Origin of the sequence: Streptomyces poriticola (assembly GCF_036689765.1) — a bacterium.
Lineage (GTDB): Bacteria > Actinomycetota > Actinomycetes > Streptomycetales > Streptomycetaceae > Streptomyces > Streptomyces poriticola.
Window position 1 is genome coordinate 1 of sequence record NZ_JBAGKH010000025.1, and the last position, 99,642, is coordinate 99,642.

Sequence of the window (99,642 nt, forward strand, 5' to 3'; positions counted from 1 at the left end):
GTCCCCCCCCCCCCCCCCGGGGGGCCCCGCCCCCCCCGCCGCGTCGCCGCACCCCGGGGCGGCGCACCGACCACGAGGAGGGGCGGCTGGTGGGAACCACCCCGGCCGGGCGGCGGCAGCCGCCTCCGGTGCCGGCCGCGGGCGCTCGGCACAGGTCGCCGGGCCGCGTGCCCGGACTGCTGGTGCTGCTGTTCTCGGTGGCGGGGGCAGCGGTCGCCGTCGCCCTGCCCCTGGTCCTGGGGCGCACCCTGGACCTGCTCCTGCACGGCGGCGCCGCCGGCCACTGGCTCGCGGCGAGCGTCGCGCTGCTCGTCGGCGAGGTGCTCCTGGACGGGCTGGCCGCGCTGTGCACCGGCCGCTGCACCGCCGGCTGGACCGCATGGATCCGCTCGCGCGCCCTTCACGGCATGCTGTACGCCGTACCGGATCTGGCCCGCCCGCTCTCCCGCGGTGACGTCGCCGCACGGCTGACGCTCAACGCGGCCGACGCGGGGAGCGCCCCATCGGCCAGGGCCTCGCTGGCGGCCTCGCTCATCACTCCGGCCGGTGCGCTGCTCGCGCTGGCCTTCGTCGACGTGTGGGCCGCGCTGTGCGTGCTGGCGGGGCTGCCGGCGCTGGCGCTGGTGCTGCGGACGTTCGCACGCGACACGGGCACGTCGGTGCGGGCCTACCAGGGGGTGCAGTCGGAGATCGCCGCCCGGCTGCTGGAGGCCCTGGAGGGTGCGGAGACCATCGCCGCGGCGGGGACCGCGGCTGCCGAACGTGAGCGCGTACTGCGTCCGCTGGCCGACCTGTCCCGGCTGGGCGAGCGCATGTGGCTGCTGCACGGGCGGGCGCTGGCCCTCGGCGGGGTCCTCGTCCCGCTGCTCACGGTGGCCGCGACGGCCGTCGGCGGGCTGCGGCTGGCCGCGGGCGCGCTGAGCGTCGGCGGACTGCTGGCGGTGTCCCGGTACGCGCAGCTCGCCGCGGGTTTCGGCGGCGCGGCGACCCTGCTCGGCGCGGTCGTGCGCGGCAGGTCGGCGCGGGAGCGCACGGCGGTCCTGGAGCAGCTGCCCGCCCTGGTGCACGGGCCCCGGACCCTGCCGCCGGGCGGTCCGGGCACCCTCGAGCTGCGGGACGTCCGGGTCGTGCGCGGGGGGACCGAGGTGCTGCGGGTGGACGAGGTGGTGGTGCCGGGCGGTCTGACCACCGCCGTCGTGGGCCGGAGCGGCGCCGGGAAGTCCGTCCTGGCCGCCGTGGCCGGCCGGCTCACGGACCCCGACCGGGGGGAGGTCCTGCTGGACGGAACCCCCCTGGACCTGCTGACCCCCCACAGCCTGCGCACGGAGGTCGGCTTCGCCTTCGCACGCCCCGAACTGGGCGAGGGCACGGTGGCGGAGGCGGTCGCCGCCGGCAGACGCACGGCGCCGTCGCACCGGGTGCGGGCGGCCCTGCGGACGGCGGGCGCGGACGCCTTCGTACGGCGGCTGCCGCACGCGTACGACACCCCGCTCCGCGAGGCTCCGCTGTCCGGGGGCGAGTACCAGCGGCTGGGCCTGGCCCGGGCGTTCGCGCACGCGGGCCGGCTGCTCGTCATGGACGACGCGACCTCCAGCCTCGACACCGCCACGGAGCACGCCGTGAACCGGGCCCTCAACCACTCGCTGGGGGATGTCACGCGACTGGTCGTGGCGCACCGCCCCTCCGTCGCGGCGCGGGCGGACCGGGTGATCTGGCTGGAGAGCGGGCGGGTCCGGGCGGTCGGCACCCACCGGCGCCTGTGGGAGGAGGCCGCCTACCGGGAGGTGTTCCGGAGCGGTTCCTCCACCGGCGAGGGCGGTGCCGGCCCGTTCGGCCCGGAGGCGCAGGCCCGCGGGCCGCTGGGCGGTGAAGCCGCCGAGGGCGGGCCGGGGCCGGACCGGTCCGCCGCGCCGCACAGGGAGGTGCCGCGGTGACTGCACCGGACGGTGGTCGTGCGGCGGAGCATGTCGCCGGGTCCGGGCCGCTGCGTCGTCTCGTGCCGCCCGCCCGTCGCTTCCTCGCCGGGCGCAAGGGCGTCCTCGCCCGGCTCGCGGCGTGGTCGGTGGCCGAGTCGGCGCAGACCTTTCTGGTCGGCTACGGCGTCGCCCAGGCCGTCGACCGGGGGTTCCTCGCCGGGGACACGGGGACGGGACTGGGCTGGCTCGCGGTCGCCGCCGTCGCCGTGGTGCTCGGCGCGCCCGTGGTCAGGGGCGTCTTCGCCCAGCTCGCCGGGCTCACGGAACCGCTGCGCGACCGTCTCGTGCGGCGGGCGGTCGCGCAGTCGCTGGCCGCGGCCCTGGCCCGTCCCGGCGGCGGGGACCGCGCGGCGGTCTCGCGTCTGACCAACCAGGTCGAGATCGTGCGGGACAGTTTCGCCGGTCTGGTGCTGACGCTGCGCTCGTTCGTCTTCACCGCCGCCGGGGCGCTGGTGGGGCTGTTCTCGCTCGATCCGGTGCTGCTGGTGGTCGTCGTGCCGCCGCTCGCCGGGGGTCTGACGCTGTTCCTGGTCACGCTGCGACCGATGGCGGCGGCGCAGCGGAGGGCCCTCACCGCCGACGAGGCACTGGGCGACCATGCGGCGCGGCTCCGCGGGGCGCTGCGCGACGTCACCGCCTGCGGGACACAGGCGGAGGCGGAACGGCGCGGGGCGCTGCTCGTCGCGGACGCCGCCGCCGCCTCACGGGTCCTGGCCCGCTGGGCCGCGGTGCGCACGCTGGCCCTCGGTACGGCCGGCCAGCTCCCGGTCCTGGTCCTGCTGGTCTCCGTACCCCGGCTGCACGGCAGCGGGGTGACCACCGGTGCCCTGCTGGGTGCGTTCACCTACCTGGCGCAGGCCCTGCTGCCCGCCCTGCACACCCTGATGACCGCCGTCGGCGCCGCGGGAACCCGACTGCTCGTGGTCCTGGAGCGCTTCACCACGACGGAACCCCCCGCACCCCGCACCGTCCCGGCACCGGTACCGGAACCGGCAGGGCCTGCCACCGCGGCCACCGGCCCGGCACCACCCGCTCCGGTCGGCGCCACCGACGCGCCCCAGCGGCTCGGTCCCGAGCCGCCCGCGGTGCCCCGGGCCACCCCCGCCCTCGAACTGCGTGCGGTGACGCTGGCCTACGGGGCCCGGGCGGAGCCGGTTCTCGACGCCCTCGACCTGCGAGTCGAGGACGGCGAGCACCTGGCCGTCGTCGGCCCCAGCGGCATCGGCAAGTCGACCCTCACCCGCCTCGTCGCCGGGACGCTCGCGCCGAGCAGCGGGGTGGTGCGGGTGGCCGGGCATCCGGTGACGGGCGGGGACGGCCCCGATCCGGCCGCGCTGCGCGTCCTGACCCCCCATCAGGCCTACGTCTTCACCGGAACGGTGCGGGACAACCTCGCCTACCTGCGTCCGCGGGCCGGGCGGGCCGCGATCGAGACCGCCGTGCGCCGGCTCGGCGCCGAGCGTCTCGTGGAGCGTCTGGGCGGCCTCGACGCTCCGGTCCGGCCCGGAGACCTGTCCCTGGGCGAGCGTCAGCTGATGGCCCTGGTGCGCGCGCATCTGTCCGCGGCTCGCCTGCTCCTGCTCGACGAGGCGACCTGCCATCTCGACGCGGCCGCCGAGGCGCGGGCCGAGGAGGCGCTCGCACGGCGTCCGGGCACGCTGGTCGTCGTGGCCCACCGCATCTCGTCCGCGGTGCGGGCCGACCGGGTCCTGGTACTGGACGGTGCCGGGGCGGCCTGCGGCACACACCGCGAGCTGCTGGCCCGGTCGGCTCTCTACCGGGACCTGGTGGGCCACTGGAGCAGATCCCCGGGGTGACCCGTCCCTCCCCCGGTGCCCGGCCCGCCCGTCACACCCAGCCGGCGCTCTGCACGATGCGGATGGCGTCGACGCGGTTGCGCCCGCCGACCTTCCGCACCGCGCTGGCCATGTAGTTGCGGACGGTCCCCCGGGACAGGTGCAGGGAGACGGCTATCTCGGCGTTGGAGGCACCCTGCGCGGCCCGGGCCACGACCGTGAGCTCACGTGCCGTCAGCGGCATCTCCGATGCCCTGAGCAGGGCGACCGCCAGCCTCTGGTCGAGGAACCGCTCGCCCTTGGCCACCGAGTGCACCGCGGCGACCAGCACCCCCGACGGGGCGTCCAGGTCGACGAACCCCAGGGCCCCGGAGTCGTACGCCCTGCGCAGCACCCCGGGCCGCTCCGGGGCACCGAGAACGACCAGCCGGACACCGCACCGGCTCCGGAACGGCGCGCCGCCGATGTCCTCCACCCCGTCCAGGCAGTCCCCGTCGACGACGCACACGTCCACGGGTAAGTCGTTCTCGTCCAGGTCGTCACCCCGGGAGGGCATCGCCGTCACCTCGAGCCCGTCGACGGAACGCAGCAGCTGCACGAGTGCCGACCGCAGCAGCGCAGCGTCGTGCACCACGAGAACACGCACCATGTCCGACCCCCTGGCTCCCCGGTGTCCGCTGCGGACCACCGGCCTCGTCCCCCACACACCCCTGCCGTCTGCCCCCCGGGTCGCCCGGGGAAGCCCGGGCCGGGCCGCGCCCGGGCGGGAGCGACGTCAACGCGCCGTCCGCGGGAGCGTCTGCGGACGCCCGGGCGGCGGCCCGTCGGGCCGGAAGTCCTCCCCCGGCGCCCCCGCCGGCCTCGAGGACGCTCCGCGGCGCCCGCCTCCCGTGCGCTGCTCGCGGCACCCGGTCGACGGACCGCGGGCGCGAGGGGCACCGCGACACGGGTCCCGCCCGGCCGGGTCTCCGCGGGCCGAAAACCGACGAAGGGAATGTGACGCGATCGTCCCGGCCGCTCCTGGCCCCCGGTGCACGAGTTCACCGCACGGCACAACCACGGCGGGTACCGCGTGTCACACCGGACGGGAGCAACCACCACCAGGACTCACCAGGGGTGACATCTGCGTTCCACCCGAACCGTGCTGGCCTCGACCGCGTCAGCGGTCCTGTCGGTGGGGGCCACGACCGCCCTGGCGGCCCCCGCGGCCGTCGCACCCGGCACCACCCCGCAGGCGGTCTGCGGCAGCGGCCACCGGACCGTGAACTCGGCGCCCGTGGGCTCGCTGGGCACGGTGTACCCGACGTACAACTCCGCGAACGGCGAGAACTGCGTCGCGACCATCCGCGACAACCCCGGCCCCGCGGTGGACATGTCCGCACGGGTCTACGTCCCCGGCACCGAGGAAGGGGCCGACGACTACGGGCGCTACACCTCGTACGCGGGACCGGTGTACGTCAGCGGCAGGGCCCGCTGCGTCGACCGGGGCGGCCACATCGGGAATGTGCACGTGCAGGTCCACGGCTCCGACTGCGGAGCCCTCGAGGAGCACCGGGTGACCTTCACCCGCTGACCCCTCGGCGGGAACGACCGCCGGCTGGTCACCATCGCCGGGCCGGCCCCCGCGCCGGCACCGGACAGCGATCGGAGCCCTGCGTATCGGGCCGGACCTGGGGGTACGGCGGGTCGGTTCCGGGGCGCCCGGCTGACCGGGCCCGGAACCCGCGGCCATGCGGCAGGGGACGGTACGGGAGCGCGCGGCACACCGAACGGCTCTGATCCACGGCCCGGTCCGCCGAGGCGTCACGTCGCGGCTCATCGGGAACGCCATGGCCCCGCCCTGGTCTCACATCCTGCGGAACGCGGCAGCGCTGCCCGTGTGTCGGCCACCATTCGCAGCTTATTTGTCATATTTTCTGATTGTTTGTCGCCTCCTCCCCCAGGAATGCCGAGGCCTGCCCCGCGATGCCCGACAAACAGCCCGACCGGACACAGCCGACGCAACATCAGCGCAAGCGCACACTGAGGGTCTGCGCGGCCACCGCCGTCGCGGCCTCGCTGGCCGCCTGCTCCGCCACCGGCGCGGCCCACCAGACGTCGGCACCCACGGAGCGGACCAGCGCACCGGCCCCCGGGCAGGCGGCGCCGCGCGAGAACCCCGGCGCGGCGCTCGCCCGGGCGCTCAGGCCGGTTCTGCCGGGCGGCGACACGCGGCTGGCGGTCGCGGTGCTCGGTCTGGACGGCGCCGACCAGGAGATCGCCGCATTCGGGCACGGGACGACGTTCGACTCGGCGAGCATCATCAAGGTGAACATCCTCGCGGCACTGCTGCTCATGGCGCAGGACCAGAACCGGGGCCTGACAGCCGCGGAGCACGACATGGCCGAGGCCATGATCAGGACCAGCGACAACGACGCGGCGAACGTCCTGTGGCGGGCCATCGGCCGCGCCGAGGGCCTCGACGCGGCCAACGCCCGGCTGGGCCTCGCCGCCACACACGGCGGCCCCGGCGTCCGCTGGGGCCTCACCCGGACAACGGCTGCAGATCAGGTCAGACTGCTGCGCGCCGTCTTCGCCCCGGAACCGGCAGCCTCCGCCCGTCCGCCCGAAGGCCTCGACCGGGCCTCCCGCGCCTACATCCGCCGCCTGATGGGCTCCGTCACCCCCGACCAGGACTGGGGCGTGTCCGCGGCCGGCACCCCGAAGTCCCGGTACGCCCTCAAGAACGGCTGGCTGCAACGCGACACCACCGGCCTGTGGATCATCAACAGCATCGGCCACATCACCGTGCACGGACGCCGCTACCTCATCTCCGTCCTCAGCAGCGGCAACACCACCATGTCCCACGGCATCTCACTGGTCGAACAGGCAGCACGAGCAGCGATCGACGCAGTCGGCACGGACACCCGCGCACGACCGACCTGACGGTGGCCTCACACGGCGTCAGACGGTGCTCGTACGGGCGATCAGTTCGTACGAGCGCAGGCGGTCCTTCAGGGCGTGGACGGGCGTGACGAGCATCAGTTCCTGTGCGCCCGTGGTGTCGACGAGTTCCGTGAGGCGGCGCACGACCGTCTCGGGGGTGCCGTACGCCTGGTGGGCCCGGAAGCCGGCCAGGCCGCGCAGCTCCTCCTCCGTGAAGGGGTGCTCGGCCGCCTGCGCGGGCGGAGGGAACGGTATGTCCCCCCGTCCCTTGAGCAGCCCGGCCTTGACGACGTTCATCGGGCCGGCGAGCCAGGCCGCCTCCTGCTCGGTCGGGGCACAGACGGTCTCCACACAGAGCAGGACACGCGGGCCCGGGCACCACGGGGACGGCGTGAAACGGGCTCGGTAGTGGTCGATCGCGGCAGCGGTGTTGTCGGGCCGGATGTGATGGGCGACGGCGACCGGCAGGCCGAGCCGCGCGGCCAGGCCGGCGCCGGACGTACTGGAGGCCAGCAGCCACGGTTCCGGCGGCGGGCCGTGCGCGGCCACGTCGTCGTCGAGGAGGAAGCCCAGGGTGGCCGCGACGTCGTCGCGGTACTGGTCGTCAGTGGCCGGCCCCGCACCACGCCGCAGGGCCCGGGCCGTCGGCTCGTCCAGCGTGCCGGGGCCGCGGCCGATGCCGAGGTCGATCCGGTCGGGATGCAGCGCGGCGAGCGTACCGAACTGCTCGGCCAGGACGATCGGCGCGTGGTTGGGTGCCAGGACGCCACCGGAGCCCAGCCGGATCGACGAGGTCGACGCGGCGGCGTGGGCGATCAGCACGACGGGAGGGAACGCACCGATGGCGGGCGAGTGATGGTGCTCGGCGTACCAGAGTCTGCGGTAACCCAGTTCCTCGGCTCTCCGGGCGAACTCGGTCGTGTCGCGCAGGGTGTCGGCGGCGGAAGTACCGGCCTGAACCATCGCGACTTCCAGTACGGAAAGCGGCACAGCCATCATGTGATCAGTATGACCTCAGCCGGTCGAGGCCGTCGGCACACGGCCGTCAGTACGGCGGCCGCGGGAGTTCGCCCTCGGCGTAGTAGGCCCGGACCAGGGAGACCTCAGCGACGCCCCGGCCGTCGGCCAGGGCCTGCTCCGCCGCTTCCCAGGAGCCGAACTCCCGGTGTTCCCGGCGGTGTTTCTGGGGCTGCTCGAGGTACAGCTCGTTGTCGAGGAGCGGAAGAGAACCGCTGTCGCGGACCATGGTGACGATGAGGTAGTACCGGGCCGCGTCGTCGATGTACCGGTAACGCTCGGCGCTGTACGCGGAGCCGGGCGGCAGGGGTGCACGGGAACCGGCCCACTGCCCGCCCTCGAGGGCGGAGTGCCAGCTCTGCGCCGCCTCGCCGGGATCACCCTCGAACGAGACATACCGGGCCTTCTGCCACTGGCAGTGCATCGGCCCGGGGGGAGCGCCCTCGAACTCCCCGATGCGGAGGCAGCGGTCCAGTGCCGCGTCGCCGAGGAGCTGCGGGCGGCCGGGCAGGGCACCGAGCACCTCGTCCAGACGGCGGTCCACGTCGACCGCCGCCAGGGCGCTCGCGGCGGACACCTCGTCCGAGTGCGCCTTCGCCGGCCACGACGACACGTGGTAGTACCACGCCCCGACCGCGACGGCCCCCGCGATTCCCGCGGCCACGAGCAGCCGTCGCCGCCTGGACGATCTCACCTTTGCCATGCGGAGATGCTGTCAGCCGTAGATCACGGCACTGTCACGGCACCGTCCCGCCGTGCCACGGGAGTGCGCAGCGCGGGGTCGGCCGACGGGCCGACGGGCCGGAGCGGCCGGGGACGGATGAGGTAAGGTCCGGGGCCGCTCATTCTCGTACATTCGTTCGCTGCGCCGCTCCGGGGAGGGCGCGCCGCGGTTCCGTTCTCTCCGGGGGTTTCCCTCATGACGCATGCGCCGATGTCCGCGCCCGTCCCGCCCGGGCCGGCGCCCGTCCGGGTGCTGCGCTCACCGGTCGGGCTCTCGCACGCCGTCACCGTGCTGCTCGGCCTCGTCATCGTCGCCGATCTGCTGATCATCGCCGCGTCCTTCAACATGCGGGCGCTGACGGGCCGGGTCGCCTCCGGCGGCGCGGGCGTTCTCGGCGAGGCGGAGGTGAACCGGGCCGACTACGCGATGTTCGGGTCCGGCGTCCTGTACAGCATCGCCCTGGTGGCCACCGGCACGCTCTTCATCATCTGGTTCCACCGGGTGCGCGGGAACGCGGGAGTCTTCGCACCCGACACCCAGCGCAGGACCCCGGGCTGGGCGATCGGCTCCTGGTTCGTCCCGATCGCCAACCTCTGGATCCCGCGGGGTGTCGCCGCCGATGTACTGCGCGCCTCCCAGGCCGACCCGTACGCGGGCGAGCTGCAGCACCGCGGCCTGCTCAACGCCTGGTGGGGTGCCTGGGTCTGGGCCGTCGTCTTCGACCGGTACGCCTCCAGGACGTACGCGAGGGCGGAGGACGTCGAGGCCGTCCACGAGGCCGCGGCGCTGGTGATGACCTCCGCCGGCTTCGACATCGTCGCGGCGGTGCTCGCCCTCCTCCTCGTGCGCAGGCTGACGGCCGCGCAGCACACCAAGGCCCTCGCACCCCGGTGAACCCGTCCGGGCGGGCCGGTGCGGGCGTCGCGGTCAGACCAGCGTCTGCGTCAGCTCGCTCCGGCCGGGCGCGTGGACGACCCTTCCGTACGCTCCGTTGACGACGGGCAGATACGGCGGGACGTGACCGCACTCCACGTCCGCGAGGATCGGCACGTCCAGGGAGCCCAGCGCGTCGAGGACGGCCTCGTGCTGGGTGAGCGTCCCGCTGTCCGGCGCGCCGGTCCGGCCGACGACAACCGCGTTGGCGTGGTCGAAGAACCCGGCGAGCCGCATGCCGTGCAGGTTGCGGCAGATGGTGAAGGCGTCGTCGCCGCCCGCCTCCACGTACACGAGGAGCCCGTCCGGGGACTCGTCCCGGGCGAACCCGGAGAGGTCCAGGTACGGCGTCCCCGCGAGGTTGCACAGGGTCTCGATGCACCCGCCGACCAGCCGCCCCTCGGCCTCGAAGCCGGCTGTGCCGTCGAGCCGGGTCCAGGTGCCCGGGGAGTCCAGCGTGTACGCGCGTACGCCGGGGAAGGCGGCGAAGTCGTCGAATCCTGCGCTCCGGTGGCGGCCGGGCGGCGTCTGGGTGAACCGGTGCCCCGCAGGCGCGGTGACGACGTCGAGCCACGACAGCAGCCCCTCGGGCACCTGGTAGGGCGTGTCCATGAGGTTGTTGCCGTGGACGGTCGCCGTCCCGGTGAGCAGGGTCAGCGGCGTCATCAGGGTGGAGAGGTCGGAGAAGCCGACGAGCCAGGTCGGCTCCGCCTCCCGCAGCCGGTCCCAGTCGAGCAGGGGGATCAGGTCGATCGCCGTCTCCCCGCCCCACGGCGGCACCACGGCGGCGATGGCAGGATCGGTCAGCATGGACATCAGTTCGTGCGCGCGGTCCGCGGCCGGGGCACTGACATGCCCGGAACCGTCCATGCAGGCGCCGACGACGACCTCGTACCCGTGGGCCTCCACCTCGCGGACGGCGACCTGGAGCCGCTCGTGCATCTCGTTCGCCACTCCGCTGGACGGGGAGGTGACGCCGACACGGTCACCTCGGCGCAGGGGGCGCGGGTATCGAACTGGCATGCGCGGCATTCTGGCACGACGCCGGTCCGGCACGACACCGAGTTCTGCAGCGCTTCCCGCCGACGGGCCGCTCCGCGTCGACGGGCCGCACCGGCTTCGGCAACGCACGCCCACGTCGACCGAGTTCACCACGGAGACCTGCCCATGACGGCAGCGAGTACGTCCCCGGACCTGGCCGCGCTCTACCGCGACCTGCACGCGCACCCCGAACTCGCCTTCCAGGAGACCCGCACCGCCTCGATCGTCGCCGGCCGGCTGCGAGCGCTGGGATACGAGACCACCACCGGTGTCGGCGGCACCGGGGTGGTCGGTCTGCTGCGCAACGGCGACGGTCCCACCGCCCTGCTCCGCGCCGACATGGACGCCCTTCCGGTGCGCGAGGACACCGGCCTGCCGTACGCCGGCACCGCGCACGGCGCCGGCGCGGACGGCTCGCCCGTTCCGGTGATGCACGCCTGCGGACACGACGTCCATGTCACCTGTCTGCTGGGCGCCGCCGCGGAGCTGGCCGGGGACAGGTCCGGCTGGCGGGGTACCGTGATGCTGGTCTTCCAGCCCGCCGAGGAGACCGGGCGCGGTGCCCGGGCGATGGTCGACGACGGTCTGTACGAGCGGTTCGGCCGACCGGACGTCGTCCTGGGCCAGCACGTGGCCCCGGTCCCGGCCGGGATGCCGGGGCTGCACCCCGGCCCGGCCTTCGCCGCCTCGGACACCCTGCACATCGTCCTGCACGGGCGCGGGGGTCACGGCTCGCGCCCCGAGACCACCGTGGACCCCGTGGTGATGGCCGCCGCGGCCGTGCTGCGGCTGCAGGGCGTGGTCGCCCGAGAGGTACCCGGCACCTCCACGGCGGTCCTCACGGTCGGAGCGCTGCATGCGGGCAGCGCGGCCAACGTCATCGCCGACCGTGCCGAGCTGGACGTGAACGTCCGCACCTACGAGGCGGCCGTCCGCGAGACGGTCCTTGCCGCCGTGGAGCGCATCGTCCTCGATCCCGGGCCCGTCACGGGCAGCGAGGACGTGGGCGTCCTCGCCGACGCCGCCGGCGCGCCCTGCGTCTACTGGCTCCTCGGGGGAGCCGATCCCCAGGTGTTCGACGGTGCCGGGGACTTCGCGGCCGTCGAGCACATCGCCCGGGGCCTGCCCTCCAACCACTCCCCGCGCTTCGCCCCCGTCGTCGAACCGACTCTCACCACCGGGGTCACCGCGCTGGTCCGTGCCGCCCACACCTGGCTGCCCGCCGCGCCGTGACCGCCGACGGCGGCGCCCGGCGCGCGCGGTACCGGCCGGGGACGACCGCCCCCTCTGACGAGCCGTCAGGCCTACGGCCCGCCGCGGCCCTCGGCATGGCGCAGGCAGGAGATGACGACCATGAGGGGCCACAGGGACTGCAGGGCCGTCACGACACGCTCGGCGGCGCCGGCGGCACCCTGCCGGTGCATCTCGAAGACGAACCATGCGGCGCTCACGACCATCACGGCGGTCGCCACCAGGGACGGTGCGGGCCGCAGAGCCCAGGGCACGGTGGTACCCGCCCTGGCGGCAAGGACCGGCCACACCGCCATGAGGGTGAACCCGACCGCGGCAACGGCGCCGTGGCGCAGGGAACCTCCGTCGCTGGGCGTGGGCACCATGGCCACCACCACCGCCGAGGCGCCGCCCCCGGCCAGCGCCATCCGCCCGGCGACGGCGGCTGCCCGCAGGGCCCAGGCGGTGAGCAGGTGGCAGGTGCCCAGCGCCACGAACGCCCCGGTCATCACCCAGTATCCCGAGGCCCCGTATGCCGCGAGCACGCTGATCGTCTCCGTGGCGGGGTCGTAGGCGGGGCCTTCCAGCAGCGCCGCGACCACCCAGCCCGCGATCAGCAGGACAGGCGCGCACCCCGACGAGAGCAAGGCCCATCTCGGAACAAGCAGCATCGAGCAATGATAAGAGTCGAAAACTGACATAAGGGATTTATCGGCGAGCTGATCGCGGCACAGTGATCTGTATGGGCACAGACGACAGGGATCCTCTGACCGGGGCACGGATCGCCGCCAGGCTTCCGGCTCTGGACCTCGACCGGGCGCGGCGCTTCTACTCCGGGAAACTCGGTCTCGAGCCCGTGGACGAACGGCCCGGTGGGCTGCTGTACCGGTGCGGAGCAGCGGAGTTCGCCGTGTTCCGGTCGACGGGCGGCTCGCCCGGCACCTTCACCCAGATGGCGTTCGAGGTCGACGACATCGAGGCGGTCGTGTCGGAGCTCCGGCGGCGCGGTGTGGTCCTCGAGGACGTGGACGTGCCGGGGCTCCGTACGCGGGACGGGATCGCCGAGATCGAGGGGAACTACCCCGGCAAGGGCGCTGAGGGCGAGCGCGGCGCCTGGTTCCGGGACAGCGAGGGGAACCTGCTGGGCATCGGTCAGCCACGGATGACGGAGCACCGGAAGGATCCGGACCCGACGGGCGCCTACGTGGAACTCCCCGGCGTCAGGACGTGGTACGAGACCGACGGTGCCGGTGACCCGCTCGTCCTTCTGCACGGCGGTCTCTGCACCAACGAGACCTGGGGTGCGCAGCGGGCGGACCTCGCGGACCGGTTCCGCCTGTTCCTGCCGGAGCGCCGCGGGCACGGGCACACGGCCGACGTCGACGGGCCGCTCACGTACGAGGACATGGCCCGGGACACGATCGACCTCCTCGAGACGCTCGTCGACGGGCCCGCACACCTCGTCGGATGGAGCGACGGCGGGATCGTGGCACTGCTCGTCGCCATCGCCCGGCCCGACCTGGTCCACAAGGTCGTGGCCATGAGTGCGAACTTCCTCCCGGCCCCGCAGAGCAGCGCGGCACCCCAGATGCTCGACGCGGTCGCCCCCGACGCCCCTGACCTGGCGGTGTTCCGTGAACCCTACGAGTCCGTGTCGCCCGACGGGCCCGCTCACTGGCCGGTCGTCGTGGGCAAGCTGGTCGACATGTTCCGCACCGAGCCGACCCTCTCCCCCGAGGACCTGGCTCGCATCAGCGCGCCCACGCTGGTTCTCGCCGGGGACGACGACCTGGTCACCCTCGAGCACACGATCGCCCTGTATCGCGCGATCCCCCGGTCCGAGCTGGCCGTCGTCCCCGGAACCTCGCACACGCTGCCGTTCGAGAAACCGGGTGAGGTCAACCGGCTCATCCTCGACTTCCTCACCCGTGACCCCGTCCCGACGATGCTCCCCGTGCGGCGCGCGCCGGGAGGTGCCGTCGCGGGGGGCGGACCGGCCTGACGTCCGGGCGGATCCGGAACCCGGGCCGGGGCCGGCGTGCGGGCGGTGCGGGCGGGCAGCTGCGCGCTGCGGTCGGCTTCCCGCGCCGCGTCCTCCAGCCGGCGGCGGTGAGCCTCCCACCCCGCCCGGTCGACCGGCGGCACGCCGGTTTCACCCTCGCCCATCCCCACAGCACCGTCGATGAGCTCCCGGAGGGTGCCGGCGTGGCCTGCGTGCCGCCGGGTGCCGGCGATCACGCGCACCACCGCGTGATGCAGCGTCACCTCGTCCTTCCCGGCGGCCACCACGGCGCTCCGCCGGTCGTCTCCGGCGCCGGCGCGTCGATCGTGGCGTCCGCGTGCTTCCAGGCCGGGCGGTGGAGCCCCACGACGGAGGCGCATGACGCGTCGGCGGTGGCCCACATGTCCGCTTCGGCCTCGGCGCCGTCCGCGCCCCAGGGCAGCGGCTCGCCGGACGGCCGGCCGAAGTGTCGCGGAGGTGGCCGGACTCCACCGTGGCCGCGTGTTTCACCAGGCCGAGGAGGTTCGTCCCGGTCGGTGTCACCGGGCGGCGGACGGAGTACCCCGGGAGGCCCTCGAGCCTCCACAGCAGGGCGTCGCGGGCCGACTGCAGGTAGCAGCGCAGGTCGGTCCTGGGATCTCCGGAAGCGGTGATCACGGCGCCGGGTCTGCCTCACGGACGGCCCCTCGCCATCGCCCTTCCCGGTCACCGCGGCGGCCGACGAAAAGTCGCCCGGCCGGGTGATCCGCCGACAATGGAGACGAGTGGCGGCGAGGACCGTGCCACGGGCCTGGGGCGGGCGCCGGGGAGAGGAGCGCGTGTGCCCGAGCGGCCGTCGTTGCCGGCGTTCCTGGAGGCTGCACGGCGCGCCGTGCGCGTGACCCTGGCCGCTGCCGCCGGGTTCTACCCGGCGGTCTACGTGCTGGACCTGCCCTCGGCCGCGCTGTACGCGTTGTTCACCCCGATCGCCCTGGGCGTGCTGTCGCCGCTGTCCGGATCGGCGGCCGAACGTGCGCAAGCCGTCCTGTGCGCCCTGCCGGCCGCGGCGGCGCTGACCGCGCTCGGCACCGCGCTCGCGGTCGGCACGGCACCGGCCGTCGCCGGGATGCTCCTGATCGGCTTCGTCCTCACCTTCGGCTCGGCGTGCGGACCGAGGATCGCGGGAGTCACCCCGGGCCTGCAGCTGTTCTACATCCTGGCCTGCTTCCCGCCCTATGCGCCCGGCACCCTCCCGCAGCGCCTGGCCGGAGTGGCCATCGGGTGCGTGCTGCTGGCCCTGTGCGAACGGCTGGTCCTGCCGGAGCCTCGCGCGCCGACGTACCGCGACCGGATCGCCGACGCCCTGGGGCTCGCCGCCCGGACGGCCTCCGCCCTGGCGCGCCCGGGAGACCGCACGCTCCCACCGCTCCGGGACCTCCGCGCCGCCGGGCGGAGCCTTCGCCTCTCCAGGATGCCGGCGGGCGGCAGACCCACCGGGGCGGGACGGAGCGACCGGGCCCTCGCACAGGCCGGCGCGGCGACCCGGCGTCTGCTGCTCCAGCTGGGCACCCTCGCCGGGCAGCCGGTGCCGCCGGGTTGCGACGGGCCGTCGCGGACGCTCCTGCAAGGGATCGGCTCGTGCTGCACGGCCACCGCGGACGCCCTGCGCGGCCCGCGCGGCGCGTCCGGCACCGGCCTCCTGCTGGAGATGACCGACGAGTTCCTCCGGACTCCCGGGCCGGCCGGGCGGCAGGACGCCACGGCGCTGCACCAGGTGCTGCGGGGCCGCACAGCCGTCCTGATCGCCGCCATCGCCGCCCTGACCGCGTCCGCGGCGGCCGCCCTCGCCCGGGGCGACGCCCGTCGGATGCCGGGCCTGCCCCGCGGCCAGTTCTGGTACGCCGAGCCGTCGCAGGCTCGGCTGTGGGCCGTCCGGCTGACCGGGAACCTGACGCCGCGCTCCGTCGTGCTGCAGAACGCCGTGCGGACCGCGCTCGGGCTCGCCGTGGCCCGGCTGGTGGCCGGATCGTTCGAGCTGACGCACGGCTTCTGGGTCCTGCTGGCCGTGCTGACGCTGGCCCGCACCACGGCGGTGGCCACCTGGTCGGTGGTCCGGTCCGCGGCCGTGGGCACGATGGCCGGCGCCACACTGGCCGGACTGCTCCTGATCGAGGCCGGTGGCGCCACGGAGATCTACGCCGCCCTGCTGGTGCCGGTGATGGTGGTGGCGTTCACGCTCGGCCCGCTGGGCGGACCGGCCTGGGCACAGGCCACGTTCACACTGGTCGTGTCCACGGCGTTCGCCCAGCTCGCCCCGGTGACCTGGCAGCTCGCCGAGGTCCGGGTGATCGACGTGCTGGCCGGCAGCGCCGTCGGGCTGCTGTGCGGCCTGCTGGCATGGCCGGCGGGCGCGCGGGCGGAGATCCGCGCCGGGATGGCCGAACTGCTGCGCTCGGCCGCACCGCTGGTTCCGCTCACCGCCGCGGCCGGCTGCGCACCGCGGGATCCCGGGGTGCGGCAACGGACCGTGGAGGAGACCGCGCGGGCGGTTCGGCACCGGCTGCACACCGCCGAGGCCGTGTACGCCCAGTACCGCACCGAGCCCGCACCGAGGCGGGCCGAGGACGGCCCGGACTGGCCGGCGATCCTCAACTACGGCAGCCGGGTGCTGCTCGGCGCCCAATGGCTGCCCGTCGAGCACGCACCACCCGGTGAGATGCCGGCGGAGGCCCGGGAGTGGGCGCGGCACGCGGCCCGCCGGATCGCCGCGGCGACGGCTCGCGCGGCGGACTTTCCGCCCGGCGGGGTACGGGCCCGCCCCGAGCCCCTTCCCGCCGGCCTCGCGGAGGCGGTGCCCGTCGCGATGCTGCCCTGCCTGGTCCGGGTGGAGGTCTGGCTGGAGCACCTGGCCGCGGACCTGACGGCCGTCGGCGGCGCAGACGCGGGCCGCCCGGCCCTCCCGGACCGGCGGCCCGGTGCCTCTGATGCTTCTGGTGCCTCTGATGCCTCGGACGGCGCGGATCACCAAGGCCGCCCGGACGACCTGGACCACCAGGACCACCCGCACCACCGGAGCCGCCGGGGACGCCCGAGCCGCCCGCCGTGACCGTGTCGGCGGGCGCCGGCAGGCAAGGAGTGCCGACCGCTTCTCCTCGGCGTACCGTCCTAAGGGGGACCGATGATGCGTCTGCGGTGTGCTCATGCCGCGTCCCTCGCCAGGGACGGTCGCCCGATGCCCCGGGACGCTCCGCAGCGATGCGGGGAGGTGCCGTGTGACCGGGATGGGTGGTCCAGCCGCCGGCGCCGGCGAGCTGGACGCCACGTTCACCGAGACCGTGCGCCGGACCGGTGCCTCCATCGGCGGTCTGTACCTGCTCGCTCCGGACGAGCAGCTGCTGTACCTGGACGCGCTGTGCGGGGCACCGGCCGGACTCGCCGCACCGTGGTCGCGGGTTCCGGTCGCGTCTCCGGCTCCGGTGGCCGATGCCGTCCGCGAGGACCGCATGGTGTGGGTGGGCGACCAGGAGGAGCTGGCCCGTTCCTATCCGCACACCGCACTGGCGCTCCCCTATCCGCTGGCGCTGGTCGCCGCTCCGGTCACCGGCGTGCGACGGTGGGGCGCCCTGCTGCTGATGTGGCCGGCCGGCCGGCCCCCGTACATGACCGGGCGGGAGCGGCGCAACATCGCCTCCAGCTGCCGGCGGCTGGCCCGGGCCCTGGAGGAGTCCGCCGGGCAGGGCGGACCACCGGCCGGGCCGGGACCGCCCCGGGTCCTGTCCACCGGTGCGGGCCACCCGTCGGCAGACCCGCGGCTGGCCGCCGCCGACTTCGTCGAGCGGCTGCCCGGCGGCAGCTGCGCACTGGATCTGGAGGGACGCTTCACCTATCTGAGCTCGGGCGCCTGCGACCTGCTGGGCAGCGACGCTGACCGGCTGCTCGGCACCCTGCCCTGGCACTCGCTGCGCTGGCTCGACGACCCCGCCTACGAGGACCGCTACCGGGCCGCGGTGCTCAGCCGCGAACCGGTGTCCTTCACCGCGTGCCGCCCGCCCGGACAGTGGCTGATCTTCCACCTCTACCCTGACGCCAGCGGGATCAGCGTCCGCATCGTGCCCTCCGGCACGCCGCACCCCGCCCAGCCGGCCCGGCCGTGGTCCCCGCACACCGCCGTGCCGGCCCGCGCGGGTCAGCTGTACCAGCTCACGCATCTGGCCGTCGGGCTGAGCGAGGTCGTGGGCGTCCAGGACGTCATCGACCTGGTCGCCGACCAGATCATGCCCGCGTTCGGCGCGCAGGGCCTGGTGCTGTCCACCGCAGACGCCGGGCGGCTCCGGATCACCGGGCACCGCGGCTATGCGCCGCAGACCATCGAGCGGCTCGACGGACTTCCCCTGGACACCGGTCTCACTCCGGCCGGGCGGGCCCTCACCAGCGGCACCCCTGCGTTCTACGCCGACCCCGAGGAGATGCGGCGGTCCTATCCCGAGGCGCCCGCCCTCAGCGGCAAGCAGGCCTGGGCTTTCCTGCCGCTGATCACCTCCGGCCGGCCGGTCGGCATCTGGGTGCTGTCCTACGACCGCCCCCACCGGTTCCCGGCCGAGGAGCGCGCCGTCATGACGTCCCTGGCCGGGCTGATCGCGCAGGCCCTCGACCGGGCCCGGCTGTACGACGCCAAGCACGAGCTGGCCCATGGTCTCCAGCAGGCGCTCCTGCCGGGCGCCCTGCCGCAGGTCGCCGGTCTGCAGGTGGCCGCCCGCTACCGTCCCGCCACCTGGGGCATGGACATCGGCGGGGACTTCTACGATCTGATCCGGCTCGGCGACACCGCCGTCGCCGCCGTCATCGGCGACGTGCAGGGACACAACGTGGCCGCCGCCGCCCTGATGGGCCAGGTGCGCACCGGGGTCCACGCCCATGCGACGGTGGGCACCACTCCCGACCAGGTCCTCTCCCGGACCAACCGGCTCCTCGCGGACATCGGCGCCGACCGGTTCACCAGCTGCCTCTACGTCCAGGTCGACCTCGCCCGCCGGCGCGCCACGCTGGCCAGCGCCGGACACCCGCCGCCGCTGCTGCGCACCCCGGACCGTGGGGCGCGGCCCGTGGACCTGCCGCCGGGGCCGCTCCTCGGCATCGATCCCGGCGCCGATTTCCCGGTGACCGAGGTGTCGCTGGCCCCGGGGTTCCTGCTCGCCCTCTACACCGACGGTCTGATCGAACGGCCCGGGGTCGATCTCGACGACGCCGTAGCGGGCCTGGCCCGCCATCTCGGCGAGGCGGATGCCTCGGATCTGGACCGGCTCATCGACACCCTGCTGAAGCGCACCGGTACGACCGGGCAGCGCACCGACGACATCGCCCTGCTGGTCCTGCACCACGCGGACGGCGGCGAGACCCGGTGAGTGGGCGATGCTCCCGGTGGCCGCGGGCCGTGGTGGCCCGGTCCGCGGTGGCGGTCAGCCGTCGTCGACGGGGCGGCTGGGCGGGAGCGAGCCGCCGCCCGGGGTCCGGTCGGCCTCGGCGGCGTCGGCCAGCGCCTCCGCGGCGGCCTCCGCGGCCTGCGCGGAATCGCTGGCGGCCTGCGCGGCCATGTCGTCCGACACCGGCTTCTCCCGCGTGGCCGGGGACTGGGGCAGCATCTCGGTGAAGGCCCGGGAGACGCCCTGCATCGCGGAGGTGATCTCGCTGGGGATCACCCAGAAGTTGTTGCCCGAGCCCTGGGCGAGCTGCGGCAGCGCCTGAAGGTACTGGTAGGCGAGGAGCTTGGGGTCGGGGTCGTTGCGGTGCACGGCCTGGAACACCTCGTCGATGGCCCGCGACTGGCCCTCGGCCTCCAGGATCGCGGCGGTGCGGTTGCCCTCCGCGCGCAGGACGGCGGCCTGCTTGTCGCCCTCGGCGGTGAGGATCTGGGACTGGCGCTGTCCCTCCGCCCCGAGGATCGCCGCCCGCTTGTCCCGCTCGGCGCGCATCTGCTTCTGCATCGCGTCCTTGATGGTCTGCGGCGGATCGATGGCCTTGATCTCCACCCGGTTGACGCGCAGCCCCCACTTCCCGGTCGCCTCGTCGAGCACCCCCCGCAGCTGGCTGTTGATGGTGTCCCGGGAGGTCAGCGTCTTCTCCAGGTCCATCGAGCCCACGACGTTGCGCAGCGTGGTGACCGTCAGCTGCTCGACGGCCTGGAGGAAGCTGGCGATCTCGTAGAAGGCCGCTCGGGCGTCGGTGACCTGGAAGTACAGGACGGTGTCGATCTCGACGACCAGGTTGTCTTCGGTGATGACCGGCTGCGGCCTGAAGGACACGACCTGTTCCCGCAGGTCGATCAGCGGATGCACTCGGTCGATGTAGGGGATGACGAGGTTGAGGCCGGGGGTCAGGGTCCGGTGGTAACGGCCCAGGCGCTCGACGTTGCGGGCGCGGGCCTGGGGCACGATACGGACCGCCCGCACGACGGTGAAGATCGCGATGAGCGCGACGATCAGGCCGGCAAGGAAGAACGCCGAGAATTCCATGGCTTCAGTCCCGTGGGTAGACGAACGCGGTGGCGCCGCTGATCTCTATGACATCGACTGTTGCTCCGGCTGGGATCACCAGCGTCTCGTCATAGGCGCGGGCCGTCCACTCCTCGCCGTCGATCCGCACCCTGCCGTCCCGGCCCGACACCTCCGACACGACGTAGGCGGCCTTGCCGACCAGGGCGTCGATGCCGAACCGCGCCCTCTGGGGCTGGAGCACATGCCGCAGCGCGAGGGGGCGTACGAACATCACGGTGACGGTGGCGACGACGGCGTACACCACGAACTGCAGGGGCAGCGGCAGCCCGAGCGCCGCGACACCGGCCGTGACCAGCGCGGATGCGCTCAGCATGCCGAGCGCGGCCGTGAGCGTGAAGATCTCCGCCACGGCCAGGACGGCCGCGACGATCAACCAGATCAGCCACAGATCCATGACGTGCCTCTTCTCACCGGTGGGGATGAGTCGATCTGGCCCGTCCTCCCATGATGCGGCCCCGGGAGCGGAGGGTCCAGAGTCGCGTACGCGGCGTCCCCGGAGTGGGGCTATATGTGTCGTTTCAAGGGAATTCTCCCCTCTCGGCCTAAGGTCGACGTGAGCCCGCCGGCGGCGGGCCCCACCCGCGGGCCGGGGGCGAGGGAGAGTGGGACGCAGTGGAGCTGGCAGTCGCCCAGGAGACCGTCGCCCGATGGCAGTTCGGTGTGACCACCGTCTACCACTTCCTGTTCGTGCCGCTCAGCATCAGCCTTGCGGGCATCGTCGCGGCACTGGAGACGGCCTGGGTGCGGACGGGGAAGGTGAAGTACTTCCACGCCACCAAGTTCTGGGGAAAGCTCTTTCTGATCAATCTGGCGATGGGGGTCGTCACCGGCATCCTGCAGGAGTTCCAGTTCGGCATGAACTGGTCGGCCTACTCCCGCTTCGTCGGTGATGTCTTCGGTGCCCCGCTGGCGATGGAGGCGCTGATCGCCTTCTTCTTCGAGTCCACGTTCATCGGACTGTGGATCTTCGGCTGGGACCGGCTGCCGAAGAGGCTGCACTGCGCCTGTATCTGGATCGTCGCCCTCGGCACGGTGCTGTCCGCGTGGTTCATCCTGGCGGCCAACTCCTTCATGCAGCACCCGGTCGGATACCGGATCGACCCCGTCTCCGGGCGGGCCCAGCTCACCGACATCTGGCAGGTGCTGTTCCAGGACACCACTCTCGTGGTGGTCTTCCACACCCTGACCGCGGCCTTCCTCACCGGTGCCGCGCTCGTGGTGGGCATCAGCGCCTATCACCTGGCGCGGGCCGGGCGGGGTGCGGAGACCGACGGGCGGAAGACCGCCGCGATGCGGGTCTCGCTGCGGCTGTCCCTGGTCGTCGCCGTGGTCGCCGGGCTCGGCACCGCACTCAGCGGTGACCGGCTGGCCAAGGTGATGTTCGAGCAGCAGCCGATGAAGATGGCCGCCGCGGAGGCGCTCTGGGACACCGAGGCCCCCGCCCCCTTCTCGATCCTGTCCGTCGGCGACGTCGGCGAGGGCCGCAATCTGGTGGCGCTGGAGATCCCGGCGGCGCTGTCCTTCCTCGCCGAGGGCGACTTCTCCTCCCCCGTCGCCGGCATCAACGACACGGCCGAGGAGCAGGCGCGCGAGTTCGGCGGGTCCCGTGAGGACTACATCCCGGACATCTTCATGACGTACTGGGGCTTCCGCTTGATGATCTTCTTCGGTATGGCCGGTCTCGCCGTGGCCGCGGCCGGCCTGTGGCTCACCCGGAAGAGGTTCTGGCTGCACCCCGCCCACCGCACCGGCGAGGACGAGCCCCCGCATCTGATGCTGACCAGGAACGTCAGGATGAACGCCTTCCTCAGCCGGTGGAGCTGGCGCGTCGCCGTGCTCACCCTGGCCTTCCCGCTCGCCGGCAACAGCTTCGGCTGGATCTTCACCGAGATGGGCCGTCAGCCCTGGGTGGTCCTCGATCTGCAGCGGACCGCGGACGCCGTGTCGCCCGATGTCGGGGTGGGCAGGCAGATCGTCTCGCTCGCCGCGCTCAGCGCCCTCTATGCGGTGCTCGCCGTGGTCGAGGCCGGGCTCATGGTCAAGTACGCCAGGCCGGGCCCGGACGTCGGTGAGCGGCCGCCGGCCAAGGACCCGACCCTGCGCCCCTCGGACGAGGACGGCGACCAGCCCCTCGCCTTCGCCTACTGAGGACGGACCGGCATGCATCTCGCGGACCTCTGGTTCATCCTGATCGCCCTGCTGTGGACCGGCTACTTCTTCCTGGAGGGGTTCGACTTCGGCATCGGCGTCCTCACCACCCGGCTGCTGGCCCGGAGCGGCACCGAGCGCCGGGTGCTGATCAACACGATCGGGCCGGTGTGGGACGGCAACGAGGTCTGGGTGATCACTGCCGCGGGTGCCACGTTCGCCGCCTTCCCGGACTGGTACGCCACCATGTTCAGCGCCTTCTACCTGCCGCTGCTCGCCGTCGTGATGTGCCTGATCGTCCGCGGGGTGGCCTTCGAGTACCGGGCCAAGCGGCCGGGCGCGCGCTGGCAGCGCTCCTGGGAGCGGGCCGTGGTGTGGACGTCCGCGATCACCCCGTTCCTGTGGGGGGTGATCTTCGCGAACATGGTCCGCGGCATCGCGATCGACGCCGGAAAGTCGTACGCGGGCGGCCAGGGCGAGCTGTTCAACGGCTATGCGGTCCTCGGCGGGTTCACCACGCTGGCGCTGTGCGTCTGCCACGGCACCGCCTTCGCGGCGCTGAAGACGGACGGTGAGATCCGGGAACGGGCCCGGCGGCTGGCACCGGTGCTGGGCGCGGGGACGCTGCTGATGCTCCTGGCGTTCCTGCTGTGGACGCAGGCCGGTTCGGGCAACGGCCGGAGCCTGGGCACCCTGGTCGTCGCGTGCGCGGCGCTGCCTGCGGCCCTGTTCCTCAGCCGGCTGGGCCGGGAGGGGTGGGCGTTCGTCCTCTCCGGTCTGACCGTGGTGGCGACGTTCGCGACCCTGTTCCTGGCGCTGTACCCGGAGGTCATGCCGTCCACACTGGACAGCGACTGGTCGCTGACGGTGGCCGACGCCGCGTCCGGGTCCTACACGCTGACGGTGATGACCGTCATCGCCGCGGTGTTCACGCCGTTCGTGCTGCTGTACCAGAGCTGGACGTACTGGGTGTTCCGCAGGCGGATCTCCGTGGACCGCATTCCCGCGGCGCACTGACCCCGCGCTCCGTCCCTGCTGCTCAGACCGCGGCGGTGATCCGGACCCTGACGTGCTTCATGATCGGCTGGTCGCTCTGGGTGCTGTGGTCGCAGAGCGCGATCAGCACGTTCATCTCCGGCATGTATCCGGCGGCGCAGCCGCGCGGCATCTCGTACGGGACGGCGAGGAAGCCGTCGAGGCTGCGCTGCGAGCCGTCCGCGGCCGTGGCGACGACACGGACCGGGTCGAACGCGTCGACCTCCCGTTCGCGCATGTCGTCCTCGTTCATGAAGACCAGTTCGCGCAGGTTCTTGATGCCGCGGTAGCGGTCGTTGTCCGAGTAGATCGTGGTGTTCCACTGGTCGTGCGAGCGCATGGTGCCCAGTGCCAGCGTGCCCGGCTCGGGCACGACGTCGGGCAGCGGGGCGGAGGAGAACTCGGCGCGTCCGGAGGGGGTGAGGAAGACCAGTTCGCGGGCGGGCTGCTTGATGCGGAAGCCCAGCGGCAGCCGGACCCGGCGGTTGAAGTCCTCGAACCCGTCGAGCACCTGCGACATGGTGTCGCGGATGCGGTCGTAGTCCTCGACGTACCACTCCCAGGGGGTGGGGCTGTCGGGCAGGGCCGCCCGGGCCATTCCGGCGACGATCGCGGGCTCGGACAGCAGTCGCCGGGAGGCCGGCCGTTTCATGCCGACGGAGAGATGGACCATGCTCATGGAGTCCTCGACCGAGGTGGACTGCAGGCCGCCGCGCTGGTGGTCCTTCTCGGTACGGCCCAGGCAGGGCAGGATGAGTGCCTGCCGGCCGTGCACGAGGTGGCTGCGGTTGAGTTTGGTGCTCACCTGCACGGTGAGGTCGCAGTTGCGCAGCGCGTCGTAGGTGAACGCGGAGTCCGGTGCCGCGAGGGCGAAGTTGCCGCCCATGCCGACGAACACCTTCACCTCGCCGCGGTGCATCGCCCGGATGGTGCCGACGGTGTCCAGGCCGTGCTCGCGGGGCGGCTCGATGCCGCAGGCCCCGGCCAGCCGGTCCAGGAACTCCGCGGTGGGGCGGTGGTCGATGCCGCAGGTGCGGTTGCCCTGGACGTTGCTGTGGCCGCGCACCGGTGACGGACCGGCGCCCTCGCGGCCGAGGTTGCCGCGCAGCAGCAGCAGATTGACGATCTCGCGGACGGTGTCCACGCCGTGCTCGTGCTGGGTGACGCCCAGGCACCAGGTGACGATGGAGCGGTCTGCGTCGGTGTAGATGCGCGCCGCCTTGAGGATGTCGGCGCGGCCGAGGCCCGACTGGCGCTCGAGCTCCTCCCACGAGGTGGCCTCGCACAGCTCCCGGTACTCCTCGAAGGCCGCGGTGTGCCGGTCGACGAACTCCCGGTCCAGGGCGTGGGGATCGGTTCTCGCCTGTTCGAGGACGGCCTTCGCCATACCGCGGAGCAGGGCCATGTCGCCGCCGATGCGCACCTGGAGGTTGAGACTGCTGGTGCGGGTCGCGTCGAGGAGGGCCATGTCCTTGAAGTCGTGCGGAATGATCGCCTTTCCGGCCGCCGCCTCGACGAACGGGTTGATGTGCACGATCCGGGCACCGCGCTGGCGGGCCTCGACCAGGGAGGTGAGCATCCGGGGTGCGTTGGAGGCGACGTTCACGCCCAGGATGAACAGCGCGTCGGTGGCCTCCCAGTCCCTGAGGTCGACCGTGCCCTTCCCGGTGCCCAGGGAGGCCTGCAGCGCGCGTCCGCTGGCCTCGTGGCACATGTTGGAGCAGTCGGGCAGGTTGTTGGTGCCCAGCTCACGTGCCATCAGCTGGTACAGGAAGGCGGCCTCGTTGCCGAGCCGCCCGGAGGTGTAGAACGACGCCCGGTCCGGATGGTCCAGCCCGCGCAGGGTGCGGCCGACCAGCTCGAACGCATCGTGCCAGGAGATCGGTACGTAGTGATCGGTGTCCGGGTCGTAGACCATCGGCTCGGTCAGCCGGCCCTGGTCCTCCAGCTCGAAGTCGCTCCACTCGAACAACTCGCTCACCGAGTGGCGGGCGAACAGTTCGCGGCCGGCGCGCTTGGCGGTCATCTCCCAGGTGACGTGCTTGATGCCGTTCTCGCAGATGTCGAGCTTCAGGCCCTTGGTGTCGTCCGGCCACGCGCATCCGGGGCAGTCGAAGCCACCGTTCTCGTGGTTCATCCTCATGACGGCCCGGGGGCCGTCAACCAAGGTGCGCTCGCGCACCAGGAAGTGGGTCACGCTCTTCGCGGCACCCCAGCCCGCGGCGGGGTGCCGGTACGGGCGGTACCCGGGCTCCCCCGTGTGGGCTGGGCCCACACGGGGCTCGAGCCCACTCGGGCCCTGCTCGTCCTCGGTGGTGGTCAATTCACTCACCCTTCCGGCGACCGACGGGTGCACGGAGCCGATCTGCGGCACTGCGCCTCAGGCTAAGCGGGTCGGGGCACCCTCGCGATCCGGCCGGTGTCCCCTGGCCGGCGTCCGGCGCTATAGCGTGGGGCCATGCGTCATGAGGTAACCGAAGCCGACACCGCGGCCACGGTGGGCAGTGGTGAGGTGCCCGTCCTGTCCACCCCGCGGCTGATCGCATGGCTGGAGGCCGCGACCCTGCGGGCCGCCCGGCCGCTCATCGGGTCCGGGCAGACGACCGTGGGGACCGCGGTCCGTATCCAGCACCTGCGGGCCACGGCCGTGGGGGAACTGGTGGACGTGCATGCCGAGGCGCCACCCGACGCGACCGTCCGACGGCTCACCTTCCAGGTGCGTGCGGTCGACGAGTCGGGGGCGCTGGTCGCGACCGGTGAGATCGACCGGGCCGTCGTCGACCGGGACCGGTTCATCGCCGCGGTGACCGGGGCGCCGCCGGAGATCTGACGGTGCGGCGCCCGCACTGATCGTTGCGGGTCCGCCCGTTCGGCGCGGGTCCGCCCGTGCCGTGCGGGGTCACCGACATGTCCCGCGGCCGGTGTCGGCAGCACCGTCGCCGGGCCGCTCCGCCACCGGTGCCGAGCACGGGGCAGGTGGCGCGCAGCCGCGTGTCAGGGCGTCCTGTCGGCGGCGGTGGCCGTGCCGGCGCCTGCCGGTTCCTCCCCCGGTTCCGGCTTGCGCACCGTGCAGTGGAGGGAGTCCTTCACGACGTCGGCGACGACGGTGTCGCCGGGCCCGGTCTCGCCACCGAGCAGCAGGTCGGCGATGCGGTTGTCCAGCTCCGCCTGGATGGTGCGGCGCAGCGGGCGGGCGCCGAACTCCGGCCGGCGGCCGTGGGCGATGAGCAGCTTCTTCGCGGCCTCGGTGACCTCCAGCCGCATGCCCTGCGCGTGCACCCGGTGCTCGCTGCGGGCCAGCAGGTGGTCGACGATCTGCGTCAGGTCGTCCTCGGTGAGGGCGTGGAAGACGATGATGTCGTCGATACGGTTGAGGAACTCGGGCAGGAACCGCGCCCGCAGCTGCTCCATCAGGTCGTCCTTGATCTCGGACGTGTCGCCCTTGTGGTCCAGGATGAGACGGGCGCCGATGTTGGACGTCATGATGACGACGCAGTGCCGGAAGTCGACGGTCCGGCCCTGCGCGTCGGTGAGCCGGCCGTCGTCGAGGATCTGCAGCAGCGTGTTGAAGACGTCCGGGTGGGCCTTCTCCACCTCGTCGAACAGGACCACGCCGTAGGGCTGGCGGCGGACCTTCTCGGTGAGCTGGCCCGCCTCCTCGTAGCCGACGTAGCCGGGCGGGGCGCCGACCAGCCGGGCGACGGTGTGCTTCTCCTGGAACTCGCTCATGTCGAAGCGGATCATGCGGTCCTCCTCCCCGAACAGCAGCTCGGCGAGGGTCTTGGCGAGTTCGGTCTTGCCGACACCGGTCGGGCCGAGGAAGAGGAAGGAGCCCACGGGCCGACCGGGGTCACCCATCCCGGCGCGGTTGCGGCGCACCGCCTGCGAGACCGCCACCACCGCCTCGTCCTGGCCGACGATCCGGGAGTGCATCTCCTCCTCCAGTTTCAGCAGCCGGTCCTTCTCGCTCTCCGTGAGCTGGGACACCGGGATGCCGGTGCGCCGGGAGACCACGTCGGCGATGTCGGTGGCGGTCACCGCCACGACGCCCTCGCGCCGCTCCTCGATGCCCGCGAGCTCGCCCTCGACCTCGGCGATCTCCCGCTTGAGCCGGGCGGCCCTCTCGAAGTCCTCGGCGCTGACGGCGTGTTCCTGCTCGCGCCGCAGCCTGGCGATGCGGTCCTGGCGGCCGGCGACCTCGGTGGACCGGCCGGCGCTGCGCAGCCGCACCCGGGCGCCCGCCTGGTCCATCACGTCGATGGCCTTGTCCGGCAGGAAGCGGTCGCTGACGTAGCGGTCGGAGAGCTCCGCGGCGGCGGCGAGGGCCTCGTCGGTGAACCGGACCTGGTGGTGGGCCTCGTAGGAGTCCCGCAGTCCCTCCAGGATCAGCACGGTCTCCTCGACCGTCGGCTCGGGCACCAGCACGGGCTGGAAGCGGCGCTCCAGCGCGGCGTCCTTCTCCACGTGCTTGCGGTACTCGTCGATGGTGGTCGCGCCGACCACATGGAGCTCGCCGCGTGCGAGCGCCGGTTTGAGCATGTTGCCCGCGTCCATCGAGCTCTCGCCCGTGGCGCCGGCCCCGACGACGGTGTGCAGTTCGTCGATGAACAGGATGATCTCGCCCTGGGCCTTCTGGACGTCCTCGATGACCTTCTTCAGGCGTTCCTCGAACTGTCCGCGGTACTGGGCGCCCGCCACCATGCCGGACAGGTCGAGGGAGATCACCCGCTTGTCCTTGAGGGTGCCGGGGACCTCGTCGGCGACGATGCGCTGGGCCAGGCCCTCCACGATGGCGGTCTTGCCGACGCCGGGCTCGCCGATCAGGACGGGGTTGTTCTTGGAGCGCCGGGAGAGGATCTCCACGGTCTGCTCGATCTCCTCGGCCCGTCCCACGACCGGGTCGAGCCGGCCGGCCCTGGCCTCCTCGGTCAGGTCGCGCCCGAACTCCTCCAGGGTGGTGGCGGGTTCCTTGCGGCCTGCGGGTGTGCCCTCGCCGCCGCGGCCGGACTGGTTCGCCGTGGCGGCGAGCTTCCGCAGGTCCTGGCCCTCGGCACGCAGCAACCGGGCCGCGCCGGAGTCACCGCCGTCCAGCAGCGCGGCGAGGATGTGTTCCGGGCCGATGTAGGACGCCCCGGACGCCTGGGACCGGGCGTACGCGGCGCCGAGGGTGCGCTTGGCGGCCGGGGTCAGGCCCGGCTCGGCGGAGGGTTCGCCGGCCTCCCGGGGCAGCACCTCGGCGATCCGGGCCGCGAGGGCATCGGGGTACACGCCGGCCTCGGCGAGGAGGGTCCGTGCCGGGTCGACCTTGGTGGCCGCCCACAGCAGGTGCTCGGTGTCGAGGTCGGAGGTGCCGTCCTCCACCGCCTTCCGCGCGGCGAGGCTCAACAGCTCCTGTGACGAGTCGGTCAGCAGCCGGCCGATGGGAACGCGCTGGACGGCCGGCGGGGACGATGCGGGCGACATTCCGAAGAAACGGTTCAGCATCTCGCTGAAGGGATCCGACGAGCCGAATCCGAAGGGCGTCATCGACATGGGTGCTCCTGGTCCACGGGGGTCGTATCCACGAAAGCCCGACGCCGATCGCCCCGCAAACGGAGCGGACGGTCACCTCGCGGGGCGTCTGCCTTCTCTGCCGTCGTCCGCTGCCGTCGCCGGTCAGTGCTCCGCATGGTGGAACGGGGTCTCGGCCTCCCGGTCCACGACCAGGGGGTGCGGCTGCTCGCGCAGTTCCGGCAGCAGCCGGGTGAGATCGGCCAGCAGCAGCTCCGCGAGATCGGAGGAGAATCCGTTGCGGCACACGATCCGGCACACCGCGAGGTCCTCCCGCTTCGGCGGAAAGGTGTACGCCGGGACCAGCCAGCCGTTCTCGCGCAGCCGCCGGGACACATCGAACACGTCGTAGGCGCGGACGTCCGGCCCGGTCGTGAACGTGAGCACCGGCAACTGGTCGCCGCGGGTCAGCACCCGGAAGTCGCCGAGGGCCGCGATGCCGTCGGAGAGCCCCCCGGCCACGTCCCGCGAGGCCTGCTGGACGTCCCGGTAGCCCTGGCGGCCGAGCCGCAGGAACGTGTAGTACTGCGCGGCGACCTGGGCGCCGGGCCGGGAGAAGTTGAGCGCGAAGGTCGGCATGTCGCCGCCGAGGTAGTTGACGCGGAAGACCAGCTCCTCGGGAAGGGCGTGGTGGTCGCGCCAGAGGGCCCAGCCGACCCCGGGGTAGACGAGGCCGAACTTGTGGCCCGAGGTGTTGACGGAGGCGACCCGCGGCAGACGGAAGTCCCACACCAGGTCCGGGTCGAGGAACGGCGCCACCATGGCACCGGAGGCACCGTCGACGTGCACGGGGATGTCGAGGCCGGTGCGCTCCTGGAGGGCGTCGAGCGCCGCGCAGAGGTCGGCGATCGGTTCGTAGGAACCGTCGTACGTCGAGCCGAGGATGCCGACGACCCCGATGGTGTTCTCGTCGCACAGCTCGGCCGCCGCCTGCGGGTCGAGGTGGAAGCGGTCCCCCTCCATGGGGACCTTGCGGGGCTCCACCTCCCAGTACGTGCAGAACTTCTCCCAGCAGACCTGCACGTTCACCCCCATCACCAGGTTGGGCCGGGCCTCACGGGAGGGGTAGCGGTCGGCGCTGCGCCGGCTCCAGCGCCGCTTGAGCGCCATGCCGGCCAGCATGCACGCCTCGCTGGAACCGGTCGTCGAGCAGCCGACGGCCTCGCTCGGCACCGGTGCGTTCCACAGGTCGGCGAGCATCGCGACGCACCGCCGTTCCAGCTCGGCGGTGCGCGGGTACTCGTCCTTGTCGATCATGTTCTTGTCGCGGCACTCGGCCATGAGCACATCGGCCTGCGGCTCCATCCACGTCGTGACGAACGTCGCCAGGTTCAGGCGCGCGTTGCCGTCCAGCATCAGTTCGTCGTGGACCAGCCGGTACGCCGTCTCCGGTGCCAGCGGCCCGTCCGGCAGACGGTGCGCGGGCGGCGCCTCCGTCATGTCCGCGGCGGGGTTGGCCACCGCGTGGAAGGGGTTGACGGCGAGTCCGGGTGTGCCGCGTTCCTTCGAACTTCCGTGAAACAGAGGTGGCATGGTGCGACGTCCCCGCTCATCTCTCGACACCGGTCATGACCGGCCGTCCTTCCGGCCGGCCCCTCCCATCCTGGGGCATGTCCGGGCAGTCCGCTCGGGCACCCTGCACACCGTCGCTCCCGCGCGGGCGTGGTCAGCGCAGGGGCCCGGCCCGGAGGCGCTCGGCCCCGGTGTAGACGTTCATCGAGCTGCCGCGCAGGAAGCCGACGAGAGTCAGCCCGCTCTCGGCGGCCAGGTCCACGGCGAGGGAGGACGGCGCGGAGACCGCGGCGAGCAGCGGGATCCCGGCCATCACCGCCTTCTGCACCAGCTCGAAGGAGGCCCGCCCGCTGACCATCAGCACCGTGCCGCGCAGCGGGAGCAGGCCCTCGCGCACGGCGTGCCCGACGGCCTTGTCGACGGCGTTGTGCCGGCCCACGTCCTCCCGCAGGCACAGCAGGTCGCCGCCGGCCGAGAAGAGTCCGGCGGCGTGCAGCCCGCCGGTGGTGTCGAAGACCCGCTGCGCCGCCCGCAGCCGCCGGGGCAGCTCGGCCAGCAGGTCGGGCCCGACGCGCAGCCCGTCCTCGGCGACGGACCAGGGCGCGGTGGTGCGCACGGCGTCCAGGCTCGCCTTGCCGCACAGGCCGCAGGCGGACGTGGTGTAGAAGTTGCGTTCGAGGGAGGCGTCCGGGGGTGTGACGCCCGGGGCGAGGGCGACGTCCACCACGTTGTAGGTGTTGCCCCCCTCCGCGGTGGCGCCCGCGCAGTAGCGGATGCCCGCGATCTGGCCGGCACGGTGCAGCACACCCTCGCCGGCCAGGAACCCGGCGGCGAGGTCGAAGTCGTCGCCGGGGGTGCGCATGGTCACGGTGAGGGGGCGTCCACCGGCCCTGATCTCCATCGGTTCCTCGGCGGCCAGGGTGTCGGGGCGGTACGAGGACGCCCCGTCCCTGATGCGCAGAACCCGTCGCCGGGCGGTCACTCGCCCCATGGTCCTGGTCCCTTCTTCGCGTGTGTCCCGCTCCGCCGGTGCCGTGGGTCGGCCGGTGTCCCGGGCGGTGATCACCAGGAACAGTAGGCCGACCGGCGCCGGGGCCGCCAGCAGCGCAGGGCGCGGGCTGCCGGAAGGACCTCGCCCGGAGGGACGCCGGACACCGGCCCTCCTGCTCCGGCTGCTCGCCGGGAGCCGTTGCCGCCGCCTTCGTTCAGACGGGGCGGCCGTCGACGTAGGTGGCGACGATCTCGATCTCGCCGATGCGGGAGGTGTCGACGTGCCGTGGGTCGTCGGCGAGGACGACCAGGTCGGCTCGCTTGCCGGGGGTGAGGGAGCCCACGGTGTGCTCCCAGTGGCAGGCGTGGGCGGCGGCGACGGTGTAGGCGTGCAGGGCCTCGTCGACGGTGATGCCCTCGTCGGGGCCGATGAGCCGGCCGGACGCGGAGGCGCGTTCGACCATGAACTGGACGGCCCGCAGCGGGGATCCGTCCGCGACGGGACGGTCGGAACTGCCGACGAGCGGGATGCCGTGGTCGAGGAAGCTCCTGCCGCGGTAGAGCCAGGGCGCGCGGTCCTCGCCCATCAGCGCGGCGTAGTCGTCGCCGAAGCTGTGCAGGAAGGTGGGCTGGACGACGGCGGTGACGCCGAGCCGTGCGAAGCGCGGGAGCTGGTCCGGGCGGATGAGTCCGGCGTGCTCGACGCGGTGCCGGGCGCCGGGGCGGGGGCGCAGGCGCTGGGCGCGCTCCAGGGCGTCCAGGGCGACGTCGGCGGCGCGGTCACCGATGGCGTGGATGGCGAGCTGCCATCCGGCGAGGTGGCCGTCGACGATGGTGTCGGAGAGCGCCAGGGGGTCGTCCTGGAGCCGGCCCGCGTGCGCCAGGCCTTCGTACGGGCTGCTCAGGGCGGCGGTGCGGGCCATCATGCCGCCGTCGGTGAAGATCTTCAGCGCGCCCACGGAGAGCCGGTCGTCGCCGAAGCCGGTGCGCAGCCCGAGGTCGAGGGCCCGGGGGATGCCGTCGGCGTCGTGCGCGGCGACCGGGTGCAGCCGGTCCGCGGCGACCATGAGCTGGACGCGCAGCGGCAGCAGGCCCTGCTCGCGGGCGAGCTGGTAGGCGCCGAGCTCGACAGGGCTGTGGCCGAGGAGGGCGCCGCCGATGCCCGCTTCGGCACAGGCGGTGACGCCCTCGGCGAGGCAGGTGCGGGCGGCGCGGCCGATCGCCTCGGCCAGCTCCTGCTGGGAGTGGGGCAGGCGCAGCGCCCGGGCGGCACCCATGGCGCCCTCGGCGAGAAAACCGCTGTCGTGCGGGACTCCGGGGAGCAGGTCGAGGACGGCGGTGTTGACGACGCAGCCGTGGCCGGAGTCGTGCATCAGGAACACTCTGCGGCCGTGGCTGACCTTGTCCAGTTCGGCCGCGGTGAGATGGCGGCCCAGCGCCCGCTGGTCGTAGCCGGCGACGCTCACCCAGTCACCGGGACCGCCGGTGCGGACGGCGGCCTCCTCCACGGCGGCGAGCACGTCGTCGACGCGGGTGCGGCCGGCGATGCTGGGGGTGTGCTGTTTCAGGCCGGTCCAGGACAGGTGCACGTGGGCGTCGATGAAGCCGGGCAGCACGGTGGCGCCCTGCAGGTCGACGACCTCGTCCGCGGGCAGCGCGGTCGCGGCCTCGTCCAGGCCGGTGATCCGGCCGTGCCGGATGCCCACGTCGCGCGCGACCGGATGGCCCGGGTCCATGGTGAGGAAACGGGCGTTGGTCAGACGGGTGACGGGCATCGGCGGATGGTCCGTCAGGCGTCCGTGGCGGCGGCCAGGGACCGGGGGCGCAGATCGGTCCAGTGGGTCTCGATGTGGTCCAGGCAGGCCTGCCGGGAGTTCTCGGCGAGCACGACCGTCCATCCCCCGGGAACCTCGGCGAAGGACGGCCACAGCGAGTACTGGTCCTCGTCGTTCTTCAGGACCAGGAAGCGGCCTTCGGGGTCGTCGAAGGGGTTGGTGCTCATGTGCCGTGCCTCCTCGGGGCGGGTCGGTCCGCGGGCCGGTGACAGTGCGTCATGATTAGGTTAGCCTGACCTAATTGATGGTGAGCCTAACCCTTCCTCTTCCTGCCCACAAGGAGACGTTCATGGCGGGCGAGCTGCCCGGTGACGGCGAGAAGGCCTTCGGCCGGTTCGGGCTGCCGGATGCTCCCGGGAGCGACGCGTTCTGGTCCGCGGCGGGCGCGGGAGCACCCCGGTCGGTCCCCGACCGCGGTGGCTGGGCGACCCTGTTCCTGTGGCGCGGGCAGGCGGCCGACGTCGTCTTCGAGAGCTGGTCGGAGCCGGTTCCGCTGCGCCGGTGGGGCGACACCGACTGCTGGTACGCCGAGGTGCGCATGCCGGCGCGGCTGCGGGTGACCTACCGGTTCGTGGTGGGTGGCACCGCGTACGCCGATCCGTTCAACCCGGTGGGCGCGGGCGGTGACCTGTCCGTGGCGGCCACACCGGACGCGCCGGCCCAGCCGCACTGGCCGGCCCTCGGTCCCGCGGACGTGCTGCCCGTGCCGCGCACCCGGATCCGCTGGAGCAGCGGGCGGCTCGACGGGCGGCGCACCGTGCGGATCCACCCCGCCGGCGGAGGCGGACCGGTGGTGCTGTTGCTCGACGGGGACGACTGGCTGTATCTGCACCCGGCCGCCGCCGCGTTCGACTCCGCGGTCGCGAGCGGCGAGATGCCCGCCGTCACCCTGGTGTTCCTGCCGGCCGCGGACCGGGAATCCGAGTTCGCGTGCCGGCCCACGCTGTGGGAGGCGGTCCGGGACGAGCTGCTGCCGCTGGTCGCGGAATGCGGGGTACCCGCCGATCCGGGGCGGCTGGTGGTCGCCGGGCAGAGTCTCGGCGGGCTGAGCGCCCTGTACGCGGCGGTGGAGTTCCCTGACCTGGTGTCGCGGGTCGCCTGCCAGTCGGGGGCGTTCTGGTGGGCGCCCGGGGCCCCGGACCTGGCGGACCCGCTGGGCGGCCCGGTCGGCGGTGCCCTGGCCGGTCGGCTGCGTGAGCGCCCCGACCTGTCCGGGCTGCGGGCGGCGTTCGACGTGGGCGAGCACGAGGCGCGGATGCTGCCCCACTGTGAGCTGGTCGAGTCGCTGACCGGCCGGGCCGGTGCGGCCGTCCGGGTCTCGCGGTCGGCGGCCGGCCACGACCGGGCGGGCTGGCGGCAGGCCCTGCTCAGGGACGTCGCCTGGGCGCTCGCCTGAGCGGCGCGCCGGCCGCGGTGGCCCGCTGTGCCGCACGGTCGGGGGGCCACCGCCGGCCGGCCACCGTCAACGGGCCACCGCCAGCCGGTACGCCTCGTCGGTGGCGAGGAGGTTGCGGTGGGTGTCCTCGGCGGTGATGACGCCGTCGTCCAGCACCAGGACCCGGTCGGCGGCGTCCAGCAGGGCCGGGCTGCTGGTGAGCACCAGGGTGGTGCGGCCCCGGCGCAGCTCGGCGACGCGGCGCGCGATGAGCTGTTCGGTGACCGCGTCCACAGCGGTCGTCGGGTCGTGCAGGACCAGCACGTCGGCGTCGGCGGCGAGGGCGCGGGCCAGGGAGAGGCGCTGGCGCTGGCCGCCGGAGAGGTTGGCGCCGCGGTCGCGGACGGCGTGGTCGAGGCCCTCGCGGTGCAGGGCGACGACATCGGTCAGCGCGGACGCCTCGACCGCCTCGGGGATCATCGCGCTCGTGCCCGAGGGGTCGATGTTGCTGCGCAGGGTGCCCGCGAAGATCTCCCCGTCGTACGGGTTGACCAGCAGACGCTCCCGGACCGCCTCGACCGGCAGCCCGGCGAGGTCCTGCCCGCCGAGCCGCACCGTTCCCTCGTAGGCGTGCCGCGGGACCCTCAGGGCCAGGACGGCCGCGAGGTCGGCCGCGGCGCGCGGCCGGTGGGCGGCGACGGCCACGAACTCGCCCTCGGCGACCTGCAGCCGCAGCTTGCGCAGCTCCCCGTGGCGGACGCAGTCGACCTCGAGGTCCCCGCCCGTGGACGGCCGGCCGGTGCCCGGGGTGGTCACCGGCGGCGCGGCGAGGACCAGTGCCATCCGCTCGGCGGAGGCGCGCGCCATCATCACGTACTTCGGCATCTCGGAGAAGAGCTTCAGCGGCTCGATGATGAACTGGGCCAGGCCCACGGCCATGACGAGTTCCCCGATGGTGATCCGGCCCTCGAAGGCCAGCCAGCCCGCCGTCAGGGTGACGGCGGCGGCGAGGGCCGCGTTGAGGGCCAGGGCTGCGCCCGCGTACGCGCCGTTCACCCGGGCCACGGTGACCGCCTGGTCCCGCGCCCGGGTGCTGACGGTGCGGTAGGAGCCGAACGCCGCGTGGTTGCCGCCGAAGCCGTGCAGCGGGCGCAGTCCGGTGATCAGGTCGGCGACCTTGGCACCGGCCCGCGCCACCCGGGCCTGCTGTTCCCGGGTGCCGGCACCGATCCGCCGGGACAGCACGCTGAGGATGGACAGGATGGCCACGGTTCCGACGATCACCAGCAGACCGAGCCGTGGGTCGGCCAGGCCCAGCGCGGCGGCCGCGATCACCACCGCGACCAGGGAGCTGATCAGCAGCGGCACCACCTCGATGATGTCGGAGGTCTGGTCGGCGTCCTCGGTGGCGATGGTCAGGACCTCGCCGGACTTGAGGCCGGTGTCCCGGGCCACCGGCTGCAGTCCGCAGGCCGCGACCCGGACCCGCCAGCGGTGCGCCTCGGTGGTGTTGGCCTTCTGCAGGATGCGCATCCCGAACCGCCACGACAGGGACACGGTCGTGATGATCACTGCCAGAGCGGCGACGGACAGGACGAGGGCGCCCGGGCTGCGGTCCTGCATCGTGTGCTCGACGATCAGACCGAGCGCGATGGGGAAGGCGGTCTCGGCGGCCTGGTACAGGCCCATGAGAAGGGTGCCCGCGGCCATGGCGCCGGCGTTGCGGCGCAGGGCCACCCGCAGGATGCCGGATCCGGCGCTGCCGTCGGCCGGCGGGGCGTCTGTGGTCGCGGACATGGCGTCGGTGGTGGTCGGCAGGGCGTCAGTGGTCATCGATGTGCTGGGCCATCGCTTCCGGGGTCCGCAGGGTGAACAGGTCACGGATCGTGAGCACGGGTCCGTACTCGCGGCGGAGCAGCCCGACGAGCCGCACCGCCAGCATGGAGTGGCCGCCGAGGGACACGAAGTCGCTCACCGCGCTCACCTCGTCGTCGTCCAGGTCCAGTGCCTCGGCGAAGAGTTCGCAGACGACCCGCTCGGTCCCGGTCCGCGGGCCGCGCTCCCCCGCCCTGGTGAGCGCACCCAGCGGCTTGGCCTCCGGGAGCGCCTTGGTGTCGGCCTTCCCGTTCACGGTCAGTGGGATGCGGTCGACCCGGGCGTAGTGCGTCGGGCGCAGGAAGTCCGGCAGCCCGGCACCGGCCTCGGCGGCGACCTGGGCCAGGTCGGCGCCGTCCAGTACGAGGTAGGCGGCCAGCCGGTGGGCGCCGTCGACCTGCGGGTCGGGCTCGGCGACCGCGGCGGCGAACCGCACCGCCGGGTGGGCGGCGAACGCGGCCTCGACCTCGCCGAGCTCGACGCGGTGGCCGCGGATCTTGACCTGCTGGTCGGTGCGGCCGAGGTAGGTCAGGTTGCCGTCGGGCCGGCGCGCGACCAGGTCCCCGGTGCGGTACATGCGCTCGCCGGGCCGGCCGAACGGACAGGCGACGAACCGGTGCGCGGTCTGCGCGGGCTGCCCGAGATAGCCGCGGGCGATGCCGACACCGGCCACGTACAGCTCGCCGGGGACACCGTCCGGCAGCGGCCGGAGCCACGGGTCCAGGACGTACACGTCGGTGTTGTCGATGGCCACCCCCACCACCGGGTCCTGGCACTCGAAGGTGCCGATGCCGAGGGTGTTGATGGTGTACTCGGTGGGCCCGTACAGGTTGTAGCCGACCGTTCCGTCGGTGCCGGCGAGCCGCTGCCACAGTGCCGGGGTGACGGCCTCACCGCCGAGCAGCACCAGCGCCGGCCTGCGTGCCGGGTCGTCGAGCAGGCCCTCGGCCACCAGCTGCTGTGCGTAGGACGGCGTGACGTTGACGACGTCGATGCCGTGCTCGAGGCAGTAGGCGACCAGCCGGGGCGCGTCGCGGCGCAGTTCCTCGTCGCAGATGTGCACCTCGTGTCCGTCGGCGAGCCAGAGCAGCTCCTCCCACGACATGTCGAAGGCGAACGACACCGTGTGCGCGACACGGAAGATCCGGTGGCCGTGCCGGGCCAGCACCGGTGCGAAGATCCGCCGCTGATGGTTGATCAGCATGTTGGTGAGTCCGGCGTACTCGGTGACCACGCCCTTGGGCTTCCCGGTCGAGCCGGAGGTGTAGATCGTGTACGCGGGGTGCCGCAGCCGGTCCGGGTCGTCCGGGGCGAACGTCACGAACGGTTCGGCGGCGGGCAGCGGGCGGTCCAGTTCGATCAGGTCGCCGGTCAGCCGGGACGCGACCGGGCTCACGGTGAGGATCAGCTCCGGGCGGGCGTCGTCGAGGATCGCGGCGATCCGCTCGTCCGGGTGGTCCAGTTCCAGCGGTACGTAGGCGGCACCGGTGCGCAGGACGGCGAACAGGGCCACGATCGAGTCCGGGGAGCGGGGGACGGCCAGGCCCACGGTGGTCTCCGGGCCGATGCCTCGCCGGGCGAGCACTCCGGCCACGGCGCGGCTGCGGTCGCGGAGTTCGGCGAAGGTCAGGGTGCGGTCGTGGGCGACGAGTGCGGTGCGCTCCGGGTCGCGGTCGGCGGCCCGGTCGAAGCGGTCGACGACGGTGTCCGTGCCGACGCCGGTGCGTGCGGCGGGCTCGGGCTCGGCTCCGAGGCCGGGCAGGGCGCCGACCGGTCCGGTGCTGCGGGCCAGGTCGTCGAGGACACGCAGATAGTCGTCGAGGAGGCGCCGGGCACGGCCGGTGTCGCCGTCGCGGTGCTCCAGTTTGACGGTGAGCCGGTCGCCGGGCGTGACCACCCAGGTGAACGGATAGTGCGTCGAGTCGTCGGCGCGCACCGAGGTGATGCCGTGCCGGGCGTTCATCTCGGCGAAGGCGTCCAGGTCCAGGAAGTTCTGCAGGACGAACAGGCTGTCGAAGAGGGTGTCGTGGCCGCCGGCCCGCTGGATCTCGCCGAGCCCGAGGTGTTCGTGGTCCATCGCGGCGACCCTGGCGGTCTGCACCGCGGACAGATAGGCGCCGACGGTCTGGTCCGGCCGGGGCCGGGTCCACATCGGCACGGTGTTGAGCAGGACGCCGACGACGTCCGGCAGGTCCTCGCCCTCGCGGCCGGAGACGGTCACGCCGAACACGGCGTCGCTGCGTCCGGTGCGGGCGCCGAGCAGCAGGCCGAACGCGCCGGTCAGTACGGTGTTGAGGGTGACGCCGTGGGCGCGGGCCGCGTCCCGGAGCCGCTGTGACCGTGCGGCGGAGAGCGTGCGGGCGAGGGTGTGCGGCAGGGCGTCGGACAGGGCCGGTGCGGGTCCGGCGAGCAGGGTCGGGCCGGGCAGCCCGGCCAGGTGCTCGGCCCAGAAGCGTTCCGCGGGGGCCGGGTCCCGCGCGTCGAGGGCCCGGGCGTGGTCCTCGAAGCTCGGCGTGGCCGGGGCGTGGGCGAGGGGCCGGCCCGCGACGGCGGCCTCGTAGGCGGCGAACAGGTCCCGCAGGACGATCTCGCGGGACCAGCCGTCCCACAGCAGCAGGTGGTAGCTGAGCAGCAGTCCGTCGCCGCCGTCGGGGCGGCGCAGCACGGTCAGCCGGACCAGCGGCGGCTCCCCCGGGTCGAAACCGCGCTCGCGGTCCTCGGTGCGCAGGGCGTCGGCGTCCGCGTCCGTGGCCACGTCGACGGTGCGGACGGGTACCCGCCGGTCCGGGCGGAGGACCTGGACGGGGTTGCCGTCCGGGTCGGTGGTGAAGCCGGCGCCGACGACCGGGTGGCGGGCGACGACGTACGCCATGGCCTCGGCGAGCGCGTCGGGGTCCAGGCGGCGGTCGAAGGTGAAGTGGCTCTGCGCGACGTAGTGTCCCGCCGGGCCGGTCAGCTGGGCCTGGAAGTACAGCCCGCGCTGGAGCGGGGTGACCGGCGCGGTGCGCTCGGCGGTACCGGCGGTGTCGGCGAGGAGTTCCAGGGCGGCGAGCCAGTGTCCGGTGATCGCGTCGGGGATGCCGTCGGCAAGGGTGAAGGCGGCGTGCAGACTGCCGGTGGCCGCGTCCGTCCAGGCGTTGACCTCGACGGCATACGGGCTGACCTGGTCGCCGCCGGTCAGCCGCGGGGCCTGGGACTCGTCACCGCGGCCGAGGTAGTTGAACAGCACCTGCGGGCGGGCGGTCAGCAGCGGCGCGGTCTGCGGGTTGAGATACCTGAGCCGGCCGTAGGCGAGGTGCCCCTGTTCGTCCGGCTGGCGTTCGGCGAGCTCGCGGGCCGCGGCGACCGGGTCGCTGTGCGCGGTGAGCCGCACGGGTGCGATGGAGGTGAACCAGCCGACGGTGCGGGTGTAGTCGTGGTGGGCGCTGACCGGGACCCGGCCGTGGCGTTCCAGGTCGACGGCGAGATCGGTGGGTTCAGGCTGGATGCGGGTGAGTGCCGTGCGCAGCGCGCCGCACAGCAGCTCGGTGAGGCCGGCGCCGAATGCGGCGGGCGCGGTCCGGGTCAGGCGGTCGCTGGTCCCCGGCGGAAGGACGACGGTGGTCTCGCGGTGCTCGCCGATCGCGGGCAGCAGCGCGGGGGCCGCGAGGGTGTCGATCCAGTGCCCGAGGTCGTCGCTCCCTTCTGCGGCCCGGACGGCGACCGCCTCGGCGTACTCGGCGTAGGGGGTGGTCGGCGGCGGCAGGGGGGCGCCGCGCAGGGCGGTGGCCAGGTCGTCGAGGAGGATCAGCCAGGACACCGCGTCGACGGCCAGGTGATGGACGGTGACCACCAGGGTGCGGGTCGCCGCCAGCCAGGAGAAGGCGACGAGTGCTCCGGTCCCGGGGTCGAGCCGGGCGGCGGCCTCGTCGGCCGCGGCCGTCGGGTCGGTCGTGTCGCGTGCGACGACGGTGACCGGGCGGGCGGGCTCGGTGCGCAGGGTCCACACCCCGTGCTCGATGCGCAGCCGCATCCGCAGGGCCGGGTGTGCGGCGACGACTGCGTTCGCGGCGCGCTCGGCGTCTGCGGGGCCGGTGCTCTCGGGGGCGACCAGGGTGCGGGCCTGGGCGAAGCGGGCGAGTGAGCCGCCCAGTTCGCGCTGGCGCAGGATGACCGGGGTCGGCGGCAGCGGGCCGTCCTCCCGGGCGGCGGTGCCGGGCGGCGCCTGACGCTGCGGGACGGTGCCGGGCAGGTGTGCGGCGAGTGCGCGGGGCGTCCGGTACAGAAAGACGTCCCTGGGTGCGATCGGCAGGCCCAGCGCGCGGGCGCGGTTGATCACGGTGATGGCGACGATGCTGTCGCCGCCGGCCCGGAAGAAGTCGGTGTCGCCGTCCACGCCGGCGCCGGGCAGCGCTTCGGCGAACACGTCCACCAGTGCCGCGAGCGCGTCCTCGCCCGCCTCGTTGCGTACCGCGGAGCCGCCTCCGGGCACCGGGGTGTCCAGCTGTGCGGCGCGCGCGGTCAGGGCGCTGCGGTCCAGCTTGCCGTTGACGGTCAGCGGCAGGGCGTCGACCGGGAGCACCCGGGCCGGGACCATGTGCGCCGGCAGTTTCTCCGACAGCAGGGCGGTGAAGTCGCCGGGTACCCGGCCCACGACGTGTGCGATCAGGTGGTCGCCGCCGTCCGCGACGGTGACCGCGGTGTCGACCACCCCGTCGAGCTCCCGGACCGCGGACTCCACCTCGCCCGGTTCGATGCGGAAGCCCTTGAGCTGTACCTGGTCGTCGGCGCGCCCGGCGAACTCCAGCTCGCCGTCGAGGGTGCGGCGGGCCAGGTCGCCCGTGTGGTACATACGGGAGCCGTCGGCGGCGAACGGGTCCGCCACGAAGCGGCCCGCGGTCAGTCCGGGCCTGCCGAGGTAGCCGAGCGCCACCTGGTCGCCGGCGACGTAGACGGCGCCGACCCGGCCCGGGGGCACCGGCCGGAGCCGGTCGTCGAGCAGGTGGGTGACCAGCCCGGGTATCGGGCCGCCGATCGGGCTGGCGCTGCCGCCGGGGGCGAAGTCCTGGTCGGTCAGCACCCGGTGGGTGACGTGGACGGTGGTCTCGGTGATGCCGTACATGTTGACCAGCTCGGGCCTGCGGGTGCCGTACCGCTCGACCCAGCCGCGCAGCCGCGCGGGGTCCAGGGCCTCCCCGCCGAAGATGATCCGGCGCAGCGTGGTGACCGGCTCGTCGGCGTGCCGGTCGGCCTCGACGAACTGGTGGAAGGCGGACGGCGTCTGGTTGAGGACCGTCACCCCGCGCTCCCGGACCAGCCGGTGGAAGTCGACCGGGGAGCGGGTCAGCGCGTACTCCGGGACCAGCAGTTCCCCGCCGTGCACCAGTGCGCCCCACAGCTCCCAGACGGCGAAGTCGAAGGAGTACGAGTGGAACTGGACCCATACGTCCCGTGGTCCGAACTCCATGTCCGGGCGGGTGTTGCGGAGCAGGGTCACCACGCCGGCGTGCGGGACGACGACGCCCTTGGGCCTGCCGGTCGATCCGGAGGTGTAGATCACGTACGCGGGGTCGTGGGGGCCGGGCCCGGGTCCGGTGGGGGCGGCGGCCGTGGGTTCGTCGCCCTGCACGAGCACCCGGGCCCGCACGCCCGCCCTCGCCAGCAGCCGGGTGAAGCGGTCGCGCTGGTCCCGGTCCACGAGGACGACCTGCGGTGCGGCGTCGGCGAGGATGTACTCCAGCCTCTCGTCCGGGTGGGCCGGGTCCAGGGGTACGTAGGCGCCGCCCGCGGTGACGACCGCGATCAGGGCGACGACCTGTTCCGGTGAGCGGGGCACGGCGACGGCGACGCGCCGGCCCGGCCCGGCTCCGGCGGCGCGCAGGACGGCGGCCAGCGCGTCCTTGGCGTGGGCGAGCTCGCCGTAGGTCAGAGAACGGGTGCCGCCGTCGAGGGCGCACTGGGTGACGGCGGTGGCGGCCGGGTCGCGGCCGGCGGCGGCGTCGAACAGGGCGCCCAGGGTGGTCGGGGCGCCGGTCGCGGCGGGCCGGGTGCGGTCGGCGGCGAGGGCGTGGACGGGGGTGTCGGGGCGGGTGAGCAGGGTGGTGAGGGTCCGGGTGAAGATGTGCAGCATGTCCCGTGCGCTCGGCTCGCGCAGCAGGGCCCCGTCGTGGATCAGGTTGAAGCAGGGGCGGCCTTCGGCCGTCCGCTCCACCACCAGGGTCAGCGGGTAGTGCGGGGCGCCCTCGTTGGCGATGCTGGTGATGACGACGGTGTCGTCGGGCCCGCGCAGCGCGTCGAGGTCGGTGCTGACGTCGAACACGACCAGGGTGTCGAACAGCGGCCCGGTGCCGGTCCGGCGGCCGATGCGGGCCAGGGAGACGTGCTGGTGCGGCAGGACGGTGCTCTGGTGTTCCCGGACCGCGGCGAGCAGGTCGCCTGCGGTGTCCGAGGCGGCCCACCGGGCGCGTACCGGGATGGTGTTGATGAACAGTCCGACCATGTTCTCGATGCCGGGCACGTCCGCGTCGCGCCCGGAGACCGTGGAGCCGAACACCACGTCCCTGCTGTGCAGGATGCCGCCCAGGGTGACCGCCCAGGCGCTGTGCACGGCCACGCTCAGCGGTACGCCTGCCGTCCGGGCCGCGGCGTCGAGGTCGTCCGCCGGCTCCACGGCCGTCTCCGCGAACCGGTCGGAGGGGGTGTGGCCCTCGGCGACCAGCGACGGGCCGGGCAGTGCTGCGAGCTCCTCCCGCCAGATCCGGTCGCTCTCGTCGTCGTCGCGTGCGGCGAGCCGGCGTGCGTGGTCCGGGAAGCCGCCGATCGGGTGCACGGTTCCCGGCACGTGGTACTCGGCCATGAGGGTGCGCAGCATCGGCGGCACCGACCAGCCGTCGGCGACGATGTGGTGCACGGTCTGCACCAGGACGTGCCGTTCGGGACCGGTGCGGATCAGCGTGTACCGCATCAGCGGGCCGGCGGCCAGGTCGAAGCCGGCGCGGCGGTCGCGTTCGGCGAGGTCGTGGAGCTCCTCGTCGGTGATGCCGGGCCGGTCCAGGGTGGTGAAGGGTGGTTCCAGGTCCGCGTCGAGGACGGAGACCACACGGCCGTCGGCGAGGGACACGAACCGCGCGGCCAGGTTGGGGTGGAGGGTGAGCAGCCGGGTCGCCGCGCGGGCGAGCCGTTCGGGCTCCAGGTCGCCCTCGAGGGTGAGCAGTTGCTGTTCCACGTAGGCGCCCGCCGACGTGTCGTCGTACACGGAGTGGAAGTACAGGCCTTCCTGCAGCGGGGTGAGCGGCAGGACGTCCCGCAGCGCGGGGCCGTCCAGGGCGTCGACGTCGGCCTGGGTGAGCGGCACCGGGCGGAAGTCGCTGGGGGTGTGGCCGCCGGTGTCCAGTGCGGCCAGCCCGGTGAGCGCCTCGCGGAAGTGGTCCCCGAGGGCGGTGATGTCGTCGTCGGTGAACAGGCCGTCGGGCCAGGAGACGCTGGTGGCGAGTTCGTACTCGCCGGACGTGGCGGGTTCGGCGATGGCGTTGAACTCCAGGGCGCGGGGCAGCCGCATCCGAGGGTCGCGGCGCTCGCCCAGCTGTCCGGTGGCGCCGGCGAGCCGCCATTCCCCGGCGGCGCCCGCGTCGTAGCGGCCGAGGTAGTTGAAGAGCACCTGCGGTGCGGGCGTGTCGAACCGCTCGCCGTGCAGATGGCGCAGGGCCCCGTACGACAGGCCGTTGGCCGGTACCCGGGCGAGGTCCTCCTTGACCGCCTTGAGTGCGGCGGTCAGATACGCCGGGTCGGTGAGGTCCGCCGCCCGGCCGGGGTCGACGGTGACCGGGAACAGGGTGGTGAACCAGCCCACGGTGCGCGACAGCTCGGGCTCGAAGCCGGCGGAGTCGGCGACGAACCCGGCCTCGCGGCCGTGGCCCTCGAGTTCGATGTGCGCGAACGTCTGGTCCTGGCCGCGGTCGCGGCGCCATCGGGCGAGGGCGACCGCGAGCGCGGTCAGCAGGACGTCGTTGACGCGTGCGTGGAAGCGGGCGGGTGTCTCGCCCAGCAGCGCGGCCGTGACGGCGGGGCCGACCCGGAGGGTGCGGACCCGCTCCCGGGCGACGGTGTCGGCGGCGGACAGCGCGCGCCTGCCGAGCGGCAGGTCGGTACCGGGCAGCGGGCGCCGGTAGAAGTCGCGGTCGGCGTCGAAGGGTGTGCTGCCGAGCAGTTCGGTCCAGCGCCGGAACGAGGTGCCCGTCCCGGGGAGTTCGACGAGCGTCCCGGAGGAGTACTGCCGCCAGGCCGTGGCGAGGTCGTCCATCACGATCCGCCAGGACACCCCGTCGACGACCACATGGTGGACGACGAGGACCAGTTGGCGTGCGGCGCGGCGCCAGACGGCCCGCAGCATCGCTCCGCGGTCCGGGTCCACGGCGTCGGTGGCGAGGGCGACGCACTCGTCCAGCGGCCGGTCGCTGTGCTGCCACAGGCCGGCGTCCGGACGGCCGGGCTCCGGGATGTCGAAGCTCCAGCGCTCGCCGCGCACCAGCCGGGCGCGCAGCATGGGGTGCCGGGCGAGCAGTGCCGCGAGAAGCGTGTCGAGGGCGTCGGGGGTCAGCTCGGCCGGGGTGTTGAGCACCACGGACTGTACGAACCCGTCGACGGCGTCGGTGGTCTCGCCGAGCCACTGCACGACGGGGGATCCGGCGACGGGGCCGGTGGGGATGTCGCCGGTGTCCACGGCGGTGACGTCGTCACGGCCGGCCACCGCCGCCAGTGCTCCCACCGTGCTGTGGGAGAAGATCTGCCGCGGTGTGACGTGCAGTCCGGCGTCGCGCAGCGCGGTCAGCAGCGAGATCGCCAGGATGCTGTCGCCGCCGAGCTGGAAGAAGTCCTGGTCGACGCCGACCTCGTCCAGGCGGAGCACCTGGGCTACCGCGGCGCACACGGCGCGCTCGGCGTCGGTGGCGGGCGCGGCGAGCGGGCCCGTGGCGGTGGCCGGCTCGGGCAGGGCGCGCCGGTCGAGCTTGCCGTTGGCGGTGAGCGGGAACGCGTCCATCACCACGATGTGCGCGGGCACCATGTACTCGACCATGTGGTCGGCGGCCCAGGCCCTGACCCGGTCGGCCCGCAGATCCTGGTGGCCGGCTGCCGGGATCACATACCCCACCAGGTAGGTGCCGCCCGCGGTGTTCTGCCTGGCGACGACGCAGGTGTGCCGTACGGCGGGATGCTCGGCGAGGGAGGCCTCGACGTCCTCGATCTCCAGCCGCATGCCGCGGATCTTGATCTGGTTGTCGGCGCGCCCGAGGAAGTCCAGGGACCCGTCCGGAGCGAACCGGGCGAGGTCGCCGGTGCGGTACAGCCGGGATCCGTCGTCGGCGAAGGGGTTGGCGACGAACCGCGACGCCGTCAGGCCGGGTGCGCCCGCGTAGCCGCGTCCCAGCAGGAGCCCGCCGACGTACAGTTCGCCGCCGACACCGACCGGGACCGGGCGCAGCTCGTCGTCGAGCACATAGAGCTGGGTGTTGGGGTTGGCCCTGCCGATGGAGGTCGACAGGCGTTCGGCCGCGCCCCGGTAGACGACGTGCGAGACGCCGATGGTGGTCTCGGCCGGGCCGTAGCCGTGGTAGAGGGGGATGTCGAGGCGGGTGCGGAACCGCTCGTACAGCTCCGGGGTGAGCACCTCGCCGCCGCACCACACATGCCGCAGGCTGTCCAGCCGCCCGGAGTCGCCGGCCATCTCCAGCAGCACGTCCAGCATGGAGGAGACCAGGTAGGCGAAGGTGACCCGCTGCTCGGCGATGACCCCCAGGAGGTGCTGCGGGTCGCGTTCGCCGCCGGGCCGCAGCACCACCAGCCGGGCGCCGCAGACCAGCGGCAGGAAGATCTCGTTGAGGGAGATGTCGAAGGACAGCGGAGCCTTGAAGAGTGACGCGTCGTCGGGGCCGAATCCGAGGATCTCGTGGACCTGCCAGAGCAGGCGCTCGCTGATCGCCTCGTGCCGGATCATGGCGCCCTTGGGCCGGCCCGTCGAGCCCGAGGTGAAGATGACGTAGGCGAGGGCGTCGCCTGGGACGGTGATGCCGGTCCCGTCGGTGGGGTGGGAGGCGAACCGCCAGTCGTCGAGGTCCACGGCTATGGCGTCCGGTTCGCCGGGCCGGTGCGTGCCGGAGGCGTCCAGCTGGACGGCGACGCGGGCGTCCTCGATGACCGCGGCCCGGCGTTCGGCGGGCCACCGGGGGTCCAGCGGTACGAACGCGCAGCCCGCCTGGACCACGCCGAGCAGCCCGATGACCATCTCGGCGGAGCGGTCCAGCGAGATGCCGACGACCTGTTCGGCGGTGAGGCCGCGGTCGAGCAGATGGTGGGCCAGTTGGCTGGAGAGCTCGGCGGCCTGACGGTAGGTCAGGCTTCGGTGCCCGTCGACGACGGCGACGGCGTCGGGCCTGGTGCGCGCCTGCTCGCGGAAGAGTTCCGCGATGCCGGGGCGGTCGCGGTCGGCCCGGGTGTCGTTCCAGGCGGCCAGTGCCTCGAGCCGCGCCGCGGTGTCGGAGGGGCCGACGGTGCCGAGGGGGCGGTCGGGGAAGTCGGCCAGGTCCTCCAGGGCCAGTCCGGCGTCGGAGAGGGCGACGTCCTCCGGGACGGTGATACTACGGCCGTCGGCGCCGATCCGCCAGTCGCCGGGGCCCGCACCGCCGTTGTCGGCCCAGCCGAGGACGTCGGCGAAGAGCGTGCCGGGGGTCAGTTCGATGCCGTCGGGGCTGCGGCCGGTCGCCCAGTACGACAGGGCGACGGCGCATGCGGCGGTGACGGTGCGGTCGGAGTACTCGCCGATGCGGCGGCGTACGCCGGCCAGGCGTGCGGGATCAAGCTGCACGACACGAGCGCTCGGTTCCAACATCGGCGACTCGACGCCCCTTCCAGGTGCGAACGTTCATCCGTCTTCCGGGTGCGGAGGTGGTTCCGGTCTCAACGCGGGTGGTGATCGCCTTGGCTGCCTTCTCGCCAGGCCTGCCACAGGCGTGCGTAGCGGCCGCCCAGGGCCGTCAGTTCCTCGTGCGTCCCCTGCTCCACGACGCGGCCGGCGTCCAGTACGGCGATCCGGTCCGCGGCCATGGCCTGGGTCAGCCGGTGCGCCACGAACAGGGTGGTGCGGCCCGCGCATGCGGCCAGCACGGCGCGCTCCAGTTCGGCGGCGCCCTCGCTGCCCGCCTCCGCGGTGGACTCGTCGAGCACGACCACCGGCGACGGGCTCAGCACCAGCCGGGCCAGGGCGATCTGGGCGACCTTGGTGACGTCCAGGCGCTCGCCACCCTCGCCGACCGGGGTGTACAGCCCGTCCGGCAGCTCCTGGACCCACCGGTCGGCGCCGACGGTGCGCAGTGCGCCGGTCAGTTCGGCTTCGGTCGCGCCGGGCGCGGCGAGCCGCAGGTCGTCGGCGAGCGGCCCGGAGAACACATGGGTCTCCTGGGTGAGGATGCTGACCAGCGCCCGCGCCCCGGCCTCGTCCAGCCCGGCGAGGTCGGTCGCCCCGATGCGCACCGACCCGGCCTGCGGCCTGCCGATGCCGGCGATCAGCGCGGCCAGCGTCGACTTGCCCGCGCCGGTCGCCCCGACCAGGGCGAGGGAGCCGCCGGCCGGGATGGTCAGGTCGACCTCCCGCAGCACCGGCTCGCCGGAGCCGGGATAGGTGAAGGTGAGCCCCTCGACGGTCACCGGGTACCGCGCGGGGCCGTCCGGTGCCGCGGGCGCGTCGCCGACGAGGCGTTCCTCGGCGGACTCCCCCAGCACTCCGACCAGCCGGGTCAGGCTCGCCCCCGACTTCTGCGCCTCGTCGAAGGTGAACATGATGGAGCCGAGCGGGGTGAACAGCTTGTGGAACAGCAGCGGGGCCGCGGACACCTCGCCCAGGCTCGCGGCGTCGGCCTCCAGCAGGGCGTAGCCCACGACGACGATCAGGGTGAGGCCGATGAACTCGGCGCGGTTCTCCCTGCCGACGAAGCGGCCGAAGATCCGGAAGACGTCGATGCCGAGGTTGCGCACCCGCCAGGACTCGTGGGTGACCTGTGCGCGGAAGTCCGCTTCGAGCCGGTAGGCGCGGACCGTGTCGATGCCGTCGAGGCCGCTGATCAGGGCCTGGGCGCGGTCTGCCTGGGCGGCCCGCTGCTGGCGGTAGAGCGGGGCGGACCTGGGCAGGTACCAGCGCAGTGCGAAGGCGTAGGCGGGCAGTGCACCGGCGCCGGCCAGGCCGAGCCGCCAGTCCAGTCCGAACATGCCGACCGTGGCGATGGCGACCAGGACGCCCGCGGAGAACACCGTGGGGACGGCGGTGCGGATGCCCTTGGAGATGACGGCGACGTCGTCGCCGACCCGGGAGAGCACATCGCCGCGGCCGACCTGTTCGATCCGGGCGCTGGGCATACCCAGGACCGCCCGGACGGCGCCTTCCCGCAGCCGGGCGAGCAGATCGGCGCCCAGTCGTCCGACGAGGTAGGTGGAGGCGGCGGTGGCCACCGCGCCGAGCAGGGCGGCGGCCACCAGGAGGACACCGGTGGTGACCAGGACGGAGCGGGACTCGCCGGCCACCACCCCGTCGACCACGCGGCCGAGCAGGAGTACGGGGAGCACCTGGAGCGCCGCCCCGGCCACCGTGGTGAGCGCGGTGGCCAGGGTCAGCCAGGGCGCTTCGCGGCAGTGCGCCGCGACCCATCGGGCGGCCTCGCGGCCGGTCGTGGTGCGCAGCGTCGCGGGTGCGACGCGCGTGACGGTGGCGCTCACCCTGTGACCAGGGCGGGCCGGGGACGGGTTCGGGTGTCCGGCATGGTTCAGCCGACCGACTCGACGATCTTGTCGATGGCGTAGGGCAGGGACAGCAGGGTGCTCTGGGACATGGCGGCGCCGACCGCCGGGCCCTCGCTGTCCAGCAGGTACGACACCTTGCCGTCCTTGACCGCGGTCAGGTTGGCGAACAGCTCGAACCTCTTCAGCTCCGCCTGGTCGGCCCGGTCGTTGATGACGAAGATGCGGTCGACGTCGACGAGGTCGATGCGCTCCGGGGAGAGCACGGTGTAGAAGCTGCCGTCCGCGATCTCGTCGATCTCGGTCCGGCCCTTGAAGCCGATGCCGGTGACGATCCGTCCGCGGACGTCGGTGGTGGTGAACGGCGCGACCGAGTCCTTGTACCAGGACAGGGCGACGGCGGTCTGGTCGGCCCACTCGGGGTGTGCGTCGCGGGCGGCGTCCAGCTTGTCCTGGATGCCCTGGACGAGTTTCTCGCCCTCCGCCTCCTTGCCGAGGGCCTTGGCGATGTGCACGGCGTTGTCCTGCCAGGGGGCGCTGAACGGCTCCTTCTCGGCCTTCGTGCGGCCCACGGTCGGGGCGATCTTGGAGAGTTTGCCGTAGGCCGCCTGGTCGATCTCGGAGTAGACCGCGATGATCAGGTCCGGCCGGAGCGCGGCGATCTTCTCGTAGTTGGGGCCCGAGTCGCCGTTCTTCATGACGACCTCGGGGCGGGTGTCGCCCCACTCGTCCTTCACCCACGGCCACTGGGTGTTGATGTCGGGGCTCTGGCCGGGCGGGTTCGGGTACTGGTCGACCATGCCGACCGGCTTGGTGCCCAGCGCCAGTATGGCCTGGTCGTCGGTGTAGCCGACGGAGACGACCCGCTCGGGGGCCTTGGTGATCTCCGTGGAGCCGAAGGCGTGCTCGACGGTGACCGGGAATGCGCCGGCGGCGGCAGCCGGGGTGCTGTCGTCGCCGTTGTCGTCGGACGAGTCGTCGGAGGAGCCGGAACCGCATCCGGCGAGGAGGCCGATACCGAGGGTGGCGGCGGAGAACACCGACGCCACCCGCCGCCAGGAGGACTTCACACGTGCCGTTCGATGGAGAAGCATCCGCAATTTCCCTTGCTGTCGCGCTGTCACCACTGCGGCCTTGCCCGAGGGCAGGCAAACCTTACCTCGCCCAACTGAGGTAAGCCTAGCCTTAATTACTGGTCACATGTGCCGGCTCCGGGGCGGGCTGCACATGGGCGCGCCCGATCGGCACGACGAGCGGCCGGTCCCCCACCGGATCGTCGATCACCTTGGCCTGCAGGCCGAACGCGTCGTGCAGCAGTTCGGCGGTGATGACGTCGCGGGGGTGCCCCTGGGCCAGGATCGACCCGTCCTTCATGACGACGAGGTTGTCGCTGTAGCGGGTGGCCAGGTTGAGGTCGTGGAGCACCATCACGACGGTGCAGCCGGACTCGTGCAGATCGTCCACCAGGTCGAGGACGTCGATCGCATGGGCCAGATCCAGGTAGGTGGTCGGCTCGTCGAGCAGCAGCAGGTCGGTCCCCTGAGCCAGCGTCATGGAGATCCAGACGCGCTGGCGCTGGCCTCCGGAGAGCGAGTCGACGGGGCGGTCGGCCAGGTCGGGCACCCCGGTCATGGCCAGGGCCCGCTGGACGACGGCGGCGTCGTCCGAGGACCACTGGCGCAGCCAGCTCTGGTGCGGGTGGCGCCCCCTGGCGACCAGGTCCGCCACGGTCAGACCCTCCGGCGCGACGGGCGCCTGCGGCAGCAGACCGAGCTTCCTGGCCACGTCCCTGGTCCTGAGCCGCGCCATGTCCTGCCCGTCCAGCACCACCGTGCCCCTGGCCGGTCTCAGCAGCCGGGACAGAGTCCGCAACAGGGTCGACTTCCCGCAGCCGTTGGGCCCGATGATGGTGGTGATCACCCGGGGCGGGATCGTCACGTCGAGACCGTCGATCACCGTCCGGCCGCCGTACCCGACGCGGACGTCCCGCGTCGCCAGCCGTGCGGCGTCCTCGCCCCCGGACGCCATCGCGGCGATGTGCTGAACGACCACGACCCCCCCTTTGTTGAGGTTTGCCTAACCTTTGTACCACCGGCTATCTGAGGTTGGCCCGCACCAGCAGACAGACGAGGAAGGGCCCGCCGATCGCGGCGGTGACCACCCCGACCGGGAGAGAGACCGGCAGAGCGGTGCGCGCGGTCAGGTCCGCTCCGATCAGCAGCAGCGCGCCCGTCAGACCGGCGGCCGCCATCGGCGGTGTCGGGCACCGGACCAGACGCATCGCCACCTGCGGCGCCACCAGGGCGACGAAGGGGACCGGTCCGGCCGCGCTCACCGCGACGGCGGCGAGCAGCACGGCGCACAGCAGCAGCACGGCCCGCACCAGGGAGTAGCGGACGCCGAGGCCTGCGGCGATCTCGTCGCCGAAGTGCATCGGTTTGAACTGGAAGGCGACGCTCGCCACGACGGCCAGCAGGGCGAGGGTGCACCACAGGGCCACCCGGATCTCGTCCCACGACCGGTTGTCCAGCGAGCCGACCAGCCACGTCTGCGCCCGGGCGACGTCCTTGATGTCGGCGCGGACCAGCAGCCAGGTCGTGATCGCCTCCATCACGGCGCTCACCGAGATGCCGATGAGGATGAGCCGGAACCCGTCGATCCCCCGCCGCCACGCCAGGAAGTACACCAGCAGCCCCGTGCCGAGGCCGCCCGCGAGCGCAGCCGCGGACAGCCCCACGGCGCCGGCGATCGCCGTGGCCGCCCCGCCCGACGCCGTCACCAGGAACACCGCGACCGTGCCCGCACCGGCGGTGATCCCCAGCACGTCCGGGCTGGCCAGCGGATTGCGCGCGATGGACTGGGTGATCGCCCCGGACACCCCCAGCGCGAACCCCACGACCAGCCCGGCCAGCGCCCGCGGCATCCGCAGGTCCATGATCACGAACTGGTCGACCGGCTCGCCCCCGCCCAGGATCACGGCGATCACCCGGGGCAGGCCGATGGGGAAGTCCCCCACGCCGATGGAGAGACAGAACGCCAGGAAGGCGGCCGCCGCCAGCAGCAGCGTGACCAGGACCATCCAGGGCCGCCACACGAACGACACCCGGCCGAACCGCACCCCCGGTGCCACCTCCGGCGCCGCACCGTCAGCCCCGGCCGGCGTCACCGCCCGCTTCATCTCCGCGCCGCTCATGTGTTCTTGAACTTTCCGCGCCAGACGAGACCTGCGAAGAACGGCGCCCCGAGGAGTGCGACGACGATGCCCGCGTCCAGCTCGCCGGGCCGGACCACCACGCGCCCCACGATGTCGCAGACCAGCAGGACGACGGCGCCGAGCAGACCCGCGTACGGAACCAGCCAGCGGTAGTCGGGGCCGGTCAGATACCGGGCCACGTGGGCCACCATCAGGCCGAGGAAGGCGATCGGGCCGCACGCGGCGGTCGCCGCGCCGGCCAGCAGGGTGACGGCGGCGATGCCGACGGTCCGGCTCAGGGCGGTGTTCACCCCCAGCGCCCGTGCCACGTCGTCCCCCAGGTTGAGCAGGTTGACGGCGGGCAGTGTGGTCAGCGCCAGCACCAGGCCGACCGCGATGAACGCGGTGACCGGCCGGATGACGTCGAACCCCGCCCCGGCCACCGACCCCGCGTTCCAGAACCGCAGCGCGTTCAGCGACGCCTGGTCGGACAGCGCGACCGCCGTGGTCACCGCCGCCAGGAACACGGTGACCCCCTGCCCGGCGAGGGCGAGCGTCAGCGGATTGCCGGCGCCGCGGCCGATGCTGGCCAGCCCGAACACCACCGCACCGGCGAGCCCGGCCCCGAGGAAGGCGGACCAGACGTACTGGAAGGGGTCGGTGAGCCCGAACACGGCGATGGCCGTCACCACCGCGAACGAGGCGCCGGAGTTCACCCCGAGCAGGCCGGTGTCGGCGATCGGGTTGCGGGTGTAGCCCTGGATCAGCGCCCCGCCGATGCCCAGGGCGATGCCGGCGACGATCGCCAGCACCGTCCGCGGCACCCGTACGGTCTGCACGATCAGCCTGATCTCGGTGAGCCGCTGGTCGGGGTCGGGTGCCGCGAACAGCCCGTGCCACACCTCGGCCGGGCCGAGCGCGCGGGTGCCGACGGCCAGCGAGACCGCCGCGGCGGCCACGAGGATCCCCGCCAGAATCCCGAGGCCCACGACACGGCGTCGTCGGGCCGCCGTTGCCGTCCCGGGTGCGGGCGCGGGGCGTTCCACTGCAGTCGTGCGCATGTCGCGGTACGTCATCCCTTCGATCGCCGTGCCCACCGCCCGCCGGCCGCGCTCCGCGTGCTAGCGGGCGGTGCTGCCGGTCCCGTCGGCGACCGTGCGGGCCTCGTCGGAGGCGGACTTCAGGCCGCGGTCCAGAAGCGAGTCGAGGATCTCGCCGACCCTGACGGCGGTGTTCGACAGCAGCGACGAGGTGATGCCGTGGGTGTGTTCCGTGCCGCCCTGCAGATAGATGCCGCAGCGCAGTGCGGGGTCGGTCGCGACGCGGTAGTCGCGGTCGACGCGGACCCGGCCCTCGGCGTCGCGCAGGCAGCGGTCGGCGACCTCGCCGAGGAGGGCGAGCGGGTCGGCGGGGCTGTAGCCGGTGGCGAAGACCACGACGTCCGCGTCGAGCGGGGTCTGCTCCCCGGTGACGAGGGACTTCACGGTGGCGCGCACCCGGTCGGGCGTCTCGACGACACCGGTCAGCCGGGAGACGTTGAGGAAGCGCAGCCGCTCGGTGCCGAGGACCTTCTCCTGGTACATCTGCCGGTAGAGGTCGTCGATGAGGTCGATGTCCACCACGGAGTAGTTGGTGTTGCCGTGGTAGTCCATCAGACGGCGTTTGACGCTCTCGGGTGCGGTGAAGAACTCGTCGACCGCGCCGGGGTCGAAGATCCGGTTGGCGAAGCCGCTGTCGTCGGCGGGGCTGTAGCCGTAGCGGGAGAAGACGGCACAGATCTCGGCACCGGGGAAGCGGCGGTGCAGGTGCGCGACGTTCTCGGCGGCGCTCTGGCCGGCGCCCACGACGATGAACCGGGACGGCGGGGCTCCGGTCAACCGCTCCAGCCTGGAGAGCAGTTCGGAGTTGTGCCAGATGCGGGCGCCGCGGTCCACGCCCTCGGGCATGAGGGGGCGCAGCCCGGTGCCGATGACGAGGTTGCGGGCCCGGTGGAGGGCGAGCCCCTCCCCCGTGCGGACGGTCACGTCCAGGTGCTCCACGACTCCGTCACGGACTACGGGCGCGACCCCGACGACCTCGTGGCCGTAGGAGACCATGTCGTCGACCTGCGCGGCGGCCCACTCGAAGTAGTCGTGGAACTCCACCCGAAGCGGGAACAGGTTCTTGTGGTTGATGAAGTCGACCAGCCGTCCCCTGCTCTTCAGGTAGCACAGGAAGCTGAACTCGCTGGCCGGGTTCCGCAGCGTCACCAGGTCCTTGAGGAAGGACACCTGCATGGTCGCGTCGTCGAGGAGCATCCCGCGGTGCCAGCCGAAGCGCGGCTGCTGCTCGAAGAACCGGGCGGTGATCGCTTCGGGCCTGCCGACGCGTGCGTTGTGCTCGCTGAGTGCGATCGCCATGGCCACGTTGGACGGCCCGAAGCCGATGCCGATGAGGTCGTGGATGAAGGGGGCGTCGCCGGGACGAGCCTGTGCCATGTCACTCCCAATCATGCGAGGGCGGCTGCCGCCGGGACGGGCGGGAGCCGTTGGTCGAGCATCGGGAAGTACGCAAGCCGGGCATGCCGAAGAGCCACGGCTCAAACTTAGGTAAGGCTAAGCTGATGCCCGAATCCTGTCGATAGACAAAGCGGACACCGGGAAGCGCCGACACCCTCAACGCGCCCCGGAACAAGGCCCATTGCACACTTAGGTAAGCCTTGCTTTACTGATCTCGTCCAGTCCCGGTCTCGAGGAGGAACCGCATGCGGGTCGTCATGTTCGGCTACCAGACGTGGGGGCACCGCACCCTGCAGGCCCTCCTGGACTCCGAGCACGACGTGGTCCTGGTCGTCACGCATCCCAGGAGCGAGCACGCCTACGAGAAGATCTGGAGCGACTCGGTCGCCGACCTCGCCGAGGAGCACCGTGTCCCGGTGCTGATCCGCAACCGCCCGGACGACGACGAGCTGTTCGAGCGGCTCCGCCAGGCCGACCCGGACGTCATCGTGGCCAACAACTGGCGGACCTGGATCCCGCCGCGCATCTTCGGCCTGCCCCGGCACGGCACGCTGAACGTGCACGACTCGCTGCTGCCGAAGTACGCCGGCTTCTCCCCGCTGATCTGGGCGCTGATCAACGGCGAGCCGGAAGTGGGCGTCACCGCGCACATGATGAACGACGAGCTGGACGCCGGGGACATCGTGCGGCAGGAGGCGGTGCCGGTCGGACCGGCGGACACCGCCACCGACCTCTTCCACAAGACGGTCGACCTCATCGCCCCCGTCACCATCGGCGCGCTGGGCCTCATCGCCTCGGGGCAGACCGAGTTCACCCGGCAGGACCGGTCCCGGGCGAGCTTCTTCCACAAGCGCTCCATCGAGGACAGCCGCATCGACTGGTCCTGGCCGGCGGAGGATCTGGAGCGCCTGGTCCGCGCCCAGTCCGAGCCGTACCCCAGCGCCTTCACCTTCCACCAGGGCAAGCGGCTCGAGGTCCTCGCCGCGGTGGTTTCCCAGGGCCGCTACGGCGGCACGCCCGGGCGCATCTTCTACCGGGAGGGCGACGGCGTGGTGATCGTCGCCGGTGCTGGTGCCCGGACCGGTACCCATCGCGGGCTGGCCCTCACCCGGGTGCGGACCGAGGACGGCCGGGAGCTGCCCGCGACGGAGTACTTCACCTCCATGGGCGGCTATCTGACGCACCGCCCCTGACCCGCCCCGCGGCCGGCGGGGCGGGTCAGCCGATCCTGGCGCCGTAGACGTGGTCGACGGTCATCGTCATGAGCACCCGGCGGTCGGAGACCATCACCGACCGGTACTCCTCCCAGTCCGGGTGCTCGCCGGCGGCCAGCCGGTAGTAGCCCACCAGTGCCTCCACCTCGGGGCCGTGCGGGTCGGAGCCCGGTCCGGTGAGCGTCGCGACGCCCTCGGCGGTGGCCCAGGAACGGCCGTCGGGGGCGGTGACCTCCAGGGTGGCGCGCGGGTCCCGCCGCAGGTTGGCCGTCTTGGCCCGGCCCTCCGTCATCGATACATGGACGACTCCCGCGTCCGTGTCGTAGAACGGCATCACGGGGGACATCTGCGGTCTGCCGTCCGACTTGATCGTCGCCAGTACGCCGAGCCTGCTCTCCGCGAGCAGGGCGCGGGCGTCGAACGGGGAGGTGGTCATGGGCGCACTCACTCCTGACGGGTCGACGGACCGGCGGTCGACGGACCGGCGGGTTGCGCAACGCGGCGACCATCGCAGCGTAGCCGCCGGCGGGTCATTCCGCGGTGAGGGCGAGCGCGCCGTCGGGCTCCAGTGTCACGTGCACACCCTGGCTGATCCCGGCGAGCGTGGCACGGAGCCAGACCCGGTCCGCGTACTGCGCGTGCCGCAGCCGCATCCGGCGGACCCGCAGCGGCACCATGCGCAGGGCGGTCAGCCGTCCGGTGCCGGTCTCCAGGGAGACGAGGTGGGCGAGGCGGAGATCGTCGCGGTACTCCTCGTACCCGGAGATGCCCTCGTAGTCGTCGATGAAGTCGCCGCAGCCGTACAGGACGAGCCGGTCGCGGTACACCTCGACGGGGCGGGGGTGGTGCGAGGAGTGACCGTGGACCAGGTCGACGCCGCCGTCCACCAGAGCGTGGGCGAAGCCGGTCTGGTCCCGGGGCACCTGGTAGCCCCAGTTGGAGCCCCAGTGCACGGAGACGACCACGATGTCGCCCGGTCTCCTCACCTGCTGCACCCGCCGGACCAGGGGCTCGGCCGCCGCGGCGGTCGGCTCGGCGAGATAGGCGAGACCGGACCGGTCCGGGGCGGCCGCCCAGCCGGGCGGAATGCCGCTGGAGAGCATGCCGACGGCGAACACCAGGACGCGGGCGGCCCCGGCGACCGGGACCACGGCCGGTTGCTGCGCAGCCGCCGCGTCCCGCCCGGCTCCGGCCACCCGCAGGCCGGCCGCGGCGAGGGCGCCGAGGGTGTCCGCCAGGCCGCGGCGGCCGAAGTCCAGGACGTGGTTGTTGGCCAGCACGCAGACGTCGGGCCGGGCCACCGTCAGGGTGGGCAGGTTCGCCGGGTGCATCCGGTAGTGCACCGCCTTGCCGGGGGCGAAGTCGCCGTCGGCGGTGACCGCGGTCTCCAGGTTGAGGATCCGGGCGTCGGGGGCGGCCCGCTCCAGCACCTCCAGAGCCTCGCCCCACGGCCACGCCGGGCCGACCGGCGCGGGAATCGGGCCGGCGGCCTGCTCGGCGAGGTCCACATAGGTCCGGGCGTCGCGCACATGCTCCTCGCGCAGCTCCGGATCGCCGGGGTGCGCGAGGATCTGGTCGACTCCGCGTCCGAGCATCACGTCGCCGCACAGAAACAGCGTCACGACGCGGCGGCGGTGGTCGTGGTGCCCGCCGGACCGGGGATCTCCCATCGTCCCGCCTCTCTCCCCACCCGACTACCCCACGGCTCGGCGGGCTACCTCACCGCCGTGGCGCCCGTGTCGCGCCGGACCGGTGACCGGCCGGGACCGGCGGGCGGCCGTCGCCGTGGACGACCGTGATGTGGCGTTCGGGGCCGGGGGTCTCGAGCTCGTCGACCACGGCGACGGCCAGGTCCTCGGCGCTGATCCACGAGCGGCCGTCGGCGGCGACGAGCAGGCGGTCGGTGCCGCGCCGGTAGCGGCCGGTGCGTTCGCCCGGCTCCAGCAGGGCGGGCGGGCTCAGATAGACCCAGTCGGCACCGGCATGGCTCCGGCAGGTCCGCAGCTGGGCGACGCCGGCGGCGGCGACGCTCCGCCACGGAGCGGGCACGTGGACGGGGTCGTCGGCGACCAGCAGCTCCTGGTCGCCGGTGCTGCGCAGGGCACCGGCGCCACCGACCACGAGGACCCGGATCCCGAGCCGGGCGCCGGCGTCCAGCACCGTGCAGGTGGCCCCGACCAGGAACTCCTGGTCGGCCGGGTGGGTGCGCAGGGTCAGGACGACGGCGTCCGCGGCGGAGCCGGCCAGTGCCGTGTGCACGGCGTGCGCGTCGCTCGCGTCGACGGCGAGCGGTGTCACGTGACGGTCCTCGTCCGCCGGTTTCCGGGACAGGGCCAGGGCCCGGTGTCCGCGCAGGCCGGCCTCGCGGACGACGCGGCGGCCGACCATTCCGGTGGCGCCGAGCACGGCGATCGTCTTGCGGTTCCTCATCGAGTCCGTCCCTTCGGGGAGTTGAACTGTGCGGCGAGCAGGGCGGCCAGGGCGAGCACGAAGCCCAGGATCTGCGGCACACTGAGCGACTCGCCCAGCGCGAGACCGACGACGGCCGCGACCAGCGGGGACAGCAGCACCAGCGGGGCGGTCGCGCCGACCGGCAGCTTCCCTATCCCGCGGAACCACAGCGTGTACGCGATCAGCCCGCCCATGGTGCCGAGCCAGAGGTAGCCCGCGGCCGCTCCGGCGTCGATCCGCTCCGGCACGCCCTCGAGAGCGAGGGTGAGCGGGAGCAGCAGCAGGCCGCCGAACGCCAGCTGCCAGCCGGCCAGGGTCAGCGGCCCCGCCCCGGCGGGGCGGCCCCAGCGCTTGGTGAGCACGACTCCGGCGGCCATGACGGCCGTGCCGCCGAGTCCGGCGAGCACCCCCACGGGATCCAGCCGGGCCTCCGGGCCGAGCACGACGAGCCCGACGCCGGCCACGCCGATCACCGCCCAGCTCAGCCGCCAGAACGTCGGCCGGTCATGGAGCACCGCGATGCCCAGTCCGGCGACCAGCAGCGGCTGGGTGGCGCCGAGCGTGGCGGCGACACCGCCCGGGAGCCGCTCGGCCGCGAGGAACAGCAGGGGGAAGAACGCGCCGATGTTGAGCGCGCCGAGGACGGCGGCCTTCCACCACCAGTCCCCGCGCGGCAGCACGCGGGTGAGGGCGAGCGCGAGCAGCCCGGCGGGCAGGGCCCGCATCAGCCCGGCGAACAGCGGCCCGGGCGGGAGCAGTTCCGTGGTCACGGCGTAGGTGGTGCCCCAGGAGGCGGGGGCGAGTGCGGTGAGGGCGACGGTGGCCGCCCGCGGCGCCCGCGGGGCGCGCGGCGGGGCCGGCGACCGCTCGGTCAAGGTCTGCATGGGGGAAGTCTGCGCAGCGACCCGCTATGAATCCAAAGCATGCTTGCCATGACAGCCATGAGCCATGACGATGGTCGGGTGGATCTCCAGCAGATGCGGTACGTCGTCGCCGTCGCCGAAACCCGCAACTTCACCCGCGCCGCCGAGCGCTGCTCCGTCGTGCAGTCGTCCCTCAGCCACCGCATCGCCGCCCTGGAGCGGGAGCTCGGCGTCCGGCTGTTCGCGCGGTCGAGCCGCCGCACCGAGCTCACCAGCGCCGGAGCGGCGTTCGTCGCCGCGGCGCGGGAGTGCCTGGCCGCCGCCGGGCGCGCCGCCGCCGATGCCGCCGCCGCGGCCGGTGCGGTGCGCGGCCGGCTCGCGGTGGGGGTGATCGTGACGACCGCCGCCGTCGACGTACCCGAGCTCCTGCAGCGCTACCGGGCCCGGTACCCGGACGTGCATGTGGTTCTCCGGTCCGGCCGCAGCGACGAGATGGCGGCGGCGATCCGGCGCGGCGAGCTGGACATCGCCTTCCTCGGCCTGCCGGAGGACCAGCGGCCGGCCGGGGTGGAGACGGTCGTCCTCGATCACGACGCCCATGTGCTGGTGGTGCCGGCCGGGCACCGGCTCGCGGGGGCCTCCCGGGTCACGCTGGACGAGATCGCGGCGGAGACGTTCGTGGACTTCGTGGCGGGCACGCCCGCCCGGGCCCAGTCCGACCAGGCGTTCGCCGCCGCGGGGCTGGCCCGTGAGGTCGCGTACGAGGCCGGCGTGGTCGAGCTGATCATCCGGCTGATCGGGCGCGGGCTCGGTGTTGCGCTGCTGCCGTCGGCGTTCATCCGGCCGCTCGCCGCCGGCGATCCCGGACTGGCGCTCGTCCCGGTGGTCGACGGCCCGCACCGGATCGAGTATCTGGCCTGGGGCCGTTTCAACCCGAGCCCGGCCACGCAGGCGATGCTCGATGTCCTCGGGGTGCGGCGAGGCACCGGGACCGACGGGTGACGTCCGGCGGCGCCGCGGGCGGACGCGCTTTCGTCACGTGGATCCTCTGCCCGGGGCAGGGGGCACGGGGGCCCGCGGACGGCCCGCCCGGGCCCTCCGCGGCCGGGAAGGGACATCCGATCAGGCCGTCGTCACGCATCGCCCCGACCCCGCCACGACGGTCGCTGTCAGCAGCCTCACCGGCTCCGCCCAGGCGAGGAGCTCCGCCCCGGCCGGCGGCGGGGATCCGGTCCCGCGGACCGAGCGGATCGGTGTCGCGCCCCACGGGACCGCGGCAACGGGCACTCGCCGGAACCGGTGGCCGGCGCGGACGGCGGTGTGGTGGCCTTCGAGTCGGGGACGGCCAACCCGGTCCCCGGAACCGACGCACCGCACAGCGACTACCGGCGGACGGCTCCGGGTGCGCCGGCGCGCCGCGTGGTGGTGCCCGGCGAGTCCACGCCGACGCCGCAACTGTCCGCGCGGGGGCACCAGACGGCACGCATCCGATCGGCGACGTGTTCGTCCGTACCCGGCGCTGAGCCGGGCCGGCGCTGAGCCGGGCCCGGCACGGCTGCTCCGGCAGTTGCGCGGCTACTCCGGCAGATGTGCCTCCGGTGCGTCCGGCCGGTGGTCGGGCAGCGCCGACTCGGCGGTCGCCTCGTGGTGCAGCCGCAGGAACTCCAGGTGCCGCTCGTACTGGTCGAGGACGTCGGCGATGAGCTGTTCCTTGGTGTAACCCATCACGTCGTAGCCCTGGTTGCCCTCGGCCAGCTGGACCTCGAAGCGCACATAGGTGTCGTGGGTGCTGACCGACCGGGTGGCGAACCCGGGGGTCGGCATCTCGACCGGCCAGATCCGGTAGACGAACTCGTCGACGGGGCCGATCGGCACCCGCAGGCCGACGTGCGGGAGGCCGTTGTCCTCGTCGACGCCCTCCAGGAGCTCTGCGTCCGTCCCCTGCTGCCGCAGTTCCTGGGTGACGTCCCGGAAGGCGGGCCGGCCGACGTCGTCGACGAACCGGGTGGCCGCCCGCCGGCCGGGGAAGGCCATCGCACGCGCCAGCCGCTGCCGCCAGTTGCGCACGCCCGGCGGGTGCGGGGTGCGCCCGGAGAGCGAGGCGGGCAGCGTGGTGGTCAGCGCCTCCTCCCGCATCCGCTCGGTGCGCAGCGCCAGATAGAGCCCCGCCATGATCAGGAACATCACGAAGGAGAACGGCAGGCCCATGATGATGGTGGCGTCGGTGAGCGCCTGCACCCCGCCCACGATCAGCATGGCGAGGGTGAGCAGACCCGTCGTCAGGGCCCAGAAGATACGCAGCCACGGCCGGGCGTCGGTCACCGGCGTGGGCAGGTCGGAGCTGAGGTTGCCCATGACGAGGGCACCGGAGTCGGCGGAGGTGACGTAGAGCAGCAGACCCACGAACGTGGCGAGTCCGGCGCTGAACAGGGCGCCGGGGTACTGGTCCAGCAGCCCGTAGAAACCCTGTTCGGGGACGGTCATCGCGAGTTCGCCGAACTCGGTGTCGCCGTCCCGCACCACGAACAGCGCGCTGTTGCCGAACACGGCCAGGAAGATGCCGGTGAACAGGAACGGGATGATCAGGGTGGCGGCGACGAACTGGCGCAGGGTGCGGCCCCGGGAGATCCGGGCGAGGAACAGCCCGACGAACGGCGCCCAGGCGATCCACCAGGCCCAGAAGAACAGCGTCCAGGCGTCCAGCCACTCGGTCGGCTGGTCGTAGGCGAAGGTGTTCAGGGTCATCGACGGGAAGCCTGCGACGTAGTCGCCGACGTTCTGCACGAGGGCGTTGAGCAGCCGGAACGGCTCGCCGACGATGAGGATGAAGAGCATCAGCAGAATGGCCAGCAGCACGTTGAGCTGCGACAGCCGGCGGATGCCCTTGTCGACGCCGGCCACCGCGGAGACCGTCGCCATGACCACCGCCACGGCGATCAGGCCGATCTGTGCGGGGAGCCCCTCCGGCACGTCGAAGAGGAAGTTCAGACCGTAGTTGAGCTGCACCACGCCGATGCCCAGCGACACCGAGATGCCGAACACGGTGCCGATGATGGCCGCCAGGTCGACGGCGTCCCCGATCCGCCCGTGGATCCGCCGGCCGATGATCGGGTACAGCGCGGAGCGGATCGCCAGCGGCAGCCGGTACCGGAACGCGAAGTAGCCGAGCACCATGCCCATCAGCGCGTACATGGCCCAGCCGGTGATGCCGTAGTGGAACAGGGTCCACACCACCGCCTGCCGGGCCGCCTCGATCGACTCCGGGTCGCCCTCCGGCGGCGCGAGGTAGTGGCTCACCGGCCCGGCGACCGAGAAGAACATCAAGTCGATGCCGATGCCCGCGGCGAACAGCATCGCCGCCCAGGCGAACAGCCCGTAGTCGGGCTTGTAGTGCTTGGGTCCGAGCTTGACGGTGCCGTACTTCGACACACCGATGAACACCACGAACAGCAGGTACAGGGTCGCGGCGAGGAAGTAGTACCAGCCGAACCAGGAGGAGATCTTGTCGACCGCCACTCCGATGGCCTCTTCCGCCCCGGAGGGCGTGATGATCGCCCAGATCGAGATCGCGAGGATCAGCACGGCCGATCCGGCGAAGACCACGAGCTTGAGTGAGCCCTCACCCCGCGGCACGGTTCCCTCGTGCTCCTCGAGTGCCGTTGTTCCGCCCTTGTCTCCTGCAGTCGACACGGCTGTGTTCCTCCTTCGCTGAGGACGAGGACGTCGGCTCCGCACGGGCCCGCGGCGGCTGCCGCAGGTCGTGGCCCGTGGGGGGCACGGGAGACATCTCGTCGTACCCGGACACACTGGGCACAGGTGATACGGCAGTCTCCTCACCAGCTTTCGGCCCGTCCAGTACCCGCCGGACGTGTTGCCGCTTCCACCGGGCACGCCGGTCCGAACGGCCCACAACCGGGTCGCGTGCGGGCCGGTGGGCGCCGACCATGGGTGCATCGCGCGAGGCGGGCCGGCGCCCGGCGTGGAGCGGCCGGCGGGAGCGGGGGCGTCGGCGCCCGTGGGCGGGGATACCTCCGGAGGTGGAGCAGCGGTGGGCAATCTGGTCGTCGTCGGAGTGGACGGCTCGTCGTCGAGTCTCGCCGCGGTGGAACAGGCCGCCCGGGAGGCCCGGCTGCGCCGGTCGGAGCTGCGTGTGGTGCACGCCTTCGCCCATCCGGTGCGGCCGTCGTACGCACCGCCGGACCCGGCTCCGGCCCGGCGTCTGGTGAGCGAGGCGGCGCAGCGGGCCCGGAGCCTGGCGCCCGGGGCGGAGGTCACCGAGGCGGTGGTGGACGGCAGCGCCGTGGCGGTGCTGGAGGCGGAGTCACGGGCCGCGGACCTGGTGGTGGTCGGCTCCCGGGGCACGGGCGGTTTCCTCGGCATGCTGCTGGGCTCGACGGCGGTGTCCCTGGCCGCCCACGGTCGGTGTCCGGTGCTGGTGGTCCGCGAGACGCCGGCCGAGGACGGCCCGGTCGTCCTGGGCGTGGACGGCTCCCCCGTCGGCGAGCCGGCCATCGGGTTCGCGTTCGCCGAGGCGGCGCTGCGCGGCGCCGAGATCGTGGCCGTGCACGCGTGGCTACCGGAGTACGCGCCGGTCGGTACGGGGGTGGAAAGCGCGGAGCGGCTGCTGGCCGAGGCGCTCGTGGGCCACTCGGAGGCGTACCCGGACGTCTCGGTCCGGCACGAGGTGACGAGCGGCGAGACCCGCGAGGTGCTGATCGAGGCGAGCCGGAGCGCCCAGCTGCTGGTCGTCGGGGCGCGGGGGCGCGGCGGGTTCGCCGGCATGCTGCTGGGTTCGGTGAGCCAGGCGCTGCTGCACCACGCGCACAGCCCGGTCGCCGTGGTCCGCGGGGAGGGATGAGGGGTTCGCCCCGGCACCTACGGGGTGAGGCGTTCGCGTCGCCGCACGCCCGGGCCCGGTCGGGGATCGTGCCGCGGACGCGGAATCCGGCACGCCCTCCCCACCGTCCGGGGGACGTGGGGCCCTCGCTCACCTGCGCCGACCGGCCACCGCCGGTCTCCTAGCGCCCGATCGGCTTGCGCCCGATCGGCCGGGCGGACGGGCCCCGGCCCGCCGCGGGGATGGCCGGAAGCATGCGGTGCCCCGGTCAGGAGCGTACGGAGGGCGGTCCGCGCGGCCTACGATCACTGCCGGGGCCCGGCCGGTCCGGGAGCCCTGCGATCGCCCTCGCCCGCGGGAGGAGCTCTCGATGGACACCCTCGTCTCTGCGCGACGCGTCCTGCTCGGCCCGCCCGGCGAGCTCATCGACGACGGCGCCGTGCTGGTCCGGGACGGCGTCGTCGCCGATGTCGGCCCGCGGGCGGAGGTCGCTGCCCGCGCCCCGCACGCCGTCGCGGGCTACTCCTGCCCCGGGGGCACGGTGCTTCCGGGGCTCATCGACGCCCATGTGCACCTGGTGCTGGACGCCGGACCGGACCCGGTCGCCACGCTGGCCGCGACCGACGACACCGCGCTGGTCCGGGACATGGCCGAGCGGGCGGTCCGGCTGCTGGACACCGGCGTCACCACCGTGCGCGACCTCGGCGACCGCAATCATCTGGCGGTCCGGCTGCGCGGGGAGATCGCCGCCGGGCGGCTGCCCGGTCCGCGCATCCTCACGGCGGGGTCTCCGGTGACCGCGCCCGGCGGCCACTGCTGGTTCCTCGGCGGCGAGGCCCGGGGCGCGGAGGCCATCCGGGAGACGGTCCGGCGCAATGTCGAGCACGGGGTGGACGTCGTCAAGGTGATGGCCACCGGCGGGGGTCTCACCCGGGGCGGACCGGCGATCTGGCAGGCGCAGTTCACCGAGGAGGAGCTGCGGCTGGTGGTCGAGGAGGCGGGGCGGGCCGGACTGCCGGTGGCGGCGCACGCCCACGGCACCCCGGGGATCGCCGCCGCGGTGGCCGCCGGTGTGGCCACCGTCGAGCACTGCACCTGGATGGGCCCCGGCGGGTTCGACGTCCGGGAGGACCTGGTGGCGGAGATCGCGGCCCGGGGCATCGCCGTGTGCCCGGCGGCCGGCCCCGGCTGGCGCGGCTTCGCCCGGCGGTTCGGCGCCGAGCGGGCCGAGGAGATGTTCACGCGGATGCGCCGGATGCACGAGCGGGGGGTACGGCTGCTCACCGGCACGGACGCGGGGGTGGGGCACGCCGTCTTCGACGACTTCGTCTCCAGCCTGGAGTTCTTCGAGCACATCGGGTTCTCTCCCGCCGAGATCGTCGTCCTGGCGACCCACGGCACCGCACAGGCGCTGGGCATCGGCCACGACACCGGCCGGCTCCGGCCCGGCTGCCGGGCGGATCTCGTGGCCGTGGACGGCGATCCGCTGACCGATCTGCAGGCGCTGCGCGCGGTGCGGCTGGTGCTGCAGGGCGGACGGCCCCACCTCGTCGGCGCGGCGAGCCGCCGCTGATCAGCGCGGTGCCCGGCGGCGCGGTCAGTCGACCGGCCAGGTGTGGACCGGGGCGTTGAGATGCATGTACTCGATGTACGCCTCGGTCATCCGGCGCAGGGCCTCGTGCCGGCCGCAGCGGGCGGAGGCGTCGATGTGGTGGAGCATCTCCTTCTGCCAGGCAGCTCCGTTGCGGCCGGTGACGCACCGCTGTTCGATGATGCCGAGCAGCGGTTCCCGCCAGGCCGCGTCCATGCCGGAGCGCTCCAGGCCGAAGTGGGCCAGCGGCAGCAGCCGTCGCAGGACGAGCTCGGAGGCCGGCACCTCGCCCATGCCGGGCCAGTACATGCGTGCCTCCATGCCGTGCCGGGCAGCCGTGTGGAGGTTGTCCTCGGCCGCCGAGAAGGACATCCGCGACCACACCGGCCGCTCCTCCTCGGCCAGGGCTCGGGTGAGCCCGTAGTAGAAGGCGCCGTTGGCGAGGGTGTCGGCGACCGTGGGGCCGGCGGGCAGCACCCGGTTCTCCACCCGCACATGCGGTCTGTCCTGGGCGATGGCGTAGACCGGGCGGTTCCAGCGGTAGATGGTGCCGTTGTGCAGGGTGAGCTCGGCCAGCTCCGGCACGTCGCCCCGGTCCAGGGTCTCGACCGGATCCTGGTCCTCGCACAGGGGCAGCAGTGCGGGGAAGTAGCGCAGGTTCTCCTCGAAGAGGTCGAAGACGCTGGTGATCCAGCGCTCCCCGAACCAGACCCGGGGGCGGACGCCCTGCACCTTGATCTCCTCCGGCCGGGTGTCCGTGGCCTGCTCGAACAGCGGGACGCGGGTCTCGTGCCACAGCTCCTTGTCGAACAGGAAGGGGGCGTTGGCGGCCAGGGCGACCTGGATCCCGGCGATCGCCTGCGCCGCGTTCCAGTAGTCGGCGAACCGCTCGGGCGACACCTGCAGATGGAACTGGGTGCTGGTGCAGGCGGCCTCGGGGGTGATGGTGTCGGCGTAGGTGCGCAGCCGGTCCACACCGTCCACCTCGATACGCAGGTCCTCGCCCCGCGCGGCGAAGATCTGGTCGTTGAGCAGGCGGTAGCGGGGGTTCTCCGAGAGCGCGGTCTCGCCGACGTCCTGCTGCCGCAGGGTGGGCAGGATGCCCGTCATGATCAGGTGTGCACCGACCGTTGCGGCGCGTTCCTCAGCGTGATTGAGGGCGGCGCGGATCTCGGATTCCCAGGCGTCCGGGCCGCCCGCGGTCAGCCGCCGCGGCGGCACGTTGATCTCCAGGTTGAACCGGCCCAGTTCGGTGGACCAGGCGGGGTCCGCGATCGCCTCGAGCACGTCGTTGTTGCGCATCGCCGGTTCGGCCCGGTCGTCGACGAGGTTCAGTTCGATCTCCAGGCCGACCTGGGGCCGCTCGGCCTCGAAGCGCTCGTCGCGCAGCATCTGCGCCAGCGCGTCGAGGCACTTCTGCATCTTGATCCGGTACCGGCGGCGGTCCTCTCGGGTGAAGACCAGCGCCGGGACGTCCCGTCCCATCGGCCCCCTCCCGTTTCCCTTGCACGGACCCCCCTCAGTCCCAGCGTCGCACCACCGGGCGACTCCGACCACGCGAGGAGACGCCCGGGGCACCGGTGCTGGCACGCGGTGGCCTCCTGCCGCAGGTCCGGAGGCTAGGACTGGGGCCGCTTGCCGTGGTTGGCGGCGTGGTTGCGGCGGGACTTCTTCTTCCGGCGTCGCTTCGAGGACATGGGAACCTCCGTCTGTTCGCCGAGCCTGCTGCCGTGCCGCCCGCGGCCCGGCGTGTGTGCTGCCGCACCGGTCGTGGCCGGACCGGTGACATTCACGGCCGGGGTCGTGCCGGTCCGACGCCCGAGATCTCCGGCGACCCGCCGTCCGTCAGGCCCGCTTCCTGCCGCTCACGTGCCGTCCGTGCGGCGAGCTCGTCCTGGTTCGGCCGGCGGGGCATGCCCCTGCCGTGCCCCGTGTCCGGATCGCCTTCGACCGCCTGGTTGGACTTGTGGTGGTGCGCCATAGCGACCTCCTCGGGTGAGGGGGTGCCCGGACGTCGGCACGCCCGGGGCCCGCCCCATGTGTCCGCTTCCACCAAAACGCGCTGGCGGGGGCTATGCAAGCGGAGCGGACCGGACCGGGGCCCGCCCGCGGGCGCGGAGCGGCGGCGGAAGGTCCCGTGCGGAGGAGCCCGGGTCGGTCAGGCCCGGGCTCCTCCCTCAGTCACGTGCTAGCACTCGCCGCGCCAGCGCACGTTCTTGAGCGTGATGTCGGCCCAGTTGGCCTTGTACTGGCCGGGACCGGGGTTGTAGTGCAGGCACTTGGTGTAGGTGTTGCCACGGTAGGTGTAGGTCTGGTCGATGTGATCGGCTCCCGGGTAGGCGTAGCCGTTGTTGAACGTCGACCTCACGTTGTAGATGGTGCCCGACCAGTTCCCGGCGGTCCGCAGCAGGAGCCGCCCGGACTGGTCGTATCCGGAGTACGCGCAGAAGTACCCCTTCCCGCATCCGGGCGGGTTCGGCTCCGCGGAGGCCGACGGCGCGGTCGCGATGACACCGGCGAACGCCGCCGCGGTGGCCAGAATCCCGATGGCACGCTTGCGCATGCTGTTTCCCCCTTCGGCTCGTGAATGAGTCGTTCATGACAGTAGTGGCCAAGTCATCCCTATACCGGCCTTCCTCCGGGAATGGCAGAAACTGGTCCGTAGTGCGCCACGGGCGCACAGGGCGCACACGTCACGGGGAACCAGCGGTGGGACCGATCCCGCGCAGCTGCCGGATGGTTCCGCCGAGCTTCTCGCGGAGTCCGGCGAGCATGGCCGACTTCGCACTGACCACCCAGCGCGGGCCGACCAGGTACGTGCCTCCGTAGACCGCCGCCTCGGCCAGCCAGGTCCGCTGGTACTTCTCCTCGGGGAAGGTGGTGATCAGAAAGTCCGCCTCCGGGGTGTGGCACAGGCCCTGCCGGAGCTGGTCCGCGTCGACGCGGATCGTGGCCCGGCAGCCGGTCAGACCCGCGATCACCTCGACCTTGGCCGGGGCGACGACCCCGGCCGCCGGGGCTGCCGACGTCTGCGCCGGCCGGGGGTCCTCGGCCGGCTGATCCTGGGCGCCACCGCTGCACGCGGTGAGCAGCGGCAGCACCGCCAGGGTTCCGACGACGGCCGCGCGCCGCACGGCCGCGCGGGCCGGGGCCGTGCCTGGGGGTCCTCCGGGTTGCTGGGGCACGTCACCTCTCCATGGACTGGTGCGGGTGTTCATCCGGATCACGGGCAGCACGCCGCCGCTGTCACACCGGGGCGCCCCTCCCTCCGGCCGGCCGGGGACCGCGCAGCATGCGCAGGGCGACCACGCCCGCGCCCGCGACCAGCAGGACCACCCCGGCCAGGACGGCGAACGCCATGCCGCGGCCCAGGCCCAGAACCGTGTCCTGACCGTCCGTGCCCACGCCCGGCACCGCAAGGTCCAGACCCCGGCAGGCGGACTGCGGGGCGGTGGCCGGTGCCCCGTCGGCGACCCGGAACTGGAACGCGCTGCTCTGGTGGTCGCCGTCGACGGACGTGACCGTGTACGAGAGGGTGGAGACCCCGGCACGCAGCGGGGCGACCGCGGCGCAGACCACGGAGTCGCGGACCACGACCGGGCGGCCCACGGGCACCGCGGTGCCGTCGGGCCCGGTCAGCGCGAGCTTCGGCACGGTGCCGGTCTTGAGCCTGCCGAAGGTCAGGGAGACGACGTCGGTGCCGGTGGCGATCTCGCCGCCGGGCCCGGGCGTCGCGTCCTCGAGCGCGGTGTGGGCGGAGGCGGGCGTGCCGCCGAGGACCAGCAGCACGCCCAGGCACCCCAGCAGGGCGGCGAGCGCCCTCAGAAGGCGAAGTCGGCGCATGCGATCCGGTTGTCCATCGCCTCGCGGGGGTGGACGACGAGGGCGACCGCGTCCTCGCCGGTCTTACGGGTGTTGTTCACCGTCGTCATGCCCTTGCCCGACGCGTCGGCGGTGAACATGAGGTGCACCTCGTTCGGCGGCATGGTCGGGCCGCCCTTCTCGAACTGGAAGTGCTCGCCGCCGTTGTCGGCGGAGCACGGCTGTGCGTGCAGGTGGGCCATGTAGGCGTCGCCCGGTTCGAGGCCGGTGAGGGACACGGTCACCGTGGTGCCCTCGGCGCCCTGGGCCAGCCAGGCGGTGCCCTCGACGCCGTCCATGCCGGGCGGGCGGGTGTCCAGCAGCTCGAGCGGGCCCTCGACGACGTCGGCGCCGGGGATCTGGTCGGCGGGCGTGGCCGACGGGTCCCCCATCGCCATGCCGTCCATGTCGTGCATGCCGGCCTTGTCCTTCGCACCCGCCGTCGGAGACGCCGAGGAGGAGCCGGCGGACGTGTCCGCCGTGTCGCCGGAGGAGTCGCCGCCGCAGCCGGTCAGCAGGGCGGCCGCCGCCGTCACGGCGGCACACGCCAGGGCGAGACGGCTGCGTGAGCGGGCCCCGCGGAGCGGCGCGGAGGCGGCGGCCGGACGGCCCGAGACGTTCGAGGAGGACGACGGAGCTGAGGGGAAGGAGGGGTCTGAGGGGAACGAGGGGTTCATGGAGCGGTCTTCCGATCGGTAGGGGCGAGTTGCCGGGGCAGGTGCCCGTGACGGGCGTACCGGCGCCCGGTGGCCCCCTGCGGACCACGGCGTGTCTCAGTGCGGCCGGCGCGGGCCGCCCCGGCTCCGGGCCGGCGACCGAGGCCGGGGGGACCGCCGCCGGACCCGCGGGCGCCGTCCGGAAGAGCACCTGGCAGACCCGGCGCAGCGGTGCGAACAGCAGGGCCGCCAGGGCCCTGCCGAGGCGGTGGACCGCCGCCTCGCCGTGCCACAGCCACACGCCGCACACGAGGGCGGCGAGCAGATGCGCCAGCAGCATTCCGGCGGAGCCTCCGTGTGTCACGGCGGAGATCCCCGGGCCGGGCGCTCCGTGGACGCCTGCATGGTGCCCGGCATGGATCCCGGCGTGGATCCCCGTACGGGTCCCCGCAGGATGTCCGGCCCCCGCACCGGGGAGCGCCGCGAGGCTGAACAGCACGTGCATCAGACCCTGGGCGACGACCGTGGCGCCCACGACCTCGGCGGCGCCGCGTTCCCGGCCGGTCGGCCACCACGCGGCCGTGGCGACGCCGGTGAACGCGACTCCCACCGCCCACCAGGGCAGCGGCTCGCCGGACATCAGCGCATGGCCCAGAGCCGTCGTCACCACGCACACGGCCGCGAACACCGCGGCGCGCACCGTGCGCAGTGCGTCCGCCGGGATTGCGGCGACGCCTGCCGCGGGGCGGCGGTGATCCGCCCCGCGGCCTCGGCGGCGCAATGCGGGCATCGGGCAACTCCTCAGGACCTGCAGGCTTCCCGTTCCTTACGGTCGGCCGGGCCGCAGCGTTCACCGATGTGCGCAGAAGTTCCGGACCGCGCCGCCGGGCCGCTTCTCACGGGGTCACCTGCACGGTTGCCTCCACGGTGACCTGGTCGATGTCCGAGACGCGCACCGTGGCCCGCGCGGTCCAGGTGCCGGCGAGCGGGAGGTCGAGCGTGTCGCTGCCCCAGTAGCCGCGCTGGTCGGCGAGTTCGGCGTCGAGCGGTCCCACCTGCTGCTCGGCGTGGGTGAAGGTGAGGCGGAGTTCGGGGATGGCGATGAGGCTTCCGTCGGTGCCGTAGACCACGGCCTCCACCACGTTCCGGCCGACCCGGCCCGGCTCCAGGGTGATCTGCACCCGGCCGCGCCCGTCGGCGGCACCGGTGTCGAACGGGATCTCCGTCAGATTGACGTCGGGCCGGCCGGGCACCGCGGAGGCCGGTGCGGCCTCGGCGGCGGACCGCGCCGGCTGACTGCCCGTCAGCACGGTGGTGACCGCGAGCACCACCACCCCGATCACCACCTCGGCCAGTACGGACCTGCGCAGTCCGCGCCGCGCGGCCCCCGGACCGGGGCCGGAGCTGCCGGGGCCGGAGCTGCCGGGGCCGGAGCCGCTGGTGCCGCGGGCCCCGGTCTCCGGCCCGGGCGGCGGCGCCTCGGCGCCGCCGCCCGCGGTGACCAGCACCGGCGTCCGCTCCTCCTCCCGGGGAAGCTGCCGGAGCCGCTCAGTCCAGTTCCTCGAGCAGGAGGCCGCGACCAGCATCAGTGTCACGGCCATCGTCTTGAGCGCGAGCATCCTGCCGTAGGGGGTGGTGAACGCGTCCCAGGCACCGAGTCCGCGCCAGGACTGGTAGACCCCGGTGGCTGCCAGCACGGTCACGGAGGCGAGCGCGAGCCGGGAGAAGCGGGTCACCGCGGCGGGCGGCAGCGCGGCAGGTTCCGGGGACCGGTACAGCGTGTACAGAAGTGCAGCCAGTCCGCCGAGCCACACGGCCATGGCCAGCAGATGCAGCACGGCCGAGACCAGGGCGACGGGCACCTGGATGCCGGTGGCGGCGTGATCGGCGGCGGCCCAGGTCGCCGCGAGACCGACGGCGAGGGCGGTCCCGGCGATGACCGTACGCCGGTCGGCCCACCGCTCGGGCGGCAGGCGGCGCAGTATCAGGGCGAGCAGCAGGAGCAGGGCCAGCCGGGACAGCAGCGCGAGGCCGGGCCGGCCGGTCACCGTACGGCCCAGCAGCTCCGGGTCGAGCGCTCCCGCCGGCCCGTCCCCGCTCTCGTAGGGGCCCCGCACCAGCAGCAGTGCGGCCGTGGACACCGCCAGCGCCCACCATCCGGCCAGGAACGGTCCGCGCAGCGCCCGTACCGCCGCGGTGCCGGGCCGGCAGACCAGGACGAACACGGCGATGCCGATCAGCAGGGCCACGCCGGCGTAGGCGGTGTGGCGCCCGACGGCGTCGAGCACGTCGACGGCCGGGTCCACGGCCTGCCGGGCGGCGGCCTCGGCCGGGGTCGGCGAGGGTGCGCCCAGGGAGAAGGTGAAGGCCCCGGAGACGGCGTGGCCGTCCGCCGAGAGCACCCGCCAGGTGACGGTGTAGGTGCCGTCGTCGAGGCCCCCGGCCAGGGGGACGCGTGCGGTGTCCGCCCGGCCGTCGGCGTGTTCGGGGTCACCGCCGGTGACCGGGCGGCCGTCGGGGTCGAGGACCCGCACCGAGTCCTCGGCGAGTTCGACGGACTCGTTGAAGGTGACCGTGACCTGCCGAGGCGCGGTCTTCAGCACCGTTCCCTCGCGCGGGTCACTGCCCGTCGGCACCGCATGTGCCGAGGCCGGTCCGGCACCGCCGAGCAGCGCCCAGGCCAGCACGGCGACCAGTGCCGCCAGCGCTCTGCCCGCACGCCGCCGCCCGTGCCCGCCCTGTCGTCCCACGTCAGCTCTCCCTGCGCCGGGCCAGCCACCACGCGCCGCCGCCCAGTACCAGCGGCACCGCGACCACCAGGCCCGTGAGCAGCCCGGTGGAGGGGCCGCGCTGCTCGGCCGGGGCGGCGTTCCCGGCGGGCCGGGGGTCCGGGGCGGTCGCGGCGCTCGCGGTGTCCGTCAGGGGCAGCACCGGGGCGGGCTGTTCGGGCTCCGCCGCGCCGCCGGGGAGTTCGATCCAGCGGGCGACGGCTCCGTCGTCGTAGGTCTCGACGGTCTTGAACACCAGCTGTGCTGCGTCCGGCAGTTGCCGGACCCTGACCCGGTGGACGGCGTCGACTCCGGTCGCGAGGGCGGGCCCCGAGACGGTGTAGCCGTCGTCACCGGGAGTCAGCCTCCAGCCCTCGGGTGCGGCGTCGAGCGTGACCTCTCCGGGAGGGATGCCCTCGGGCAGGACGACGCGGATCCGGGTGAAGCCGGCGCTGCCGGACTCGGCCTCGGAGACGAAGGTCAGGGTGACGTTCTCGGCCAGTGGCCGCGGGGTGTCGGCGTCCACCCGGGCATGGGCGGCGGCGGAGGCGGCCAGGGCGAGGACGGCCGTCAGCGCGGCGGCGCCGGCCGCCGCGGTGCGGCCGGCCGCGCGGGCGGCGTGGTGCAGGGACACGGGGATGGCTCCTTGAGGGGACGGCGGATCGCACCTGAAGGGGATACGGAAGCGGCGGCGGTTGTGTTCAACGGCCGCCCCGGACACCGGATCCCGGGACGCCGGACACCCGTCGTCCCGGGATATAGGACATGAAGTGTCCGCTTCATCTGCCACGGTGGTCCCCAGGGGTACGTACGGAACCGAGGGGAACCGGATCACAGTGATGATGCGCACCACGACACCCACGGCCGGGGCAGGGCACCGATGACCGTTCTCGATGCCCGGGCGCTGAACCGGGCGACACTCGCCAGGCAGTTGCTGCTCGACCGGGTGGACCTGCCGGTGCCGGACGCGGTCGCGCACCTGTGCGGTCTGCAGGCCCAGGAGCCGCAGGAGCCGTTCGTCGGGCTCTGGTCCCGGTTGTCCGCGTTCGACCCGGCGGAGCTGGACGAACTGGTGGAACGGCGGACGGTGGTGCGGACCCACCTCATGCGCCGCACCGTGCATCTCGTCACCGCCGAGGACGCCGTGGCCTGGCGTGCCCGCCACGAGCCCATGCTGCGCCAGCGGGTCCTGGCGGCCTACCGCCGCGAGCTCGCCGGGATCGACGTCGACGAGGTCGCCGCGGCCGGCCGGGCGGTCATGGCCGACGGTGAGCCCCGCTCGATGACCGGGCTGGGGCGGGCGCTAGCCGAGCGCTGGCCGGCGCCGGGGCCGCGGCCGCTCGGTGAGCTCATGATCGCCGCGCTGCCGCTGGTGCAACTTCCGCCGCGCGGGCTCTGGCGGACCAGGGCGGCGGTGCGCAACGCCCTGGTGCCGTCCTGGCTGGGCCGCGAGATCGACCCCCCGTCCGCGGACGGTTCCGATCCGGTGGGCCAGGCCCTGGTACGGCGCTATCTGGCCGCGTTCGGCCCCGCGGCCTCGGCCGATCTGCGCGCCTGGTGCGGGCTGGCCGGGCTGCCGGCCGCGGTGGCCGCGGTCCGCGGGGAACTGGTCGCCTTCCGCGACGAGCGGGGCCGCGAGCTGCTGGACCTTCCCGGCGCGCTGCGCCCCGATCCCGGCACTCCGGCTCCGGTGCGGTTCCTGCCGGCGTTCGACAACGCGGTCCTCGGCTATCACGACCGGAGCCGGATCATCGACGACGCGCATCGCGGTCTGTCCGTCGAGGGCGCCCGCATGGTCCTGGTCGACGGCCGGGTCGCCGCGACCTGGACCGTCGAGGACGCCGTGGTGCGTGTCTCCCCCCTGCGCCGGTTCTCCCGGGCGGACCGCACCGCCGTGGGTGAAGAGGGTCGGACCCTGGCGTCGTTCCTGTCGGACGGCGCCAGTGCCCGCGTACGGATCTCGGCCTCGCCGCGCTGAGCCGTCGCCGGGGGCGCCGGCCGGCTCCAGAACGGCTCGCTGTCGCGGCCCGCCGGTCTGCCCGGCGGTGAACCGCGAGCCGGGTTCGATCAGCGCGTCACCCCGGGGTGCTACGAATCGCCCACTTCCACCAACGGCAGGTCATGCAAGCACCGGCCCCGAATCACAGACGCAGCCACGCCAAACCCATATCAATAAATCAACGCAGATCGTCAGAACAGGGACGGAAAATCTTCCCGGAGTACCTGGACATCATCAAGTCTCAGCGGGAGCGGGGTGGGTGTCGGCGTGGAGGTCTGCGCGTCCAGCTCTGCCAGGAACTGCTCGCTTCCCTCGTCCGGGTCGAGAGGAGCCAGTCGGACGTGCCTGGTGACGGCGGCTTGGACTCGGGGGTCTGCCGCCATGCCTATTTCGCCCCACAAAGGCCATACGATAGTGAACTCATTCTCTTTGCTCTGGAAGGACAGCCTGGCCGTGTTCTCCAGGTAGGCGCCGGCTGCCCCGTAGTCGGCCTCGCCCTGCAGGCCGAGCGGGCTGATCACCGATCCGAAAGTGCACCATTGCCGTACCTGGCCGCGGAAGGCGGTCTTGAGGTTGTGGTGGCCGTCGATCTTGGTCTGGATGACGTCTCGGAAGCCGGTGAGCGGCTTGTGTCCCGGGGCGGCGCTGTGCCGGACACCGGCTCCGTTGATCAACAGGTCGATCTCCGGTGTGACGGCCAGGACTTGGCGGGCAGCCTCGGCGACAGCGCTCCGGTCCCGGATGTCGCACGGTACGTAGTGCGTGTTCTGCGGTCCGTTGATGTCCCGGAGGCCGGCGAGCGTACGTGCGGTTTCCCGGGCGGCCCGCAGCCGACCGAGTCGGCGGCGCGCCTCCGCGAGGGTTCGCCCGGGCTCGCTGTGCACGGCCTGTCGCAGGATCTCCGGCGTGAGGGCCCTGAATGCCTCGTCCTCGCACGTGAGGAGGTGCTGTGGCCAGCCGTCGAGAGGCGTGCTGCCGAGAATCCACAGGGTCGCGGAGGAGCGTGTGACCAGCGCTCGCACGCAGGCGGCAGTGATTCCTCTGCCGCCGCCGACCGCGAGGATGACGGAGGGCCGGGCGTGGCCGGGGACCGGTGCGGTGGCGGCTGCCTCGATCAGGCGGACCGCATGCCGCTGTCCTTGCACCACGCACACGCCGTGGGGGGTGGAGGCATGGGCAGACTCCCGCCGCAGCTGAGCCAGTGCCGTCTCCAGGTCTGCGGCATCCGTGGCGAGGGTGACGAACCGGACTGTGGGCAGGTCGAGAGCGAGGCCGGCGTTCATCCCCGTGAACAGGCCGGCCGCAGGGACGGGGGTGCCGTTCCGTACACCACCGAGCATCACGGTCAGGAATGTGCCGTTCTCCCCGCCGCCCGCACGCACACGGCTTGCCGCCAGGAACGCCAGTTCGTGAAGCCTGCGTACATGGTCGGCAGGCGGCTCGTCGGTCGGGCCGCCTAGGTCGGCGACGACCCGTACGTCGCGTAGAGGCCGTCGCAGCTCGACGCGGGCGGCCTCGAGATTGTCCCAGTCGCCGACCGGGGTGGCGACTGCACTCGTTCCGGGGCCGTCATTGCTGCCGGTGCAGACGATGGTGGTGTCCGCACTGTCGGCGAGGTTCACCAAGCGCGCTGCCAGCTCCGGCCGGTTGGTGAGCACGAGGCTGCCTCGCGGCAACGGGTCGAGAGGTGCGCTCTGCGGATGCCCGGTCGCCGGGGCGTAGACCAGTTGACAGCGGGGCCTTGGCCTGCCTTCGAAGGTGGCGGGCAGTTCGACGGGCAGGATGTTCAGCACCTGCCTGTCGGCCTGTCCGTGAACTCTGGAGGGCTTCTCCGGCGTCATGAGGGCCCGCAGGATGCCGAGCGCACCGTCGGCGCTGAGGAACGACGGCCGCTGCGGGCTGGCGCCCCCGGTCAACGTGATGTCGCGGGGGTCCTCCACTGACAGGGCGGCGGATGCACACCCGATACGGGCGAGCGCGGGCGTTCCACGTTCCCTGGCCAGGGAAGCGCGCGTCAGGGCGAACACGAATGCGCCTTCGGCGATGGAGTCCGCCTTGATGCCGGTGAGGGCCGCGGCCAGTGGGGTGGAGTTGCCGTTGGCGCCAATGACCAGGGCGACGTCGAGTTGGCCTGCGGACAGGAATCGGTCGGCGATTTCGACGGCCTGCAGGACCGCGTCGCGGCCCGCGCCGACCGCCAGAGTGAGTCCGTGCAGGTCCCATCGGCTGGCGATCCGGGCGGCGGTCACGTTCGCCATGAGTCCGGGAGTGACGTCGCCCGTCAGTGGTGGGACCTGCTGGAGAACCTGTGCCAGCCCCTCCGCGACAGCGTCACCGGAGGCGGGATGGCCGGCTTCCCGCAAAGCCGAGGCGAGGCGACTCAGGTTCGGCGCGTAGCTTCGGACCGTGGCCCCTAGGGACTGGCGCAGCGGCTCCCACATGCCGACCAGGACTCCGGTGGTGGCGGTGTGGTCCGACCACAGCTGACCGCAGCGCTCTTGCAGAGCCGCCACCGCTTCCAGTGCGATGAGTTGAGTGCGGTCGATCCGGCGCGCGGTGCGGGGTGGCAGGCCGCTGACCGTCATGGGGGGCGGCGGGTAGTGGTCGCCGAAGGTCAGCACCTGGTGGTCGAAGCCGGAGCGGATCCGCCGGAGCACGTCCTCGCGGTCGGAGACTCCCGGGAGATGGGCCTGCCAGTCCACGATCACGACGGGGTCCGGTGTCATCGCTCACCACCGGAGGGTCGGTCCGCCGGGTCGGCCGGTGGTACGTCACGCAGGAGGAGGTGGGCGTTGATCCCGCCGAATCCGAACGCCGATACCCCGGCCCGGCGCGGCCGCTCGGCAGCAGGCCAGGGGATGTCGGCCCCGGGGATGCGCAGGGCCTGGGCCGGGTCTGGTGTCGACCAGGTTCCGGGAGGAAGCTGCGCCGGGATCGCCCCCTGGCGGAATGCCTGGACGGCGTGTACCACCGACACCGCGCCGGCTGACCAGCCGGTGTGCCCGATAAGGGTCTTGTTCGAGGTCACCGGAATCGGCTGACTGCCGTAGGCCGCGTTCACGGCCTGCGCTTCGACGGTGTGCCCGATGGCGGTGCCGGTGGCGTGCGCAATGATCCAGTCGGGCCGCGAGCAGACGTCCTGCTGGGCTCGCCGTGCCCGTTCGAGAGCCAGTGTCTGCCCGATGACGGCGGGGGCGTAGATGGCTTTGCCGTGTCCGTCGGAGGCAGCGCCGAAGCCGTCCAGGACGGCCATGACCTCGTCGCCGTCGGCGCGGGCGCGGGCGAGCAGTTTCAGGGCGATGACGACTGAGCTGTCGGTGAACAGCGTTCCGTCCCCTTCATCGTGAAAGCAGCGGACGCGGCCGGTGGGGGTGAGCGTCTGGAGTTTCGAGAGGAGGATCAGCGATCGTGGGATGTTCTCGTACACGCCGCCGCACAGCGCGATGTCGCAGTCACCGTTCAGCAGCCGCTTGGCGCCGATGTCCATGGCGTAGAGCGAGGTCGCGCACGCTGCGTCGACTGCGAGTAGCTCGGTGTCCGCGGGCACCAGGTCGCGGGTGGCCGAGGCCATCAGCCCGGACGGCAGGAGGCGGGCGGCGTCGGCCAGGGCCCGTGGCAGCTCCGTGCGGATCAGGGCGAGGAGCAGCTGGGGGTCCGGGGGCGGTGCTCCGGTCTGCCGGTGGTGTTCTCGGATCCACTCGAGCGCCGCCACCGCGGCCACGCTCTCGGCCAGTGACTGGTTGCCGTCGACCGACTGGCCGATCACGCAGCTGTACCGGTCTCCGGGCCGGGTGGTGAGAGATTCGGTGGCCTGTATGAGGCAGTGCCGCAGCCATACCGCGCCTGCCCCGTCCTGCCAGCGGGTCGTCCCCTGGTCCAGTTCGCGCCGAAGCCGGGGGTGGGGGCGGAAGTCGTGCAGGAAGCCGGCGATCCGGGTGTAGGACTTGTCCTCAGTATCGGCTTCGGGGGACCAGAAGTCCTCGATGCGGAAACGCTCGCCCGGTTCGCTGAATACCGGCTCTGTGCTGTGCAACAGGTCCCAGAGCTGTTCGGGGCTGGACGCGCCCGGTACGGCGATGCCCATCCCGACGACGGCCACGGCCGGGAGAGCCGGCCGGATGCCCATGGGAGCCGGTTTCCGGTGGAGCGGTGCGGGCCGTTCGGCAGGCCGGGGTGTGAGGGCGGTGTCCGCTGACTGTACGGGCGCCGGGGGTGACAAGAGCGCAGCGCCGGTGGACAGGCCCCCGTCGACCAGGACGGTCTGCCCGGTCAGGTGCCGGGAGGCGTTCGACGCCAGGAAGAGAACTACCGCAGCCAGGTCTTCGGCAGGTACCAGGGAGCCGGCCGGTGTGGCCCGGACCGTCACTTCACGCAGTTGGTCGGCCTGGGGGAAGCCGTCGATCACCGGTCCTTCGACGAAGCTGGCCGAGGCCGCGTTCACGCGGATCCGGTGTGGCGCCAACTCGCAGGCCAGGTAGCGGGTGTAGGTCTCGACTGCAGCTTTGGCGACACCCATGCAGGCGTAGTTGCCTGCCACCAGGCGGGCGCCGATCGACGACAAGTTGACGATGGCCCCGCCACCGCGCGCGGCCATCATGGGCGCCGCTTCCCGGCAACACCACCGCAGGCCGTGGAAGCTGGTGGCGAGCGTGTGCTCCCAGTCCTGCTCGGTGAACTCACCCAGGGGCAGAAACGTGCCGCGTGCGGCATTGTTCACCAGAATGTCGAGCCCGCCGTGACGTTCGCGGATCTTCAGGAACATCTCCAGCACAGTGTCCTGCCGTGCCACGGAGGCGCGGATGGTCTCCACGGACAGTCCGGCGGTGGTGAACTCCGCCAGGAGCGACTCGGCCTCCCGCTTGGCACGGTACCAATTCACGATGACGTGTGCGCCGCGTTCGGCGAACCCTCTGGCCAGGACGCGGCCGATACCGTGCGCGGCACCGGTGACCAGGACGACGCGCCCAGCGAAGTCCCCGCTCACGCGGCGTCCATGCGGCGCAGCAGGTCGGCCAGATCAGCCAGCGTGCTGTAGTCGGTGATGCGCAGGCTCTTCGGCGGCTCGGCCCGCCCGTAGCGCCTGGCGGCGCGGGCGAACAGGGACAGTTGCGTCAGCGAGTCCACACCGAGCTCCGACTCCAGGTCCATGTCGAATTCGATGAGATCCTCCGGAGCCTCGGTCTCCTCGGCGTACATGCGCCGCAGTTCGGCCAGCAGCTCGTCCCACTCAGGCAGCGCAGTCGGGCCGGTGGCGGCACGCGCGGGTTCGAGGTCGTCGGCACCGGGTTCCGGGGCCGCGGTCAGCGGCGACGTCGCCGCTGCGCTGTCGGGGCGGAAGCCCGGCAGGGTGCTAGCGGCAGCCTCGAAGCCGGTGAGGTCGACGGGCTGGTCGAGCAGCGCGACGGTATGGGCCAGCCCGGTGGCCTCGTGGACGAAGTTCGTCAGAACGCGTCCGGCCCCGCCCTCCACGAAAGTGTCGCAACCGCGTGCGTGCAGCCAGCGGACGGCCCCGAGGAAGTCGACCGTCCGTGTCAGATGCCCGGCGATCAACTGGGGGAAGTCGTCCTCATCCCGGAGGAACCTGCCGTAGACCGGGGAGTAGATCCTGCCGTGGAGCGGAGATGCGGGAATCAGGGCGACAGACTCGCCCAGCTCCTGCGCGGCGGCCGCCATCAGGTGGTTGTGACTCAGGTAGGGCCACGGGACGCGGGCTTGAGCGACGCCGATCGCCGAGGCGGCATCGGACAGCAGGTCCACGGAGTCGTCGGTACCGGACACGACGGTCTGGCGCGGCCCGTTCACCGCGGCGATCTGGAGATCGTCCAGAGCCAGCACCCCGAGCAGGTGCGCGGTACGTTCCGCCGACAGACCCACCGCCACCTGGCTCCCGGAGCCGCCGTGGTCACGCATGGCGCGCGAGCGCAGGCAGATGATGCCGGCCCCGTCCCCCACGGTGTACACACCGGCGGCGACGAGCGCGGTCACTTCACCCATGCTGTGCCCGACCAGCACGTCTGCCTGAACGCCATGGACCTCAGTGATCACGGTGTGGACTGCGAGCGAGGTGGCGAAGATCGCCAACTGGAGCGTCTCGGGGTCCCGGTCCAGCAGTTCCTCCAGGCTCGGAGCACGGGGCTGCAGGAGGACCGGCGTGACGGGGGCGCAGCCATACTGCGTCGCTGCATGGTCCACGGCGGTCAGAACATCCCCGACGGCCGGGTGTGCGGCGGCCAGTGGCCGCAGGACCTCGGGCAGGTAGGAGCCCTGGCTGGGGAAGAGCAGGGCAGTACGATCCGGCATGTGTCCACCCTTCGTTGGACGAGGTGACGGTGCGTGGGAGACCGGGCCTCCACGGGCCTGCCCGGAGACTGGTGGTGGCTGTCGGATAAGGGGTTCACGAGCTGCCGGGGCCGCCCAGGCCGCCGCCCGGGGAGCCATGTGCCTGACCGGGACGGTCAGTTCGTGGTGTGCGCGCAGCCGAGCACGTGGGCGAAGGGTGGAAGAAACGGGAGTGGCCGGTAGCAGGACCGTTCGAGTCGGGTGGGGGCAGCTTCTCGGACTCCACCTCGATCACCTCACTCACGGTCGCCAGGTGTCGGTGAAGTTCACGCCGTTGCCGACGGCGATCTCCGGCACCCGCCCGGTCGGTCCGGACAGCAACCGGTGGTAGTAGTCGGCGGCACCCCTGGCCTCGGCACCGGCTGCCGGCTTTCCCGTACAAGCGGGCGAACCGCGGATGCCGGAACCGCGTCAGGTCCTCCACGTTGCCTCCTGCTCCAGTGCCTCCGGGGTGTCCCGGCAGCAGTCCTCCACGACGATGCCGTGGGCGGTGCCGCTGTCGGAGGTCAGGCGGTGCACGAACGTGACGCCGTCCGACACGCGGTACGCCGTGGTCGCCACGCACAGCCGGTCGCCGAAGTAGAACGGGTGCATGAGTGAGAAGTCGATGGCGCTCACCGGTCGGCTCAGGCCGAGACGCAGGTCCCTGAGCCGTGTTCCCTGCTCCAGCGCCAGCTCTTCCCGGGCGCATGCCGCGAACAGCGGGATGTCGATCGAGGACCACTGGTCCGCCACCTCGCATGACTGCCGGAACACCCGGGTGCGGTAGATCGATTCGGCGAGCCGAGTCCCCTCCGCCCTGAGTCCAGCCAGTCGGCGGGGAAGTGGGTTGGGCGGATTGCTCGGGTCGACGCACCCTGCGGGCAGGTCTGCCAGCAGGCGTTCGGGTAAAGTGCCCGGGGCGGCGCAGGCCATTTCCCCGTCCTCCGATTCGATCCACCGGCCGTTGAGGTGGACGTCGACGGCCGCGGTCCCGTCGGCAGTGCGAAGGCTCGCTGCAGCATCGAGGTACGTCCCCTCCCCCCGGATCCGCCCAGTGGTCGAGACCTCGATGCCGCGCCACTCCTGCGGTTGGGGGAAGGACGGGTAGCTGATCCGGCCAAGGGCCAGGGCCAGACCTATGCCCTGCGAGGCCACCAGATCCCACGGGTCCGCAAGTCGCTCGGCGATCCAGCCGATCATTCCGGAGATGGCGAGGGAGAGCGCGACGCGGGGCTGCAGCTGGTACGGCGAGAAGTCGATCGGCCGGCAGGGGGCCGTGAAGGAATGGCTCTGGGTCGCCACGGCGGTTATCCTCCGGCTATCGCGGTCAGGAATCCGATGCAGTCGTCGTCGGCGAGCGGGAGATTGCCCGCCGGCTCGGTCAGTACCTCGCCGTTGAGCCGGATGCGGTGGGCCCGGCGCACCTTGCCCGTGTTATCGAACAGGACAGCTTTCAGCCGCGGGTGCCGCTCAGCCAGTTCGCGCAGGGCTTCCTCCAGAGTTGCCGCCCGTATCTCGACTTCCCGGTCGTAGTCGACGAAGCGCAGCATCTGGCCGGATAGGTGGAATCTCAAGACTGTGCGCCCTTCCGCCGAAGGGGTCGGCCCGCCAGGGCCAGCGCCCCCAGGTTGATTTCCAGCAGGTCCTGCGTGCCGGCAGCCAGCATGCCGCCCTTGAAGTCTCGGAGCGCCTGGCCGAAACGCCGGTCGCCGTAGTAGGAGTAACCGCCCATCAGCCGGAAGGCGCAGTCGACGACAAAGTTCACCTTCTCGGTGACCAGGTACTTGGCCACGGAGATCGACGGATCGAACACCGGATCGACCGAGCCTTCGTCCATCCTGATCAGCGCCTGGTAGAGCACGGCACGCGCCGACTCCAGCGCCACGTACATCCTCCCGACTCGGGCCTGGACGTTCGGCATCTCGGCGAGCGGGGCGCCCTGGCGGACCGTCTGGTTGAGCCGTTCCACACAGTGCTCGAACAGTGCCTGCGCGCGCCCCAGCGGTCCGCAGGCGATGGTGATGCGCGCCGCGTTGAGCAGCTGGTTGAGCGGGGTCAGGCCGTCGGTGCGGCTGACGATCTGGACGTCCGGCACCACGACTTCCTGGAAGGTGACCGACCCGCCTCCGATGGAGCGGTAGCCGATCGTGTCCACCGGTGTGACCTCAACCCCTGGGGCGGCGGCATCGACGAGAACACCAGCCAGATCACCTGTGCCGTCGGAAGCAAAGGTGATGAAGTGGTCGCTGACCCGGGCCGGGCCGGAGAAGGACTTGCGGCCTCGGACTACGAGTCCACCGTCGTGCGCGACGATCGTGGTCCCGCTCATCGAGAAAGCGTCGGCGTCCTCGGTGTAGGCCAGCCCACCGATCCGCTCGCCTCTTCCAAGTGGCACAGCATAGCGCTCGACAGCCGGCTCCGCGCAGTACTCGATCACGATCTTGGCGATCTCCGGCTGAAAACTCATCACCAGAGGAAACGCCGTGTCCTCGCAAAGGTAGCCGAGGTGCTCGACGATCAGTCCCCATACGAACGGTCCTCCGCCCTCCCCACCGAACTGCCGCGGCATCGTGTAGCCGGTCAGCCCCAGCTCACCGGCTGCCCGGTAGAAGCGAACGGGCACAGGGGAACCGGACTCGTCACGCTCCGCCGCGGCCTCGTTCACCTCGTCGACGAGGCTCCCCCAGCGGTCATGAACCATGCGGCGAACATGCTCAACGGATGTGGTATTCAGGGCCATGGAAGCCTCGGACCCCTTCCGAGTAAGCGGAGCCGACTCTGCCGTGCAACGGCCGATCGCTTTCAGCATCGTGTGGTCCCCGAGCCCGCGACAGGGCGCGATATCCGGCGCGCGTTGCGTGTCGGCCGTGTCCCGGCACCCCGCGCACCACCGGAACTCCGAATTGCGCGCCGAGGCGCCGGGCGGCCTGGTCAGGGTCGAAAAGGGGGAATTCCTACTCCCGCAACCCGACGGAGCGTCACCTCGCTCCACTCAGGAGTGAGCTCCTGATCACCAGAAATAGCGAACTGCAACAGGAGTACTATTGATTCGAAACGCTCTGGGTTCAGGCTCATTGGCCGTGGCCCTTTTCCGACTTCAGTCGGAGCGGCCGGATGAAGGGCGGGGACTGCTTGGACGAGGCTCGTGATCCGAGGCGTCGAGCAGCGGAGTCTGCGGAGGAGCGGCCAGGGTGCGGATCTTCCCACGCCGCCCACATCGACGCCTCCCCGACGGGATCTCCGTCCGCACACGTCCACTCGTTGGGGATCTCGATCGTTCGGTCGCCGGTGGCCTCCAGTCCCGCCAACCGTTCGACCGTCTGCTCGTGATGCGCAGCCAACCTCGCCATGGACTCCCTGAGCACCTGCGCACCGGTCTCGTCACCGTAGACGCCGGCGAGGTCGGTGCATGCGGAGGAGGCGGCGGGACTCCCGAACGTGCTCCAACTCGGCCCGTACTGCCGCTTGGTCGGCGTCCCCCTGGGACGTGCCCTGCTGACGGGTGAAGCCTCGTGACACCTCGGCCAGCCATTCGAGGTCTTCCGGGTCATCAGGGTCCACAGCCGTGAGGCGCGCCCACACCCGCCCGGCGGTGTCGTTGTCCGCCGCGTCCTTGCCCTGGCGACACCACCATGGCCCGGGACCACTCCCCGGCCCGGTTGCACCTGTAGTAGAGCTTCCCGGCCCGCCGGTCGGTCACCATCACGGAACCGCAGACGTCACAGAACAGGAGCTTCCACCACTCCTCCATCCTCGGTGATCCGCATTGCTTCCAGCGCGCCACGGCGGGTGGGGCGGGACAGCGAGAGGACCACCACGGCGTCCACGTGCCCGCCCCGCACGGCCGTCATCATCTCGCGCCATGGGCGACGCCCGGGAGTCGTCCTCACGTCGTTCTGACTGGCGGATGTAGGAGACTGCACGCACTCGATCAAGGCTGGGTGCAGTGCCCGGCCTGTGCTTCCTGAGAGGTGCCATGTGTCTAGTGTGGTCAAGATCAATGTGCTGACCGTCCCCGCGGAGCAGCGGGAGACGCTGGAGAAGCGCTTCGCCTCCCGCGCGCACACCGTGGAGAGCTCCGACGGGTTCGAGTGGTTCGAACTGCTCCGTCCGGTGGAGGGCACCGACAGCTATCTCGTCTACACCCGCTGGCGCGACGAGGAGTCCTTCCGGGCCTGGATGGAGGGGCCGATGAAGGCGGCCCACCAGGGCGGAGGAGCACAGGGCGGCGAGCGTCCCGCGCCCGCGGCGAGCGGGTCCACGCTGTGGTCCTTCGAGGTGGTGCAGCAGGCGGCACCGAAGTCCGGCTGACCCGGCTGCCGGGGGGCCGTGACATCGTGGAGCCATGGACATCGAGGTTCGCCCGGCGTCGGAGTTCGCCGACGTCCGCGCGGTGCTCGGCCCCAGGGCGCCGGGTGCCAACGTCTGCTGGTGCCTGAGCCACCGGATCCCGTCCAGGCGCAACAACGAACTGCGCGGACCCGCCCGCGGTGAGTACGTCGCCGGACTGTGCCGTGCCCAGCCGCCTCCCGGGGTGCTCGCCTACGACGGCGGCGAACCGGCCGGCTGGGCCGCCGTGGCACCGCGCTCGGACACCTCCTTCGCCCGCAGCCGCAGGATCCCGCACATCGACGATCTGCCGGTCTGGTCGCTGTGGTGCATCCGGGTCCGCCCGGGACACCGCGGGAAGGGCGTCTCGCACGCCCTGATCGCCGGAGCCGTGGAGTTCGCCCGCGCCCACGGCGCACCCGCGATCGAGGCCTACCCCCTCGACAACGGCGACGCCCGGGTCGACCTCACGATGGCGTACGCCGGACTGCGGAAGAACTTCGAACGCGCCGGGTTCGCCCACGCCGCGGGCACCGACTCCGTACTGGCCGGCCACCCCCGGGTCGTGATGCGCCTCGACCTGCGCTGAAGCGGCGTCCTCGTTGACGCGGACAGGTCTGCGGAGCCACCCTGAGTAATCCGATGCGTGCAGGGAATCAATGGGTGACGTCAGGCTGTCATCAGTGGTTCCCGTGACCGAAGGCGGACCAGCATGCCGGTGATGGAGATCCCCCGTCTTCCGAGAGCGGCCGAGCGACTCGTCCCGCCGGTCGGCTCGCACAACGAGTGGGACCCGCTGGAGGAGATCGTCGTGGGGCGGCTCGACGGGGCGACCATCCCCGCGAACCACCCGGTCGTCGCCTGCAACCTCCCGCCCTGGGCGGCCCGGCTGCAGGGACTCGCCGCGGGCCTGAAGTATCCGCGCCGGTTGATCGAGCGGGCCCAGCAGGAGCTCGACGAGTTCATCGCCCTGCTGCAGTCCCTGGGCATCACGGTGCGCCGCCCGGACGCGGTGGACCACCGACAGCGCTTCGCCACCCCCGACTGGAGCTCCCGCGGCTTCTGCAACACCTGCCCGCGCGACAGCATGCTCGTGATCGGTGACGAGATCATCGAGACCCCGATGGCCTGGCCGTGCCGGTACTTCGAGACGCATTCGTACCGCACGCTGCTCAAGGACTACTTCCGCCGCGGCGCGCGCTGGACGGCCGCCCCGAGGCCGCAGCTGACGGACGCGCTGTTCGACCCGGACTTCCGCGTTCCCGACGAGGGTGAGCCGATGCGCTACATCCTCACCGACTTCGAGCCGGTGTTCGACGCCGCCGACTTCGTCCGCGCCGGACGCGACCTGTTCGTCACACGGAGCAACGTCACCAACGGCATGGGGATCGAGTGGCTGCGCCGTCATCTGGGCTCCGGGTACCGGATCCACGAGATCGAGAGCCGCTGCCGCACCCCCATGCACATCGACACGACGCTGTCCCTGCTCGCCCCCGGCAAGGCTCTGGTCAACCCCGAGTACGTCGACATCGACCGCCTGCCCGACGTGCTGCGGTCATGGGACCTGCTGATCGCCCCCGAGCCCGACCCCATCGACGACCGGCTGCTCAAGCTGACCTCGATGTGCGGGAAATGGCTCAGCATGAACCTCCTGATGGTCGACGAACGGCGGGTGATCGCCGAGCGGCACCACACCGGCATGCTGCGCGCACTGGAGCAGTGGGGGTTCGAGCCGATCCCGTGCGATCTGCTGCACTACGCCCCGTTCGGCGGCTCGTTCCACTGCGCGACCCTCGACGTCCGGCGCCGCGGTGAACTGGAGTCGTACTTCGCCTGACGTCTCTCTCCGGCGTCGCCCGACGCCACGCTCCGGCGCTTCCGCCCGCACCTCACCCTGCCGCAGGCCGCCGCGGCCCTCGGGCGCGCCAGGGACCGCCCGAGCCCCCAACAGGTGCTCGATTCAGGAGTCTTGACGTCCATTCACATGTTCGACCGGTGATACGATCACCGCGTTTGCGGAGCGGGCGGATGACTGAACGACGACCTGTCCGACTTCAGGGACAGCCCGGGCGGCATTCCCGGTGCGGGCGGTCCGCGACCGCCCGCATTGACGGGAAATCAGCAAGCCGGCCGTCAGTCGCCTGAAGAGAGTCTTATGACGGAATACATAGGGAACCCCCTGCTCTGGGTTCTCCTCTTCGCCCTCGTTGCCGCCGTCGCCCTCGTCGTCCGCCAGCGCAGGGCGGCGCGCACACTGCGGCAGGAGGTCCAGAACCTCAGGGACCACTACACAGAGCTGGAGACCGATTACGGAAAGTCGGTGCAGGCGGCGCAGGAGCAAGCCGAGGAAGAGACCAAAACCGTTCTGAAATCCGCGATGCGGACACTTCAGGGCCTCGCCGCCGAACAGCAGCTGGTGCTTTCCCGGCTGCAGACCAAGTACGGCGATTCGGCGATCCTGCAGGATCTGCTCGAGATCGACCACACCAACTCGCAGTTCGGCCGGCGCGCCCAGTCCATCGCGGTGCTGTGCGACGGCTGGCTGGGCGGCCGGCGCGACACCGCCTCGGTCTACGACGTGGTCCGCAGCGCGCAGGGCCGGATCCGGCACTTCCGCCGGGTGGAGATCCTCTCGCAGGTCGACTTCGGCATCACCAGCCGAGCCGTCGAACCCGTCGCCCTGACCCTCGCCGAGCTGCTGGACAACGCCACCAGCTACTCCAGTCCGGACACCGTCGTCGAGATCAACATCCGCACGGTGCCCAAGGGCATCTGCGTCGTCGTCGACGACGCCGGGGTCGGCATGAGCGAGGAGGAGCGCGTCCGCGCCGAGCGGCTGCTCGGCAGTGAGCGCGCCTCCGGCGTGGCCGGCCTCGGCAACCCGCCGCAGTTCGGCTTCGCCGTGATCGGCCTGCTGTGCGAGCGGTTCGGCTTCGAGGTCTCGGTGGACACCTCCTCCCCGTACGGCGGTGTGCGCGCGGTCGTCCTGCTGCCGCACGATCTGCTCACCGCCATGCCGGAGAGGAGGGCCCCCGCGTCCGCGGTGCGCTCGGCGTCCCGGACCGGTGCGGACGGCGGTCCCGAACCCGCACCGGCTCCCGCCACCACGGCCGACGGGCTGCCTCGGCGGCGCCGCAAACGGCCGATGGCCATCGTTCCGGGCAACGGTTCGGACCCGCGCCCCGCCGGCCGCTCCGACTCCGAGCAGGCACAGGTCATGGCGGCGTTCCAGCGCGGCACGCGGTCGGGCCGTGCGACGCAGCCCGAGGACGTGGATCAGACGAGCAGCACCCCTGGTGCCAGCAGCGAAGGACATGAGGTCTCGTGAACGACGATCTGTCATGGATGCTCGACAGCGCCCTGGAGATTCCCGGGGCCCTGCACGCGGTCCTGATCTCCGCCGACGGTCTGCTGATGGCCCGGACGAAGGGCTTCGGCAAGGATGACGCGGACCGGGTCGCCGCGGCGATGAGCGGGGTGCAGTCGCTGAGCCGCACCCTCGGCTTCTTCTGCGAGGACCCGCAGCAGCGGTGGCGCCAGACGCTGGTCGAGTTCGACGGCGGCTGGGTCTTCCTGATCTCCGCGGGCGAGGGCGCCTACCTCGGTGTGTCCGCGTCCCCGGAGGTCGACATGGCGGACATCACCTTCCGGATGCAGCAGCTCGTCGCCCAGCTCGGCAAGGAGCTGACCACTCCGCCGCGCGACAACCTCGGTTCCCGCTCATGACCGGACACGACGCGTGGGACCCGGAGGCCACGGAGTTAGTGCGGCCCTACGTCATCACCCGGGGGCGGGATCTGCCCGACGAGGCGCAGCTCTCACTGATCACCCTGGTCACCGCCGCCCCGGAGCACGCGCAGCGGCCGGCCCGGCTCTCCCCCGAGGAGCGGAGTCTGCTGGAGCTCTGCTCGGCCGGCTATCTCTCGGTCGCCGAGATCGCCGGGCACACCCGGCTGCCGCTGGGGGTGGTGCGGATCCTGCTGGCCTCCCTGACCGAGGGCGGCTATGTCGTCACCCGGCCGCCGGTGGCCCGGGCCCGCCTCGCCGACAAGGAAATCCTGGAGGAGGTGCTCAATGGTCTCCGCGCCAAGTTTGGGTGAGCAGGCCTATGTCCGCGGCGGGGAGACCCAGACCGCGGTGAAGATCCTCGTCGTCGGGCACTTCGCGGTGGGCAAGACGACGTTCATCGGATCGATCTCCGAGATCGAGCCGCTGTCCACCGAGGAGACCATGACCCGGGCCGCCGAGGCGGTCGACGACCTCAAAGGGGTGCAGAGCAAGACCACCACCACGGTGGCCATGGACTTCGGCCGGCTGACCATCAGCGACCGTGTGGTGCTCTACCTGTTCGGGACCCCCGGCCAGCAGCGCTTCGTGCAGATGTGGGAGGACATGGCCCGCGGAGCGCTCGGCGCCCTGGTGCTGGTCGACCCGGAGCGGCTGGCCGACTCCTTCCCGGTGATCGATCTCATCGAGACCTACGGACTCGACTACGCCATCGCGGTCAACCACTTCACCGGTGCCCCGCCTCGCGACGAGCGCGCGCTGCGCGAGGCGCTGGACCTTCTCGAGGACACGCCCGTCGTCTCCTGCGACGCGCGCGACGAGGCCTCCTCGGCCACCGCCCTGACCACGCTCGTCCGCTACCTGCTGGACCGCGCCCACTAGGAACTGAGAGCTGACATGGACGCTCACGACAACGCCCCGGCGCCCCCGCCCGGATGCCCGGCCCACGGCTCCGGCGGCCGGGTGCCGCTCCACGGGCCGGAGTTCGCCGCGGCCCCGCAGGAGTACTACGCGTTCCTGCGCCACTACGGACCCGCCGCGCCCGTCGAGCTCGCCCCGGGCGTGGAGGCGACCCTGGTCACCGACTACGCGGCCGCGCTGCAGCTGCTGCAGGACTCCGCCTCCTTCCGCAAGGACGCACGCCGCTGGCGGGCCTTCGAGGAGGGCAAGGTCGGCCCGGACAACCCGGTAGCCCCGCTGCTGGCGTACCGGCCGAACTGCATGTTCGCCGACGGCGCCGACCATCTGCGACTGCGCCAGGCGGTCACCGACAGCATGGCGCGGGTGGACACCCGCAGGCTGAGCCGGAGCACGGAGCAGATCTCCGGCTATCTGATCTCCCAGTTCGGCGGCCGGGGCTCGGCCGACCTGCTCGGCGACTACGCCAAGCAGCTGCCGCTGTTCGTGTTCAACGAGCTCTTCGGCTGTCCCGCCGGCATCGGCGACCGGGTGCTGTTCGGCATCACCGGTATGTTCGACGGCATCAACGCGGAGAAGTCCACCGAGGTGCTGTTCCAGGCCGTCGGGGAGCTGGTCGCGCTCAAGCGGAGCAGGCCCGGCGACGACGTCACCTCCTGGCTGATGCAGCATCAGGCGGGGCTGACGGACGACGAGATGGTCCACCAGCTGGCGCTGCTGCTGGGCGCGGGCGCCGAACCGCTGCGCAACCTCATCGGCAACACCCTGCACCGGCTGCTCACCCACGACCGGTACGCCCGCGAGGGCGGGCTGATCGACGAGGCGCTGGACGACACGCTGTGGGAGAACCCGCCGATGTCGAACTACGCGCCGCACTATCCGGCCACGGACATGGAGTTCGCCGGTCAGCAGCTGCAGGCGGGCGATCTGCTGCTGGTCAGCTTCGCCGCCGCCAACACCGGCCCGACGCTCACCGCCTCCCGCGAGGCCGGCAGCAACCGCGCCCACCTGGCGTGGAGCGCGGGCCCGCACGCCTGCCCCTCCAAGGAGCCGGCCCGGCACATCACGGTCACGGCGATCGAGAGCCTGTTCAACGAGCTGCCGGACATCGAACTGGCGGTCCCCGAGGACAGCCTGACGTGGCGTCCGGGACCGTTCAACCGGGCGCTCGCCACCCTCCCCGCACGTTTCACCGCGGCCCAGCCGGTGCGGCGTCCGGCCACCGGCCCGGGTCCGGACGCGAGCGGGCACCAGGAGGGCGGCGCGGCGGGCCCGGCACCGGCGCCGGGCCGCGGCGGGCTGTGGAGCTCGTTCCTCAACTGGCTGACACGGTGATATGCGCAACACTCTCCCAACCTGCCCCATTCGCATGATGGTTCAGCGGCACGGGTAGTGAGCAACGCGGCATTCGAGTTGCTTACGAGGTGAAGGAGGTGTCGTGGACCACATATCCACGAACGCTGCATTTCTGCCGGTGAGACCCCCGATACCCGCCCCGCCGGGCGGGTATCGTCTTGTGCGCCGGGCGGCCCGGTGACCGCCGCCGCGGGCGGCCGCCGGGAGTCCGGCACGCCGACTCTCGGCGCGTACACGAGCGGCCAGTTGTCCCGGCTGTGCGAGGTCGTCGGGCTGTCCGACGCCGATGCCGGGACGTACGCACAGGTCCTGACGGACGCCCTGGGACCGGTGGCCGCGCGGCCGCTGGACCTGCCCGCGCCGAACCACACGTTCCTGTCCGACGACCACACTCCGGTCGAGTTCTCGCTCTCCTTCCAGCGGGGCGCGGATCCGGCCCTGCGGGTGCTGCTGGAACCAGGCTGCGGCGCAGGCAGCCTGGCGGCCACCGGCCGCGCCGGGCTCGCCGCGATCCGTCGGATGGGGCGGCGCTGGGGCTTCTCCACCGCCCCGCTCGACGGTCTTCTGGATCTGTTCCTGCCGGAATCCCCGCAGGGGCCGCTGGCCCTGTGGTGCGCGCTGGAGCTGCGGGGCGGCGGTGTCCCCCGGGTGAAGGTCTACCTCAACCCGGCCGCGTCCGGGCCGGACCGTGCGGCCCGGACGGTCCGCGAGGCGCTGGCCCGGCTCGGTCACCGGAAGGCGTTCGACACCCTGCCCCGGGCCGACGGCTACCCGTTCTTCGCGCTCGACCTCGGGGACTGGGCGCAGCCGCGGGCCAAGGTCTATCTGCGGCACGACCGGCTGACCGCCGCCGAAGCCGGCCGGCAGTCCCGGATGGACGCCGGGCCCGGTCCGGAGGCGTTGGAGGAGTTCTTCCACACCGCCGCGGGCTCCGGTCCGCGGGAGCTCCGGCTCACCCGACGACCCGGGCTGACCTGCCACTCCTTCACGGACCCCGGCACGGCGCGGCCGACGGGCTTCACCCTGCACATCCCGGTGCGGGACTACGCCCGGCACGACGGTGAGGCGCTGGCCCGTGCGGTGAGCGCACTGCGCCGCCAGGGCCTGGACAGCGATGTGCCGGCCCGCTCCCTGGCCGCCGTCACCGGACGCCGGCCGGACCAGGGGGTGGGGCTGATCGCGTATCTGGCGCTGGCGCATCAGCAGGGCCGGCCGCCGCGGGTGACGACATACGTCTCGTCGGAGGCGTACGCGGTCAGACCGCCGGCCGGGAGAGTGCCGCTCGCAGGGGCGGCAGCACGCTGAACGGCACGAGGTTCCCGGCGTTCCCCGCCGGGAACCTCGCCCCTTCACACTCCCGTCAGTTCGCGAAGCTCCCCCAGGTAGGGGCCCACGTCGACCTGGATGGAGGAGCCCTGGGTCCGGCCGTAGCGCAGGGCGACGGCGTCGAGGTAGGCCGTGATCTCCTCGCGCATCGCCTCCTCGGAAGGCAGTGTGGTCCCGCCGTCGATGATCCCCGCCAGCCAGCGCGCCTGCGCCTCCACCAGCCGGGTGATCGCACCCACCGGCCGCACCAGACCGGCGAAGTACAGGCCCGGTCTGCCGGGTGCGACGACCCGCCGGTACAGCTCGACCGCGCCGTCGGGGCCCAGCGGCCCGCCGTCGGGCAGGAAGGGGAAGGCCAGGTGGAATCCGGTGCAGTAGACCACCGCGTCGGCCGGCTCGGAGGTCCCGTCGGTGAAGACGACCCGGTCGCCGTCGAAGCGGGCTATCGCCGGCCGCGGTGTCACTGCGCCGTGCCGGATGCGGCTGAGGATCTCGTCCGAGATGGTCACGGCCGAGGAGAAGATCGGGTGGTCGGGTTCGGGCAGCCCGTAGTCGCCGAGCCTGCCGCGGGCGACGAGGAGCGCCTGTTCCACGAACCGGCGCTGCTCGGCGAGGGACATCTCCCCCCACCAGGGGGCGTCGGCGATCTCGTCGACCGACATCCCGAACAGCTGCTTGGGCACGATGTGCAGCCCGCGGCGCACCGAGAGCACGGTCTGCTCGGCCTGCCGGGAGAGGTCCGCGGCGATGTCCACGGCGGAGGCGCCGAGGCCGACCACGACGACGCGCCGGCCGGCGAACTCGCTGCCGTCGTGGTAATCGAGGGAGTGCAGAATCCTTCCGGCGAAGGATGCGGCGCCCGGCGGAAGCGGGTCGGGCAGGGCCGGCTCCGAGTGGTGTCCGGAAGCGACGACCACATGCTCGAACCGGCGCACCACCTCTGCGCCGTCGGGCCCGCGGCTGACCACCGTCCAGGTGCCCTCGGGGTCCTGGCCCACGGACAGCACCTCGGTACGCAGTTCGATCCCGTCGAGGAGGCCGGCCCAGCGGGCGAAGGAGCGCAGATAGGCGGCGACCTCGCGGTGCCGGGGGTAGAGCGGATAGCCGTCCGGCATCGGGAAGTCGGAGTAGGCGGTCAGCTGCTTGGCGGTGTTGAGGTGCAGCGAGCGGTATCCGGGGCCGCGCTCACCGGCCTCCGGCTGCCTCCAGATCCCCCCGACGTCGGGGGCCTGCTCCAGGCAGACGAACCCGATGCCGCGCTCCCTGAGCGCATGGGCCACTGCCAGTCCCGACAGCCCCGCACCGATGATGCACACACGCACAGCTTCTCCCCAGCACACACACGTGATCCTCCCCCGACATGCATTGACTGCCCACCGGCACCTCACCGCACACCGGTACCGGCGTCGAACCGACGTGTCCGTCCTCACGTTTCGCCCCGGGAACGGCCGGAGGCGCGGGTACGGGCCGTTGCTCCCGTACCCGCGCCGGCCGCGGGCCGCTCAGGCGAGTTCGACCAGCAGGTCGCCGCCCTCCACCTGCTGCACGCGGTTGATGGCGAGGCGGCCCACCGTGCCGGAGGCCGGGGCGGTGATCGCGGCCTCCATCTTCATCGCCTCGATGGTGGCGACCGTGGCGCCGGCCTCCACGGCGTCGCCCTCGGCGACCGCCAGCGTCACCACGCCGGCGAACGGCGCCGCGACATGCCCGGGGTTGGCCCGGTCGGCCTTCTCGGTGACCGGGACGTCGGAGGCGGCGGAGCGGTCGCGGACCTGGATCGGCCGCAGCTGGCCGTTGAGTGAGGACATCACGGTGCGCATGCCGCGCTCGTCGGCGTCTCCGACGGCCTGCAGTTCGATGAGCAGCCGCACCCCGGGTTCGAGGTCCACGGTGTACTCGGCGCCGGGGCGCAGTCCGTAGAAGAAGTCCTTGCTGTCCAGCACGCTGGTGTCGCCGAAGGCCTGCCGGTGGGTGTCGAACTCGCGGGTCGGACCGGGGAACAGCAGGCGGTTGAGCGTGGCCCGCCGGTCCTTGGCCAGTCCGGTGCGGTCCTCGGCGGTCAGCTCCTGCACCGGCTTGGGATCGGCGCGGCCCTCGAGGGCCTTGCTGCGCAGTGGCTCCGGCCAGCCGCCGGGCGGGGTGCCCAGCTCGCCGCGGAGGAAGCCGATCACGGAGTCCGGGATGTCGTAGCGGTCCGGTGCCGTCTCGAAGTCCTCGGGGGCGACACCGGCGCCGACCAGGTGCAGCGCGAGGTCGCCGACGACCTTGGACGACGGGGTGACCTTCACCAGGCGGCCGAGCATCCGGTCGGCGGCGGCGTACATCGCCTCGATGTCCTCGAAGCGGTCGCCGAGGCCCAGCGCGATGGCCTGGGTGCGCAGGTTGGACAGCTGTCCGCCGGGGATCTCGTGGTGGTAGACACGGCCGGTCGGCGAGGCGAGGCCCGCCTCGAACGGCGCGTACACCTTGCGGACGCTCTCCCAGTACGGCTCCAGGTCGCCGACGGCCTGCAGGTCCAGGCCGGTGGGCCGGTCGGAGTGGTCGGTGGCGGCGACGATCGCCGACAGGGACGGCTGCGAGGTGGTGCCCGCCATGGAGGCCACCGCACCGTCGACCGCGTCCGCGCCGGCCTGGATCGCCGCGAGGTAGGTGGCGAGCTGGCCGCCGGCGGTGTCGTGGGTGTGCAGGTGCACCGGCAGGTCGAACTCCCGGCGCAGCGCGGAGACCAGGGTGGCCGCCGCGGGTGCGCGCAGCAGGCCCGCCATGTCCTTGACCGCGAGGACATGCGCGCCGGCGGCGACGATCCGCTCGGCCAGCCGGAGGTAGTAGTCGAGGGTGTAGAGCTTCTCGGAGGGGTCGGACAGGTCGGCGGTGTAGCAGAGGGCCACCTCCGCCACGGCGGTGCCGGTCTCGCGTACGGCCTCGATGGCGGGGCGCATCTGGTCGACGTCGTTCAGGGCGTCGAAGACGCGGAAGATGTCGATGCCGGTGGCCGCCGCCTCCTGCACGAAGGCGTCGGTGACCTCGGTGGGGTACGGGGTGTAGCCCACGGTGTTCCGGCCGCGCAGCAGCATCTGCAGGCACAGGTTGGGCACCGCCTCGCGCAGTGCGGCCAGCCGTTCCCACGGGTCCTCGGCGAGGAAGCGCAGGGCGACGTCGTAGGTGGCACCGCCCCAGCACTCCAGCGACAGCAGCTGGGGCAGGGTGCGGGCGACGACCGGGGCGACGGCGAGCATGTCCTTGGTGCGCACCCGGGTGGCGAGCAGCGACTGGTGGGCGTCGCGGAAGGTGGTGTCGGTGACGCCGATGGTGGGCGACTCGCGCAGCCATCGGGCGAAGCCCTCCGGGCCCAGCTCGGCGAGCCGCTGCCGGGACCCGGCCGGGGGCTCGCCGGCCGGCCGCGGCGGCATCTTGGTCATCGGGTCGACGAGGCGGGGCCGTTCGCCGTGCGGCTTGTTCACGGTGACGTCGGCGAGGTACGTCAGGAGCTTGGTGCCGCGGTCGGCGGAGTGGCGGGCGGTCAGCAGTTCGGGGCGCTGCTCGATGAACGACGTGGTGACCCGCCCGGCCCGGAAGTCGTCGTCGTCCAGCACTGCCTGCAGGAACGGGATGTTGGTGGCCACGCCGCGGATGCGGAACTCGGCCACGGCGCGCCGGGCGCGGCCGACGGCGGTGGCGAAGTCGCGGCCCCGGCAGGTCAGTTTGACCAGCATGGAGTCGAAGTGCGCGCTGATCTCGGAACCGGCGTGGGTGGTGCCGCCGTCGAGCCGGATGCCCGAGCCGCCGGGTGAGCGGTAGGCGCTGATCCGGCCGGTGTCCGGGCGGAATCCGTTGGCCGGGTCCTCGGTGGTGATACGGCACTGCAGCGCGGCGCCGCGCAGGGTGACCGTCTCCTGGGCCAGGCCGAGATCGGCGAGCGTCTCGCCGGCGGCGATGCGCAGCTGTGCCTGGACCAGGTCGACGTCGGTGACCTCCTCGGTGACCGTGTGTTCGACCTGGATGCGCGGGTTCATCTCGATGAAGACGTGGTTGCCGTCGCGGTCGAGGAGGAACTCCACGGTGCCGGCGTTGCGGTAGCCGATCTGCCGGGCGAAGCGCACCGCGTCGTCGCAGATGCGGTCGCGCAGCTCCGGGTCCAGGTTCGGCGCGGGCGCCAGCTCGATCACCTTCTGGTGACGGCGCTGCACCGAGCAGTCGCGCTCGAAGAGGTGGATGACGTCGCCCTGTCCGTCGGCGAGGATCTGCACCTCGATGTGGCGGGGTTCGACGACCGCCTTCTCCAGGAAGACGGTGGCGTCGCCGAAGGCGGAGGCCGCCTCCCGGGACGCGGCCTCGATGGCCTCCCGCAGCTGGGCGGGGTCCTCGACCCGGCGCATGCCTCGGCCGCCGCCGCCCGCGACGGCCTTCACGAACACCGGGAAGCCGATGCCGTCGGCGGCGCGGACGAGTTCGTCCACGTCGGTGGAGGGCGACGAGGAGCCCAGCACCGGCACGCCGGCGGCGCGGGCGGCCGCCACGGCGCGCGCCTTGTTCCCGGTCAGCTCGAGGATGCCGGCGCTCGGACCGACGAAGGTGATGCCGGCCTCCTCGCAGGCGCGGGCCAGATCGGGGTTCTCGGACAGGAAGCCGTAGCCCGGGTACACCGCGTCCGCGCCGGCCCGGCGGGCCGCCCGGACGATCTCCTCGACGGAGAGGTAGGCACGCACCGGATGGCCCGGCAGGCCGATCTCATAGGCCTCGTCGGCCTTCAGCCGGTGCAGTGAGTTGCGGTCCTCGTGCGGGAAGACGGCAACGGTTCGGGCTCCCAGCTCGTAGCCCGCGCGGAACGCGCGAATCGCGATCTCACCGCGGTTGGCTACCAGCACCTTGCGGAACATCGGTGATCCCTTCGGCCTGCCGGTGACGGAAGACCATCGTGTCGGTGGCACCGCGGGCGCGCCATGTGAGTCGGGCCACTCTCCGGGTTTTCTGCCGCTGTCGGGGGCGTGCGCCGTACGGGGGACGTGGGCGGGGTGTCGGGAGCGACTGCCGCGGCGGCGGTGAAGCAATGAGGTGTCCGCAGACGAGCCGGAGGTGGTCATGACCGTCAGAAGGGCGCTGGCCCTGGTGATGGGTGCGGTGCTGTGCGCCGGGGCGTCGGCCGGCTGTGCTCCGGGCGGCGGCGGTGCCGTACCGGAATCGGACGGTGCGGGCGGTGCCGCGTCCCGCCCGGCCTCCCGGGCCGCGACTCCCCCGGTCGACGCGCTGCCGGGCGTCGGGCCGGTGATGCGGTCGCACCTGCCCGCCGGCACCCGGCAGGCCCTGGTCGTGGAGGGCACGGCGACCGGTTCTCCGCGGTCCAGCGCCGTGCTGTACGAGAAGGATCCCGGCCGGGGCTGGCACGCGGTGGGCGGACCGTGGCCCGCCCACAACGGGCTGCGCGGGTGGACGCACGACCATCACGCGGGCGATCTGCGGACCCCGATCGGTGTCTTCGGGCTGCACGACGCGGGCGGGCGGCTGCCGGACCCGGGCAGCCGCCTCCCCTACGACCAGGATCCTGATTTCGCGATCTCGGGCACCGGCCATCTCGGCGAGCCGCTGGAGGGGTCGTTCGACCATGTGGTCGCCGTCGACTACAACCGGCTGCCCGGCACGACGCCCCTGGACAGGACGCGCCCGCTGGGTGCGGGCCGCGGCGGCGGCATCTGGATCCATGTGGACCACGGCGGGCCGACCAACGCCTGTCTGACCCTGCGCCGGGACGACATGCGGACACTGCTGCGGACCCTGGACCCGGCCCGGGAACCGGTGGTGGTGATGGGACCGGGACCGGAGCTCGCGAAGTAGCGCCGGCCGTCCGGTGCAGATCCCCGCGCCGGCGCGGACCGTCCGGCGCGGTCGGCGACGGGCGGCCCGCGGTCAGTCCCCCTGCCGGGGCTCCGGGACGGCGATGGTGCCCTGGGCCACGGCGCACAGGGTCTCCGGGCCGTCGCCGTTCACGGAGGACACGTCGCAGCGGCACACCACCCGGGACCGGCCGGCCCGGACGACCCGGGCGTGGGCCCGCAGCAGCGTGCCGTCGGCGGGGCGCAGGTAGTCCAGGCTGAACCCGGCGGTCAGCAGCCGGGCTCCGGCCACGGTGCCGGCGGCGAAGGTCAGCGTGTTGTCCACCGCGTAGGCGAGCACCCCGCCGTGCACGAAGCCGTTCTGCTGGCGCAGGTCGTCGCGGATGTCCAGCTCCAGGGTGGCCTCGCCCTTGCCGAAGGCGGTCAGGCGGGCGCCGAGGAGCCTGCTGAACGGCTGGGCGGCCAGCACCTGTTGTGCGACCGCCAGGTCCGCGATGTCGTCCACGTCCGGATTCCGTCCTCTCCGCCGAGCGTCCTGTGCCGCGGCCGAGCGTACCCGGGCGCTGCCGGCCCGCGCGGTGCGGCCTGCGGCCC

At 72.9% G+C, this 99,642-nt stretch carries 71 protein-coding genes and 3 pseudogenes; 29 read left to right on the forward strand and 45 right to left on the reverse strand.

Features of this window, described 5'->3' with window-relative positions:
* Positions 1–89 precede the first annotated feature (89 nt).
* Together V5O46_RS24515 and V5O46_RS24520 are read left to right on the forward strand one after the other, a co-directional pair.
* Entirely contained in the window at positions 90–1,934 is a 1,845-nt protein-coding gene (locus tag V5O46_RS24515; RefSeq protein WP_408649047.1) for an ABC transporter ATP-binding protein, read from the forward strand.
* Positions 1,931–3,793: an ABC transporter ATP-binding protein gene (locus V5O46_RS24520; protein WP_332886847.1), complete on the forward strand. Its 1,863-nt coding sequence runs from the start codon at positions 1,931–1,933 to the stop codon at positions 3,791–3,793. Before V5O46_RS24515 ends, V5O46_RS24520 begins: the two co-directional genes overlap by 4 nt.
* Positions 3,794–3,824: 31 nt before the next feature.
* On the opposite strand, the gene V5O46_RS24525 is transcribed toward V5O46_RS24520, so the two are convergent.
* Complete coding sequence (locus V5O46_RS24525) at positions 3,825–4,421, reverse strand: response regulator transcription factor (RefSeq protein ID WP_332886848.1); 597 nt, start codon at positions 4,419–4,421, stop codon at positions 3,825–3,827.
* A 474-nt stretch (positions 4,422–4,895) separates the two neighbouring features.
* On the opposite strand from V5O46_RS24525, the gene V5O46_RS24530 reads away from it, so the two are divergent.
* The gene (locus tag V5O46_RS24530) at positions 4,896–5,345 is read left to right on the forward strand and encodes a spore-associated protein (RefSeq protein ID WP_332886911.1); all 450 of its coding nucleotides are present in this window, start codon (positions 4,896–4,898) and stop codon (positions 5,343–5,345) included.
* 392 nt (positions 5,346–5,737) lie between these two features.
* Positions 5,738–6,697 (forward strand): serine hydrolase, encoded by a 960-nt coding sequence (locus tag V5O46_RS24535; RefSeq protein WP_332886849.1) that lies wholly within the window; start codon positions 5,738–5,740, stop codon positions 6,695–6,697.
* Positions 6,698–6,715: 18 nt separating this feature from the next.
* Here the strand turns inward: V5O46_RS24535 and V5O46_RS24540 are convergent, their stop codons facing one another.
* Positions 6,716–7,696: an LLM class flavin-dependent oxidoreductase gene (locus tag V5O46_RS24540; RefSeq protein ID WP_332886850.1), complete on the reverse strand. Its 981-nt coding sequence runs from the start codon at positions 7,694–7,696 to the stop codon at positions 6,716–6,718.
* A gap of 46 nt (positions 7,697–7,742) precedes the next feature.
* On the reverse strand, positions 7,743–8,417 hold the full coding sequence (locus V5O46_RS24545) for a hypothetical protein (protein WP_332886851.1): 675 nt from the start codon (positions 8,415–8,417) through the stop codon (positions 7,743–7,745).
* A gap of 216 nt (positions 8,418–8,633) precedes the next feature.
* Here V5O46_RS24545 and V5O46_RS24550 point away from each other — a divergent pair, with 216 nt between their 5' ends.
* Positions 8,634–9,332: a DUF4328 domain-containing protein gene (locus tag V5O46_RS24550; RefSeq protein ID WP_332886852.1), complete on the forward strand. Its 699-nt coding sequence runs from the start codon at positions 8,634–8,636 to the stop codon at positions 9,330–9,332.
* A gap of 33 nt (positions 9,333–9,365) precedes the next feature.
* Here the strand turns inward: V5O46_RS24550 and V5O46_RS24555 are convergent, their stop codons facing one another.
* A complete protein-coding gene (locus V5O46_RS24555) occupies positions 9,366–10,394 on the reverse strand; it encodes a S66 family peptidase (protein WP_332886853.1) in 1,029 nt (342 codons plus the stop codon).
* Between the two features lie 144 nt (positions 10,395–10,538).
* Here V5O46_RS24555 and V5O46_RS24560 point away from each other — a divergent pair, with 144 nt between their 5' ends.
* Complete coding sequence (locus tag V5O46_RS24560) at positions 10,539–11,645, forward strand: amidohydrolase (RefSeq protein WP_332886854.1); 1,107 nt, start codon at positions 10,539–10,541, stop codon at positions 11,643–11,645.
* A 71-nt stretch (positions 11,646–11,716) separates the two neighbouring features.
* Here V5O46_RS24560 and V5O46_RS24565 read toward each other — a convergent pair whose 3' ends face one another.
* Positions 11,717–12,313, reverse strand: coding sequence for a DUF998 domain-containing protein (locus V5O46_RS24565; RefSeq protein ID WP_332886855.1), 597 nt, complete (start codon positions 12,311–12,313; stop codon positions 11,717–11,719).
* Positions 12,314–12,384: 71 nt separating this feature from the next.
* On the opposite strand from V5O46_RS24565, the pseudogene V5O46_RS24570 reads away from it, so the two are divergent.
* Both V5O46_RS24570 and V5O46_RS24575 read left to right on the forward strand, forming a co-directional pair.
* Positions 12,385–12,801 (forward strand): annotated as a pseudogene (locus V5O46_RS24570) (VOC family protein); the annotation flags it as partial.
* Between the two features lie 3 nt (positions 12,802–12,804).
* Positions 12,805–13,644 carry an alpha/beta fold hydrolase gene (locus tag V5O46_RS24575; RefSeq protein WP_332886912.1) on the forward strand — a complete coding sequence of 280 codons (840 nt, stop codon included), beginning with the start codon at positions 12,805–12,807 and terminating at the stop codon, positions 13,642–13,644.
* Positions 13,645–13,709: 65 nt separating this feature from the next.
* Here V5O46_RS24575 and V5O46_RS24580 read toward each other — a convergent pair.
* Positions 13,710–14,298, reverse strand: a pseudogene (locus V5O46_RS24580) (DinB family protein); the annotation flags it as partial.
* 166 nt (positions 14,299–14,464) lie between these two features.
* Between V5O46_RS24580 and V5O46_RS24585 the strand changes: the two are divergent.
* Both V5O46_RS24585 and V5O46_RS24590 read left to right on the forward strand, forming a co-directional pair.
* Positions 14,465–16,729 carry an FUSC family protein gene (locus V5O46_RS24585; RefSeq protein ID WP_332886856.1) on the forward strand — a complete coding sequence of 755 codons (2,265 nt, stop codon included), beginning with the start codon at positions 14,465–14,467 and terminating at the stop codon, positions 16,727–16,729.
* 175 nt (positions 16,730–16,904) lie between these two features.
* Positions 16,905–19,025, forward strand: coding sequence for a SpoIIE family protein phosphatase (locus V5O46_RS24590; protein ID WP_332886857.1), 2,121 nt, complete (start codon positions 16,905–16,907; stop codon positions 19,023–19,025).
* Positions 19,026–19,079: 54 nt separating this feature from the next.
* Here V5O46_RS24590 and V5O46_RS24595 read toward each other — a convergent pair whose 3' ends face one another.
* Positions 19,080–20,132, reverse strand: a complete 1,053-nt coding sequence (locus V5O46_RS24595) for an SPFH domain-containing protein (RefSeq protein ID WP_332886858.1) — start codon at positions 20,130–20,132, stop codon at positions 19,080–19,082.
* A gap of 4 nt (positions 20,133–20,136) precedes the next feature.
* Positions 20,137–20,568, reverse strand: a complete 432-nt coding sequence (locus V5O46_RS24600) for an NfeD family protein (protein ID WP_332886859.1) — start codon at positions 20,566–20,568, stop codon at positions 20,137–20,139.
* 218 nt (positions 20,569–20,786) lie between these two features.
* Here V5O46_RS24600 and V5O46_RS24605 point away from each other — a divergent pair, with 218 nt between their 5' ends.
* Together V5O46_RS24605 and cydB are read left to right on the forward strand one after the other, a co-directional pair.
* Positions 20,787–22,322 carry a cytochrome ubiquinol oxidase subunit I gene (locus V5O46_RS24605; RefSeq protein ID WP_332886860.1) on the forward strand — a complete coding sequence of 512 codons (1,536 nt, stop codon included), beginning with the start codon at positions 20,787–20,789 and terminating at the stop codon, positions 22,320–22,322.
* A gap of 12 nt (positions 22,323–22,334) precedes the next feature.
* Positions 22,335–23,339 carry a cytochrome d ubiquinol oxidase subunit II gene (gene cydB / locus V5O46_RS24610; protein WP_332886861.1) on the forward strand — a complete coding sequence of 335 codons (1,005 nt, stop codon included), beginning with the start codon at positions 22,335–22,337 and terminating at the stop codon, positions 23,337–23,339.
* A 22-nt stretch (positions 23,340–23,361) separates the two neighbouring features.
* Here cydB and V5O46_RS24615 read toward each other — a convergent pair whose 3' ends face one another.
* Positions 23,362–25,680, reverse strand: a complete 2,319-nt coding sequence (locus V5O46_RS24615) for an FdhF/YdeP family oxidoreductase (RefSeq protein ID WP_408649048.1) — start codon at positions 25,678–25,680, stop codon at positions 23,362–23,364.
* 135 nt (positions 25,681–25,815) lie between these two features.
* Here V5O46_RS24615 and V5O46_RS24620 point away from each other — a divergent pair, with 135 nt between their 5' ends.
* Positions 25,816–26,187, forward strand: a complete 372-nt coding sequence (locus tag V5O46_RS24620) for a thioesterase family protein (protein WP_332886862.1) — start codon at positions 25,816–25,818, stop codon at positions 26,185–26,187.
* Between the two features lie 164 nt (positions 26,188–26,351).
* Here V5O46_RS24620 and V5O46_RS24625 read toward each other — a convergent pair whose 3' ends face one another.
* From V5O46_RS24625 to V5O46_RS24645, 5 genes are all read right to left on the reverse strand, one after another.
* Positions 26,352–28,889: an ATP-dependent Clp protease ATP-binding subunit gene (locus V5O46_RS24625; protein ID WP_332886863.1), complete on the reverse strand. Its 2,538-nt coding sequence runs from the start codon at positions 28,887–28,889 to the stop codon at positions 26,352–26,354.
* 123 nt (positions 28,890–29,012) lie between these two features.
* Positions 29,013–30,440, reverse strand: a complete 1,428-nt coding sequence (locus V5O46_RS24630) for a glutamate decarboxylase (protein ID WP_332886864.1) — start codon at positions 30,438–30,440, stop codon at positions 29,013–29,015.
* 133 nt (positions 30,441–30,573) lie between these two features.
* The gene (fdhD, locus tag V5O46_RS24635) at positions 30,574–31,410 is read right to left on the reverse strand and encodes a formate dehydrogenase accessory sulfurtransferase FdhD (protein WP_332886865.1); all 837 of its coding nucleotides are present in this window, start codon (positions 31,408–31,410) and stop codon (positions 30,574–30,576) included.
* Between the two features lie 214 nt (positions 31,411–31,624).
* A complete protein-coding gene (locus tag V5O46_RS24640; RefSeq protein ID WP_332886866.1) occupies positions 31,625–33,184 on the reverse strand; it encodes an amidohydrolase in 1,560 nt (519 codons plus the stop codon).
* Between the two features lie 14 nt (positions 33,185–33,198).
* Entirely contained in the window at positions 33,199–33,411 is a 213-nt protein-coding gene (locus V5O46_RS24645; protein ID WP_332886867.1) for an MbtH family protein, read from the reverse strand.
* Positions 33,412–33,533: 122 nt separating this feature from the next.
* Between V5O46_RS24645 and V5O46_RS24650 the strand changes: the two genes are divergently transcribed.
* Complete coding sequence (locus V5O46_RS24650; protein ID WP_332886868.1) at positions 33,534–34,640, forward strand: alpha/beta hydrolase-fold protein; 1,107 nt, start codon at positions 33,534–33,536, stop codon at positions 34,638–34,640.
* A gap of 66 nt (positions 34,641–34,706) precedes the next feature.
* On the opposite strand, the gene V5O46_RS24655 is transcribed toward V5O46_RS24650, so the two are convergent.
* From V5O46_RS24655 to V5O46_RS24690, 8 genes are all read right to left on the reverse strand, one after another.
* Entirely contained in the window at positions 34,707–36,329 is a 1,623-nt protein-coding gene (locus V5O46_RS24655; RefSeq protein WP_332886914.1) for an ABC transporter ATP-binding protein, read from the reverse strand.
* 112 nt (positions 36,330–36,441) lie between these two features.
* Complete coding sequence (locus tag V5O46_RS24660) at positions 36,442–47,355, reverse strand: non-ribosomal peptide synthetase (RefSeq protein WP_332886869.1); 10,914 nt, start codon at positions 47,353–47,355, stop codon at positions 36,442–36,444.
* Positions 47,356–47,423: 68 nt separating this feature from the next.
* Positions 47,424–49,232: an ABC transporter ATP-binding protein gene (locus tag V5O46_RS24665; RefSeq protein WP_332886870.1), complete on the reverse strand. Its 1,809-nt coding sequence runs from the start codon at positions 49,230–49,232 to the stop codon at positions 47,424–47,426.
* A gap of 47 nt (positions 49,233–49,279) precedes the next feature.
* Entirely contained in the window at positions 49,280–50,347 is a 1,068-nt protein-coding gene (locus tag V5O46_RS24670; RefSeq protein WP_332886871.1) for an iron-siderophore ABC transporter substrate-binding protein, read from the reverse strand.
* Positions 50,348–50,438: 91 nt separating this feature from the next.
* The gene (locus tag V5O46_RS24675) at positions 50,439–51,281 is read right to left on the reverse strand and encodes an ABC transporter ATP-binding protein (protein WP_332886915.1); all 843 of its coding nucleotides are present in this window, start codon (positions 51,279–51,281) and stop codon (positions 50,439–50,441) included.
* Positions 51,282–51,348: 67 nt separating this feature from the next.
* A complete protein-coding gene (locus V5O46_RS24680; RefSeq protein ID WP_332886872.1) occupies positions 51,349–52,446 on the reverse strand; it encodes a FecCD family ABC transporter permease in 1,098 nt (365 codons plus the stop codon).
* On the reverse strand, positions 52,443–53,507 hold the full coding sequence (locus V5O46_RS24685) for a FecCD family ABC transporter permease (RefSeq protein ID WP_332886873.1): 1,065 nt from the start codon (positions 53,505–53,507) through the stop codon (positions 52,443–52,445). The genes V5O46_RS24680 and V5O46_RS24685 overlap by 4 nt, the downstream gene beginning before the upstream one ends.
* 60 nt (positions 53,508–53,567) lie before the next feature.
* Positions 53,568–54,923, reverse strand: coding sequence for a lysine N(6)-hydroxylase/L-ornithine N(5)-oxygenase family protein (locus tag V5O46_RS24690; RefSeq protein ID WP_332886874.1), 1,356 nt, complete (start codon positions 54,921–54,923; stop codon positions 53,568–53,570).
* 266 nt (positions 54,924–55,189) lie between these two features.
* On the opposite strand from V5O46_RS24690, the gene V5O46_RS24695 reads away from it, so the two are divergent.
* A complete protein-coding gene (locus V5O46_RS24695) occupies positions 55,190–56,137 on the forward strand; it encodes a methionyl-tRNA formyltransferase (protein ID WP_332886875.1) in 948 nt (315 codons plus the stop codon).
* Positions 56,138–56,162: 25 nt separating this feature from the next.
* Here V5O46_RS24695 and V5O46_RS24700 read toward each other — a convergent pair whose 3' ends face one another.
* The 4 genes from V5O46_RS24700 to V5O46_RS24715 form a co-directional block, all read right to left on the reverse strand.
* Positions 56,163–56,594, reverse strand: coding sequence for a PPOX class F420-dependent oxidoreductase (locus V5O46_RS24700; RefSeq protein ID WP_332886876.1), 432 nt, complete (start codon positions 56,592–56,594; stop codon positions 56,163–56,165).
* 94 nt (positions 56,595–56,688) lie between these two features.
* On the reverse strand, positions 56,689–57,828 hold the full coding sequence (locus V5O46_RS24705) for a CapA family protein (protein WP_332886877.1): 1,140 nt from the start codon (positions 57,826–57,828) through the stop codon (positions 56,689–56,691).
* Between the two features lie 49 nt (positions 57,829–57,877).
* Positions 57,878–58,588, reverse strand: coding sequence for an NAD(P)-dependent oxidoreductase (locus tag V5O46_RS24710; RefSeq protein WP_332886878.1), 711 nt, complete (start codon positions 58,586–58,588; stop codon positions 57,878–57,880).
* Positions 58,585–59,493 carry an EamA family transporter gene (locus tag V5O46_RS24715; protein ID WP_332886879.1) on the reverse strand — a complete coding sequence of 303 codons (909 nt, stop codon included), beginning with the start codon at positions 59,491–59,493 and terminating at the stop codon, positions 58,585–58,587. The genes V5O46_RS24710 and V5O46_RS24715 overlap by 4 nt, the downstream gene beginning before the upstream one ends.
* Before the next feature lie 78 nt (positions 59,494–59,571).
* Between V5O46_RS24715 and V5O46_RS24720 the strand changes: the two genes are divergently transcribed.
* On the forward strand, positions 59,572–60,474 hold the full coding sequence (locus V5O46_RS24720; RefSeq protein WP_332886916.1) for a LysR family transcriptional regulator: 903 nt from the start codon (positions 59,572–59,574) through the stop codon (positions 60,472–60,474).
* A 573-nt stretch (positions 60,475–61,047) separates the two neighbouring features.
* Here V5O46_RS24720 and betT read toward each other — a convergent pair.
* On the reverse strand, positions 61,048–63,162 hold the full coding sequence (gene betT, locus V5O46_RS24725; RefSeq protein ID WP_332886880.1) for a choline BCCT transporter BetT: 2,115 nt from the start codon (positions 63,160–63,162) through the stop codon (positions 61,048–61,050).
* Positions 63,163–63,520: 358 nt separating this feature from the next.
* On the opposite strand from betT, the gene V5O46_RS24730 reads away from it, so the two are divergent.
* Positions 63,521–64,330 carry a universal stress protein gene (locus V5O46_RS24730; protein ID WP_332886881.1) on the forward strand — a complete coding sequence of 270 codons (810 nt, stop codon included), beginning with the start codon at positions 63,521–63,523 and terminating at the stop codon, positions 64,328–64,330.
* Between the two features lie 349 nt (positions 64,331–64,679).
* Positions 64,680–65,882, forward strand: a complete 1,203-nt coding sequence (locus V5O46_RS24735) for an amidohydrolase family protein (RefSeq protein ID WP_332886882.1) — start codon at positions 64,680–64,682, stop codon at positions 65,880–65,882.
* A 24-nt stretch (positions 65,883–65,906) separates the two neighbouring features.
* Here the strand turns inward: V5O46_RS24735 and V5O46_RS24740 are convergent, their stop codons facing one another.
* The 8 genes from V5O46_RS24740 to V5O46_RS24775 form a co-directional block, all read right to left on the reverse strand.
* Positions 65,907–67,385, reverse strand: a complete 1,479-nt coding sequence (locus tag V5O46_RS24740; RefSeq protein ID WP_332886883.1) for a glutamate--cysteine ligase — start codon at positions 67,383–67,385, stop codon at positions 65,907–65,909.
* Between the two features lie 304 nt (positions 67,386–67,689).
* Positions 67,690–67,881: a hypothetical protein gene (locus V5O46_RS24745; protein WP_332886884.1), complete on the reverse strand. Its 192-nt coding sequence runs from the start codon at positions 67,879–67,881 to the stop codon at positions 67,690–67,692.
* A 207-nt stretch (positions 67,882–68,088) separates the two neighbouring features.
* Positions 68,089–68,463, reverse strand: a complete 375-nt coding sequence (locus tag V5O46_RS24750; protein ID WP_332886885.1) for a hypothetical protein — start codon at positions 68,461–68,463, stop codon at positions 68,089–68,091.
* Between the two features lie 130 nt (positions 68,464–68,593).
* Entirely contained in the window at positions 68,594–69,085 is a 492-nt protein-coding gene (locus V5O46_RS24755; protein ID WP_408649049.1) for a hypothetical protein, read from the reverse strand.
* Between the two features lie 61 nt (positions 69,086–69,146).
* A complete protein-coding gene (locus V5O46_RS24760) occupies positions 69,147–69,743 on the reverse strand; it encodes a copper resistance CopC family protein (protein ID WP_332886886.1) in 597 nt (198 codons plus the stop codon).
* Positions 69,722–70,297 carry a superoxide dismutase family protein gene (locus tag V5O46_RS24765; RefSeq protein ID WP_332886887.1) on the reverse strand — a complete coding sequence of 192 codons (576 nt, stop codon included), beginning with the start codon at positions 70,295–70,297 and terminating at the stop codon, positions 69,722–69,724. The genes V5O46_RS24760 and V5O46_RS24765 overlap by 22 nt, the downstream gene beginning before the upstream one ends.
* A 1,016-nt stretch (positions 70,298–71,313) precedes the next feature.
* Positions 71,314–73,167 carry a copper resistance CopC/CopD family protein gene (locus V5O46_RS24770; protein WP_332886888.1) on the reverse strand — a complete coding sequence of 618 codons (1,854 nt, stop codon included), beginning with the start codon at positions 73,165–73,167 and terminating at the stop codon, positions 71,314–71,316.
* 1 nt (position 73,168) lies between these two features.
* A complete protein-coding gene (locus V5O46_RS24775) occupies positions 73,169–73,819 on the reverse strand; it encodes a DUF1775 domain-containing protein (protein WP_332886889.1) in 651 nt (216 codons plus the stop codon).
* 246 nt (positions 73,820–74,065) lie between these two features.
* Here V5O46_RS24775 and V5O46_RS24780 point away from each other — a divergent pair, with 246 nt between their 5' ends.
* Complete coding sequence (locus V5O46_RS24780) at positions 74,066–75,163, forward strand: winged helix DNA-binding domain-containing protein (protein WP_332886890.1); 1,098 nt, start codon at positions 74,066–74,068, stop codon at positions 75,161–75,163.
* Positions 75,164–75,375: 212 nt separating this feature from the next.
* On the opposite strand, the gene V5O46_RS24785 is transcribed toward V5O46_RS24780, so the two are convergent.
* The 7 genes and pseudogenes from V5O46_RS24785 to V5O46_RS24815 all read right to left on the reverse strand — a co-directional run.
* The gene (locus tag V5O46_RS24785; protein ID WP_332886891.1) at positions 75,376–77,841 is read right to left on the reverse strand and encodes an SDR family NAD(P)-dependent oxidoreductase; all 2,466 of its coding nucleotides are present in this window, start codon (positions 77,839–77,841) and stop codon (positions 75,376–75,378) included.
* Positions 77,842–77,906: 65 nt separating this feature from the next.
* Positions 77,907–80,168 carry an SDR family oxidoreductase gene (locus V5O46_RS24790; protein ID WP_332886892.1) on the reverse strand — a complete coding sequence of 754 codons (2,262 nt, stop codon included), beginning with the start codon at positions 80,166–80,168 and terminating at the stop codon, positions 77,907–77,909.
* Positions 80,165–81,484: an acyltransferase domain-containing protein gene (locus V5O46_RS24795; RefSeq protein WP_332886893.1), complete on the reverse strand. Its 1,320-nt coding sequence runs from the start codon at positions 81,482–81,484 to the stop codon at positions 80,165–80,167. Before V5O46_RS24795 ends, V5O46_RS24790 begins: the two co-directional genes overlap by 4 nt.
* Before the next feature lie 450 nt (positions 81,485–81,934).
* Positions 81,935–82,807, reverse strand: coding sequence for a hypothetical protein (locus tag V5O46_RS24800; protein ID WP_332886894.1), 873 nt, complete (start codon positions 82,805–82,807; stop codon positions 81,935–81,937).
* Between the two features lie 5 nt (positions 82,808–82,812).
* On the reverse strand, positions 82,813–83,079 hold the full coding sequence (locus tag V5O46_RS24805) for a MoaD/ThiS family protein (protein WP_332886895.1): 267 nt from the start codon (positions 83,077–83,079) through the stop codon (positions 82,813–82,815).
* A complete protein-coding gene (locus V5O46_RS24810) occupies positions 83,076–84,245 on the reverse strand; it encodes an acyl-CoA dehydrogenase family protein (RefSeq protein ID WP_332886896.1) in 1,170 nt (389 codons plus the stop codon). The genes V5O46_RS24805 and V5O46_RS24810 overlap by 4 nt, the downstream gene beginning before the upstream one ends.
* A gap of 365 nt (positions 84,246–84,610) precedes the next feature.
* Positions 84,611–84,694, reverse strand: a pseudogene (locus V5O46_RS24815) (IS5/IS1182 family transposase); the annotation flags it as partial.
* 789 nt (positions 84,695–85,483) lie between these two features.
* On the opposite strand from V5O46_RS24815, the gene V5O46_RS24820 reads away from it, so the two are divergent.
* From V5O46_RS24820 to V5O46_RS24860, 9 genes are all read left to right on the forward strand, one after another.
* Positions 85,484–85,816 carry an antibiotic biosynthesis monooxygenase family protein gene (locus V5O46_RS24820; RefSeq protein ID WP_332886897.1) on the forward strand — a complete coding sequence of 111 codons (333 nt, stop codon included), beginning with the start codon at positions 85,484–85,486 and terminating at the stop codon, positions 85,814–85,816.
* A 34-nt stretch (positions 85,817–85,850) separates the two neighbouring features.
* A complete protein-coding gene (locus tag V5O46_RS24825; RefSeq protein WP_332886898.1) occupies positions 85,851–86,423 on the forward strand; it encodes a GNAT family N-acetyltransferase in 573 nt (190 codons plus the stop codon).
* 132 nt (positions 86,424–86,555) lie between these two features.
* Positions 86,556–87,671, forward strand: coding sequence for an amidinotransferase (locus V5O46_RS24830; RefSeq protein ID WP_332886899.1), 1,116 nt, complete (start codon positions 86,556–86,558; stop codon positions 87,669–87,671).
* A gap of 318 nt (positions 87,672–87,989) precedes the next feature.
* A complete protein-coding gene (locus tag V5O46_RS24835) occupies positions 87,990–89,162 on the forward strand; it encodes an ATP-binding protein (protein WP_332886900.1) in 1,173 nt (390 codons plus the stop codon).
* Complete coding sequence (locus V5O46_RS24840) at positions 89,159–89,560, forward strand: roadblock/LC7 domain-containing protein (RefSeq protein ID WP_332886901.1); 402 nt, start codon at positions 89,159–89,161, stop codon at positions 89,558–89,560. Before V5O46_RS24835 ends, V5O46_RS24840 begins: the two co-directional genes overlap by 4 nt.
* Complete coding sequence (locus V5O46_RS24845; protein WP_332886902.1) at positions 89,557–89,934, forward strand: DUF742 domain-containing protein; 378 nt, start codon at positions 89,557–89,559, stop codon at positions 89,932–89,934. The genes V5O46_RS24840 and V5O46_RS24845 overlap by 4 nt, the downstream gene beginning before the upstream one ends.
* On the forward strand, positions 89,909–90,502 hold the full coding sequence (locus tag V5O46_RS24850; RefSeq protein ID WP_332886903.1) for a GTP-binding protein: 594 nt from the start codon (positions 89,909–89,911) through the stop codon (positions 90,500–90,502). The genes V5O46_RS24845 and V5O46_RS24850 overlap by 26 nt, the downstream gene beginning before the upstream one ends.
* 15 nt (positions 90,503–90,517) lie before the next feature.
* Positions 90,518–91,873 carry a cytochrome P450 gene (locus V5O46_RS24855; protein WP_332886904.1) on the forward strand — a complete coding sequence of 452 codons (1,356 nt, stop codon included), beginning with the start codon at positions 90,518–90,520 and terminating at the stop codon, positions 91,871–91,873.
* A gap of 198 nt (positions 91,874–92,071) precedes the next feature.
* Positions 92,072–93,199, forward strand: coding sequence for a tryptophan dimethylallyltransferase family protein (locus V5O46_RS24860; RefSeq protein ID WP_332886905.1), 1,128 nt, complete (start codon positions 92,072–92,074; stop codon positions 93,197–93,199).
* A gap of 44 nt (positions 93,200–93,243) precedes the next feature.
* Here V5O46_RS24860 and V5O46_RS24865 read toward each other — a convergent pair whose 3' ends face one another.
* Both V5O46_RS24865 and V5O46_RS24870 read right to left on the reverse strand, forming a co-directional pair.
* Positions 93,244–94,542, reverse strand: coding sequence for a flavin-containing monooxygenase (locus V5O46_RS24865; protein WP_332886906.1), 1,299 nt, complete (start codon positions 94,540–94,542; stop codon positions 93,244–93,246).
* Between the two features lie 180 nt (positions 94,543–94,722).
* Positions 94,723–98,097: a pyruvate carboxylase gene (locus tag V5O46_RS24870; protein WP_332886907.1), complete on the reverse strand. Its 3,375-nt coding sequence runs from the start codon at positions 98,095–98,097 to the stop codon at positions 94,723–94,725.
* Positions 98,098–98,299: 202 nt separating this feature from the next.
* Between V5O46_RS24870 and V5O46_RS24875 the strand changes: the two genes are divergently transcribed.
* Positions 98,300–99,049, forward strand: coding sequence for a hypothetical protein (locus tag V5O46_RS24875; protein ID WP_332886908.1), 750 nt, complete (start codon positions 98,300–98,302; stop codon positions 99,047–99,049).
* A gap of 72 nt (positions 99,050–99,121) precedes the next feature.
* On the opposite strand, the gene V5O46_RS24880 is transcribed toward V5O46_RS24875, so the two are convergent.
* Entirely contained in the window at positions 99,122–99,553 is a 432-nt protein-coding gene (locus V5O46_RS24880) for a PaaI family thioesterase (RefSeq protein ID WP_332886909.1), read from the reverse strand.
* Between the last annotated feature and the right edge of the window lie 89 nt (positions 99,554–99,642).

Excerpts from the sequence above, each read along its gene's own strand:
- V5O46_RS24525 (WP_332886848.1), bottom strand. The coding sequence starts at position 4,421 with ATGGTGCGTGTTCTCGTGGTGCACGACGCTGCGCTGCTGCGGTCGGCA.
- V5O46_RS24535 (WP_332886849.1), top strand. The coding sequence starts at position 5,738 with ATGCCCGACAAACAGCCCGACCGGACACAGCCGACGCAACATCAGCGC.
- V5O46_RS24540 (WP_332886850.1), bottom strand. The coding sequence starts at position 7,696 with ATGATGGCTGTGCCGCTTTCCGTACTGGAAGTCGCGATGGTTCAGGCC.
- V5O46_RS24545 (WP_332886851.1), bottom strand. The coding sequence starts at position 8,417 with ATGGCAAAGGTGAGATCGTCCAGGCGGCGACGGCTGCTCGTGGCCGCG.
- V5O46_RS24550 (WP_332886852.1), top strand. The coding sequence starts at position 8,634 with ATGACGCATGCGCCGATGTCCGCGCCCGTCCCGCCCGGGCCGGCGCCC.
- V5O46_RS24555 (WP_332886853.1), bottom strand. The coding sequence starts at position 10,394 with ATGCCAGTTCGATACCCGCGCCCCCTGCGCCGAGGTGACCGTGTCGGC.
- V5O46_RS24560 (WP_332886854.1), top strand. The coding sequence starts at position 10,539 with ATGACGGCAGCGAGTACGTCCCCGGACCTGGCCGCGCTCTACCGCGAC.
- V5O46_RS24565 (WP_332886855.1), bottom strand. The coding sequence starts at position 12,313 with ATGCTGCTTGTTCCGAGATGGGCCTTGCTCTCGTCGGGGTGCGCGCCT.
- V5O46_RS24575 (WP_332886912.1), top strand. The coding sequence starts at position 12,805 with ATGACGGAGCACCGGAAGGATCCGGACCCGACGGGCGCCTACGTGGAA.
- V5O46_RS24590 (WP_332886857.1), top strand. The coding sequence starts at position 16,905 with ATGGGTGGTCCAGCCGCCGGCGCCGGCGAGCTGGACGCCACGTTCACC.
- V5O46_RS24595 (WP_332886858.1), bottom strand. The coding sequence starts at position 20,132 with ATGGAATTCTCGGCGTTCTTCCTTGCCGGCCTGATCGTCGCGCTCATC.
- V5O46_RS24600 (WP_332886859.1), bottom strand. The coding sequence starts at position 20,568 with ATGGATCTGTGGCTGATCTGGTTGATCGTCGCGGCCGTCCTGGCCGTG.
- cydB (WP_332886861.1), top strand. The coding sequence starts at position 22,335 with ATGCATCTCGCGGACCTCTGGTTCATCCTGATCGCCCTGCTGTGGACC.
- V5O46_RS24620 (WP_332886862.1), top strand. The coding sequence starts at position 25,816 with ATGCGTCATGAGGTAACCGAAGCCGACACCGCGGCCACGGTGGGCAGT.
- V5O46_RS24625 (WP_332886863.1), bottom strand. The coding sequence starts at position 28,889 with ATGTCGATGACGCCCTTCGGATTCGGCTCGTCGGATCCCTTCAGCGAG.
- V5O46_RS24630 (WP_332886864.1), bottom strand. The coding sequence starts at position 30,440 with ATGCCACCTCTGTTTCACGGAAGTTCGAAGGAACGCGGCACACCCGGA.
- fdhD (WP_332886865.1), bottom strand. The coding sequence starts at position 31,410 with ATGGGGCGAGTGACCGCCCGGCGACGGGTTCTGCGCATCAGGGACGGG.
- V5O46_RS24640 (WP_332886866.1), bottom strand. The coding sequence starts at position 33,184 with ATGCCCGTCACCCGTCTGACCAACGCCCGTTTCCTCACCATGGACCCG.
- V5O46_RS24645 (WP_332886867.1), bottom strand. The coding sequence starts at position 33,411 with ATGAGCACCAACCCCTTCGACGACCCCGAAGGCCGCTTCCTGGTCCTG.
- V5O46_RS24650 (WP_332886868.1), top strand. The coding sequence starts at position 33,534 with ATGGCGGGCGAGCTGCCCGGTGACGGCGAGAAGGCCTTCGGCCGGTTC.
- V5O46_RS24655 (WP_332886914.1), bottom strand. The coding sequence starts at position 36,329 with ATGGCCGCGGGCACCCTTCTCATGGGCCTGTACCAGGCCGCCGAGACC.
- V5O46_RS24660 (WP_332886869.1), bottom strand. The coding sequence starts at position 47,355 with ATGTTGGAACCGAGCGCTCGTGTCGTGCAGCTTGATCCCGCACGCCTG.
- V5O46_RS24670 (WP_332886871.1), bottom strand. The coding sequence starts at position 50,347 with ATGCTTCTCCATCGAACGGCACGTGTGAAGTCCTCCTGGCGGCGGGTG.
- V5O46_RS24675 (WP_332886915.1), bottom strand. The coding sequence starts at position 51,281 with ATGGCGTCCGGGGGCGAGGACGCCGCACGGCTGGCGACGCGGGACGTC.
- V5O46_RS24680 (WP_332886872.1), bottom strand. The coding sequence starts at position 52,446 with ATGAGCGGCGCGGAGATGAAGCGGGCGGTGACGCCGGCCGGGGCTGAC.
- V5O46_RS24685 (WP_332886873.1), bottom strand. The coding sequence starts at position 53,507 with ATGCGCACGACTGCAGTGGAACGCCCCGCGCCCGCACCCGGGACGGCA.
- V5O46_RS24690 (WP_332886874.1), bottom strand. The coding sequence starts at position 54,923 with ATGGCACAGGCTCGTCCCGGCGACGCCCCCTTCATCCACGACCTCATC.
- V5O46_RS24695 (WP_332886875.1), top strand. The coding sequence starts at position 55,190 with ATGCGGGTCGTCATGTTCGGCTACCAGACGTGGGGGCACCGCACCCTG.
- V5O46_RS24700 (WP_332886876.1), bottom strand. The coding sequence starts at position 56,594 with ATGACCACCTCCCCGTTCGACGCCCGCGCCCTGCTCGCGGAGAGCAGG.
- V5O46_RS24705 (WP_332886877.1), bottom strand. The coding sequence starts at position 57,828 with ATGGGAGATCCCCGGTCCGGCGGGCACCACGACCACCGCCGCCGCGTC.
- V5O46_RS24710 (WP_332886878.1), bottom strand. The coding sequence starts at position 58,588 with ATGAGGAACCGCAAGACGATCGCCGTGCTCGGCGCCACCGGAATGGTC.
- V5O46_RS24715 (WP_332886879.1), bottom strand. The coding sequence starts at position 59,493 with ATGCAGACCTTGACCGAGCGGTCGCCGGCCCCGCCGCGCGCCCCGCGG.
- V5O46_RS24735 (WP_332886882.1), top strand. The coding sequence starts at position 64,680 with ATGGACACCCTCGTCTCTGCGCGACGCGTCCTGCTCGGCCCGCCCGGC.
- V5O46_RS24740 (WP_332886883.1), bottom strand. The coding sequence starts at position 67,385 with ATGGGACGGGACGTCCCGGCGCTGGTCTTCACCCGAGAGGACCGCCGC.
- V5O46_RS24745 (WP_332886884.1), bottom strand. The coding sequence starts at position 67,881 with ATGGCGCACCACCACAAGTCCAACCAGGCGGTCGAAGGCGATCCGGAC.
- V5O46_RS24750 (WP_332886885.1), bottom strand. The coding sequence starts at position 68,463 with ATGCGCAAGCGTGCCATCGGGATTCTGGCCACCGCGGCGGCGTTCGCC.
- V5O46_RS24760 (WP_332886886.1), bottom strand. The coding sequence starts at position 69,743 with ATGCGCCGACTTCGCCTTCTGAGGGCGCTCGCCGCCCTGCTGGGGTGC.
- V5O46_RS24780 (WP_332886890.1), top strand. The coding sequence starts at position 74,066 with ATGACCGTTCTCGATGCCCGGGCGCTGAACCGGGCGACACTCGCCAGG.
- V5O46_RS24795 (WP_332886893.1), bottom strand. The coding sequence starts at position 81,484 with ATGCCGGATCGTACTGCCCTGCTCTTCCCCAGCCAGGGCTCCTACCTG.
- V5O46_RS24810 (WP_332886896.1), bottom strand. The coding sequence starts at position 84,245 with ATGGCCCTGAATACCACATCCGTTGAGCATGTTCGCCGCATGGTTCAT.
- V5O46_RS24825 (WP_332886898.1), top strand. The coding sequence starts at position 85,851 with ATGGACATCGAGGTTCGCCCGGCGTCGGAGTTCGCCGACGTCCGCGCG.
- V5O46_RS24830 (WP_332886899.1), top strand. The coding sequence starts at position 86,556 with ATGGAGATCCCCCGTCTTCCGAGAGCGGCCGAGCGACTCGTCCCGCCG.
- V5O46_RS24835 (WP_332886900.1), top strand. The coding sequence starts at position 87,990 with ATGACGGAATACATAGGGAACCCCCTGCTCTGGGTTCTCCTCTTCGCC.
- V5O46_RS24845 (WP_332886902.1), top strand. The coding sequence starts at position 89,557 with ATGACCGGACACGACGCGTGGGACCCGGAGGCCACGGAGTTAGTGCGG.
- V5O46_RS24850 (WP_332886903.1), top strand. The coding sequence starts at position 89,909 with ATGGTCTCCGCGCCAAGTTTGGGTGAGCAGGCCTATGTCCGCGGCGGG.
- V5O46_RS24855 (WP_332886904.1), top strand. The coding sequence starts at position 90,518 with ATGGACGCTCACGACAACGCCCCGGCGCCCCCGCCCGGATGCCCGGCC.
- V5O46_RS24870 (WP_332886907.1), bottom strand. The coding sequence starts at position 98,097 with ATGTTCCGCAAGGTGCTGGTAGCCAACCGCGGTGAGATCGCGATTCGC.
- V5O46_RS24875 (WP_332886908.1), top strand. The coding sequence starts at position 98,300 with ATGACCGTCAGAAGGGCGCTGGCCCTGGTGATGGGTGCGGTGCTGTGC.